At 73.2% G+C, this 86,332-nt stretch carries 79 protein-coding genes (1 of these 79 running past the window's edge); 35 read left to right on the top strand and 44 right to left on the bottom strand.

Features of this window, described 5'->3' with window-relative positions; genetic code table 11:
* Window positions 1–123: 123 nt before the first annotated feature.
* Window positions 124–1,698 carry a carbohydrate-binding protein gene (locus ACFVZH_RS00575; RefSeq protein ID WP_384890880.1) on the bottom strand — a complete coding sequence of 525 codons (1,575 nt, stop codon included), beginning with the start codon at window positions 1,696–1,698 and terminating at the stop codon, window positions 124–126.
* 311 nt (window positions 1,699–2,009) lie between these two features.
* On the opposite strand from ACFVZH_RS00575, the gene ACFVZH_RS00570 reads away from it, so the two are divergent.
* From ACFVZH_RS00570 to ACFVZH_RS00535, 8 genes are all read left to right on the top strand, one after another.
* The gene (locus ACFVZH_RS00570; RefSeq protein ID WP_384890877.1) at window positions 2,010–2,672 is read left to right on the top strand and encodes a choice-of-anchor M domain-containing protein; all 663 of its coding nucleotides are present in this window, start codon (window positions 2,010–2,012) and stop codon (window positions 2,670–2,672) included.
* 193 nt (window positions 2,673–2,865) lie between these two features.
* A complete protein-coding gene (locus ACFVZH_RS00565; RefSeq protein WP_384890874.1) occupies window positions 2,866–4,038 on the top strand; it encodes a choice-of-anchor M domain-containing protein in 1,173 nt (390 codons plus the stop codon).
* Window positions 4,035–5,597: an anchored repeat ABC transporter, substrate-binding protein gene (locus ACFVZH_RS00560; protein ID WP_384890872.1), complete on the top strand. Its 1,563-nt coding sequence runs from the start codon at window positions 4,035–4,037 to the stop codon at window positions 5,595–5,597. The genes ACFVZH_RS00565 and ACFVZH_RS00560 overlap by 4 nt, the downstream gene beginning before the upstream one ends.
* 143 nt (window positions 5,598–5,740) lie before the next feature.
* Window positions 5,741–7,363: a choice-of-anchor M domain-containing protein gene (locus ACFVZH_RS00555; protein WP_384890869.1), complete on the top strand. Its 1,623-nt coding sequence runs from the start codon at window positions 5,741–5,743 to the stop codon at window positions 7,361–7,363.
* Window positions 7,360–8,196 (top strand): anchored repeat-type ABC transporter ATP-binding subunit, encoded by an 837-nt coding sequence (locus tag ACFVZH_RS00550; RefSeq protein ID WP_384890866.1) that lies wholly within the window; start codon window positions 7,360–7,362, stop codon window positions 8,194–8,196. Before ACFVZH_RS00555 ends, ACFVZH_RS00550 begins: the two co-directional genes overlap by 4 nt.
* Entirely contained in the window at window positions 8,193–9,041 is an 849-nt protein-coding gene (locus ACFVZH_RS00545; RefSeq protein ID WP_384890864.1) for an anchored repeat-type ABC transporter permease subunit, read from the top strand. Before ACFVZH_RS00550 ends, ACFVZH_RS00545 begins: the two co-directional genes overlap by 4 nt.
* Window positions 9,042–9,113: 72 nt before the next feature.
* A complete protein-coding gene (locus ACFVZH_RS00540) occupies window positions 9,114–9,731 on the top strand; it encodes a TOPRIM nucleotidyl transferase/hydrolase domain-containing protein (RefSeq protein WP_384890861.1) in 618 nt (205 codons plus the stop codon).
* Window positions 9,732–9,934: 203 nt separating this feature from the next.
* Complete coding sequence (locus tag ACFVZH_RS00535; RefSeq protein WP_384890858.1) at window positions 9,935–10,582, top strand: alpha-ketoglutarate-dependent dioxygenase AlkB; 648 nt, start codon at window positions 9,935–9,937, stop codon at window positions 10,580–10,582.
* 17 nt (window positions 10,583–10,599) lie between these two features.
* Here the strand turns inward: ACFVZH_RS00535 and ACFVZH_RS00530 are convergent, their stop codons facing one another.
* Together ACFVZH_RS00530 and ACFVZH_RS00525 are read right to left on the bottom strand one after the other, a co-directional pair.
* Window positions 10,600–11,238 carry a LysE family translocator gene (locus tag ACFVZH_RS00530; protein ID WP_384890855.1) on the bottom strand — a complete coding sequence of 213 codons (639 nt, stop codon included), beginning with the start codon at window positions 11,236–11,238 and terminating at the stop codon, window positions 10,600–10,602.
* 49 nt (window positions 11,239–11,287) lie between these two features.
* Window positions 11,288–12,301, bottom strand: a complete 1,014-nt coding sequence (locus ACFVZH_RS00525) for a LacI family DNA-binding transcriptional regulator (protein WP_384890853.1) — start codon at window positions 12,299–12,301, stop codon at window positions 11,288–11,290.
* Window positions 12,302–12,536: 235 nt separating this feature from the next.
* On the opposite strand from ACFVZH_RS00525, the gene ACFVZH_RS00520 reads away from it, so the two are divergent.
* Window positions 12,537–14,774, top strand: a complete 2,238-nt coding sequence (locus ACFVZH_RS00520; protein ID WP_384890850.1) for an RICIN domain-containing protein — start codon at window positions 12,537–12,539, stop codon at window positions 14,772–14,774.
* 135 nt (window positions 14,775–14,909) lie between these two features.
* Here the strand turns inward: ACFVZH_RS00520 and ACFVZH_RS00515 are convergent, their stop codons facing one another.
* Window positions 14,910–17,294: a SpoIIE family protein phosphatase gene (locus ACFVZH_RS00515; RefSeq protein WP_384890847.1), complete on the bottom strand. Its 2,385-nt coding sequence runs from the start codon at window positions 17,292–17,294 to the stop codon at window positions 14,910–14,912.
* A 341-nt stretch (window positions 17,295–17,635) separates the two neighbouring features.
* Between ACFVZH_RS00515 and ACFVZH_RS00510 the strand changes: the two genes are divergently transcribed.
* Window positions 17,636–18,007, top strand: a complete 372-nt coding sequence (locus ACFVZH_RS00510) for a hypothetical protein (protein ID WP_384890845.1) — start codon at window positions 17,636–17,638, stop codon at window positions 18,005–18,007.
* A 68-nt stretch (window positions 18,008–18,075) separates the two neighbouring features.
* Here ACFVZH_RS00510 and ACFVZH_RS00505 read toward each other — a convergent pair whose 3' ends face one another.
* The 5 genes from ACFVZH_RS00505 to ACFVZH_RS00485 all read right to left on the bottom strand — a co-directional run bounded on the left by ACFVZH_RS00505 (window position 18,076) and on the right by ACFVZH_RS00485 (window position 21,470).
* Window positions 18,076–18,516 (bottom strand): SRPBCC domain-containing protein, encoded by a 441-nt coding sequence (locus ACFVZH_RS00505; RefSeq protein WP_384890842.1) that lies wholly within the window; start codon window positions 18,514–18,516, stop codon window positions 18,076–18,078.
* 86 nt (window positions 18,517–18,602) lie between these two features.
* Entirely contained in the window at window positions 18,603–18,938 is a 336-nt protein-coding gene (locus tag ACFVZH_RS00500; RefSeq protein WP_384890839.1) for an ArsR/SmtB family transcription factor, read from the bottom strand.
* Window positions 18,935–19,399, bottom strand: a complete 465-nt coding sequence (locus ACFVZH_RS00495; protein ID WP_384890836.1) for an SRPBCC family protein — start codon at window positions 19,397–19,399, stop codon at window positions 18,935–18,937. The genes ACFVZH_RS00500 and ACFVZH_RS00495 overlap by 4 nt, the downstream gene beginning before the upstream one ends.
* Window positions 19,400–19,521: 122 nt before the next feature.
* Entirely contained in the window at window positions 19,522–20,511 is a 990-nt protein-coding gene (locus tag ACFVZH_RS00490) for a sigma-70 family RNA polymerase sigma factor (protein WP_384890834.1), read from the bottom strand.
* A 32-nt stretch (window positions 20,512–20,543) separates the two neighbouring features.
* The gene (locus tag ACFVZH_RS00485; RefSeq protein WP_384891710.1) at window positions 20,544–21,470 is read right to left on the bottom strand and encodes an ankyrin repeat domain-containing protein; all 927 of its coding nucleotides are present in this window, start codon (window positions 21,468–21,470) and stop codon (window positions 20,544–20,546) included.
* Between the two features lie 347 nt (window positions 21,471–21,817).
* Here ACFVZH_RS00485 and ACFVZH_RS00480 point away from each other — a divergent pair, with 347 nt between their 5' ends.
* The 3 genes from ACFVZH_RS00480 to ACFVZH_RS00470 all read left to right on the top strand — a co-directional run bounded on the left by ACFVZH_RS00480 (window position 21,818) and on the right by ACFVZH_RS00470 (window position 25,135).
* A complete protein-coding gene (locus tag ACFVZH_RS00480; RefSeq protein WP_384890832.1) occupies window positions 21,818–23,026 on the top strand; it encodes an aromatic acid exporter family protein in 1,209 nt (402 codons plus the stop codon).
* 172 nt (window positions 23,027–23,198) lie between these two features.
* A complete protein-coding gene (locus tag ACFVZH_RS00475) occupies window positions 23,199–24,374 on the top strand; it encodes a PP2C family protein-serine/threonine phosphatase (protein ID WP_384890829.1) in 1,176 nt (391 codons plus the stop codon).
* Between the two features lie 242 nt (window positions 24,375–24,616).
* Window positions 24,617–25,135, top strand: a complete 519-nt coding sequence (locus ACFVZH_RS00470; RefSeq protein ID WP_384890827.1) for a hypothetical protein — start codon at window positions 24,617–24,619, stop codon at window positions 25,133–25,135.
* Between the two features lie 31 nt (window positions 25,136–25,166).
* On the opposite strand, the gene ACFVZH_RS00465 is transcribed toward ACFVZH_RS00470, so the two are convergent.
* The 3 genes from ACFVZH_RS00465 to ACFVZH_RS00455 are packed head-to-tail and all read right to left on the bottom strand — an operon-like array spanning window position 25,167 to window position 27,877.
* A complete protein-coding gene (locus tag ACFVZH_RS00465; protein ID WP_384890824.1) occupies window positions 25,167–26,195 on the bottom strand; it encodes an NAD(P)/FAD-dependent oxidoreductase in 1,029 nt (342 codons plus the stop codon).
* Window positions 26,192–26,767, bottom strand: coding sequence for an isoprenylcysteine carboxyl methyltransferase family protein (locus ACFVZH_RS00460; RefSeq protein WP_384890821.1), 576 nt, complete (start codon window positions 26,765–26,767; stop codon window positions 26,192–26,194). The genes ACFVZH_RS00465 and ACFVZH_RS00460 overlap by 4 nt, the downstream gene beginning before the upstream one ends.
* Window positions 26,768–26,806: 39 nt before the next feature.
* The gene (locus tag ACFVZH_RS00455) at window positions 26,807–27,877 is read right to left on the bottom strand and encodes a type III polyketide synthase (RefSeq protein WP_384890819.1); all 1,071 of its coding nucleotides are present in this window, start codon (window positions 27,875–27,877) and stop codon (window positions 26,807–26,809) included.
* Window positions 27,878–27,955: 78 nt separating this feature from the next.
* Here ACFVZH_RS00455 and ACFVZH_RS00450 point away from each other — a divergent pair, with 78 nt between their 5' ends.
* Complete coding sequence (locus tag ACFVZH_RS00450) at window positions 27,956–28,861, top strand: UbiA family prenyltransferase (protein ID WP_384890817.1); 906 nt, start codon at window positions 27,956–27,958, stop codon at window positions 28,859–28,861.
* 107 nt (window positions 28,862–28,968) lie between these two features.
* On the opposite strand, the gene ACFVZH_RS00445 is transcribed toward ACFVZH_RS00450, so the two are convergent.
* From ACFVZH_RS00445 to ACFVZH_RS00435, 3 genes are all read right to left on the bottom strand, one after another.
* Window positions 28,969–29,118, bottom strand: coding sequence for a hypothetical protein (locus ACFVZH_RS00445; RefSeq protein WP_384890814.1), 150 nt, complete (start codon window positions 29,116–29,118; stop codon window positions 28,969–28,971).
* Between the two features lie 145 nt (window positions 29,119–29,263).
* Window positions 29,264–29,608, bottom strand: a complete 345-nt coding sequence (locus ACFVZH_RS00440) for a GNAT family N-acetyltransferase (protein ID WP_384890812.1) — start codon at window positions 29,606–29,608, stop codon at window positions 29,264–29,266.
* Between the two features lie 47 nt (window positions 29,609–29,655).
* Window positions 29,656–30,579 (bottom strand): pirin family protein, encoded by a 924-nt coding sequence (locus tag ACFVZH_RS00435; RefSeq protein WP_384890809.1) that lies wholly within the window; start codon window positions 30,577–30,579, stop codon window positions 29,656–29,658.
* Window positions 30,580–30,665: 86 nt separating this feature from the next.
* Between ACFVZH_RS00435 and ACFVZH_RS00430 the strand changes: the two genes are divergently transcribed.
* Entirely contained in the window at window positions 30,666–31,166 is a 501-nt protein-coding gene (locus ACFVZH_RS00430) for a carboxymuconolactone decarboxylase family protein (protein ID WP_384890806.1), read from the top strand.
* Here ACFVZH_RS00430 and ACFVZH_RS00425 read toward each other — a convergent pair.
* A complete protein-coding gene (locus tag ACFVZH_RS00425; RefSeq protein WP_384890803.1) occupies window positions 31,129–31,650 on the bottom strand; it encodes an Lrp/AsnC family transcriptional regulator in 522 nt (173 codons plus the stop codon). The genes ACFVZH_RS00430 and ACFVZH_RS00425 overlap by 38 nt on opposite strands.
* A gap of 158 nt (window positions 31,651–31,808) precedes the next feature.
* Here ACFVZH_RS00425 and ACFVZH_RS00420 point away from each other — a divergent pair, with 158 nt between their 5' ends.
* Together ACFVZH_RS00420 and ACFVZH_RS00415 are read left to right on the top strand one after the other, a co-directional pair.
* Window positions 31,809–32,816: a DMT family transporter gene (locus ACFVZH_RS00420; RefSeq protein ID WP_384890800.1), complete on the top strand. Its 1,008-nt coding sequence runs from the start codon at window positions 31,809–31,811 to the stop codon at window positions 32,814–32,816.
* Entirely contained in the window at window positions 32,809–34,014 is a 1,206-nt protein-coding gene (locus tag ACFVZH_RS00415) for an aromatic amino acid transaminase (RefSeq protein WP_384890797.1), read from the top strand. The genes ACFVZH_RS00420 and ACFVZH_RS00415 overlap by 8 nt, the downstream gene beginning before the upstream one ends.
* Before the next feature lie 16 nt (window positions 34,015–34,030).
* On the opposite strand, the gene ACFVZH_RS00410 is transcribed toward ACFVZH_RS00415, so the two are convergent.
* From ACFVZH_RS00410 to ACFVZH_RS00395, 4 genes are all read right to left on the bottom strand, one after another.
* Window positions 34,031–34,897: a hypothetical protein gene (locus ACFVZH_RS00410; protein ID WP_384890795.1), complete on the bottom strand. Its 867-nt coding sequence runs from the start codon at window positions 34,895–34,897 to the stop codon at window positions 34,031–34,033.
* On the bottom strand, window positions 34,894–36,735 hold the full coding sequence (locus ACFVZH_RS00405; protein WP_384890792.1) for a GMC family oxidoreductase: 1,842 nt from the start codon (window positions 36,733–36,735) through the stop codon (window positions 34,894–34,896). Before ACFVZH_RS00405 ends, ACFVZH_RS00410 begins: the two co-directional genes overlap by 4 nt.
* Window positions 36,732–37,106 carry a hypothetical protein gene (locus ACFVZH_RS00400; protein ID WP_384890789.1) on the bottom strand — a complete coding sequence of 125 codons (375 nt, stop codon included), beginning with the start codon at window positions 37,104–37,106 and terminating at the stop codon, window positions 36,732–36,734. The genes ACFVZH_RS00405 and ACFVZH_RS00400 overlap by 4 nt, the downstream gene beginning before the upstream one ends.
* 121 nt (window positions 37,107–37,227) lie before the next feature.
* The gene (locus ACFVZH_RS00395; RefSeq protein WP_384890788.1) at window positions 37,228–37,674 is read right to left on the bottom strand and encodes a MerR family transcriptional regulator; all 447 of its coding nucleotides are present in this window, start codon (window positions 37,672–37,674) and stop codon (window positions 37,228–37,230) included.
* A gap of 28 nt (window positions 37,675–37,702) precedes the next feature.
* Here ACFVZH_RS00395 and ACFVZH_RS00390 point away from each other — a divergent pair, with 28 nt between their 5' ends.
* The gene (locus tag ACFVZH_RS00390) at window positions 37,703–38,488 is read left to right on the top strand and encodes a methyltransferase domain-containing protein (RefSeq protein WP_384890784.1); all 786 of its coding nucleotides are present in this window, start codon (window positions 37,703–37,705) and stop codon (window positions 38,486–38,488) included.
* Between the two features lie 85 nt (window positions 38,489–38,573).
* Here the strand turns inward: ACFVZH_RS00390 and ACFVZH_RS00385 are convergent, their stop codons facing one another.
* Together ACFVZH_RS00385 and puuE are read right to left on the bottom strand one after the other, a co-directional pair.
* Window positions 38,574–38,957, bottom strand: a complete 384-nt coding sequence (locus ACFVZH_RS00385) for a VOC family protein (protein ID WP_384890781.1) — start codon at window positions 38,955–38,957, stop codon at window positions 38,574–38,576.
* A 73-nt stretch (window positions 38,958–39,030) separates the two neighbouring features.
* A complete protein-coding gene (gene puuE / locus ACFVZH_RS00380) occupies window positions 39,031–39,966 on the bottom strand; it encodes an allantoinase PuuE (RefSeq protein WP_384890778.1) in 936 nt (311 codons plus the stop codon).
* 416 nt (window positions 39,967–40,382) lie between these two features.
* Between puuE and ACFVZH_RS00375 the strand changes: the two genes are divergently transcribed.
* Window positions 40,383–41,786 carry a sulfatase gene (locus ACFVZH_RS00375; RefSeq protein ID WP_384890775.1) on the top strand — a complete coding sequence of 468 codons (1,404 nt, stop codon included), beginning with the start codon at window positions 40,383–40,385 and terminating at the stop codon, window positions 41,784–41,786.
* Window positions 41,787–41,886: 100 nt separating this feature from the next.
* On the opposite strand, the gene ACFVZH_RS00370 is transcribed toward ACFVZH_RS00375, so the two are convergent.
* The 3 genes from ACFVZH_RS00370 to ACFVZH_RS00360 all read right to left on the bottom strand — a co-directional run bounded on the left by ACFVZH_RS00370 (window position 41,887) and on the right by ACFVZH_RS00360 (window position 47,176).
* Window positions 41,887–42,435, bottom strand: coding sequence for a rhodanese-like domain-containing protein (locus ACFVZH_RS00370; RefSeq protein WP_384890772.1), 549 nt, complete (start codon window positions 42,433–42,435; stop codon window positions 41,887–41,889).
* A 300-nt stretch (window positions 42,436–42,735) separates the two neighbouring features.
* Complete coding sequence (locus tag ACFVZH_RS00365) at window positions 42,736–46,110, bottom strand: pyruvate carboxylase (RefSeq protein ID WP_384890769.1); 3,375 nt, start codon at window positions 46,108–46,110, stop codon at window positions 42,736–42,738.
* Between the two features lie 277 nt (window positions 46,111–46,387).
* A complete protein-coding gene (locus ACFVZH_RS00360) occupies window positions 46,388–47,176 on the bottom strand; it encodes a class E sortase (protein ID WP_384890766.1) in 789 nt (262 codons plus the stop codon).
* 318 nt (window positions 47,177–47,494) lie between these two features.
* On the opposite strand from ACFVZH_RS00360, the gene ACFVZH_RS00355 reads away from it, so the two are divergent.
* From ACFVZH_RS00355 to ACFVZH_RS00335, 5 genes are all read left to right on the top strand, one after another.
* Complete coding sequence (locus ACFVZH_RS00355; protein ID WP_384890764.1) at window positions 47,495–48,682, top strand: serine hydrolase domain-containing protein; 1,188 nt, start codon at window positions 47,495–47,497, stop codon at window positions 48,680–48,682.
* Between the two features lie 209 nt (window positions 48,683–48,891).
* On the top strand, window positions 48,892–49,872 hold the full coding sequence (locus tag ACFVZH_RS00350) for a LysR family transcriptional regulator (protein WP_384890761.1): 981 nt from the start codon (window positions 48,892–48,894) through the stop codon (window positions 49,870–49,872).
* A gap of 177 nt (window positions 49,873–50,049) precedes the next feature.
* A complete protein-coding gene (locus ACFVZH_RS00345) occupies window positions 50,050–51,651 on the top strand; it encodes a M4 family metallopeptidase (protein WP_384890759.1) in 1,602 nt (533 codons plus the stop codon).
* A gap of 164 nt (window positions 51,652–51,815) precedes the next feature.
* Window positions 51,816–53,006, top strand: a complete 1,191-nt coding sequence (locus ACFVZH_RS00340; RefSeq protein ID WP_384890756.1) for a 4-hydroxybenzoate 3-monooxygenase — start codon at window positions 51,816–51,818, stop codon at window positions 53,004–53,006.
* Window positions 53,007–53,099: 93 nt separating this feature from the next.
* Window positions 53,100–54,947: a methyltransferase gene (locus ACFVZH_RS00335; RefSeq protein ID WP_384890753.1), complete on the top strand. Its 1,848-nt coding sequence runs from the start codon at window positions 53,100–53,102 to the stop codon at window positions 54,945–54,947.
* Between the two features lie 84 nt (window positions 54,948–55,031).
* Here ACFVZH_RS00335 and ACFVZH_RS00330 read toward each other — a convergent pair whose 3' ends face one another.
* The 5 genes from ACFVZH_RS00330 to ACFVZH_RS00310 all read right to left on the bottom strand — a co-directional run bounded on the left by ACFVZH_RS00330 (window position 55,032) and on the right by ACFVZH_RS00310 (window position 57,697).
* Window positions 55,032–55,319, bottom strand: coding sequence for an SHOCT domain-containing protein (locus tag ACFVZH_RS00330; protein WP_384890750.1), 288 nt, complete (start codon window positions 55,317–55,319; stop codon window positions 55,032–55,034).
* A gap of 91 nt (window positions 55,320–55,410) precedes the next feature.
* Window positions 55,411–55,833, bottom strand: a complete 423-nt coding sequence (locus ACFVZH_RS00325; RefSeq protein WP_384891707.1) for a DUF6325 family protein — start codon at window positions 55,831–55,833, stop codon at window positions 55,411–55,413.
* A 133-nt stretch (window positions 55,834–55,966) separates the two neighbouring features.
* Window positions 55,967–56,383, bottom strand: a complete 417-nt coding sequence (locus ACFVZH_RS00320) for a hypothetical protein (RefSeq protein ID WP_384890746.1) — start codon at window positions 56,381–56,383, stop codon at window positions 55,967–55,969.
* A gap of 116 nt (window positions 56,384–56,499) precedes the next feature.
* Window positions 56,500–56,958 carry an SHOCT domain-containing protein gene (locus tag ACFVZH_RS00315; RefSeq protein ID WP_384890743.1) on the bottom strand — a complete coding sequence of 153 codons (459 nt, stop codon included), beginning with the start codon at window positions 56,956–56,958 and terminating at the stop codon, window positions 56,500–56,502.
* 76 nt (window positions 56,959–57,034) lie between these two features.
* Entirely contained in the window at window positions 57,035–57,697 is a 663-nt protein-coding gene (locus ACFVZH_RS00310) for an HdeD family acid-resistance protein (protein ID WP_384890740.1), read from the bottom strand.
* 134 nt (window positions 57,698–57,831) lie between these two features.
* On the opposite strand from ACFVZH_RS00310, the gene ACFVZH_RS00305 reads away from it, so the two are divergent.
* Window positions 57,832–58,023, top strand: coding sequence for a CsbD family protein (locus tag ACFVZH_RS00305; RefSeq protein ID WP_384890737.1), 192 nt, complete (start codon window positions 57,832–57,834; stop codon window positions 58,021–58,023).
* Between the two features lie 7 nt (window positions 58,024–58,030).
* Complete coding sequence (locus ACFVZH_RS00300) at window positions 58,031–58,969, top strand: CPBP family intramembrane glutamic endopeptidase (protein ID WP_384890734.1); 939 nt, start codon at window positions 58,031–58,033, stop codon at window positions 58,967–58,969.
* Between the two features lie 64 nt (window positions 58,970–59,033).
* Here ACFVZH_RS00300 and ACFVZH_RS00295 read toward each other — a convergent pair whose 3' ends face one another.
* The 3 genes from ACFVZH_RS00295 to ACFVZH_RS00285 are packed head-to-tail and all read right to left on the bottom strand — an operon-like array spanning window position 59,034 to window position 62,964.
* Window positions 59,034–60,758: an alpha/beta hydrolase gene (locus tag ACFVZH_RS00295; RefSeq protein WP_384890731.1), complete on the bottom strand. Its 1,725-nt coding sequence runs from the start codon at window positions 60,756–60,758 to the stop codon at window positions 59,034–59,036.
* Between the two features lie 53 nt (window positions 60,759–60,811).
* Window positions 60,812–62,368, bottom strand: a complete 1,557-nt coding sequence (locus ACFVZH_RS00290; protein WP_384890729.1) for a glycerol-3-phosphate dehydrogenase/oxidase — start codon at window positions 62,366–62,368, stop codon at window positions 60,812–60,814.
* Window positions 62,365–62,964 carry a TetR/AcrR family transcriptional regulator gene (locus ACFVZH_RS00285; protein ID WP_384890726.1) on the bottom strand — a complete coding sequence of 200 codons (600 nt, stop codon included), beginning with the start codon at window positions 62,962–62,964 and terminating at the stop codon, window positions 62,365–62,367. Before ACFVZH_RS00285 ends, ACFVZH_RS00290 begins: the two co-directional genes overlap by 4 nt.
* 74 nt (window positions 62,965–63,038) lie before the next feature.
* Here ACFVZH_RS00285 and ACFVZH_RS00280 point away from each other — a divergent pair, with 74 nt between their 5' ends.
* From ACFVZH_RS00280 to ACFVZH_RS00265, 4 genes are all read left to right on the top strand, one after another.
* Window positions 63,039–64,634 (top strand): FAD-binding oxidoreductase, encoded by a 1,596-nt coding sequence (locus ACFVZH_RS00280; protein ID WP_384890723.1) that lies wholly within the window; start codon window positions 63,039–63,041, stop codon window positions 64,632–64,634.
* 32 nt (window positions 64,635–64,666) lie between these two features.
* Complete coding sequence (locus ACFVZH_RS00275; RefSeq protein WP_384890721.1) at window positions 64,667–65,548, top strand: diacylglycerol/lipid kinase family protein; 882 nt, start codon at window positions 64,667–64,669, stop codon at window positions 65,546–65,548.
* Between the two features lie 183 nt (window positions 65,549–65,731).
* Window positions 65,732–68,614, top strand: a complete 2,883-nt coding sequence (locus ACFVZH_RS00270) for an ATP-binding protein (protein WP_384890719.1) — start codon at window positions 65,732–65,734, stop codon at window positions 68,612–68,614.
* Between the two features lie 149 nt (window positions 68,615–68,763).
* A complete protein-coding gene (locus tag ACFVZH_RS00265) occupies window positions 68,764–69,246 on the top strand; it encodes an ATP-binding protein (RefSeq protein ID WP_384890717.1) in 483 nt (160 codons plus the stop codon).
* A gap of 33 nt (window positions 69,247–69,279) precedes the next feature.
* Here ACFVZH_RS00265 and ACFVZH_RS00260 read toward each other — a convergent pair whose 3' ends face one another.
* The 3 genes from ACFVZH_RS00260 to ACFVZH_RS00250 form a co-directional block, all read right to left on the bottom strand.
* The gene (locus ACFVZH_RS00260; protein WP_384890714.1) at window positions 69,280–70,557 is read right to left on the bottom strand and encodes an extracellular solute-binding protein; all 1,278 of its coding nucleotides are present in this window, start codon (window positions 70,555–70,557) and stop codon (window positions 69,280–69,282) included.
* Between the two features lie 215 nt (window positions 70,558–70,772).
* On the bottom strand, window positions 70,773–71,081 hold the full coding sequence (locus ACFVZH_RS00255) for a YkvA family protein (protein WP_384890711.1): 309 nt from the start codon (window positions 71,079–71,081) through the stop codon (window positions 70,773–70,775).
* 140 nt (window positions 71,082–71,221) lie between these two features.
* Window positions 71,222–71,827, bottom strand: coding sequence for a hypothetical protein (locus tag ACFVZH_RS00250; RefSeq protein ID WP_384890708.1), 606 nt, complete (start codon window positions 71,825–71,827; stop codon window positions 71,222–71,224).
* Window positions 71,828–72,050: 223 nt separating this feature from the next.
* On the opposite strand from ACFVZH_RS00250, the gene ACFVZH_RS00245 reads away from it, so the two are divergent.
* Together ACFVZH_RS00245 and ACFVZH_RS00240 are read left to right on the top strand one after the other, a co-directional pair.
* Window positions 72,051–72,728, top strand: a complete 678-nt coding sequence (locus ACFVZH_RS00245; RefSeq protein ID WP_384890705.1) for a class I SAM-dependent methyltransferase — start codon at window positions 72,051–72,053, stop codon at window positions 72,726–72,728.
* Between the two features lie 177 nt (window positions 72,729–72,905).
* Entirely contained in the window at window positions 72,906–73,658 is a 753-nt protein-coding gene (locus ACFVZH_RS00240) for a DUF4232 domain-containing protein (RefSeq protein WP_384890702.1), read from the top strand.
* A gap of 176 nt (window positions 73,659–73,834) precedes the next feature.
* Here ACFVZH_RS00240 and ACFVZH_RS00235 read toward each other — a convergent pair whose 3' ends face one another.
* Together ACFVZH_RS00235 and ACFVZH_RS00230 are read right to left on the bottom strand one after the other, a co-directional pair.
* Window positions 73,835–75,508, bottom strand: a complete 1,674-nt coding sequence (locus ACFVZH_RS00235) for an acyl-CoA dehydrogenase family protein (RefSeq protein WP_384890699.1) — start codon at window positions 75,506–75,508, stop codon at window positions 73,835–73,837.
* A 73-nt stretch (window positions 75,509–75,581) separates the two neighbouring features.
* Window positions 75,582–76,199 carry a TetR family transcriptional regulator gene (locus ACFVZH_RS00230; RefSeq protein WP_384890697.1) on the bottom strand — a complete coding sequence of 206 codons (618 nt, stop codon included), beginning with the start codon at window positions 76,197–76,199 and terminating at the stop codon, window positions 75,582–75,584.
* A gap of 75 nt (window positions 76,200–76,274) precedes the next feature.
* Here ACFVZH_RS00230 and ACFVZH_RS00225 point away from each other — a divergent pair, with 75 nt between their 5' ends.
* On the top strand, window positions 76,275–77,798 hold the full coding sequence (locus ACFVZH_RS00225; protein WP_384890694.1) for a class I adenylate-forming enzyme family protein: 1,524 nt from the start codon (window positions 76,275–76,277) through the stop codon (window positions 77,796–77,798).
* Window positions 77,799–77,855: 57 nt separating this feature from the next.
* On the opposite strand, the gene ACFVZH_RS00220 is transcribed toward ACFVZH_RS00225, so the two are convergent.
* The 3 genes from ACFVZH_RS00220 to ACFVZH_RS00210 form a co-directional block, all read right to left on the bottom strand.
* Complete coding sequence (locus ACFVZH_RS00220; protein WP_384890691.1) at window positions 77,856–78,050, bottom strand: lipopolysaccharide assembly protein LapA domain-containing protein; 195 nt, start codon at window positions 78,048–78,050, stop codon at window positions 77,856–77,858.
* Window positions 78,051–78,121: 71 nt separating this feature from the next.
* The gene (locus ACFVZH_RS00215; protein ID WP_384890688.1) at window positions 78,122–79,279 is read right to left on the bottom strand and encodes a PP2C family protein-serine/threonine phosphatase; all 1,158 of its coding nucleotides are present in this window, start codon (window positions 79,277–79,279) and stop codon (window positions 78,122–78,124) included.
* A gap of 229 nt (window positions 79,280–79,508) precedes the next feature.
* On the bottom strand, window positions 79,509–80,936 hold the full coding sequence (locus tag ACFVZH_RS00210) for an MBL fold metallo-hydrolase RNA specificity domain-containing protein (RefSeq protein ID WP_384890685.1): 1,428 nt from the start codon (window positions 80,934–80,936) through the stop codon (window positions 79,509–79,511).
* Between the two features lie 175 nt (window positions 80,937–81,111).
* Between ACFVZH_RS00210 and ACFVZH_RS00205 the strand changes: the two genes are divergently transcribed.
* Entirely contained in the window at window positions 81,112–82,194 is a 1,083-nt protein-coding gene (locus tag ACFVZH_RS00205; protein ID WP_384890682.1) for a zinc-dependent alcohol dehydrogenase family protein, read from the top strand.
* Between the two features lie 99 nt (window positions 82,195–82,293).
* Here the strand turns inward: ACFVZH_RS00205 and ACFVZH_RS00200 are convergent, their stop codons facing one another.
* Window positions 82,294–83,310, bottom strand: coding sequence for an Acg family FMN-binding oxidoreductase (locus tag ACFVZH_RS00200; RefSeq protein ID WP_384890679.1), 1,017 nt, complete (start codon window positions 83,308–83,310; stop codon window positions 82,294–82,296).
* A 22-nt stretch (window positions 83,311–83,332) separates the two neighbouring features.
* Window positions 83,333–83,956: a CBS domain-containing protein gene (locus ACFVZH_RS00195; RefSeq protein ID WP_384890676.1), complete on the bottom strand. Its 624-nt coding sequence runs from the start codon at window positions 83,954–83,956 to the stop codon at window positions 83,333–83,335.
* A gap of 310 nt (window positions 83,957–84,266) precedes the next feature.
* Here ACFVZH_RS00195 and ACFVZH_RS00190 point away from each other — a divergent pair, with 310 nt between their 5' ends.
* Window positions 84,267–86,000 carry a GAF domain-containing sensor histidine kinase gene (locus ACFVZH_RS00190; protein ID WP_384890673.1) on the top strand — a complete coding sequence of 578 codons (1,734 nt, stop codon included), beginning with the start codon at window positions 84,267–84,269 and terminating at the stop codon, window positions 85,998–86,000.
* A 3-nt stretch (window positions 86,001–86,003) separates the two neighbouring features.
* Here ACFVZH_RS00190 and ACFVZH_RS00185 read toward each other — a convergent pair whose 3' ends face one another.
* Window positions 86,004–86,332, bottom strand: the final stretch of a protein-coding gene (locus ACFVZH_RS00185) for a response regulator (protein WP_384890670.1). Its footprint extends 358 nt past the window's final position; the window shows 329 of its 687 coding nt (coding positions 359–687); its start codon lies beyond the right edge, outside the window — the gene reads right to left on this strand; its stop codon occupies window positions 86,004–86,006.

The raw sequence follows: 86,332 nt of genomic DNA, 5'->3' as shown, positions 1-86,332 counted from the left end.
ACCCCCCCCGCCCGCCCCCCCCGCCCCGGCCCGGGGGGCCCGGGCGGTCACCCCCCCCCCCCCCCCCGCGCGCCCCCGCCCCCGCCACACCCCCCCGGGCCCGACGAGTTCACCGGAGGCGGTTCACCAGCTGACCGTACGGCCGCCGAAGGCGACGAGCAGACGGCCGTCCGCAGCGTACGACCAGGTCAGGGCGCCGGAGTACGCGGAGCAGCGGGAGCCGTTCGCGCCGGACCAGAACTGGTTCGAGGCGTCGACGTCACCTATGGTCCGGTCGTTCGTCCCGCTGCCGGTGCCGCGGCAGGAGGTGTTGTTCCGGAAGACCGACGTGCCCGCGTCGAAGGAGAAGTTCCGCTGGGCGTTGTCGACGCTGATGTTGTCCGAGACGGTCATCCTTCCCGGGTTGCTGTTGTACGTGAACCCGTGCTTGCCGTTGTGGAAGGCGATCGTGCGCCGGACCACGTGGTCGACCGCGATGTCCTCGCCGCCGAGCTTGAACCCGTTGCGGTCACCGGCGCCGGCCTGGGACCCGTCGCTGAGGGTGCCGTTGTCGTACGCGAGGGAGTCCTCGATGGTCACGGTCCCGATGGGCCCGGTGTCGGGCTTGGTGTAGAGGTCCCAGCCGTCGTCGATGTTGTGGTGGGACACGGCGTACCGGAAGACGTTCCCGCCGCCGACGGTGAGCTTCGCGGCGAATCCGTCGGCGTCCTCGCCGTCCGAGTCGGCGTTGTCGTGCGACTCCGCGCTCAGGACCAGGTTGTCGTGCGGCCACTGGTCACGGGGCGTGGTGGAGGCGATGCGGCCGAGCTGGAGGCCGGTGTCGCGGTTGAAACGGGTGACCGTGCGCTCGATGACGTTGTTGCTGCCGCCGACGTAGATGCCGTTGTCGCCCGCGCGCTCGACGACGATTCCGTTGACGTGCCAGTACGAACCGTTCAGCGCGAGGCCGCGGTTCGCCGGGTCCTCGGTCATGGCGGAGAAGTTCAGCACCGGGGTCTCGCCCGGGTAGGCGGCGAGCTTCTTCAGGGCGCCCGCGGTCCCGTTGTTGCCGGCCGGGACGGTGACGGTCGTGGAGTACGGGTAGGTGCCGCCCCGGAGGTAGATCGTCCCGCCGGCGGCGACCCGGCCGATCGCCGAGGTGAGGGTCGTGGGGGCGGACTGCGTCCCGGCCGCGCCGTCCGTGCCGTTCGGGGCGACGTACAGCGCGCCGCCCGCGGGCGGCGGGGCGTCGGCCGTCGTGACGTTCAGGGAGTCGAGGTTGGGCAGGCCGGCGGAGGTGGTGGGGGTCAGCCGGATGGTGTTGGCGCCCGCGTTCAGGGTCACGGTCAGGGTCTTGGCGGCCCAGGTGGACCAGGCGCCCGTCGTCTCGAACGACGGCGTCTGCACGGTCGTCCCGTTGACGACGAGCCCGGCGGGCCGCGCGGCCGTGGTCCCGTTGGCGAAGCGCACCGTCAGCGTCGCCGTTCCCGCCGCGGCGGCGTTCACCGTGAACTGCGCGTGGGCGCCTATGGCGTTGGTGCCGTTGCAGAAGCCGCTGCCGGTGTAGCCGGACCAGTCGGAGTCGATGGTGCCGGTGCAGACCGCCGGCGACGACTCGGCCTCGTACAGGGCCGACGCGGCGTTGACCGTGTGCGCGGACAGGGCGACGAGCGTGCCTGCCAGCAGGCCCACGCAGGCGGTGACGGATCGCAGATGCATCTGGGGTCTCCAGGAGGGGGATGGACGGCGTTCCGGGACTGGACGAGAAAGCGCTTTCCCCGGAAGCTAGAGGTCTCTTCGCGGACACGTCAATGGTTATGTACGTGACTGCTGTTCATGTAGATGAACTTTTACGAGATGTGTCGCCCCTCGTTCCGGTCGCCACCCCGTCCGGCCCCACGTGCCCCTCGTGCACCCCTCAGGCATCCCTCGCCCCGGATCTTCCAGGGGCCCCTTGCCATCTCTTGTTGAAAATGATTATCGTCTTGCTTGTTCGCGCACACTCAATCTCTGCCCAAGGGGGGCTTCTTTTGCGTGCCTTCACGCACACCATCACCCGCGCTCTCACCGTCTCCGGCGCCATGGCCGCGGCCGTCGCCGTCGGCGGCATGACCGCCGCGCACGCCGCCGGGACCACGCTTTCCACGGGGCATGTCGACGTCCTCGACGTCGAGTACGACGGCGCCGGCCTCGAACTCCACGTCCACGACGAGTCGGTGAACCCCGGCGTCGAGTACGGCCCCGCCGACGTCGTCCTGCGGGCGCTCCCGGCCTCCGCCTACACCGTGCCGACCGGCACCTGCTACAGCCACCTGGGTACGGCGGGCGCCACCGTGTACCGGCTGCCGCAGGTCGAGAACACCGGCCTCCTCTGGCCGGGCATCTCCGGGGAGCACCTCGCCACCGGCGTCTTCCAGAACGACAAGGTGCAGGTCAAGCTCACCTCCGTCACCGGCCCCGGCAAGCTCACCGTCTACAAGAACGGCCTCTGCCCGAAGAGCAACCGCTCCTTCGACAGCGGGGACGCCGCACTCGCCAACACGCGGGCGGTCGCCGCCGGTGAGCACGACCACGCCAACTGGGTCTTCACCAAGGCCGGTTCGTACACCGCCACCTTCCAGGTGAGCGGCACGCTGGCCGGCGGCACGGCGGTCGGCCCGTCCTCGGCGACGTACACCTTCCAGGTCGGCTGACCCGACCCGCTCCACCAGCCCCGCGTCGGGGGCGGGCACAACCCGCCGTTCGAACCGCCCCCGACGCGGCCGTCGCCCCCGGTGCGCCTGTCGCCCCGACGTGGCGGCCGACCTCGACGCTGCCGTCGCCGCTCGTCGTGCCGGTCCTACTGATCCCCCGCTCCCACGTCCTGCCCGAAGGAGGCGCCCCGTCATGCGGGCCCCCGTCGCACCACGTCCCGTACGAACCGCCACCCTCGCGGTCGCGCTGTCGCTGCTCACCGCCGTCCCGCTCGCGCAGGCGGCCGACACTCCGCCGAGAGAGGCCCCCACCGGAGAACGGATCGTTTTGAACGGGGGCCACCTCGACCTGGCGGCCGGACTCGCGGACGGACGGCTCGAGTTCCGCGTCAAGGACGGCACCGTGCCCGGGGCACCCGTCTACCGCGAGCCCTCGGACGTCCTCCTGCACTTCGACCCGCGCCACGAGATCGTCGTCCCGCCGCGTGAGGAGGTCCCGCAGTTCGAGGGGTTCGGCGAGCCCGGCAGCAGCCTCTGGGTCGACAAGGACTTCGAGGTGAAGCAGGGGCTTCTCTGGCCCGGCTGGAACACCCTGGAGATCCTGCCCGCGGACGCGCCGAACGGCGTACGGGTCGCCTTCCCGGAGATCGAGGGCCCCGGCCGGTTCGTGCTGGGACAGTGGGAGGACGACCCCGACCTCGGCGTGCGGATCGGCGTCACCGTGGACAGCGCGAAGGCCGCTCCGGGCACGGTCGACCTTCCCTCCTTCACCCACGCGCACCCGCTGTGGATCTTCGACGCCGAAGGCGTCTACCGCATCACGATGGAGATGACGGCCACCCTTTCGTCGGGCGCGCGGGTCTCCGACCGCGAGACGCTGGCCGTCGTCGTCGGCGACGACGTGGACCCGGCGACGGTCGAGCCGGGCGACGGCGTCCCCGGCCCCGACCCGACGGTGACCGCCGGCCCGACATCCACCCCTTCGGGGCCCCCGGCACCGACCACCACGGCCACGTCTACCTCCCGTCCCACGTCCCCCACACCCCCCACGGCTGCCCCGCAGACGCCGACGCCGGCACCGACGCGGACGCAGAATCCGACGCGGACGACGCCACCCGCCCCGGCTGTCACCACCGCTCCGACCACCCCGTCCGCCGAGCCGCCGACGACGAGCCATCCGTCCGCGACGGCCGACACCTCGACCGGGTCCTCCGGCTTGTCCGCGACCACGACGTCCTCGGGCGGCGGGCGGCTCGCGTCGACGGGTGCGGGAGGCGCCGCACTGCCGGCCGGCCTCGCGGCCGGCGCGCTCGCGGCGGGCTGCGCCGTCGTCGTGACCGTCCGCAGGAAGCGGGCCGTCCGATGAGCCGCCTCAGGGGCGCCGGCCCCGTCGCCGCGGCGGCGCTCACGACCGTGCTCCTCGTGTCCGGGTGCGGCGCCGGCTCCGGTTCCCGTACGGGTTCCGGCGGGGGTGCCGCGGACGCCGAGCTGACGGTCTCCACCACCACCGCGATCATCGCGGACCTCGTGCGCAACGTCGGCGGGGACCGGGTCGACGTGACCTCCGTCGTACCGCACCACGGCGATCCCCACTCGTACGAGCCGAGTCCCGGCGACGCCCGCAGGATCGCCGCGTCGGACCTGGTCTTCGGCAACGGGCTGCTGCTCGAAGAGCCGGGGATCATGAAGATGATCCACACCAACGCGCCCGAGGGCACTCCCAAGGTGGCGCTCGGCGAGAAGCTGGAGCAGTACGGCGGCTCGGTCATCGAGCTCAAGGAGGACCTGGGCCTGGACGTGCTGTGGCTCGGGTGGGCCGTCGAGGGGGCGGTCGCCGGTGACGGCTCGCAGGTCCGGACGACGGCGACGGCGCTGGAAGGGCCCGGCGACCTCCACGTCTATCTGACGGACACCCTCGGCACCCCGCTGAGTCACGTCGACTCGGCGGACGGGTTCGACGCGAAGGACTCCTTCACCCTGCCGCCGGAGGCCCACACCCATGTCAGTTGGGCTTTCAGCGCACCCGGCACGTACCGGCTCACGGTCCAGGGGCGTACCGAGACACTCGACGGGAAGACCGCCGCCGTCGGCGGCGGAACCCTCACCTTCGTCGTCGGCGACACGCCCGCTCCGGCCGGAAGGACCGTCCTGGACGGCGGACACGCCGACATCGCCCTGAACGCCGAGACCCGCACGGTGTACGTCCGTTCCGACGACCCCGCGACCGGGCGGCGCACCCGTCACGAGGCCGGGTCCGTCGCGCTGTCCGTGCCGGACCGGGCGAAGGCGACCGTGCCCGGGGAACCGGCGTACGGCTTCCTCGGCCGCCCCGGCACCGACGTGTGGGTGCTGCCCCAGGCCGTCGTCGGCAAGCACGTGCACGGCGAACTCGACCCGCACACCTGGGAGGACGTGGCGAACGCCGCCGGGTACGTACGCCGCATCGAGGCCGAGCTGATCAAGGTGGACCCGCGGGGCCGGCCCACGTACGAGCGCAACGCCGCACGCTATCTGCGGCAACTGGCCGCGCTGGACGACGAGGTGGCGGGCACGCTCGCCGCCGTCCCGGCACGCGACCGCAAGCTGATCACGACGCACGACGCGTTCGGCTACCTGGCCCACGCCTACGGGTTGGAGGTGGCGGGATTCGTCGTGCCCGTCCCGAGCCGCGAGCCCAGCGCCGCCGAGATCGCCGACCTCCGCGCCACGATCCGGGCGAAGAACGTGCCGGCCGTCTTCCTGGAGCCGAACCTCGCGGCACGCGCCGACGTCCTCCGCCGCGTCGCCGAGGACGAGGGCGTCGACATCTGCACCCTCTACGGCGACTCCTTCGACGACCGGGTCCGCGACTACGTCTCGATGATGCGCCACAACGCGAACGAACTGGCCCGCTGCCTGGGCCGGAAGGGAAGTGGAGCCCGATGAGGCTCGTACGCACCAGCAGGATCGCCCTCGCGGCGGCGGGCGCACTGGCCGTGGGGGGCACGGCCTTGACCGTTCCCCCCACGGACGACGCACCGGGACACACAGTGCCGGGACACACAGCGCCGGGGCACATCGCGCCGGTCGTGGCCCCGTTGACCTGGACCGACGGAACGCTGAACCTCGGGACCGGCGGTGTCCTCGACATCGACGACACGCACCGCACCGCCGGGCCCGAGGGGACGGACATCTGGGAGTTCACGCCCTCGTGGGACACCACACCGGTACCCCCGGGGCGGGCGGGTGCCGTGCGCTGGTCCCTGGCCGGGGTCACGGGACCGGGTTCGCTGAAGGTGTACGAAGCAGCCGGCGGCGGCGCCGGGACCGCCGAGCCCCCTGCCGGGCCCAGCGACCGCGCTGCCGGGACCGCCGACCGGGCTGCCGGGACCGCCGACCGCGCCGCCGGGCAGGAGGCCCCCCTCCCACGGCTCGACAGTTCCGACGGCCTGCCGGACGTGTGGGACCTGCCGGTGGGCGCGCACGGGGAGACCCGCTGGGCGTTCGACGCTCCCGGTGTCCACGTCCTCACGTTCACCGCGGAGACCGACAGCGGCGGACACCTCCGACGGGTGGAGACACGGCTCACCGTCCGGGTCGGGGACGAGGCTCTCACCTCCCCGGCACCCGCGCCCGAGGGCCGTCCGGTCGCCACCCCAGGACCGATGGCGCCCTCCGCGCCCGTGGCACCCACCCGCGCCACCGCGCAGGGGCGCCGCGCCGTCGAGGCCCCGGCGGCCGTGGCGGCGGCGGCCGGCCGTGCGGTCACGGCCGAGGAGCCGGTGGAGACCTCGCGAAAGGTACTCGACCAGGGCCACATCGACATCGCCGCCCGCGTCGTCGGCGGCGGACTGCACATCCACGTCAAGGACGGCACCGTCCCGGGGAGGAGCGTGTGGCGCGAGCCCTCGTCCCTCGTCCTGCGCGTCGGACCGCGGGCGAGGAGGACCGTTCCCGCGAACAAGGACTTCGCGTTCCTCGGCAGGGCGGGCGACCCGGTCTGGCTCCTCGACCAGGTGCAGCAGCCGGGCCTGCTGTGGCCGGGCTGGTCCACCGACGCGATGACGGCCGGTGCCGTGCGCGGCGATGTCGAGTTCAGGCTCGCGAAGGCCGAGGGGCCCGGCCGTTTCGCGCTGTACAACTACGACGGACTGTCGGGCGCCACCGTCCGCTTCGACAGCGGCGACGGGGTCCCGGACGCGTTCGGCATACCGCAGAACACCCACGCGCACGGTGGATGGGCCTTCGGCAAGGAGGGCGTGTACCGGCTGACCCTCACCATGTCCGCCACCCTCGCCGACGGCACGCGCGGCAGCGACACGGAGACGCTGGTCTTCGCCGTGGGCGCGGCCGACCCGAACCAGGTGCCGGGGGAGGGGAGCACGGGCGGATCCACCGAGGGTTCGACGGGCGACTCCTCCCGTGGTGCGACCGGAAGCGCGACGACCGGGGCTTCGACGGCCGGATCGACCGGGGGAGGTACCGACGGGGGCCCGGCCGACGGGAGTTCGTCCGGCAGCGCCTCGAACGCCGACGCAGGCCGAACCACGAGCGGTTCAACGGGCGGTTCCAGTAGCGGCAACGGCAACGGCAACGGCGGCACGATGGCCCACACCGGCGCGGACAGCACCCCGCTGCTCGCGGGCGCGGCCGGCGCCCTCGCGGCGGTCGGCGCGGCCGTCGTCCTCCTCGCCCGCAGGCGTGCCTCGTGAGCGCCGGTCCCGAGCGGCTGCTCGATGTCCAGGGCGTCTCCGTTCTGCTGGGCGGGCGTACCGCCGTACAGGACACCTCCCTCTCGGTCTTCGCGGGGGAGATGGTCGGGCTCCTCGGCCCGAACGGCGCCGGCAAGACCACGCTGCTGCGTGCCGTCCTCGGCCTCGCGGCGCCCGCGTCGGGCAGTGTCGTGCGGGGTGGGCCGATCGGTTACGTACCCCAACGGCACGAGTTCGCCTGGGATTTCCCGATCGACGTGGCGGGCGCGGTGCTGACCGGCCGCACCCGTACGATCGGCTGGCTGCGGCGGCCCGGGGCGCGCGACCGCGCCGCCGCCGACGCCGCACTGGAACGCACCGGCCTCACCGGCCTGCGCCGCCGTCCCATCGGCGAGCTGTCGGGCGGTCAGCGACAGCGGGTCCTGGTCGCGAGAGCGCTGGCCGCGGAGCCCCGACTGCTGCTCCTGGACGAGCCGTTCACCGGTGTGGACGTCCCCACCCAGGATCTGCTCAACGAGCTGTTCGGCCGCCTGGCGGCCGAGGGCAGAGGGTTGCTGATGACCACGCACGACCTCGCGGCCGCCGCCCGTACCTGTACCCGGGTGGTCCTGCTCAACCGGACGGTCGTCGCCGAGGGCGGGCCGGAACTGCTCTCCGACGCCGAGCAGATGCTGCGGGCCTTCGGCCTCGACCGTGCCCGCGCCGACGGCCTCGCACCCGCCGACGACCACGTGCGCACCGACGACCCCGCACGCACCGGCGGCCTCGTACCCGCCGCCGACCCCGCACGCACCGGCACGGACACCGACGAGGGCACGGAGGCGGCGGCGTGACCGACCTTCTGGCCTTCCTCGCCGATCCGTGGACACTGCCGTTCATGCGGCGTGCCTTCACGGTCGCCGCCACCGTCGGCCTGGTCTGCGGAGTCGTCGGTGTGTACGTCGTCCTGCGCGGGATGGCGTTCATCGGCGACGCCGTCGCCCACTCGGCCTTCCCCGGCGTGGCGCTCGCGTACGCCTTCGAGGGCAACCTGCTGATCGGGGGCGCCGCGGCCGGTGTGACGACGGCGGTCCTGATCGCGTTCGTCTCGCAGAACCGGCGGCTCAAGGAGGACACCGTGATCGGCGTGTTCTTCGCCTTCGCGTTCGGCCTCGGGATCGTCCTCGTCTCGACGAGGGACAGCTGGACGACGGACCTGTCGTCCTTCCTCTTCGGCCAGGTCCTCGCCGTCGACGACGCGGACCTCCTGCGGGTGGCGGTGACGGGGGCCGTGCTCGTCGCGGTCGTCCTCGCGTTGCGCAAGGAGTTCGTCGCCGTCAGCCTCGACCGGGAGACCGCCCGAGCGTCCGGCCTTCCGGTGCTGTCGCTCGACCTCACCCTCTACGTCGTCGTGACGGCGACCATCGTGATGTCCCTGGAGGCCGTCGGCAACATCCTCGTCCTCGCCCTCCTGATCACCCCCGCCGCCACGGCCCGCCTCCTCACGGAACGGCTGTGGGCGATGACGGCGCTCGCCGCCCTCTTCGGCTGCGCGGGCAGCCTGGCCGGGCTGTACGTCAGCTATGCCTACGACCTCGCGGCGGGCGGCTCGGTCGTCGTCGTCCTGACCGCCCTCTTCGCCCTGGTCTGGCTCCTCGCCCCCCGCCACGGCCTCGTGGCGAAGCTCCGCACTCCCTGAACCGCCGTGGGACGGCCGCCAGGACCGAATATGCGGTGCGGCGCCCGCCGGTGTCCGTGCAGACTCGCCCCCATGGCAGACATGAGGGCGTTCCAGGACGAGATCAGCGGCTGGGCGGCCGGCGGCTCCGGTGACACGGCGAGGGATCTGGCCGTGTCACTGGGGCTGCGGGCGGCGGTACTCCTGGAAGGGCCCAGCGACCTCGCGGCCGTGGAGGTGCTGGCCGCCCGGCGTGGCCGTGACCTCGCCGCGGAGGGCGTGTGCGTGGTGTCGATGGGCGGCGCGATGAACGTCGCCCGCTACGCCGGTCTGCTCGGTCCGCCCGGACTCGGCCTGCGCCTGACCGGGCTCTGCGACGAGCGCGAGCAGGCGTACTACGAGCGCGGTCTGAAGCGTGCGGGGGCGCCGCACCGGGACTTCTTCGTCTGCGCGGCGGACCTGGAGGACGAACTCATCCGCGCCCTGGGAACCCCGGCGGTCGAAGCGATCGTCGAGGAGGAAGGCGACCTGCGCGCCTGGCAGACCTTCCTTCACCAGCCCGCCCAGCACGGCCGTGCCCGGCACCAGCAGATGCGGCGCTTCCTCGGCACCAAGAAGGGCCGCAAGATCCGCTACGGCACCCTCCTGGTGGAGGCCCTCGGCGCCGGACAGGTACCGCCGCCGCTGGACGACCTGCTGGCGACCCTCTGAACTTCCCCACCGCCACGCGGAGTCGACGCCTACGAGGGGTGTGACCGGACCACTCGACCACCGGACCACAGGTCCACCGGTCCCGGTCCACGCCGTTCGGGGCGCGCACCGGAACGTCCGGCGCTGCCTCCCTCTCGTGGGGCGGGACTCTGCCGCCCTCACCGATTCGCTCATATGTTCGATTCTTGATCTACGCTGGGCCCATGACCGCAGCGCGACCCGACCTGCCCGGACTCCAGGGCTCCCTGTTCGACCAGGGTGACGACACCCGGTGCGGCCCACTGGACGGGCTGCGCCGGACGGAGCTGGACGGCGGCGCCTGGATCGAGCACCTGCCCGGCTGGCTGCACGGCGCCGACGCGCTGTTCGAGGAGCTGGCCGGCCGGGTGTCGTGGAGGGCCGAAGAGCGCCCGATGTACGACACCGTGGTCGCCGTACCCCGGCTCCTCGCCCACTACGGCGAGCGCGTCCCCCTCCCGCACCCCGCCCTCGCCGAGGCCCGGGAGGTCCTCAGCGCCCACTACGCCCCCGAGCCCGGCGCCCCCTTCGTCACCGCCGGCCTCTGCCTCTACCGCGACGGCCGGGACAGCGTCGCCTGGCACGGCGACCGCACCGGCCGCTCCGCCACCCACGACACCCTGGTCGCCATCCTCTCCCTCGGCGACCCCCGCGACCTCGCGTTCCGCCCCCGCTCCGGCGGCCCCACCGCGCTCCGCCTCCCGCTCGGCCACGGCGACCTCGTGGTCATGGGCGGCTCCTGCCAGCGCACCTGGGACCACGCCATCCCCAAGACCACCCGCGCCGTCGGCCCCCGCATCAGCGTCCAGTTCCGCCCCCACGGCGTCCGCTGACCTCGTGCACCCCCCGCTCAGTCCCCGAAGGCCAACCGGAACCCGAAGGCGGCGATGACGGTTCCGGTGAGGCGGTCGAGCAGACGGCGGGCCCGCGGTGTGCGGAGCCGGGCGTGGAGTACGCGGGCGAAGGCGACGAGGACGGCGGACCACATGAGGCCGATGAGGATGTGCACGGCGGCGAGCAGGAGCCCCATCGTGAAGTGGCTTGTGCCGGCGGGGATGAACTGGGGCAGGACGGCGACGTAGAAGGCGCCCATCTTCGGGTTGAGGAGGTTGGTGAGCGCTCCCTGCCGCCAGCCGTCGGCGAACGAGTCCGCGCCGGGAAGGAGGGCGGAGTCGTCGGTGGCGGTGGAGGGCAGCCCCCGGAAGGTGTCGCGGAGCATGCGGGCGCCCATCCAGAGCAGGTAGGCGGCGCCGACCCAGCGCAACGTCGTGTAGGCGAGGTGGGAGGCCGTGAAGAGCGCGGTCACTCCGAGGGAGGTGAGTGCGCCCCACAGCAGAGTGCCGGTCTGGATTCCGAGGACGACGCCCCACGCTCTTCTGCGTCGGCCGAGAGCCGAGGTACGCAGAATCAGAGCGGTGTCGAGTCCGGGAGTCAGTGTGAGGAGCCCTACGACGAGGGCGAAGGACCACAGCGCGGTGCTTATTGCCATGGAAGGCCAGCTTACGTCAGGCTGATCGGCGGTTCGGCGCAGGCCCCGGTCAAAGAGCCAGGTCAGAGGCGGCGGGGCCGGTGCTGGCTCGGACGACGAGTTCGGGGCGGAGGAGCCGGCGGGGGGTCGGCGGGGCTCCGGCGGCGGTGCTGCCGCCCAGGAGCAGTTCGATGGCCTGGCGCGCCATCTCCCGCTTGGGCAGTGCCACGCTGGTGAGGGCGGGGTGGGACAGGAGCCCTTCGGGGCTGTCGTCGAGTCCGACCACGGAGAGGCTGTGCGGGACGGAGCGCCCGGCCTCGCGGGCCGCCACGAGGGCGCCGGCGGCGAGGACGTCATGGGTGGCGAACAGCGCGGTCGTCCCGGGCGCCGCCGCGAGTGCCGCGTGCGCGGCGGCGATGCCGCCTCGGAACGAGGGGTCCGGTGCCAGGTGGACGGCGCGGTCCGAGACGGTCACGCCGTCGTCGGCGAAGGCGCGCCGGAACCCCTCGACGCGTACGGAGTGGGCGGGGCTGGCCAGGACGGCCACCCGCTCGTGCCCGAGGGCGCGCAGGTGACGGCCGGCGAGGTAGCCGCTGTGGTCGTAGTCGATGGTGACGACGGGGAAGCGCTCGGGCGCGTCCGTCTCCCACGCGCACAGCACGACCGGGAAGCGCGCGTGGGCCAGCAGCGGGAGATGGTCGATGAGGTCCTGGTCGCCCGCGATCAGCAGCGCGTCCACCGAACGGCTCGTCAGCCCGGCCAGATGGCGTCGGGCGCGCTCCCCGTCGCGACGCGTGGTGCAGAGCAGCAGGCGGTAGCCGTGCTCGTCCAGGACGTCCTCGACCGCCTCGACCACGTCCGCGTAGAAGGCGGTGGTGAGGGTGGGGACGAAGAGGCCCACCGTCCTGGTGTTCCCGGTCGCGAGGGAGCGGGCCACCAGGTTCGGCACGTAACCGAGTTCGTCGATCGCCGCACGGACCCGCGCCTCGGTCGACGGCCGCACGGTCACCCGGCCGCTGATGACGTTGGAGACGGTCTGCTTCGTGACGCCGGCGCGTTCCGCCACATCCTGCATCGTCACCATGGCGAGCCCTTGTTTTACCGATCAAAGACGAGGGCACCGTAGCCGCGCACCGTGCCCTGGTCAAGGGTGGTGTCCGGCGGTCCGGGCGCCCTCCGGTGCCCGCCCCGGCGCCGTGCGGCGGGAAAGATTCCGTGCCGCACGTCTTGTTTTACCGGTCAAATGAGCCGTACGTTCTGCGCCGAGCGGACCGCCGACCCGCCCGGGCCCCGGCCGCGCCCCCACCGCGAGGAGACCTGTGTCAGCCATCCGGAGAAGACTGGTCGGCGCTCTCGCCGTCACCGCCCTGGCCGCTACGGCGGGCGGCGCGCTGACGGCGACACCAGCGGCCGCCGGCGCGGCCGCCCCACCCACGTACACCGTCAACGTCGGCGCGAAGGGCTCGTGGACCCACCCCGACGACACGCCCGCCGGCACGTACATCGACAAGGACGGCACGTTCTACTTCCAGCAGGCGCACGCGCTGTACGGCGCGAACGACCCGCGCAAGTGGACCTTCTTCACCGGCACGAACTTCGACACCGCCACCCGGTCCGGCGCCATCAGCGACGCGGTCGACCCGGCCAACTCCAACGACCGCAACAACGACACCACCTGGCGCTGCAACAACAGCCCGACGGGTGTGGAGGCCACCCAGGCGCCCTCCACCGCCTCCTACGCGCACCGCAACTACTGCGACCTCGCCGGTGTCTGGGTCGACCCGGACACCGGGGACTGGTACGGCCTGGTGCACAACGAGTTCACCCCGCAGCCCTTCGGCGACGGCATCCACTACGACGGGATCGACACCGCCGTCTCCAAGGACCAGGGCCGCACCTGGACCGTCCAGGGCCACGCCATCACCTCGCCGTACAGCACCAGGCGCGGCGACACCGCCGCCTTCCCCCAGCAGACGTACCACTACGGCGACGGCGACCAGCGCCTGTTCGCCGACACCGCCTCGGGCTACTTCTACGCCTTCTACGGCTCGCGCATCGTGGAGAAGGGCGGCGGCTGGAAGGCGTTCCACGCCCATGTCGCCCGCGCACCGATGTCCCAGAAGCTCGCGCCCGGCTCCTGGCAGAAGTGGTACGACGGCGCCTGGTCCGAGCCCGGGGCCGGCGGCCGCGAAAGCAACATGGTGCCGGTCGGCGCGACCGGTACGACGGGCTACACCCCCGTCTCCGGCGAGTACGCCCCCGCGACCGCCGGCACCGTGAGCCAGCAGGTCGCGGCCGGCAAGATGCCGCCCACGTCACCGCTCTTCGTCATGGACATCACCTACAACGCCCATCTCGGCCTGTACATCGGCCAGCCCCAGGCGGTCGACCAGAGCGGCAACGCCTCCCAGGAGATCTACGCCACCGACAACCTGGCCACGCAGAAGTGGTTCCGCCTCGGTGACACCGGCAGCTACAAGAACGCCTCCTGGTACCGCTGGTTCCTCGACAGTGTGAACAAGACCGGCTCGGGCATCGTCGGCAGGAACTTCCGCTCCTACTGCTCCTTCGGCTGCTCGGGCGGATCGTCGAGCGAGTACGTCAACCTCGCGATCGACTCCTCCGCCCCCGCCGCGCCCGTCGACACCACCAGGACCTACCGGATCGCCAGCGGCAGCGGGCGCGTCCTCGCGCAGATCTCCGGCGGCTCCGCCACCACATCCGTCGCCACCGGCAGCGGATCCGCGCTGGAATCATGGGTGTTCACCGCCAACGGCGACGGCTCGCACCGCATCGCCAACGCCGCCACCGGCCGGCTGCTCGGCGTCGACTCCGCCTCCACCGCCCAGCGCGCCTGGGGCACCGGGCCCACCGTCACCGCCATGCCCGCCGGCGGGCCGAGCGTCGGACAGCAGTGGTTCGTCATCCCCGGCGCCTCCTCCGCCGACGGCACCGCGACCGGCACGTACCGCCTCGTCAACCGTTACAGCGGTCTGGTGATCGGCATGTCCGCCGCATCGGGACGACTCGCCGAGACCGTCCCCACCCGCAGCTGGACCAACACCACGGGCAACGCCGTGGGCGGCACACGCGGCGCCGCCGAACAGACCCTCACGCTCACCCCGACCGGCGCGGTGCCGGGCGGTGTCCCCGACGGCACCCACACCCTCGTCACCGGCGGCAAGGCACTCGACAACCCCGACCACAGCACCACCGCAGGCACCCAGCTGATCACCTGGACCCCGACCGGCAGCGCCAACCAGAACTGGAACCTCACCCGGGGCACCGACGGCTCCTACACGCTCGTCAACGCGGAGTCGGGGCTCTGCGCCGACATCGAGGGCGGCTCCACCGCGGCCGGCGCCAAGGTGATCCAGTGGGCCTGCACCGGCGGCCAGAACCAGCGCTGGAACCTCACCCGGCAGGCGAACGGCACCTACACGGTCGCGTCCCTCAAGAGCGGCCTGCTGCTCACGACGGCCTCGTCCGGCAACGGCTCCCTCGTGACCCAGCAGCCGGACACCGGCACGCCGCGGCAGCAGTGGACGATCGCCTGACGCCCGCTCCCTGACCCGGCATCGACCGCCGGGCTCCCGGGTCCCCACCCCGAGAGCCCGGCGCTGCCGTCCCCGGTCGCTCCCGGTACTCGGTGAACGGCACGGCGGGGGATGTCAGCCGCACGGCGGGGGGTGTCAGCCGCGCGGCGGCAGTGCCTGCTCCGTCCAGATCGTCTTTCCCGTGCGCGTGTAGCGGCTTCCCCACCGGTCGGTGAGCTGCGCGATCAGGAAGAGACCGCGGCCACCCTCCTCGGTGGCGTGCGCCCGGCGCATCCTGGGCTGGGTGCCGCTGCCGTCGGAGACCTCGCAGATCAGCGACGCCGCGCGGATCAGCCGGAGTTCGAGCGGCCCGCCCGCGTAGCGGATGGCGTTGGTGACCAGCTCGCTGGCCACCAGCTCGGTGGTGAAGGCCAGTTCGTCCAGGCCCCAGCGGGACAGCTGGTCCAGCACGCGGGCGCGTGCCGCGGACACCACCGACGGATCCGCGGGGAAGCTCCATGTGGCGCTGTCCGACTCGGGCACGCCACGGACCGTCGCGAGCAGCAGCGTCACGTCGTCCGACAGCGGGCCCGGCACCAGCCCCCTGACCACCTCGGGACCGACCTCCTCCAGGAGCCGACCGGGGACGAGCGCCGCCGAGAGCGCCTCCCGGAAGGCGGCCATTCCCTCGTCCAGATCGGCGTGGCCGCGCTCGATCAGACCGTCCGTGTAGAGCGCGAGGACGCTGTCGTCCGGCACCTCCACCTCGACGGGCTCGAACGGCAGGCCGCCGACCCCGAGCGGCGGACCGGGGCTGACGTCGACGTACGCGGTGCTGCCGTCCGGAGCCACCAGAACGGGCGGCGGGTGTCCCGCGCTGGCGACGAGGCACCGCCGGGTCACCGGGTCGTACGTCATGTACAGGCAGGTGGCTCCGAACGACCCGAAGGCGATCTCGGTGCCGGGCGGCCGCATCGCCTGGGCGCCGTCGGCATCGATCACGAACTGCGACACGAGGTCGTCGAGGTGCGTCAGCAGTTCGTCGGGTTCGAGGTCGAGGTCCGCCAGCGTCTGCACGGCGGTGCGCAGGCGCGCCATCGTCGCGGTCGCCTGGAGGCCGTGCCCGACGACGTCCCCGACGACGAGCGCGACCCGCGCGGAGGACAGGGGGATCACGTCGAACCAGTCGCCGCTGACGCCCGTGGCCGTGTCGGTCGGGAGATAGACGCTCGCCGTGCGCACCGTGGGCGTGGCGGTCGTCGACGAGGGCAGCAGGCTGCGTTGCAGGCCGACCGCGGCGTTCCGCTCGCGGGCGTACCGGCGGGCGTTGTCCACGACCAGGGCGGCACGGGAGGCGATCTCCTCCAGCAGGGCGAGGTCCTCGCGGGTGAAGGGCGGACGGTCGTCGCCGCGGCCGACCCGGATGCGGCCGAGGAGCGAGCCCCGTGCGCGCAGCCACGCGCTCATGCCGTGGGCGGGGCCCAGCGCGTCGGCCGGCTCGACACTCTTCTCCACGCGGTGCGACCACACCCGGCCCGACAGCACCCCGCCGGTGTCCACCTCGACCACCTCGCCGGTCGCGAGGCCGCCGGGGACCGGGCCGGCCGCCGCCGTCCGGCGCAGGGTGTGGTCGTGGTGGTGCTCGGGGGCGGGCTCCTCGTACGTGAAGACCGCCTCGGCCACGTCGACGGCCGCCACGTCAGCCAGCGCCGGGACGAGGACCTCCGTCAGGTCCCGGGTGATCTCCTCGGCGGACAGGTTCGTGCTGAGGACCGTCGTCGCCCGGTGCAGCAGGTCGAGACGGCGGCGCGAGAGCCGCTGGTCCGTCACGTCGACGAACAGGGCCGTCACGCCCATCACCAGCCCCTCCGCCCCCTGGAGGCGGAACGCGGAGAGCGCCATGATCGTCCCCGGGCCGGGATCGACCTGCGTGTGGACCTCCACGTCGAGCCCGACCAGCGGGACTCCGGTCGTCAGGACGTCCCGCAGCCGCGATTCGATCACGCGGACGTCGGCCTCCCGGAGGAAATCGCCCAGCCGGGCCCCGTTCAGAACGCTCGGCACACCCGAGTAGGGGAGTAGATGGGTGTTCGTCCGCACCAGCCGCAGCTCGTTGTCCAGCACGGCGAGACCGATGCGGTCCTGCAGGAACAGCTCCCGCATGAAGGCGTGGCCCTGGCGCCACTGCGCGACCATGACGCGCGGGGCACCGAGCACCAGGAACTCGCGCGTCTCCCCGGCCCGCTCTCCGTCTCCGTCTCCGTCGACCAGCGGCAGCACGCGGAACTCCACCTCGCCCCCGCCGTCCGGGGCCAGCTCCGCCCGCCCTTCCCAGACCGGCCCGTCACGCTGTTCCAGGACCTCCCGCCAGCGCGCGGGCACCGCGAGGAGATCCCGGAGGCGCCGGCCGTGCAGTTCCGCCGCCGAACACCGCAGGAGGCTCTCCGCCGCCGGCGTGCACCGCAGAATGGTCCCTCGGGCGTCGACCACGAGCCCGGCCGAGTGCTCCGCGTCGAGGGGGTCGTCGCTGCCCGGTGTCATCGGACCCCCACACTCAGTTCGGCGCCTCGGCGGCCGGAACCGCCACTCACCTCCACTCTGCCCGGACGCCCGCTCCTCGGCACGCCGTACTCCTCCGAATGGCACGCGGACACGGCCGCCCGGACCTTGCCGGAGGCGCGGTCGACCACGCGGAAGGTCCCGGCGAGCGTGTCGACGCACGGCTGCCCCGGGTGGATTTCCCGCCCGGGATCCGGGGGCGCGATCCCGGGCGGGGAGTCCGTCGCTCGAACGGGATCCGTACGGCATACTTACCGCCCGGTAACACCGCCGCCGTCCCCCCGGGGCCCGCGCCCGTCAGCCCCGCCCGAAGGAGCGCCGCCATGGCCCGATCCGATCGTTCCGCCCTGCTGCTCGCCGGCCTGCTCGCGTCGGCGGGCGTCGCCCATTTCGTCGCCCCGAAGCAGTTCGACGCGGTCATCCCCGCATCGCTGCCGGGCAGCCCCCGCACCTGGACCGCGGTCAGCGGCGCGGTGGAACTCGCGCTCGCCGCGGGGCTCGCCGTCCCGGCGACCCGGCGCGGCAGCGCCCGGGCCGCCGCCCTCTTCTTCGCGGCCGTGTTCCCCGCCAACGTGAAGATGGCCCACGACTGGCGGAACCGCCCGACGCCGGCCAAGGCCGTCGCCTACGCCCGCCTTCCCCTCCAGGTCCCGCTGATCCTCTGGGCCCGCTCCGCCGGCCGTGCCGCGCGATAGCACCGGACCATGCGCGCGGAGCGGGCCGGCCGACCGGCCGACCCGCTCCGGGGATCCGCGGAGCCCCGCTAGTGCCAGTTGCTGATCCTGACGTCGTGCGGCGCGGGCTCGCCCTTGCCGGTTTCGAGCACGTGCTTGAGGCTCATGAGGAACGTGGCCCACTTGGTGCTGCAGTGGTACATGAACTCCACGGGCTCCTTCCAGCCCGTGTGCCGGAAGAGGACGATCGTGAAGTCGTCCTCCTGCTTGAGCTCGAAGTGGACCTGGGTGCCGATCCATTCCTCGGGGCCGTCGATGACCTCCCAGAGCACGCTCTCGCCGGGCTGGGCGTCGAGGACCTTCATGTCGAAACCGCCGGGCAGGAAGCGGAACCGGACCACTCCACCGACCCTGGCGTCACCGGAGGTGTCCTCCGTCCACCAGCTCGCCAGTCCGTCGACCGTGGTCAGGGCCGCGTAGACGGCGGCCGGGGAGGACGTGACTCCGATCCTGTGCAGGATGTCCAGCATCTTGCTACCTCTTTCTCGGGTTGGCCCCCGGAGAGGGGCGTGGTTCCTCGCCACCCGCTCGGGGGCGGCGATGTGCGTGCGTACGGTCAGCTCTCCTGGCCGCGCTGGATCGCTTCCGCGAGGCGCTTGATGCGCTGCAGCCGGGCGTCCCAGGCGGCGCCGACGGAGGCCAGCTGGGCGACGGCGCGCGCGAGCTGGGCTTCGTCCACCTCGTAGCGGCGTTCGCGCCCGGACGGGGTCACCTGGACCAGTCCGACCCGGTGGAGGACGCCGAGGTGCTTGGCGACCGCCTGCCGGGTTATGGGAAGGTGCTCGCTCAGCGTGGTGGCCGTCCCGCCGCCGGTCAGCAGCAGGTCGAGCATCCGCCGCCGGGTCGGGTCGCCCACCGCGGTCCAGAGCTCGTCGTCGATGGCGGTGCTCATGGCGTCGACACCAGTCGCGCGACGTAGGTGACGAGGCGGGGCAGGAAGTGGTCCCAGCCGGTGACGTGCTCGCGGTACTGCTCCTCGAGGACGGCCGCCTCCCAGCCCTTCTCCCGGAAGCCCGTCTCGGTGAAGCGCAGCAGCGTGCCGGCGCCGGACGGGATCAGCTCGAAGACCACCAGGAGGGAGTTGGCCGGGGTCGCGGCCTCGGCCTGGTCGTACACCCACCGGAAGGAGAACCGGCGAGGTGGGTCCGCGTCGATCACGGTGACCGGTACGACGTTCGCGTCCGGCGAGTTCCGGTCGCCGAAGGTGATGACGCCGGTCGCGCCGGGTACGGGCTCGAGTTCCGCCTCGTCGGGCCACCACTCCCGCAGATGCTCGGGCTTGCTGACGACCTCGTAGACCACGTCGGGCCGCGCGTCGATGTGGATCTCGCGCTCGATGCTGCCGTTCTCCATGCCGCTCTCCCAGTCTCTCGCAACCTTTGGTTGCATGACAACTGTAGAGCCGTTCCGCCACATGCGCAACGTTTGGTTGCTCTAGGGGGTGTCCTTTCGATCGGGCCCGGCTCGCGGCGCGCTCATCGCGGCAGGTGGGACCCGCCCGAGGAAGGCGTGAGCGGCAGGCCGAACGCGTCGAGCACGCGAGGATCGGAGAACACGACATTGCGCGCGACCCGGCCACCGGCCACCGTGAAGACCTGCACGGTGTGCAGCCGATGCCCGCCGCCGGGCTCCGGCGCGTACGCGGCGAGCGCCGGCTGCCCGTTGGCGGTGAGCGGCGTCATGACCCAGCCCCGCCCGCGCATCGCGAACACCCGCTCGATGAACAGGCCGTAGGCGTCCCGGCCCAGGTACCACAGCGGCACCGGCGGCATCTCCAGAACCGCGGAGTCCGTGAGCAGCCGCACGAGCGCGGGGACGTCCCCTGCCTCGAACGCCCGCACATACCGCTGGATCACCGCCCGCGCCTCGGGATCGTCGGGCTCCGCGACCTGCTCCGCCCCGCCCACGTCCGCGAGGGCGGAACGGGCCCGCTGCAGAGCGCTGTTGACGGCCGCGACGGTGGACCCCAACTGCTCGGCGACCTCAGCGGCGCTGAACTCCAGTACCTCGCGCAGCACCAGCACGGCCCGCTGCCGCGGCGGCAGCAGCTGCATCGCCGCCACCAGCGCGAGCCGCATGTCGGACCGCACCTCCGCCTCGAACCGCGCGTCGGGGAACGGCTGCAGCCACGGGATGTCCAGCGCCGGAGCCAGGGGCGCCCCGGGATCGTCGCTCGGCGTCCCAAGCCCGGACGGCAACGGCCGCCGCGCCCGCCCCTCCAGCGCGGTCAGACACGCGTTGGTCGCGATCCGGTACAGCCACGTCCGGACCGAAGCGCGCGTGCCGTCGTACCGGTCACGGGCCTTCCAGGCGCGCAGCATCGTCTCCTGCACCAGATCCTCGGCCTCATGGAACGAGCCCAGCATCCGATAGCAGTACGCCAGCAACTCGCCACGGTACGGCTCGATTTCCACCCGCCCATCATGACGGACACGAGCTGCCCCGAGGGCGGCGGGCGCCGACATCGACCGCACGCGCGCGGGCGGCCCGACCGGCGTCAGTGGGTCCAGTGGTCACGCTCCGGCAGGCGGACCCAGAGATCGGGCGGACCGACGACCGAGCGGTCGCCCGGCAGGCGCAGGCGCGCGAAGGAGCAGGCGTACCCCACCGGGTTGTACTGGAAGAGGTAGGAGGCCAGGACCTCGTCGGCGGAGTCTCCCTCGTACGGCCCGGCACCCGGGTGGAGGTCCCAGGCGTCGAGGGAGCCGTCGCGGGCGACGCTGCCCTGGTTGCCGCTCTTGGGGTTGGCGTACAGGCCGTAGGAGACGGTCCCGACGGACAGGCGGGTGAGCACCCCCGGCATCTGCGGGGCGTATCCCCAGGGCTGCGTCACGACGCAGCCGCCGGGCACGGAGGTCACGCCGACGAGCGGCAGGATCTCGTCCATCTCGTATGCGTACGGATCCTCCACCACGTCATCGGCGTCCTCGTCCGGCACCGGTTCGGCCTCCAGACGCCGTACCGCCTCCGTCGCGTCGATGCCGGCCACGCAGGCGAGCCCCATGCCCTCGTACGGGAAGTCGCCCAGCGCCGTGATGAGCCGCGCCGCCTCGGCGGCCGCCGCCCGCTCCGCCTCGCTCAGGCGCTCGCCGCCCGGCGCGGCGAACAGGTCCGGTGTCGGCCCCGCCAGGCTCAGCCGCCCCGGCGACCAGCCGCCGAGCGACCGCCGCCACGGATCGGCCCCGGCGGCCGCGAGGGCCCGCGCGTTCTCGGGCTTTCTCGACATCACTGCCGCCCACAGCGCCGTCACCCCGTCCTCCGGCGCGTCCACGTCCGCGACGCGCCGGGCCAGCTCCGCGACGACCCCCGGAGAGCCGAACGCCGCCGCCCGGTGCAACGGGCGCCCTCCGCTCCACCTCTCCGGGTCCGCGCCCTGGACGAGCCGCCGTCGGACGTCCTCCTCGTCCGTCCAGTCCCAGCCCATACCGCCCCAGCCATCCCCGTGCGACGTCACCGCGCCCCCTCCATAGCGACCGGCGGGCTCTCCACGAGCCCCGTCCCCACACGTTCCCACGCGGGCCGACAGTGCGGAGGCCGCCGGAAGTCGCGGCCCGGTGTGGGCTCTTCCGCACGCCCGGGCAGACGTCCGGGGTGGGCCTCGTCCACCGGGGCAGGCGGCCCGGGAGGGCCCCGTGGGCCCGGGCCGGCGCGGGGCGACGGCGCCGTACGGAGGGCAGTGGGCGCAGTCCGGTGTGGCCGGGGGCCGGCGGCGGGGGAGGGATGGCAGGGTCGGACGGGGCGGGACGCCCGGGGAGCGAAGCGAGGGAGAACGTGACGCAGGACAGTAGGCGGAGCGCCCGGTACGCCGACGTCGTGAGCCGGCTGCGGCGGGATCCGTTCGTCGTGCAGACGGTCCGGTCGACGGCGGCGGCGACGCTGTCGTACGTCGTCGCGCTGTGGCTCAGCAGCGAGCCGGCGCCCCTGACCGCACCGCTCACCGCGCTGCTCGTCGTGCAGGTCACGCTGTACTCGACGCTCACCACGAGTCTGCGCCGGGTCAACTCCGTCGTCGTCGGCGTCCTCATCGCCATCGCGTTCAGCGCGATCGTCGGCCTGTCCTGGTGGAGCCTCGCCCTGATCATCCTCGCCTCCCTGCTCGTGGGGCGGCTGGTGAAGGTCGAGGAGTTCGTCCCGGAGGTCGCCATCAGCGCGATGCTCGTGCTCGGCGTCACCCAGGTCGCCCACACGGCCTGGGACCGGGTCCTGGAGACCCTGATCGGCGCCGTCGTCGGACTGCTCTTCAACCTGGTGCTGGCCCCGCCCGTCTGGGTGGACACGGCGGGGGAGTCGATCGAGGACCTCGCGCGGAGGATGCGCAGGCTGCTGCTCGACGTCGCCGACGAGTTCGCCGGAGCGCCTCCCGTCGAGCGGGCGGCGGCACACCTGCACGAGGCGCGCCGGCTCGACAACGACGTGGCCGACGTCGACGGCGCGCTGCGCACGGCCGAGGACAGCCTGCGTCTCAACCCGCGTGTCAAGGAAGGTCTGCTGCACCGCATCGTGCTGCGCACGGGGCTCGACACCCTGGAGATCTGCGCCGTCGTCCTGCGCGTCCTCACCCGGACGCTCACCGACCTGGCGAAGGCGCGGGCGGGCGACGAACTCCTGCCCCGCCCGACCGCCCTCGTGCTGCAGGAGACGGCGCACCACACCGCCGACGCCTTCGTCAGCTTCGCGGTGCTCGTCACCGTCTCCGGCAGCGAGGAGGCCGAGGCCGCCGAGGCGCGGCTCGCGGGCGAGCTGCGCGCCGCCCGGGCCCGCCGGGGTGCCGCCGCCGACCTGCTCCTCGCGCTGGCCCTGCGAGAACCCGACCGCTGGCAGCTCTACGGAGCCCTGCTGGCCGAGATCGACCGCATCCTCGACGAACTCGACCCCGAGCACCGGGGCCGTCGCCTCATGGAGGAACTCGACCGCCAGGCCCGCGAGCGGCGGCGGCCGCTGACACCCCGCCGCGACCGGAGTGCCCCCGCGAAGGGCTGAGCGGCAGCGGGTCTCTCCCGGCCCGGTCCCGCGGCCGGGGCACGTAGGGCCGGGACCCGTGAGGAGTGCGATCACCGAAGAGCCTGCGTAACGTGAGAGCCACCTTCTGCGGGTGACGGGCGTTCCACGCCACCGCACCGCACGTCGCCTCAAGGAGGGACGCGGAGGTCGGGTGTCGACGTACGAGGGTGTCCTCGCCGAGATGCTGGCGCGCTCCCACCTGTTGTCCGGGCGGCAGCTCGCGGGCCTCGTGAGCGACGCCGGCCGGCGCCTGGGGCTCCAGGAGGCGGTCACGTACGTGACGGACCTCCAGCAGATCCGGCTGGTCCCCCTGCCCCGGTCGGATGCCGCCGGGCAGCGGACGCTCGACGTCGACACGTCGCTGGCGGGGCTGGCCTACCGTACGCAGACGGTGCAGCGGTCCAGGGACGGCGGTACGGCCTGGCTGCCGATGATCGACGGGGTCGAGCGTGTCGGGGTGCTGATGGTGACGGCGTCCCCGCTGGACGACGTGCTCCTCGGACGCTGCGAGACGCTCGCGGGAGTGGTCGCCCTGCTCGTGGGGTCGATGTCCTCCCACAGCGAGGTACTCGTCGAGTCTGAGCGGTCGCGGGCCATGACGGTGCAGGCCGAGCTGCTGTGGGCCTTCCTGCCGCCGCGGACCATCGGGACCGCGGACGTGACGTCGTCGGCGGTGCTGGAACCCGCGTACGACATCGGCGGTGACACCTTCGACCACACGCTGGACGACAGCGGCCTGCACCTGACCGTCATCGACTCCATGGGCCACGACCTGGCGTCGGGCGGGGCCAGCGCCGCCGGGCTCGCCGCGTGCCGCGCGACCCGCCGTGCCGGCGGTTCGCTGACCGACATCGTCACCGCGATCGACCGGATCCTGGACGAGTGGTTCACCGACCGGCTCATGACCGCCGTGGTCGCCCATCTGGACACCTCCGACGGACGGCTGACCTGGATCAACTGCGGGCATCCGCCGCCCCTGCTGATCCGCCACGGCCGGGTTCTCCCGCGGGTGCTGGCCCGCGAACCCGACCTGCCCCTCGGGTGGGGCTTCCTCGCCGAGACACCGCCCACCGAGCACACCGAGCGCCTCCAGCCCGGCGACCGCATCCTCCTGTACAGCGACGGCGTCACGGAGGCGCGCTCACCCCAGGGCGACCTCTACGGCGAGGACCGGCTGGCCGACACCGTCATCCGTGCCACGGCGGCGGGCGATCGCGCCCCCGAAGCCCTTCGCCGCCTGGTTCAGGGCCTCCGTTCGCACCAGGACCACAAGCTGCGCGACGACGCCACGATCCTCCTCGCGGAGTGGCACCCGAGCAGCCGCTGAACGCCCGGCCGGGTCTTCGGTGCCGGAGTCGTGCCACCTGACCTGTGAGCTTCATGCCGCCTGACCTGTGATTTCGCGGGATCGAGAGCGGCCGGCATGACAGTGCTGCCACAGCCGACGCCATAAATGGCTCGCGATGGCGCCATAGATGTGCCACGATGGCACCATCGACGGCGCGCCCCTCGGTCCCCCGGGCCGAGGAACGCGCGCGTCGCGGGGTGAGCCATCACAGGGGGCAGGTCATGGGAACAGCACAGAACCGACAGGAGGCGGCGGCGCCCGGCGCCTTCGTCGCCTTCGCTCGCTTCGTCCTCTGCGGCGGCGGTGTCGGACTCGCCTCCAGCTTCGCCGTGGGAGCCCTCGCCTCGTGGATGCCCTGGATCCTGGCGAACGCCCTGATCACCGTGGTCTCCACGCTCCTCGCCACCGAGCTGCACGCCCGCTTCACCTTCGGCGCGGGCACGCGTGCGACCTTGCGCCAGCACACGCAGTCCGCCGGATCCGCGGCAGCCGGGTACGCGGTGACCTGCGCGGCGATGCTCGCCCTGCACGGCCTCGTAGCGGAGCCGGACGCGATGCTCCAGCAGGCCGTCTACCTCTCCGCCTCCGCACTCTCCGGCATCGCCCGCTTCGCCGTCCTCCGCCTCGTCGTCTTCGCCCGCCGCAACCGCCCCCGCGCCACCACCCCCACCCTCCGCCCCCTGCGCACGACCACCGCCCCCGCCTCGACGGCTCCCGAAGCTCTCTGCCGCGCCGCCTGACACCGTGCGCCGGCCACCCGGAGACGGGAGGTCAGGCGAGCAGGTTGACCGCGCGGTGGAAGAGGCCGGGGAAGCGGGCGGCGGTCGGGGTGATCAGGGGGGCGAGGCGGGGGCGGGTGCGGGCCCAGAGGAGGGTGGTGGTCAGGAGGCGGTAGGTGCGGGAGAGACGGGACCAGGCGTGCTCGTACGCGGCGGGGCGGCCTTCGTGGAGGCAGCGGACGAGCGCGTCGGCGGAGGTCAGGGCCAGGGTGATGCCCTCGCCCGTCAGGGCGTCGACGTAGCCGGCGGCGTCGCCGACGAAGAGGACGCGGCCGGCCACGCGGGTGCGGCTCTGCTGGCGGAGGGGGCCGGCGCCCCTGACCGGTGTGCGGTCGGCCGCGTGCAGCCGGGAGAGGAGGGCGGGGAAGTGGGCCAGCTGGTCGTCGTAGGAGAGGCGGCGGGAGGTGAGGACGGCGACGCCGACCTGGCGTGGTCCCAGCGGCGTGACGTACGCCTCGCAGTCGGCGGACCAGTGCACCTCCACCAGGTCGCTCCACGGCGCGACGGTGTAGTGGCGGCGCAGTCCGTACCGGAGGGGGTGGCGGCGGGTGTCCGGGCGCACGGTCAGGCCGAGTGCCCGCCGGGTGGGCGAGTGGAGTCCGTCGGCCGCGACGAGATAGCGGGCGGTGATGCCGTCGGCCGTGACGTGGGCGTCGGACTGGCTGACCCGCCGGACGCGGTGCGGGACGACCTGCACGCCGAGCTGGGCCGCCCGCGCCGCGAGCGCCGCGTGGAGCGCCGTACGGCGTGCCCCGAGGCCGTGTCCCGCGCCGAACAGGGCCTCGGCGCGGTGGTCGCCGACGGCGTCGACGTACCGGATGCCCCGGAGTGCGTGGCCGGGGACGTGGACGTCGAGGGCGTCCAGGGCGCGTACCGCCGCCGGCATCATTCCCTCCCCGCACGCCTTGTCCACCGGGCCGGGGCGCGGTTCGGCGACCACGACGTCGAGACCGCGCCGCGCCGCGTGGATCGCGGTGGCCAGTCCCGCCGGGCCGCCTCCGACGACGAGCAGGTCGATCACGACGCGGGACCGGGACGCGACGCCGGAGCGGAGTACGCGGCCACGGCGGCGGAGGAGGAGAGGGTGAGCGACGGCGCCAGCGCGGCGTTCTCGCACCGGATGCGTACGGTCAGCAGGGCCGCGTTCAGGAGCGTGAAGCCCAGTGCGGTCACCCAGGCGCTGTGCACCAGGGGCAGGGCCGCGCCTTCGACGACGACGGCCAGGTAGTTGGGGTGCCGCAGGTACCGGTAGGGGCCGGCGGCGACGAGCGGGAGGTCGGGGACGATCAGGACGCGGGTGTGCCAGCGGCGGCCGAGCGTGCCGATGCACCACCAGCGCAGCCCCTGGGCGGCCAGCGTCAGGGCCAGGGCGGGCCAGCCGAGCAGCGGGAGGAAGGGGCGGTCGGCCGCCCACGGTTCGACGAGGCAGCCGAGGAGGAACGCCGTGTGCAGGGCGACCATGACGGGGTAGTGCCCGGCGCCGTGTTCGCGGGCCCCGCGGGCCCGGCTCCAGGCACCGTTGCGCCGCGCCACGGCGAGCTCCGCGAAGCGCTCGGCGACGACCAGCAGGACCAGGACCGTGTACGGCGTCATGCCACCCTCACCGGGACCGTGTACGGGGTCATGCCGCCCTCACCAGGCCAGCAGGACGAGTTCGGACGAGAAGCCCGGGCCCAGGGCGATCATCAGACCCGTCGTTCCGGGCGCCGGCCGCGCGCTCTGCGTGTCGGCCAGGATCTGCAGCACCGAGGCGGAGGAAAGGTTTCCGGTGGCTGCCAGAGCGCGGCGGCTCGTGGCGAGGGCCGTGTCGGGCAGCCCGAGCTCCTCGGCGATCGCGTCGAGGATCCTGGGGCCGCCCGGATGGCAGATCCAGGCGGTGACGTCCGCGGTCTTGAGGTCGTGTTCGGCGAGGAACGACTCGATCTCCTCGGTCACGTGCAGCCGGACGAGCTCGGGGAGTTCGGGGCCGAGCACCATACGGAACCCCCATTCGCCGATGTCCCAGCCCAGCAGGTGTCCCGTGCCCGGATAGAGGCGCCCGCGGGTGGCCACGACCCTGGGCCCGCCGTGCCCGGCACCGCGGTCCGCCGGGGGCGTGCGGTCCCCGTGCGCGGCCACGAGCGCGGCGGCTCCGTCGCCGAACAGGCCGCCCGCGACCAGGTTCGCCATCGACGTGTCCGCGCGCTGCAGGGTGAGCGAGCACAGTTCGGTGGAGAGGAGAAGGGCGGTGCCGCCGGGGCGGAGAGCGAGGTGGTCGTGGACGCGGGCCAGCCCGGCGGCCCCTCCGGCGCAGCCGAGACCGAACAGCGGCATCCGCCTGACGTCGGACCGCAGGCCGAGCCGTGCGGCGACGCCGGCGTCGAGGGACGGGGTCGCGATGCCGGTCACGGTCGTGGAGACGACGAGGTCGATCTCCTCCGGGCGCACGCCCGCCTCGTCGAGTGCCCGTTCGGCCGCCTCCACGCCCAGGTCGGTGGCCAGTTCGGCGAAGAGGCGGTTCGTCTCTCCGAAGGTGCCGAGAGCGCGGTAGCGGTCGAGCGGCAGGGCGAGATGACGGGTGTCCACGCGGGCTCCCGCGTGGAGCCGGCGCAGGAGGCCGCGGTCGGCCCCCGGCGGCAGACCGGCGACGAGGTCGTCGGTGATCTCCTGCTGCGGATAGCGGTGTGGCGGGAAGGCAGTGCTCACCGCGAGGACGCGCGTCATTGCTCCAACATAGGGACAGTCGGGCGCCGTCCCCCTCAACCCGGCCGTCATGGGCGCGCCGTCGCCTAGCGTGGTGCGGTGCCCGCCACCACCGGTGAAGGAACCGACCGGCTGCCGGAGCCGCGTCTCGCAGGGGCGGCCGGACAGCGCGCTTTCGTCGCCCTCCTGCGGTCCAGCCATCCCGTTCCGGCGGCGGCGGTGACCGTCCTCGCGGCGCTCCTGAGTGCCGCCGTCGGGCTCGGACCCGCCGCCGGAGCCAGAGCCGTGGCCGCCGTCGCCGCGGGCCAGCTGTCCATCGGCTGGTGCAACGACCGTGTGGACCTGCGGCGCGACCGGGCCGCCGGACGCCGGGACAAGCCCCTGGCCAGAGGAGCGGTGCGACCGGGCGTGGTCGGGGCGGCCGCGTGCGTGGCCCTGCTCGCCTGCGTCCCCCTGTCGCTCTCGTGCGGCCTTCTTGCCGGTTCCGTCCACCTCGGCTGTGTCGCCGCCGGGTGGTCGTACAACCTCCGGCTGAAACGTACGGTCGTCTCCTGGCTGCCGTACGCCCTCGCCTTCGGCTTCCTCCCCGCGTTCCTGACGCTGTCCCTCCCGGGCCGGCCCTGGCCGCCTCTGTGGTGGAGTCTCGCGGCGGCGCTCCTCGGTACCGGCGCCCACTTCGCGAACGTCCTGCCGGACATCGAGGACGACATCGCGAGCGGCGTCATCGGGCTCCCGCACCGTGTGGGCCGACGGGTCTCCGTCGCCTTGGCCGCGACCCTGGCCCTCGCCTCCTGCGTGGTCCTCACGGTCGGCCCCCCGGGACCGGTGGGTCCGGTCGGACTGGGTCTGATCGGGGCGTCCCTGATCCTGTGCCTGCCGGCGGTGGCCGGCCCGCCGGCGCTGGCGCGAGGGCGCCTGCCCTTCGTCGCCGTCATGGCCATGGCCGGTGTCGACGCCGTGCTGCTGGTGCTGGTCGGCGCCGCGCGGACGTCCGGGCACGGCTGACCTCGCCGACGCGAGCGCTCGCCGCCGTCGTATGCGGTGGCGACAGGCGCGTCACGAACGGGGGCAATGGACGCCTTCCGGGCGTCCGTTCAGGCGTCGTCGCGGCGCTACGAAGTGAGCCAGCCGCGCAGGAGCCTGCTCACGGCGGGCATGGCGACGTACGTCATGAGGGCGTTGAAGACGCAGGCCACGATCGCGCTGTTGAGGAGCAGCGGGAGCGTGGCGAGGCGCGGCAGGAGGAAGAGGCTGCCGAGCACGGAGATCGGGCGTGTTCCAGGCTGACGGCGGTCATACGGACTCCTCGTGATCTCACCGCGCCCGCCCGCACTGTACGCGTCGGACGCGGCGGGAGACCACCGTCAGCCCGTCACGCCTCCGCGGAGGCGTGGAAGGGCAGGGGCGTCAGCGCCCCAGCCGGGCGTCGAGCCATGTGAGGACCTCGGGGGTCACGGGGTCCGTGATGTCGGCGAACTCCTCGTGCTTCTTCAGGAACTTGGCCACGTACGGGCAGACCGGGACGATCCGCATACCGGAGGCGCGGACGTCGGTGAGGGCCTGCTCGACGAGGATCGAGGCGAGTCCCTGGCCGGCGTAGGCGTCGTCGATCTCGGTGTGGAAGAAGACCCGCCGGTCGTCGCGGTCGCGGTACGCGGTGAGGCCGGCGCGCTGGTCGTCGACGAGGATCTCGTAGCGGTGGCGGGCGTCGACGCGACGGACGACGGGGGTGGTGTGGGTCTGCTCGGTCATGGCGGTCCCTTCGGTACGGGGGATGGGGGCTTCGGTGGCGGACGGGCTCAGCGGCGGGCGGGGTTCCCGCGGGGGGTGATGACGGCGTTCGGCAGGGCGGGGGCGGGCAGCCGGTCGCCCGGGTAGCCGTCGACGTGGCCGAAACGGTCGGAGGACCGCTCCCACTCCTCCCGTGCCTCGACGATGTCCTGGTGGTCGCGGCCGATGAAGTTCCACCACATGACGATCTCCTCCTCGAACGGCGGGCCGCCGAGCAGGATCGTCCGGGCCGGGCGGTCGGACGTGTTGGCGAGGGTGAGCGTGGTGCGGCCGGGGGCGGCGTAGCCGAGCTCGGCGGGGAGGAGGGGGGTGCCTTCGAGCCGGACGTCGCCCTCGTCGACGAGGAGGCCGTGTTCGAAGTCCGGGTCGACGTCGAGGGTGACGGTGGCGCCGGCGTCGATCAGGAGCTGGGCGCCCAGGAGCGGGGTGAAGGTGCGGACCGGGGAGGTCCGGCCGGCGAGCGTGCCCAGGAAGACCCGGAGTTCCGCCCCGTCGACACGGAGTGCTTCCGGTGCGTGGTGCTGGAAGTCGCGCGGGGCGTGGCGGTGTGCGTCGGGGAGGGCGACCCAGAGCTGCACGCCGTGCAGCAGGGTGGTGCCGGGGGTGGAGACCTCCGTGTGGCTGATGCCGTGCCCGCCGGTCATGAGGTTGATCTCGCCCGGGCGCACGAAGGCGTGGGTGCCCAGGCTGTCGCGGTGCTCGATCTCCCCGGCGAACAGCCAGCTGACGGTCTGCAGGCCGGTGTGCGGGTGCGGGGCGACGTCCATGCCGCCGGACTCGGCGACCCGGTCGGGGCCGTAGTGGTCGGCGAAGCACCAGGCGCCGATGAGCGTACGGGCCCGCTGCGGCAGTGTGCGCCGTACGGTCATCGCGCGCGGTCCGCCCAGTGGTACGTCCCGGGCGGTCAGGATCTCGATCTCCGTGTCACCCATGTCCCAGCCCTCTCCCTCGTGTAGTTTCGTTTTCAACAAGTATGGTTGATCATGGTCCCGATGGCAAACAGGCGAAGGAGTACAGGGTGAGCGAGACGGTACGGACCGCGGTGGAGCGCCGGGCCCCCGATCGGATCTACCTCGACAAGGAGAGCCCCGCCGCCTACCAGGCGCTGGTGAAGACCGCCGACACCGTTCGGGCGACGGCCGCCGAGGCCGGCCTCGACCGGATCCTGGTCGAGCTGGTCAACCTCCGCGTGTCCCAGATCAACGGCTGCGCCTTCTGCCTCGACGTGCACACCCGCGCCGCGGTCCGGGCCGGGGAGACCGCCCGGCGCCTGGGCGTGCTGGCGGCCTGGCGCGACACCGAGCTCTTCACCGCCCGCGAACGCGCGGCCCTCGCCCTCGCCGAGGCCACGACACACCCCGCCGACGCGCTCGCTCAGGAGAGGGCGTACGACGAGGCCCGCGAGGTGCTGGACGACGCCGAGATCTCCGCCGTGATCTGGGTGGCCATCGCCATCAACGCCTTCAACCGGGTGTCGATCCTCAGCAAGCACCCGGTGCGGGAGACTCCCGCCCGCTGACGCCGCCGGCGCGCGGGCGGGACGGGACGCCCGGCCGCGGGTAGACGCGGGACTGCTTGACGCTGCCGAAGGCGAAGCTGGACTCGATCGACGCGATGCCCGGGATGGCGTGGATACGGGTGCGGACGAGGGCCTCGTACGCCTCCAGGCTCTCGATGACGACCCTGAGCAGGTAGTCGCTGCTGCCGGCCATCAGATAGCAGTCCTGGATGTGGTCGATGAGGCCGACGTGGTGCTCGAACACGTTGACCGCCTCGGCGGTGTGGCGCTCCAGGCGGATCCGTACGAAGACGGTGATCGGCAGGCCGAACGCGACCTGGTCGACGGTGGCCGTGTAGCCGCCGATCAGTCCCGACTCCTCCAGGCGGCGCACCCGGCGAAGGCAGGGGGAGGGGGACAGCCGGATGCGGTCGGCGAGGTCCTGGTTCGACAGACGGCCGTCCGCCTGCAACTCGTGGATGATCCGGAAGTCCACGGAGTCCATCGGCTCTCCTTGGTCGATCTTGGCAGATTCTGCCCCCACGCTATGTCTGGAGGGCATAACTGGCAATCGCCTGCCCCACCTGAAGGTCTAGCGTTGCTTCCCGAGGCAAAGCCGGACATCGGCTCCGCCCGAAGCGATACAAGCGGGAGGGACGGTCGGTGGCCGCAACGCAATCGGTGGGGGCGCGAACAGCGGGGGCGGCGGACTCGCCGACCCCGTCCACAGGCGACGAGGGGGAGCGCGGCACCGGCCCGCTCCGGGGACTCTCGCCGCACGCCGTGGGCATGCTCGCCCTGCTGCTCACCGTGGCCATCTGGGCCGCGTTCGCGCTCAGCGCCCGCGCCCTGAGCGCCTCCACGCTGCTGCCGGCCGACGCCGCGCTGCTCCGCTTCGGCGTGCCCCTCGTCGTCCTGGCCCCCGCGCTGTGGCGGCGCAGGCGGCGACTGGCCGCCGTCCGGTTCGGCCCCGCGGCCAAGATCGTCTGCGGCGCGGGAGTGCCCTTCTTCCTCGCCGCCATGTACGGCGGCTCCCTGACCTCGGCCGCGTTCGTCGGGGCGATCGTCCCCGGCATGGTCCCGTTGTTCGTCTCCGCCCTCATGGTCGCGGGCGGCAAGAGCGCTCCGCGCGGCACGCAGGCGGCCGGCCTCGCCCTCATCGTGGCCGGCGTGGTGGCCCTGGTGTGGCGCTACACCGCCGCCCTCGACGCGGACGTCCTGCTCGGCGCGGGAACACTGCTCGTCGCCAGCGGACTGTGGGCCCTCTACACCGTGGGCCTGCGGGAAGTGGACCTCGACCCCATCGGGTCCATCGGGCTGCTCTGCCTGCCCTCCTTCACCGTCATCGCACTGCTGAGCCTGACCGGAGTCCTGCCCACCGGCCTCGCGCGGGCGGAGGGCGCCGACATCGCGCTCTTCCTCGTCGTCCAGGGCCTGGGAGTCGGCCTGTGCGCGGGGCTGCTGTACGCCTTCGCCATCCGGCGGCTCGGACCGGAGCGCAGCTCCGTCGTCGGCAGCCTCAGCCCGGTCGCCGTCGTCCTGCTCGCGGTGCCCCTTCTCGACGAGTCGCCGACCCTGCCCGTCGTGGTCGGCGTCCCCCTGATCACCCTCGGTGTCGCGCTCGCCAACGGACGCCGACGCTTCCGAACCAAGGTGTCCGCCGATGCTTGAGCTCCTCCCCGCCCCGCCCGCCGACCCGTTGTGGGACCTGACCGCCGAGTACGCCGCCGACCCGCGCCCCGAGCGCCTCAACCTCGTCCTCGGCGTGTACCGCGACCACACCGGCGTCACCCCCGTCATGGCGGCGGTCAAGGAAGCCGAGATACGTCTGGCCGAACGCTCCGGTTCCAAGGAGTACCTCGGCCTGTCGGGCAACACCGCCTTCAACCGGGCCATGCTCACCACCGTCCTCGGCACCGAGGCCCTCACCGCGCGGGCGACCGCCGTCCAGACCGTGGCGGGCACCGGGGCCCTGCGGCTCCTCGCCGACCTCGTACGGCAGACCCGCCCGGGCACCACGGTGTGGATCAGCGACCCCGCGTACGTCAACCACCGCCCCATCCTCGAAGGCGCCGGCCTCACCGTCCGCCCCTACCGGTGGCTCGACCCCGCCGGCCGGCCGGACGGCGCGGACCTGCTGGAGGACCTCCGCGAGGCGGGACCCGGCGACGTCGTCCTGCTCCAGGGCTGCTGCCACAACCCCACCGGGGCGGACCCCTCCTTCACGCTGTGGGAGGAGCTGGCCGGACTCGCCGAGGCCAACGGCTGGATCCCCTTCGTCGACCTCGCCTACCACGGCCTCGGCGACGGCCTCGACGCCGACCTGCGCCCCACCCGGATGCTGGCCGAGCGGCTCCCCGAGGTGCTGATCGCCGTCAGCTGCTCCAAGAACTTCGGCCTCTACAGCGACCGCACCGGATGCGCCGTCGTCGTCGGCTCCTCGGCGCGGGCGCTCCGGCACGTCGAGACCGCCCTGCAGAACGCCGCCCGCACCCTGTACTCGATGCCGCCGGACCACGGCGCCGCCGTCGTCGCCACCGTCCTGGAGGACGAGCGTCTGAAGGCCGTCTGGCTCGCCGAACTCGAGGTGATGCGCCGCCGCGTCACGGCCAACCGCACGGACCTCGTCGCCCACCTGGCCGCCCTCGGCCACGAGGAGGAGGCGGCGGCCCTCGCCCGGCAGAAGGGCATGTTCTCGATGCTGCCCCTCACCCCCGAGCGGATGCGCGGGATGCGCCACCGGTCAGGCGTCTACGGCACGACCTCCGGCCGCATCAACATCGCGGGCGTGCCCGCGCACCGGATCCCGTTCCTGGCCCGGGGGATCGCCGACGCCCTGCGGGCACCGAGCGGCGCGGGAACCGTCTGACGGAGCGGCCGGGCCCTCAGCGGCGCGGACCCGTCGGCAGGTAGTACGCGCGGTTGTGGGTGGCCACCGGCGGCGACTGGCAGGTCCAGGCGCCCGCGGCCGGTGCGCCGTCGGGGAGGACGGTGCGCAGGTCGCGGGCCAGGTCGCCGTCCGGGGCGTGGACGTCGAGGCGGGTGCGCCCGGAGTGTCCGGCGGCGGCCAGGTCGTACCAGGCGTACGGCTGGTGGACGTTCATCGGGCCGGCGAGCAGACGCCCCTCGCGGTCGGTGCCGTAACCGGTGACCGGGGCGCTGGAGGCGGCGACCGCGGTCAGGCCGTCCAGCCTCGCGGCCAGGTCGAGCAGCGGATCCGGCCCCCTCTCCAGGGTGTCGTCCGGGCCGGCCTCGGCCGCCTTGCACCGTACGGTCCAGGTCGCGCCCGCCGGTCCGTTCGGGGACGGCAGGCCGACCTCGAACCAGCCCGGGTACTTGGGTTCCGCGTACAGCTCGCGCCCCGCCCTGATCGCGAACGGGTTGTCGCACACGACGTGGAGCCGGGCGATGCCGAGCAGCTTGGTCTGGTCCCAGCCCTGCGCGTACTGGGCGTAGGTCAGCCGGGGCAGCCGGTCCGCCTCGGAAGCCGGGAAGGCGATCACGTTGAACTCGATCTCCTGGGTGACGCCGCCGCCGAACCCGTACTGCGCGAAGTACAGCTGGTAGTTGACCGAGACGAGTGCACGTCCGTCGTCGAACGCGGCCGCGGCCAGGCCCGGGTGGTGTGCGGCGAGCAGCGTGTGGACCGGGTCCGGGTCCACCAGCCAGTCGACGCCGATCTGGTGCAGCGCCCCGTAGTGGAACGGCAGCCGGAAGGGTTCGGGCACGGGCGGCAGGGGCAGCTGGGTCACGCGGGGACTCCCGGGGTGGTCGGGCCGGCGGAGAGGGGGCGGTCGCGGGCCGTCAGGTCCGCCTCGACACGCTCGGCGCTGCGCAGCGCCAGCGCCGCCATCGTCAGGGTCGGGTTGGAGGTGGCCACCGAGGGCATGCTGCCGCAGCCCACCGCGTACAGACCGGGGTGGTCCCAGCAGCGCTGCCAGGCGTCCACCACCGACGTGGTGGGGGAGTCGCCCATGACATGGGTCCCGGCGGCGTGACCGGCGCCGCGGTAGCCGTACGTACGGCCCCGGTGCTCGAAACGCCCCGGCCAGGCCGCCACCGGCGTGTAGTCCGTGTGGTCCTCGGCTCCGAGCAGCGCGAAGAGCTGGTCCGAGACGGCCCGCGCGGCGGCCATCCCCTCCTTGACGTGCTCGTCGAGGTCGTAGGTGACCAGGGGGCGGGGGAGGCCCAGCGCGTCCCGCTCGGACGGGTGCAGGGTGACCCGGTTCGCCGGGTCGGCGCCCTGCTCCATCTCGAACTGGAGGGCGAACTGGCGGCGCAGCCGGCCCCCGACCGCCTCCCTCAGCTCCTTCCCGGACAAGCCGTGTCCGGTGAGGAAGTGGTGCACGTCCGTGTCGACGGGGCCCTTCGCCCAGATCCAGCCCCACGTCCCGAACTCGACCCGGAACGGCGCCCGCAGCCGGCGCGCCGGGCCCGCGCGGAAGCCCTCGAAACCCGAGACGGAGCCGGGGCCCCGGTACGGTCCTGCGTGCTCGCCCTCGGGCAGCAGCCCCCAGGTCAGCAGGACCGGATGGTCCATCAGATTGCGTCCCACCTGGCCGCTGCGGCCGGCGAGCCCGGACAGGAGCAGCAGCCGGGCGTTCTCCACTGCGTGCGCGGCGAGCACCACGGCATCGGCGTGCGCGACGGACACCTCCCCGTCGTACGAGCGGTACTCCACCCCCGTGGCCCGCCCGCTCCCGTCGGCGAGGACACGGCTCACCACGGACCGGTCCCGGAGCGTGACGGACGCGCTCCACCGCCCCTGGGTCTTGAGCGGGGTGTACTTCGCGTACGAGGGGCAGTGCGGGATGCAGCTCGCGTTGCCGACGCACCGGCTGTCCGGATCCGGTCGGCCGCCCCGCCCCCGCGGCACATAGCCGCGGCCGCCCCCGTACCCGGGGTCCGGGACGCCGTTGCGCGCGTGCGGGGTGCCGACCACCCTCAGCTCGACCTCGCCCAGGGCGACGGGGTCCTGGACACGCCGCCCGTCCAGACGGGCCGCGAACAGGCGGTCCAGCCGCGCGGCGGGCAGCGCCCGCATCGGGAACGTGTAGCCGTCGGGGAAACGCAGCCCCAGGTGCGCGCGCTGCTCCTCGGCGTCGGCAGCCACTCCCAGGTGCTCCTCGGCGGCCCGGTAGTGAGGTTCCAGGTCGTCGTAGGTGAGCGGCCAGCGCCGTCCGTACCCGAAGGACTCGGTGTCGAAGTCCTCCGGCAGCATGCGGGGCGCCAGGCCCGTCCAGACGTTGCCGGTGCCGCCGTTCACCCGGACGTATCCACTGGCGTACGGGAGCGGGCCGTCCTGCCGCAGATGGCCCTCCGCCCGGAAGCCCCGCGGCCCGTCCGTACCGGCGAGGTCCGGCATCTCGGGCCAGGACGCCGCCGGATGGGGCGTGTAGGGGGAGCCGGGCAGCCGTGCCGCAGCCCTCAGATAGTCGGTCAGCGGATCGGGTGACGGCCCCTGGACACCGGGGTCCGCCGCCCCCGCCTCCAGGACGAGGACCCGTCGCCGACCGTCCCGGCCGAGCCGGTGCGCGACGAGCGAGCCCGCGACACCGGCGCCGACGACGATCACGTCGTACCGCGTCACCGGCCGCCCTCCCCGGCCCAGCTCCCGTACCCCCCGGGCCCGGCGGCCGGCGCGGTCAGTCCCGCCGCCTTCCACACCAGTCCCTCGGCGTAGGCGCGCGGGGACACCAGTCTCGGCGGAGGGCCGGGCCAACTGCCCGTGTACCAGAGGTACGTCACCGCCCGGGCCGCCGAGAGCCGCTCGCCGTCCGGGGCGCCGGCCGGTTCCCCCGCCTCCCGCAGCAGCCGCTCGTACCGCTGCGCGCCGAGCTCCTCCGCCGCCACCGCCCGGTACACCTCGACGAGCCCGGTGGCCGTCAGGTCCTCCCCGTCGAATCCGGTCAGCCGCGCCGACAAGGCGGTGAATCGCTGTGTCTCGTCCGTGATGGGCACGCGGGGATCGGTGCCCCGCCCCCGTCGGCCCATGCCGCGCGCCCCCGGAGCGGCCTCATCACGACCTCGCGCGCTCCCTCACACGGCGGGCGTCGGCCGGCCTGTCGTCCGACAGGCGTTCCTACGGCGCACCGGTGTCCCGGCCCCCGGTCGGTCCCGCCGTGCGCAGCGCGACGAGCCGCCGGAAGTGCGGGCAGGCGGCGATGTCGTCGTGGTCGCAGTCCAGGGCGCACCGGATCAGTGCGAGCTGGGCCTGAGCCTGTTCGATGGTGGCCCGCAGCGACTCCTGCCGGGCCGACAGGACCTCGTCGCGGCGACCGGCGTCCCCGGCCGTCAGCAGGGCGCGGATCTCGTCGAGGCCCAGACCGGCTTCCTTGGCCCCCAGGATCACCGCCGTCCGCACCAGGTCGTCGCGGCCGTACCGCCGGTGCCCGTTGGCGTCACGCGCCGGACTGAGGAGCCCCATCGACTCCCAGTGCCGTAGCACGTGTGTCGCGAGCCCGTAGTTCTCGGCCAGGGCACCGATGGTCATCGACGGGGCGGCCCCCGCGCTCTCGCTTGACTTCACGTCGACATTAAGCGCCAGCCTGACGGTCATGGCCAACACACAGGAACAGAACGACGCGGCCCGGCGGGCGGCGCGGCTGATCGCCCTGCTGGACACGCTGGACGCCCTTCCCGTCGCCCGGCGACTTCGCGAGCGGTCCTACGAGCTGCTCGCGCCGGGGCCGGGGCGAGGTCTGCGGGGAGCTGCCGTCGACGTCGGCTGCGGCACGGGTCGGGCGGTGGCCGAACTCGCCGACCGCGGCGCGCGGGCCACGGGGGTGGACATCAGCGAGGCGATGCTCGCCGAGGCCAGGCGGCGGCGGCCGGACGGCGACTTCCGGCGCGCGGGCGCGGACGGACTCCCCTTCGGGGACGGGGAGCTGGACGCCTACCGGGCCGACAAGGTCTTCCACGAACTCGACGACCCGGCCGGTGCCCTCGCGGAGGCGCACCGGGTCCTGGCGCCCGGCGGCCGAGCCCTCCTCGTCGGCCAGGACTGGGACACCTTCCTCATCGACTCCCGCGCCGCCGCCCTGACCCGTGCCGTCGTCCACGCACGGGCCGATCTCGTGCCGGGCCCCCGCACGGTACGCGGCTACCGTGGCCTCCTGCTCGACGCCTGCTTCCGGGACGTCGAAGTCGAGGTCCACACGGCCGTGTTCACGACGGCGGCGGCGCTGCCCATGATCCGCGGCCTCGCCGACGGGGCGTGCGCCGCCGGCGCGATCACCCGCGCGGAAGCCGACGCGTGGCTGGCCGAGCAGTGCGCGCGGGCCGAGGCCGATCGGCTGTTCCTGGCCGTCCCGTTCTTCGTCGCCTCCGCCACCCGGACGTGACGGGACAGCGCGACGGTGGCCGACGTGCCGCGTCCGGCGGTGCGAAGGGCGGGGAGGCGAGGGGAGGCCGCGCGGGCTTCCGGTGTCAGCCGGCCGAGGAGGCCCGGTCGGAGTCGCTGCGCAGGACGCAGAATTCGTTGCCCTCGGGATCGGCGAGGACCGCCCAGCCCGAACCGTCGGGATTCCGGTGATCGGAGACGAAGGCGGCGCCCAGACCCAGCAGCCGCGCCACCTCCTGGTCGCGCGAGGTCTCCGGGCGCAGGCACAGGTGGATCCGGTTCTTGACCGTCTTGGCCTCGGGCACCTGGTTGAAATAGAGCACCGGGCCCTCCGCCAGCGGCACCTGCACCTCCCGATCGCCCGGCCGGTTGTCCGGGTGCGGCGGACGGCCGGTCACCCCGCTCCAGAACCGGGCCAGTTCATAGGCATCCGCGCAGTCGATCGCCACGTTCTGTACTACTGAGACCATGCGCCCGAGCTTTCCCGATCTTGAGGCCGGGCGCCACCCCGGATCGCCCTCGTCTCCCGGGACGTCCTGCCGGTCAGGCCGGGCTCGGCGCGTCGCGGACTCGGAGCGGCGGAGGGTGTGCGGCCCACCAGTGCCGGGCGATCTGCTCCCGGGTCGCGACCCAGGCTCCACCGCGCCGGGCGACGTGGTCCAGGAAGCCGTCGAGCGCGCGGATGCGGCCGGGGCGGCCGATGATCCGGCCGTGCAGGCCGACGCTCATCATCCGAGGGCGTTCGCCCCCCTCCGCATGCAGGGCGTCGAAGGTGTCGACGAGGTACGCGAGCATGTCGTCCGCGGTCGTGAACCCGTGCACGAGCAGGAACTTGAAGTCGTTCGCGTCGAGGCTGTACGGCACCACGAGATGCGGGCGGCCCGCCGACCCGACGTAGAAGGGCAGGTCGTCCGAGTAGTCGTCGGAGTCGTAGAGGAAGCCGCCTTCCCCGGCGACCAGGCGCCGTGTGGCGGCGCTCGTCCGGCCGGTGTACCAGCCGACGGGGCGGCGCCCGACGAGCCGCTCGATCGTCGCGGTCGTCCGCGCGATGTCGGCGCGCTCGACGTCCTCGGGCACCTCGCGGTAGTCGATCCAGCGCCAGCCGTGGCCGGCCACCTCCCAGCCGGCGGCGCCCATCGCGCGCGCCGCGTCCGGATTGCGCTCGAGTGCCTGTCCGACGGCGTGGACGGTGAGCGGCGCACCCCGCGCCACGAGCGTCCGGTGAACGCGCCAGAACCCGGCCCGCGCGCCGTACGCGAACATCGACTCGGCGTTCAGATCGCGTCCCCCGGCCACCGGCGGCGCGCCGACGACCTCGTGGAGGAAGCCCTCCGAGGCAGCGTCGCCGTCGAGGACGTTGTGCTCGCCGCCCTCCTCGTAGTTGAGGACGAGGCTGACGGCCACACGGGCGCCGCCGGGCCAGGCCGCGTGCGGGGGCTCGGCGCCGTAGCCGACGAGATCGCGCTGGTGCTCGGACACGGGCGGCAGGCTACCCCCGGCGGTCCGCCCCGTGGACGGTCCTCCGCGGCGCCACTCCGAACCCCACACGGCCGGTCGTGCCGTCCGAGGGCCGCGGCAGGCTTCATCCGCCGTACATGGAACCGAGGCCCCGCTCCCCATATTGTCGTGGTCATGGCAGCAGACATCCTCACTGCGCGCCGTCACGTCGACCACGGGCGCGCGGCGAGCGCCCTCTGTACGGTCGCCCAGGCGCGCTGAACGCGTCCCTCCCCCCCCCGCGGGATTCCCCCACCCGGCGCCCCCGCCCGGTGCCTCGCCCCGGCGCCCCGGCCCGGTTCCCGCCGCACCCCCTTCGTCCCGCATCGCGGCCCGGCGGCTCCGAACCGCCCGTCCGGCATGCCCGTACACCGACGTATCCAGGAGGAACGGACACCATGGCAGAGAACCACCGACCCCCGGTGAGCCGCCGCGGCTTCCTCGGCGGAGCCGCCGCCGTGGCCGCCGCCACCGCCGTACCCGGTCTCGCCCAGATCGCCGCGGCCGGCCCCGCCGCTGCCGCCACCCGCCCCAACATCCTGCTGATCGTCACCGACGACCAGCCCAAGCACACCGAATGGGCCCTGCCCAAGACCGTCGCCTGGCTCGCCGACCAGGGCGTGAAGTTCACCAACGGCCACGTCACCACCCCGCTGTGCGCGCCCTCGCGCTCCAGCGTGTTCTCCGGCCGGCACGCCCACAACCACGGGGTGCGCAACAACAAGGCGTCGCACTCGCTCGACCAGAGCACCACCGTGCAGAAGTACCTCAAGCAGGCGGGCTACCGCACCGGCCTGTTCGGCAAGTACCTCAACTCCTGGACCCTGGCGGACAACCCGCCGCACTTCGAGGAGTTCGCCCTCCTCCAGCCCGGCTACGTCGACGCCCAGTGGAACGTCGACGGCACGGTCCGGACGATCAACGGCTACACCACCACCATCGTCAGGAACCGCACGCTGGACTTCCTCGACAAGGCCGCCGACGACCCCCGCCCGTGGTTCGCCTACGTCACCCCGTACGCCTCCCACGGCCCCCGCACCCCCGAGGCGAAGTACGCCGGCACCCCCGTCCCCGAGTGGAACGGCCGTCCCTCCGTCCCCGAGGGCGACCGCAGCGACAAGCCGGCCTACATCAAGAACGCCACCGGCACCCTCGCCGACGGGCGGCGGATCCGCGCCGAACAGCTGCGGACGCTGCTCTCCGTCGACGACGCGGTGCAGGCGTTCAAGGACAAGCTCCAGGCCCTCGGCCAGCTGGACAACACGCTGGTCATCTACATCGGCGACAACGGATTCAGCTGGGGCGACCACGGCTGGACCGCCAAGTCGGTGCCCTATCGGCAGGCCCACGAGGTGCCGTTCTACCTCTCCTGGCCGGCCGGCGGACTCGGCGCGGGCACCGTGGACCAGCGCATCGTCGCGAACATCGACATCGCGCCGACCATCCTCGACGCGGCCGGCATCACCCCGAACGCCCCGGTCGACGGCACCTCCCTGCTCTCCGCCCAGAGCCGCGACCACCTCCTCGTGGAATGGTGGAAGCAGGGCACCGGCGCGGGCGGCGCGCCGACCTGGTCCTCGTACGTCGCCAAGGACAAGCAGTACACGGAGTACTACGACCTGACGACCGACGGGGCCGGCACCGTCTCCGGCACCGGCCAGGTGAAGTTCCGGGAGTACTACGACCTGACGAACGACCCGAACCAGCTGACCAACAAGCTGTACGAGGCCACTCCCGCCCAGGAACAGGCTCTCGGCATCCCCGCCCTGGCGGCCGGCCTCGCCGCGGACCGCACGGCCTGACAGCGCCCGGGACCGCGGTCCGCCCCGTGTACGCCGGCCCTCCCCACACGGGGCGGACCGGCGCCCACGGGGACGGCCGCGGTCCCGGCGGCGGTGGAGATCAGCCCTGGCGCGCGGCGCCGCGGCGGTTGAAGGGAAGGCGGCCGAGGACCGCCGCCATCCCGCAGGTGTCGGTGAGCGCCGAGAACACCAGTCCTCCGGCGATCCCCGCCGACAGCAGCTGGAACGCCGGGTGGACGAGCAGCCCCAGGACCAGACCGAGCAGGACCACGCTCCCCGCGGTGAACCGCACCTGACGCTCCATCCCCCAGACCGCCCGCACGGCGCCCGGCGGATACTCCAGCCCGTGGCCGGCGGCGGCCCAGCCCCGGGTGCCGCCGGCGAGGCTCGACGCCGCGACCCCGTGGCCGGCGAGAGCCGCCGCGGCCTTCTCCGAGCGGGCACCGGAGGCGCACACCAGCAACAGGGGCCGGCTCGCGGCGGTGTCCCGCAGGTCGGCGAGGCTCTCCTCGATGCGGTCCAGAGGGACGTTCACGGCGCCCGGCAGACGGCCGGAGGCGAACTCGCCCGGCGTACGGACGTCGACCACCTCCAGCTCGGGCAGCCGGGGCTCTGCCTCGCCGATAGAGAGGGTACGGGGAATGCTCATGACGAACCTGCCCTTGGCGGCGACGGGAAGCGGCCCCGCACCGTCGCGGCAGGGACGTTCCCGGCATGCTAGACGCGCGACCCGGCCCCACCGGGCCTTCCGGGCACGCCGCCACGGGGTCGCCACACCGCTGCCATACCGCTGCAACAAGCCGAGCCGTCACGTGTCCGCCGCGCCGCCGAGCCCCGTTCCGGACGGACGGCGGCCGGGACACCTGGGTCGGTGTCCCGGCCGCCTACCGCACTACGGCACTGCCGCTCATCGCCTGTCGCTACTGCCTGCCGACAGCCGAATGCCGCCTCACGCGATCTCGACGAGGAGGTCGCCGCCCTCCACCTGCTGGATCCTGGTGATGGCCAGGCGGGAGACCCGGCCGCCGCGCGTGGCGGTGATCGACGCCTCCATCTTCATCGCCTCGATGGTGGCCACCGTCGCACCCGCCGCGACCTCGTCGCCCTCGGCGACGGCCAGCGTGACCACGCCGGCGAACGGCGCGGCGACATGGCCGGGGTCGGACCTGTCGGCCTTCTCCGTCACCGGGAGGTCGGCGGCCGCCGCGTTGTCGCGTACCTGGATCGGCCGCAACTGGCCGTTCAGGGTGGACAGGACGGTGCGCATGCCGCGTTCGTCGGCCTCGCCGATGGCCTCCAGCTCGATGAGCAGCCGTACACCGGGCCCGAAGTCGACGGTGTACTCCTTCCCGGGGCGCAGCCCGTAGAAGAAGTCCTTGCTGTCGAGCACGCTGGTGTCGCCGAACGCCTGACGGTGCGTCTCGAACGCCTTCGTCGGGCCGGGGAAGAGCAGGCGGTTCAGCGTGGCGCGCCGGTCCTTGGCCAGACCGGCGCGGTCCTCCGCCGTCAGCTCCCGCATCGGCTTGGGGCCGGGGCGGCCCTCGAGCGCCTTGCTGCGGAACGGCTCCGGCCAGCCGCCGGGCGGCGTGCCCAGCTCGCCGTGCAGGAAGCCGACGACCGAGTCGGGGATGTCGTAGCGGTGGGGCGCCGCCTCGAACGCCTCGGGTGCCACCCCGGCGCCCACGAGGTGCAGCGCGAGGTCGCCCACCACCTTCGACGACGGCGTCACCTTCACCAGCCGGCCCAGCATCCGGTCGGCGGCCGCGTACGTCGACTCGACGTCCTCGAACCGGTCGCCGAGGCCGAGCGCGACGGCCTGCGTGCGCAGGTTGGAGAGCTGCCCGCCGGGAATCTCGTGGTGGTACACACGGCCGGTCGGCGAGTCCAGCCCCGCCTCGAAGGGAGCGTAGATCTTGCGCACGCTCTCCCAGTACGGTTCCAGGTCGCCGACCGCCTGGAGGTCGAGACCGGTGGGTCGCTCGGAGTAGTCGGTCGCGGCGACGATCGCCGACAGCGACGGCTGCGAGGTGGTGCCCGCCATCGAGGCCACCGCGCCGTCCACCGCGTCCGCCCCGGCCTGGATCGCCGCGAGGTACGTGGCGAGCTGGCCGCCCGCGGTGTCGTGGGTGTGGAGGTGCACCGGCAGGTCGAACTCCCGGCGCAGCGCGGACACCAGCTTGGCCGCGGCGGGGGCGCGCAGCAGACCCGCCATGTCCTTGACCGCCAGCACGTGCGCTCCCGCGGCGACGATCCTCTCGGCCAGCCGCAGGTAGTAGTCCAGCGTGTACAGCTTCTCCGCCGGGTCGGAGAGGTCCGCCGTGTAGCACAGCGCGACCTCGGCCACCGCCGTCCCGGTCTCCCGCACGGCCTCGATGGCGGGCCGCATCTGGTCGACGTCGTTCAGCGCGTCGAAGATCCGGAAGATGTCGATGCCGGTGGCGGCGGCCTCCTGCACGAAGGCGTCGGTCACCTCCGTCGGGTAGGGCGTGTACCCCACGGTGTTACGGCCCCGCAGCAGCATCTGCAGGCAGATGTTCGGCACCGCCTCGCGCAGCGCGGCCAGCCGCTCCCACGGATCCTCGGCGAGGAAGCGCAGCGCGACGTCGTAGGTGGCGCCGCCCCAGCACTCGAGGGACAGCAGCTGCGGCATCGTGTGCGCCACCGTCGGGGCGACGGCCAGCAGGTCCTTCGTCCGCACCCGGGTCGCGAGGAGCGACTGGTGGGCGTCGCGGAAGGTGGTGTCGGTGACCCCCAGGGTCGGCGACTCGCGCAGGCTCCGCGCGAAACCCTCGGGACCGAGCGCCGCCAGCCGCTGCCGGGACCCCTCCCGCGGCTCGCCCGCGGGCAGCGGGGGCAGCTTGCCGGCCGGGGCGACCAGCACGGGCCGGGGGCCGTGCGGCTTGTTCACGGTGACGTCGGCGAGATAGGTGAGCAGCTTCGTGCCGCGGTCGGCCGAGTGGCGCGCCGTGAGCAGGTGCGGCCGCTGCTCGATGAACGCCGTCGTGACGCGGCCCGCCTGGAAGTCCGGGTCGTCGAGCACCGCCTGAAGGAAGGGGATGTTCGTGGACACGCCCCGGATGCGGAACTCGGCCACCGCGCGCCGGGCCCGGTCGACCGCGGTCCCGAAGTCCCGGCCCCGGCAGGTCAGCTTGACCAGCATCGAGTCGAAGTGGGCGCTGACCTCCGTACCCGCGTGCGTGGTGCCGCCGTCGAGGCGGATGCCCGAGCCTCCCGGAGAGCGGTACGCGCTGATCATGCCGGTGTCCGGGCGGAAGCCGTTGGCCGGGTCCTCGGTGGTGATCCGGCACTGCAGGGCGGCACCGTGCAGGACGACGGACTCCTGCGTCAGACCGAGGTCCGCCAGGGACTCCCCGGAGGCGATGCGCAGCTGGGACTGCACGAGGTCGATGTCGGTGACCTCCTCGGTCACCGTGTGCTCGACCTGGATGCGCGGGTTCATCTCGATGAAGACATGACGGCCCTCGGGGTCGAGCAGGAACTCCACGGTGCCCGCGTTGCGGTAGCCGATCCGGCGGGCGAACCTCACGGCGTCGTCGCAGATGCGCTGCCGCACCGCCGGATCGAGGTTCGGGGCGGGCGCGAGCTCGATCACCTTCTGGTGGCGCCGCTGCAGTGAGCAGTCGCGCTCGAACAGGTGGATGACGTTGCCCTCGCCGTCGGCGAGGATCTGCACCTCGATGTGACGCGGGTCGACGACGGCCTTCTCCAGGAAGACGGTCGCGTCGCCGAACGCGGACTCCGCCTCGCGGGCCGCCGCCTCGATCGACTCCCGCAGCGTCGCCGGGTCCTCGACCCGCCGCATGCCCCGGCCGCCGCCACCGGCCACGGCCTTGACGAACACCGGGAAGCCGATGCCCTCGGCGGCCGCCACCAGCTCGTCCACGTCCGTGGAGGGCGCCGAGGAACCGAGCACGGGCACGCCCGCCTCACGCGCGGCGGCGACGGCCCGCGCCTTGTTTCCCGTCAGTTCCAGGGTCTGCGCGGACGGGCCCACGAACGTGATGCCCGCCTCCTCGCACGCGCGCGCCAGCTCCGGGTTCTCGGACAGGAATCCGTAACCCGGGTACACGGCGTCGGCACCGGCCAGACGCGCGGCCCGGATGATCTCCTCCACCGAGAGGTAGGCCCGCACCGGATGCCCGGGCTCACCGATCTCGTACGCCTCGTCGGCCTTCAGCCGGTGCAGAGAATTGCGGTCCTCGTGGGGGAACACGGCCACCGTGCGCGCACCCAGTTCGTAGCCAGCGCGGAACGCGCGAATCGCGATCTCCCCGCGGTTCGCTACCAGCACCTTGCGGAACATCCTGATCCCTTCACCCTGCCGGTGATGAGCACTACGGGCCGCCGACACCTCCCCCGAGGACGTGCCGCCCCGTGAGCGGCACGCGCCCGCGTCGCGCCCGGCTCGTTCCGGCAACGCTAAGGGCTGCGCGGTGGCCTACTGAAGGTCCCACGACAGTGACATGGATCATCGCCACCACGCTGTGCGCGAGCGCCACGGCATGGATGCCGCCGCAGGCGCGGGACGCCGGGGGATCCACCCGCGCGTACGCCCGACCCGGGCCGCCGGGTATCCCTTCCTACGCCGGCCGCGCCGAAATCAGGACACCGACCTTGTCGATGCGGTGCTCGGGGTTGTGCTGGGCGTCCCGCCAGGAGTTGCCCGCCGCGTTGTCCTCCGGCGTCGCGCAGGTGGACAGCGTGATCATGGCCCGCGTCGGCTGCTCACCCGGCTCACCCGGCACCGCGGCCCGCTGCTCCGCCAGTGAGCGGGCCGAACGGAAGGACGTCGTCCGTGTCCCGGTGATCTCGTACGTGTACACGACTCCCCCCGCGGTGACGTGCACCCGATCGCCCACCCCGACCTCGGGCAGTTCCCGCAGAGGCCCTCCGGCCGACAGCCGATGAGCGGTCACCAGATAGTTGCCGACGCCCCCCGGCCCCACACCACCGCGCTCGCCGTACGGACTCGCCGCCACCCCCCGGTCCTGTATGCGGGTACCCGCACGGTCGTCGGTCGTGCCCTCGTACGGCACGACGACCAGGTCCTCGACACCGATCGACGGTATGGACAACCGGGCGGTGGTGGGCGCGTGGGGCGAGGGTGTGGCCGGAGGGGGTGTGGGCGTGGGCGTGGGGACGGTGGCCGGGGGAGCCGACGGCGTGGCCGAGGAGACCACCGCTGTCGGGCCGTGCGCTCCCGTTCCCGTGGACGTACCGCCGTCGGTGCTTCCCGCACAGCCGGCCGACGCGGCGACGCCGACGACGGTCATGACGAAGGCGGCGACGACGGCGCCCCGGGCCCGGCGAGAGCCCCGGCCGCCCGGCGGCCCCTTCGGCAGGGAGGCCGCACCGCGCATGGCATCCATGTCCCCAGGATGGCCCACTCCCCGTGCCTTGGCATCCACGGCCCTGGCACCTGCGGCCCGGCATCCACGGCATGGCGCCCACGGCCCGGCACCCGTGGCCTCGCATCGACGACCCGGCGCTCACGGCCGAGGTCCGACGCCGTCCGCGACGGGGCCGCCCGGGCCCTCCGGCCCATCGGCCCGACTCGTGCCGGGCCATGCGACGTCTGGGCCGGATGGACCACCGGGCAGGCAGGCCCCGACGGTGCGTCCGATGCTGGGGCCGACCGTCCGAACCGGGTGACCTCCGCCGCCCGGCCGCACCGCGAAGGAGTCTCCGTGTCGGCACGCCCTGAAGTCCGGTCCCGCCCGCGCGCACGCCTGCGTCTGTCCGTCGCCGCCCTGGCCGCGTCGGCGGCGCTGGCCGCCCTGGTCCAGCCCGCGCAGGCCACGGGCACGCCGCCGCCGGACAAGACCCTGCAGAAGCAGCTGGACGAGCTCGTCCGCACGGCAGGAGGGCCGCCCGGAGCGATCGCGCTGATGCGGCAGGGCGACCGGACGACGGTCTACCGGGCAGGCGTCGCCGACACGAGGACGGGCCGCCCGCCGCGCGAGACCGACCACATGCGGATCGCGAGCGTGGCCAAGGCGTTCAGCGGAGCGGTCGCCCTGCGTCTGGTGGACCGGCACAGACTGGACCTCGACGACACGATCGGCGAGCGCCTGCCGTCCCTGCCGGCCGCGTGGCACCAGGTGACGCTCCGGCAGCTGCTCAACCACACCAGCGGGCTGCCCGACTACTCCAGGGCCCCGGCGTTCGTCGACATCCTGCGCGCGGACCCCAGACACCACTTCGACTCCCGCCGGCTGCTCGACTTCGTCGCCGACCAGGACCTGCTGTTCCCGCCGGGATCGAAGTACGAGTACTCGAACTCCGACAACATCGCCGTCGCGCTGATGGCCGAGGCGGTGACGGGACGGCCGTACGAGCGTCTCCTCGACCGGCTCGTGTACCGGCCGCTCGACCTGCGGCAGACCAGCCTGCCCCAGGGCTACCGGCTGCCAAGGCCCTACCTGCACGGCTACGACGTGACCCCGCCCGCCCCGCCGGAGGACATCAGCGAGGTCCTCGGCGCGTCGGGTGTCTGGGCCTCCGGCGGCATCGTCTCCACGCCGAAGGACCTCAACGCCTTCGTCCGCGCCTGGGCCGGCGGACACGACTTCCTCTCGCCGGACACCCGCCGTCAGCAGCGCACCTTCATCGCCGGCGCCGCCTCCGAACCCGCCGGCCCCGGCGTCAACGCCGGCGGCCTCGCGATCTTCCGCTACCAGACGCGCTGCGGCACGGTCTACGGCCACACCGGCAACTTCCCCGGCTACACCCAGTTCGCCGCCGCCACAGCCGACGGCAAGCGCTCCCTCACCTTCTCGATCACCACCCAGACCAGCAAGACCGTCAAGCCCGCCCTCCTCGCCAAGGTCCGCGCCATCCAGGAGGACTTCGTCTGCGCCCTCCTCCGGCACTGACCCCACCCCCCCGCCACACCTGAGCGGCCCGGACCCCGGCTCGTGGGCCGATGCCCGTGCAAAGGGGTGGCATGGGCACGTAGATTTTGCCGTCCCGTGGTTGCTGGGGCGGCGGGGGCGGCGGACTCTTGGTGACCATGCCTTCGGGCAGCGGGTACTGCTGGTCACGGGGGGTGCAATGGGCCCTCCGCCCTGAGCGGGGAATGTTCATGCACCTCGATTTCCGGCATTTGCGGGTCCTGCTCACGGTCGCCGAGGCTGGGAGCATCCGCAAAGCGGCGGCGCGTCTTCAGTTGTCGCAGCCTGCCACGAGCGCCCAGTTGAAGCGGATAGAGCACGAGTTGGGCGGGCCGCTGTTCGTTCGCAGTGCGGAGGGCGTGAAGCCGACCGAGAACGGTCAGTATGTCCTTCGGTGTGCGAGGGACCTGGTGGTGGGCTTCGACCGGCTGCGCGAGCACGCGCGCGCCGCGGGGGAGGTCGACAGGGGGGCCGTGGCACCGCTGCGGGCCGGAGGGACGGCCGGCACTCTGGTGTCGCTCCTGATATCGGCCCTGTTCGAGCTGGTGCCGGAGAGCCGGCTCACCATCGACGCGCGCCGTTCCGTGCACACGCTGGTGAAGGCGCTGAGCTTGTCGAAGTGCGACATCGCGGTGTTCGGCGAGTTCCCGGGCTTTCCCCTTTCGGTGGGGGAGTCGGTGGTGACGCGGACGCTGCTGCGCGAGCCGGTCTTCGTTCTGCTGGCCGAGGACCATCCGCTGGCGCGGCAGGAGAGGGTCAGCCTGCGGGACCTGTGGGGCGAGGAATGGGTGATGCCGGAGGCGGATGAGAGCGGTGTGCACGCGTACCTGCATCTCACCTGCCAGGCGGCGGGATTCACGCCGCGCGTCGCGCATGTGACGCCGGACCTGGCCGTGGCGCAGATCCTCGTCGCGGGCCGGCGTGCCGTCTGCGGGGTGTGGCCGAGCGCGGACGTACCCGCCCAGGGCACGGTGCAGCGGCCGCTCGTGGACGTGCCGTTCCACCGGCGGCTGCAGCTGGCGTGGAACACGGAGTCGGTTCCGGCCGAGCTCGCCGACGCGGTGGGGGAGCGGCTGCTGGCGGCGTATCTGTCGCTGGTGCGGGAGCGGCCGCAGTACCTGGCCTGGTGGGAGAACGGCGGCGAGGAGTTCGCGCTCGGCGCGGACCGCTGACCGGCGGGGCCCTCGGCACCACAGGGCCCCCACCCGGGGCGGGGCTCTCGGCACCGTATAACCCCGGGGTTGTATCCCATATGGGATCACGTCAGGAACATGTCACCTGGTGAACACTTCGCGTCAACGTCCCAGGACGTCGTCACCCCCCACGACGAGCGAAGGAAACACCCCGTCATGCCCCGTGCCCTTCTTGCCCTCTCCACGATGGTCGCCGCCGCAGTCGTCACCACGGGGGTGATGGCCGTACCGGCGTACTCGCAGCCCGACGCGGTGCAGCACGGAACGTCCGTCCGTGACACGGCGATATCCCAGGCCGAGGCGAACGTGGCCCGGCACGCCGACACCTACGGTTTCGGGGCGGGTCAGGCGCTCCACGTGAAGGACGTCGTGATCGACGCCGACGGCACCCAGCACGTCCGTTTCGAGCGGACCTACCGCGGCCTCCCCGTCGTCGGTGGCGACTTCGTCGTCCACCAGAAGGCCGACGGGTCGCACAAGGGATCCACGCACGCCAAGGCGCACAAGGTGGCGCTCGCGTCCGTCGCCCCCGCCGTCGACGCCCAGGGCACCGCGGCCGGCGCCCTGAAGCGCTCGACCGGACTGGTGCGCGATGCCAGGTCCACCCCCGAGCTGGTCGTGTGGGCCGCCGACGGCACCCCCCGCCTGGCCTGGCGCACCACCGTGCAGGGCCTCGGCGACAAGGGGCAGCCGCACGGCGAGGTCTTCGTCACCGACGCCACCACGGGCGCGGCGATCGAGAACTACGACACCGAGCGCGAGGCGACCGGCACCGGCCACTCCGAGTACACCGGTGACATCACCCTCGACACCACGCTGCAGGCGAACGGCACCTTCGCGCTGATCGACCCGGTCCGCGGCCACATCACCAAGGACGCCCACAACGTCTCGTCCTCGTCGCTGAACAGCTCCTCCGGCACCCTGTTCACCGACGCCGACAACGTCTGGGGCGACGGCCTGAAGTTCTCCGCCGACCGCTCGACCGCCGCCGTCGACGCGCACGCCAACACGGCGAAGACGTACGACTACTACAAGAGCACCTTCGGCCGCAACGGCATCAAGAACGACGGCCGCGGCGCCACCGTCTTCGTCCACGTCGGCACCAACTGGGACAACGCCCAGTGGTCGGACGCCTGCTTCTGCATGATGACCGGCGACGGCGACGGCTCGGTCGACCCCGAGCAGGTCGACCTCGACACCATGGGCCACGAGATGACCCACGGCGTCACCTCGGCCACCGCGAACCTGCGCTACAGCGGCGAGTCCGGCGGTCTGAACGAGGCCACCAGCGACATCTTCGGCACGATGGTGGAGTGGTACGCCGCCAACTCGAGCGACACCCCGGACTACCTCTTCAGCGACCAGTCCACCCCGCCGTGGCTGCGCCGCATGGACAAGCCGTCCCTCGACGGCCGCTCCGCCGACTACTGGTCGAAGTCCGTCGGCCGGCTCGACGTGCACAACTCCTCGGGCGTCGGCAACCACTGGTTCTACCTCGCGAGCGAGGGCAGCGGCAGCAAGACGATCAACGGCGTCACCTACAACAGCCCCACGTTCAAGGGCTCCACGGTCACCGGCATCGGCAACCAGAAGGCCGCCGCCATCTGGTACCGCGCGCTGACCGTCTACATGACCTCCACCACCGACTACAAGGGTGCCCGCGCCGCGACCCTGAGCGCGGCGAAGGACCTCTACGGCGCCACCAGCACCGAGTACGCCACCACGGCGGCGGCCTGGACCGGCGTCAACGTCCTCTGACGCGCTCCCTGATCCGAACCACCTGATCCGAACCCTCCTCGGGCCCCGCCGTCACGGCGGGGCCCGAGTGCTGGGACGCCGTGGAGAATCCTTTTCTCATGGAATCTGGCATTCGGGTGACGGCGGGTAGGCGACACGCCTTCCTCTGCTTAAGATCAACTTTCGTGACAGACAGTCAACATGCAGTAGATGAAGGGGAGTCGGCCGACGTCGTCATCCTCGGAGCCGGTCCCGCCGGGCTCGTACTGGCCAACCTCCTGCTGCGGAGCGGGATCGACTGCGTCGTCCTCGAACGCACGGGGCGCGAGCACGTCGTGAACCGGGCCCGGGCCGGGTTCCTCGCCGCGCACACCGCACGCGTGCTGCGGCGCCACGGTCTGGACGAGGGCCTGCGGCTGCGGGGTCGGGAACACGGCGTGTGCGAGTTCCGCACCGAGGACGGGCGCTTCCGGCTGGACTACCGACGGCTCGGCAACGGCGAACCCCACACCGTCTATCCCCAGCACGAGTTGGTGGCCGACCTGTTGGCCGCCTACCTCGGCGCCGGTGGCCGGATCCGCTTCGACACCGAGGCGCTGGAGGTCGGCGGCGCGGACGGCGACCGGCCATGGGTGGCGGCGCGGGAGCCGGACGGGCGGGCCGTACGGTGGCAGGCGCGGTACGTCGCCGCCTGCGACGGCCGCCACGGCGCCGGACGGCGCTCGCTGCCGGACCGGGCCGTACGCCACCACCGCGACCACGGCGTGTCCTGGCTGGGACTCCTCGCCGAGGCTCCGCCCAGCCTCGACGCCGTCGGCTACGCGACGCACCCCCGGGGCTTCGCGGGGCACATGGCCCGCTCCGCCGACATCACCCGCTACTACCTCCAGTGCGAGCGCGGTACCGACGCCGACGACTGGACCGAGGAGCGGATCTGGGACGAGCTGGAGCTGCGGATGCGCAGCGCCGACTACGGTCCCCTGCGACGCGGACGGATCCTCCAGCGCACCGTCGTCGACCTGGAGTCCGACGTGCTCGACACGCTCCGGTACGGCTCCCTCTTCCTCGCCGGCGACGCCGCCGGCCTCATCAGCCCCTCCGCCGCGAAGGGCGCCAACCTCGCCGTCCTGGAGGCCGAACTCCTCGCCGAGGCCCTCGCCGACGACCTCCACCGCGGCGACCCGGGACCGCTCTCCCGCTACTCGGACCGGTGCCTGACGCACATCTGGCGTGCGCAGGAGTTCTCGCACTGGATGATCGGCCTCCTCCACGGCGCACCGCCGTTCCAGGAGGGCATGCGCCGGTCCCGCATGGAGTCGCTGCGGACCTCCCGTACCCATCAGGACTGGTTCGCCGAGCAGTACGTCGGCATCTGATCTGCCTCCCCCCCACCACCTTGCGGTGCGAGGTCCCGGCCCGTCGGCCAGGGACCCGCTCCCTTCCGCCCTCTTCCCCGAGGATGCCCGCTGATGAGTACCCCTGCCCTGACGACCGGCCTCGCGCCCGACGACGTCCGGCGCCTGCGCGCGACCGCCGAGTTCGTCCGCGAGCAGGAGACCTCCCTCCTGCTGTCCCGCGTGCTGCCCGGCCTCGACGGTCCCGAGCTGCGGGCGGTGGCGGAACGGTGCCGGTTCGCGCACGCCGCGCTGCTGGTCTTCCCGGCCGACCGGCCGGCGCTGCGGGCCGGACTCGCCGCGTGCGGGCTCCCCGACGACGCCCCGTCCCGGCCGAGCGTCGTGGTGCGCGACCGGCTGGCCGCGCGCCACGGACTCGACGCCGCCGATCTTGACGTAAGGATTCTCCGGCCCCTCGTGGAGGGACCCTGCGGGGAGCGCCGGACGGTCGAGGTGTTCGCCCTCACCGTGCCGCCGGGGTCCGCACTGTCCGCGCTCGCCGTGCACGAGCGCGACCACGACCACGAGGCGCACCTGGCCTTCGACGTGGACCGGCCCGATCCCCTGGTGCTGCGCGGGCTGCGGGCGAGCCTCGCGCGGCACGGGGCGGTCGCCGACGGCGGTGGCTACAACCCGCACGAGGACGGGACGGTGTTCTACTTCGCGACGCCCACCGGGACGAAGACCGACTACCGGCGCATGGAGCTGTACGCGAGCGGCGACCACCGGGACCTGCTCGCCGAGCACCTGACCGAGCAGCCTCCGGCCGAGTTCCGTGACACGGGCACGGACAGGGGCACGGGCACTGTGACGGACGTGGTCCCGAACGCGGACGCGGACGCGGACGCGGGCAGGGCCACGCACGGGGACGCGACCACGAGCAGGGCCACGCACGGAGACGCGACCACGGACGCCCGCGCAGCGGAAACGCTCCTGCGGCAGCTGACCGGTGCCTGGACCACCCAGGCCCTCGCCACCTGCGTCGAGCTGCGCCTGCCCGAGGCCCTGAGCCCCGACACCCCCCTCGGCGCCCGGCGGCTGGCGCGCGAGGTCGGAGCGCGACCGGACGCGCTGGGGACGCTGCTGCGGTACCTCGCCATGCTGGGTGTGGTCTCCGAGGACCGGGACGGATTCCGCCTGACCGCGTCCGGCCTGCTGCTGCGCGAGGACGCCGACGGCTCGATGCGGCCGCTGGCGCTGATGTACGGCGGGCCGTTCTACCAGTCCTTCGCGCACCTGGCCCATGCCGTGCGGACCGGCGAGCCGGGCTTCGAGCACCTCTACGGCGAGAACCACTTCGACCACTTCGTCCACGACCCCGCACTCGCCGTGACGTTCGACCGGTCCATGGCCGCCAGTTCCCGGATGTTCGATCCCCTGCCCTCGCATCCGGTGCTCACCGCGGCCGCGGCCGGGCCCGGCGCCCGTACGGTGGTCGACGTCGCCGGCGGCACCGGCGAGCTCCTCGGACGCGTTCTGGCCGCCCATCCTCCGCTGCGCGGGATCCTCCTGGAGCGGGCGCACGTGGTGGCCGCGGCGCGGGACCGGCTCACCGCCGCCGGGGTCGGCGAGCGGTGCGACTACCAGGCCGGCGACTTCGCCGACGTACCGGCGGGCGGGGACGTGTACCTGCTCTCCCGCGTCCTGCACGACTGGGACGACGCGCGGTGCCGGGAGATCCTGCGGCACCTGGTGGGAGCGATGCCGTCGCACGCCGACCTTCTCGTCGTGGAACGGCTGCTGCCCACCGACGCCGAGCCGTCCCTGGCGACCGCCTGGGACCTGCACATGCTGTGCAACACGGGTGGCCGCGAGCGCCGTGCGGACGAGTACGCGGAGCTGTTCGACGCGGTCGGCCTCGAACTCGTCGGGCACACCCCGCTTCCCCTCGACGCCCACGTCCTCCACGTCCGCAAACGCTGACACAGCCGAAGGGCGCCGGCCGGGGCGACGAGCGTCTCCCCGGCCGGCACCCTTCGGCGTGGCGCCGTCGACCGGTGTGAGCGGTCAGGCGAGCAGCTTGCGCTTCTGCTCCTCGAACTCGGCGTCGGTGAGCACTCCTTGCTGCTTGAGCTCACCGAGCTGCCTGAGCTGGTCGAGTTTGTTGTCCATGGTGTCGGCCGCGGGCGGCGGCGGGGCGGCCGCGGGGGCCGGCGCGTACTGGGGCTCGGGTTCGCGAGCCTCCTGCTGGCTGGCCCAGCGGCCCTGCTGGCGCCGTGACACGCGGTTGGACACGGCGGTCGCCGTGCCGGCGACCACGGCCGTGCGGGCCACTCCGCGAAGAAGACCTGGCATCGGGTGTTCCTTTCTCATGCGTCGCCCGTCGACCGGCGGGGTCGGCGGCCGAGTGCGACAACAGACGGCGTCCGTCGGTACGGGCGACCGGTCACGACGCGGCTTCGGCGGCTTCCAGCGAGGCGAGGACGGCCTGGAGGGGCAGCCGGCCGGAGGCGACCAGCTGGCCGCCGCTTCGCCGCATGGCGGCGGCGAACGGCGCGGCCCACACGTTCTCGTAGACCAGCAGACCGGCGGAGTTGCCCGGCTCCACCGCGGCGGCGGCTTCCTCGAGGTCGTCCTGCCCCAGCAGGCCGGAGTGGGTGCCTTCGAAGACCGCGAGGTCGAGCTGCCCGTCGCCGTCGAAGTCGGCGATCTCCAGGGCGGCGACGGTGCCGTCCTTGTCCTTCCTGATGAACATCAGGTCCAGGATCCGGATGATGCCGCGGTCCACCAGGTCCACCAGCAGCGGAAAGCCCTCGCCCGTCATGCGGTTGCCGGGGAACTCCACCACCACGTAGTCGATGGGTCCCATCTCGTCGAATTCCTCGCTCACAGCGTCACCTCTGGCAGTAGGACCCCCTTGCCATTCCAACACCGGACGCCGAGTGCTGCACCCGGTGCGGGGTGGGCCGGCCGGCCTCCGGCCCTGCCGCGGACGGTCCGCGTCAGATCTCGTCGCGTCGCACCGCGCACAGCGCCCAGATGACGAATCCGGACATGGCGATCATCACGATCGACCAGGCGGGGTAGTACGGCATGGAGAGGAAGTTCGCGATCATGACGAGCGCGGCGATGGCCACGCCGGCCACGCGCGCCCAGGTCGCCGTCCGGTACAGCCCGAAGCTCACGATGAGGGCGACGAGGCCGAGGGCGAGGTGGATCCAGCCCCAGGAGGTCAGGTCGAACTTGAAGACGTAGTTGGGCGTCGAGACGAAGACCTCGTCCTCGGCGATCGCCATGATGCCCCGGAAGATTCCGACGAGACCGGTGAGGGCGAGCATGACGGCGGCGAACACGGTGAGTCCGCCCGCCCATGCCTGTCTCGTCGTGCCTTCAGGGTGTGTGGAGTGCGTGGCAGCCATGGGATCCCTCGCTATCGGTCGGTCGGTCGGTCGGCTGGGTTGGTTGGATCGGTCGGGTCGGTCGGGCCGGCCGGATCGGCCGGATGGGTTGGTCGGGGCGGATCGGCGGGCGCGGGTCAGCGTCCGGCCGAGGGGGCCTCGGTGGGTCCGGATCCTGTGGCGGGCGGCTCGCCGCTGAGGATCAGCGCCTTCGCCCTGCTGAACTCCTCGTCGGTGATCGCCCCTCGGGAGCGGAGTTCGGAGAGCTTCGTCAGTTCCTCCGCGCTGCTGGGCCGGGTGCCACCGGACGCCGTGTCGCGGATGTAGGCGTCGAATTCCTGCTGCTGGGCCCGGGCCTGGGCGATCTCCCGGCGTCCCATGTTCTTCCCCCGGGCGATCACGTAGACGAGGACGCCCAGGAACGGCAGCAGGATGACGAGGACGAGCCATCCGGCTTTCGCCCATCCGTTCATCTCGTGGTCGCGGAAGATGTCGACGATGATCCGGAAGAGAAGGATGAACCACAGCACCCACAGGAAGAACCAGAACATGGTCCAGAAGGCGCCGAGCAGCGGGTAGTCGTAGGCCAGAGTCATGTCTGCTCCGTTCTGCGGGGGGAGAGGGGGGGCCGGGCGCGTCGTGCGTTCCGCACGCGTGCGCGTGGCGGCGGGGTCAGGCGGCCGGTCCGGACGCGTCGTGGCCGGTGATGCCCGCCCGGCGCAGCGCCGACCGCCACGCGAGGGCGACCGCCGTCTCCGCCAGGCCCAGGAGGATGAGCCACAGGCCGAGCAGCCTGGTCAGGGTCCGGGCGGACTCGGTCGGCAGGGCCAGGACGACGATTCCCGCGACGATGCCGAGCGCCGCGACCGCCATGACGATGCCTCGGTGCGGCATGTTCTTGGTGGCGATGGCGGTGTACAGGGTGAAGATGCCGGACACCAGCCAGACGGCACCGACGATGAGCGACAGCGCGGCGATCGTCTGCAGCGGGTTCCGCAGGCACAGCACGCCGCCCAGGACGAACAGGACGGCCACGATCAGCCCGGGCACCCGCTCCCCGGCCTCACCGCGGCCGAAGACGGCCACGAATCGGAAGACACCCGTCGCCAGCAGGTACAGACCGATGAGCACCGCCAGGACGTGCAGGGTCACGTCCGGCCAGACGAGGGCCAGGACGCCCGGCACGAGCGTCGCCAGCGCCGAGCAGAGGAGCCAGACCCAGGAACGGCCGAGACGCGCCAGCTGGTCCGCCGGGTCGGCCGGGTACCCGGGGCGCGCCCCGGGGGCCCCTGACTCCGGGGTCGAATGTGGCGTGGGGCCTTGCGACGTGGCCATATCTCCTCCTCCCGGTCGCCGCGGTGGATCGCGGGAACATACGGGCGGCCGGTGACTTCCCCATCAGTCTGCGCCCATCGTCCGGCCGCCGCCTCCCTTACCGTGGAGCTGGGAACCGACCTCACGGAGGGACCATGGACAAGAACCACGCCGTGGACATGGCCAAGGCCAGGATCAAGGAGATCACCGGAAAGATCACCGGCCACGAGCGTCTCGAGGCCGAGGGAAAGACGGACCAGGCGAAGGTCAAGTTCCGTCAGAAGGTGCAGAGCCTCCGCGACCGTGCCGAAGGCATCAAGGACTCGTTCAAGCACGACCGTTCATGACACACCGATGCCCTCCCGCGACCCCGACGACGCCGAGCGGCCCGTCGCGAAAGACGCCGAGCGGCCTGTCGTAGAGGATGCCGAGCGGCCCACCTCGTACGACTCCGAGGGGCCCACCGTCCACGACTCCGAGCGACCCACCGCGCACGACGCCGGGCAGCCCTCCGCGGACGATGCCGAGGGGCCATCCGGCGTACGAGGCCGCCACCGGCTCCGCGTTCCGGGCGATCCGACGCGGAGCCGGTGGCGGCGGCCGATCGGGACCTGGCCGGCCGTGGTACTGACCGTCGGCGTCCTCGTCGCGGCCAATGTGCTCCTGGCCCACTGGGACGGCCTGCTCCGCCTGGTGGCGGCCGTCGCGGTCAGCGTCCTGCTGCTCGGTGTCCTGCGCTGGGCGGGCGGCACCCTGGCGGACGCGGGCCTGGCACCCGGGACGCTGGGCCGCGGTGCCCGGTGGGCGGCGGTCCTGGCGGGGCTGGTCGGTGTCGTCTACCTCGCCGGAGCGCTGCTGCCGGCCACCCGTTCGCTGTTCGAGGACCGTCGGTACGACGGGATGACCGGGGGCGAGTTGCTGGTGCGCGTCCTCGTGGTGGTGCCCGTCGGCACGGTCCTGGTGGAGGAGATCGCCTTCCGCGGCGTGCTGTACGGACTGGTCTACCGGGCCCGGGGGACGGTCTGGGCGACCACCGTGTCGAGCGTGCTGTTCGGCCTGTGGCACGTCCTGCCGTCCCTGCACCTCGCGGCCTCGAAGCCCGCCTTGACCTCGGTCTTCGGGGACTCCGCCCTCGGCTCCGTCCTCGCGATCGCCGGCGCCGTGCTGTTCACGGCGGCCTCGGGCGTCCTCTTCTGCGAACTGCGACGCCGCAGCGGCAGCCTGCTGGCCCCCATGGGTCTGCACTGGGCGGTCAACGCCCTGGGATACGTGGTCGGCTTCCTGCTGCGCTGACCGCGTCACCGCGTCACGGGGTCACCGCGTCCCCCGGTCGCGGGGCCGATGGCGTACGAGGTGGTCATTGGTCCGGCTGGATGACGTCCCGCAGCCGGTCCAGGTCCTGGGGCGTGAAGTCCGTCGGCCGCATGACGGCGTTCCAGCCGTCGACGTACGCGGCCTTGTACGTGTGACCGTGGCCGTCGGGCACGCCCGTGGAGAACGGCAGGTCGGCGGTGACCTGCCAGAAGGTCACGAAGGGGATCCAGACCATCTCCTCGAGCACGTCGCTGCCGGGTGCCTCGCCGATCCAGTCGGGCTCGGAGAGTGCCAGCTGCGGGCTCCACCAGACGATCGGGTCGGACGGGTGCATGAGGTACAGCACCCGGGTGCCGTTCCACGGCCGGTCGGCCGGAGGGATCCCGTCGGCCGGCTCGTCGGTGAACCGTACGGTCCGCCCCTCCTTGTACACGGGCTCGATCTCCGGGCTTCCCGCGTCGCGGTGATCGCTGAACTCGCGGAACAGGGTGTTGAAGTTCGGCGGTCCGGCGAACAGGGTTCCGGCGGTGCGGTTGCGCAGGTCGTACTCGCCGCTGAACGCCGTCTCGCCGCCGAACGACCCCAGGCTCTCGCCCGCCACGAACAGCCGCGGACGCTGGTCCTGGGGGAGCTTGGACCAGACGTCGTAGACCGCGTCGAAGAGTTCGCGGCCCGCCTCGCGCGCCTTGGACTGGTCCACGAGATAGGAGAGCCACGACGGCAGGTAGGAGTACTGGAGCGCCACGCTGGCGGAGTCGCCGTCGCCGAGGTACTCGAAGGAGTCCACGGCGGCGGGGTCGACCCAGCCGCTTCCCGTGGTGGTGATCACGAGCAGGTTCGCGCGTTCGAAGCCGCCGGCCCGTCGGAGGTCGGCGACGGCCCGCTCGGCGCGCGATTCCGCGTCGCCCGAGGTTTCGAGACCGGCGTAGGCCCGGATCGGCTCCTGCGCCGGGCGGTGGGTGAACGCGCCGATGTCCCGGGCCGTCGGACCGCTGCCGGTGAAGGCCCGGCCCTGCCGGCCCAGGGTGTCCCACGGCACCAGCGAGCCGGGCCCGCCGGAGCGCAAGGTGGTCGTGGGCTGGTGCACGCCCTCGGGGGTCTCCGTGTCGCGCAGCGAGAACGCCTCGTTGGCCGCGTTCACGAAGCCGGCCAGCAGCACCCCGCTGACCAGGGACCACGCGAGGCCCGCCACCACGACCCAGCCGACGACCGCCGCCGCGCGGGGGCCGACCCAGCGGCGGAGGAGACGGGCGAGCCACCGGTACAGGCGCCGGAGTCCCCGGCCCGCGAGCAGCAGCAGCCAGAAGACGAGTGCGGCCACGAACGGGCAGGCGATGGTGGTGACGACGTTGTAGTCGGTGACCGCCATGAGCCGGCGGATCTCGTGCTGCCAGTACTGGCCGAAGCCGAACGACAGGCCGAACAGGACGATCGCGCAGATGACCAGGACGCGCCACGACCCACGCGACGCGCTGCGCGCCTCCCGGTCGGCGAACGCGCGCCACACATAGGCGGCGACCACGCCCAGCCCGTACCCGATGGCCGCGCTGATACCGCAGATCAGACCCTGGAGAACGCCGCCGCGAGGCAGCAGCGACGGAGTGAAGGAGAGGCAGGCGAGGACAAGCGCGCCCCAGCAGCCGGGAAGCGTGAGGTCGGGCTGCCACCGGCGCTTTGCGGAGCCGGCCGCCGGCTCGGCTTCCCCGGTCTTCGCGTCGTCGCGGTCCGGGGAGCCGTCCGGCGGAGGCTCGTGCGTGTCAGGCGTCATGGCTGTCCTCCGGGCCAAATCATCCCAAGGCCCGGCAGGACACGCCATTCGGACTACCGCTCGGCCAGCGCGTCGCGGGCGGCCGCTTCGGCCAGGGTGCGGTCCCCGGGGACCAGGCCGATGCGCGTGCGGCGGTCGAGGAGGTCGGAGGTGTCGAGCGCGCCCTCGTGGCGTACGGCCCACAGGAGTTCGGCGCCGGTGACGGGGTGGCCGGGGACGACGGGCTCGGCGAGCGCCGGGTCCGTGAGACCGAGGGCGTGTACGGCCGAAGCCTCGGAGCCGTAGCGGTGGACGAGACGGGGCGGGACGTCGAGCCCGGCGAGGGTCCGCGGCCGGGCGGCGCCGACGAGGGGGACGGACGGGGTGCGGCACGGGCCGGCGGTGAGGCCGCGGCCGGCCACGGCCGCGTCGACGGCGTCCTGGGCCATGCGGCGGTAGGTGGTCAGCTTGCCGCCGACGACGGTGACGACGCCGTCGGGCGAGGTGAGTACGGCGTGCTTGCGCGAGATGTCGGCGGTGCGGCCCCCCGCCGACTGGGTGTCGAGGAGGGGGCGCAGGCCCGCGAAGGCTCCGACCACGTCGGTCCGGTGGAGGGTGACGTCGAGCGCCGAGCCGAGGACGTCGAGGAGGAATCCGATGTCGGTCTCGGGGACGTCCGGCACGTCGGGGACGTCGCCGTCGACGGGTTCGTCGGTGAGGCCCACGTACACGCGGCCGTCGCCCTGGGGCAGGACGAGGACGAAGCGGTTGGACTCGCCGGGGATCGGGATGTGCAGGCCGGCGGAGAGACGGCCGAGGTCCTCGGAGCGCAGGACGAGATGGGTGCCGCGCGAGGGGCGCAGGCGGATGTCGTCGACGAGGCCGCCCGCCCAGACCCCGGTCGCGTTGATCACGGTACGCGCGCGGATGCGCAGCTCCTGGCCGGTGGTCTCGTCGCGGACGGTCGCGCCGTCGCCGCGGAGTTCGACGGCGCGGGTGCGGGTGAGGACGAGGGCGCCGTGGGCGGCCGCGGTGCGGGCGATCGCGGTGACCAGGCGGGCGTCGTCGGAGAGCTGGCCGTCCCAGGAGAGCAGGCCGCCGCGCAGTCCGGTGGGGCGCAGGGCGGGGGCGAGGTGCCGGGTCTCGACGGCGGACAGGGTCCGGGGCCGGGGGAGCGTGCGGCGCGAGGTGCGGGCGGAGACGCGCAGCAGGTCGCCGGCGAGGAAGCCGGAGCGGGCGAGGGCGGCCTGGCCGCGGCTGACGAGCGGGGTGAGGGGGAGGACGAAGGGCTGGGCGCGGACGAGGTGGGGGGCGGTGCGCTCCATGAGGATGCCGCGTTCGACGGCGCTCTCGTGCGCGACGTCGAGCTGTCCGGACGCGAGATAGCGCAGTCCGCCGTGGATCAGCTTGGAGCTCCAGCGGGACGTGCCGAACGCGAGGTCGTGTGCGTCGATCGCGGCGACGGTGAGTCCGCGGGTGGCCGCGTCGAGCGCGGCTCCGGCCCCGGTGGCGCCGAGCCCGACGACGAGGACGTCGACGGTGTCGCCGTCGGCGAGCCGGCTCAGCTCGCGCCGGCGCCGCTCGGCGTTGAGCGAGGAGCCGGGCAGGGCGGTGCTGCTCGTGGGGTTCATGGGGTGAGGGTCCTCTCCAGCAGGGTGCGCAGCTCGTCGAGGAAGGCGGCTTCGCTCAGTTCGGGATCGGTCTCGTCGGTCATGGTGCGCAGCGAGAGCGTGAAGGACTGGACGACGAGCAGCAGGGACCGGGCCTGCAGGTCCGGCCGGACGCGGCGTACGGAACCGTCCTCGTGGCCTTCCTCCAGGGCCGAGTGGAGGAGTCCGAGCAGGGCGTCCTGGCTGGCGCCGCGGCGGTCGAGGATGTACGGCAGCAGCAGCTCGGGGTCGACGTCGAGGATCTTGTGGAAGAGCGGGTGGGCCCGGAACGCCGCGGCTCCCGCGACGAGCCCCTCGACGATCCGCTCCCGTTCGGGGCGCTCGTCGTCGGAGGGAGGCATGGCGTCGGCGGCGACGCCGATCCACTCACGGGTCATCAGGTCGCCGACGAGGCTGCGCACGTCGGGCCAGCGCCGGTAGAGCGTCATCCGGGACACGCCCGCGCGCCGGGCGACGTCGGTGAGAGTGGTGCGCCGTACGCCGACGGCGAGCACGCAGTCGCGTGCGGCGTCGAGGACGGGATCTGCGTCCGCATGGTTGTGACGAATGGGCGTCATCTGTCACAGTGTAATACCAGCGCGGGCCGAGTGGCAGCGCGTCCGTGAAACAGACCGTGAGGAACCCAGTCGAAGTGGACATGTTGTGGAGTGGCTGGGGCGACCCGGCCAAGGCGGCACCGCTGCCCGAAGCGGTGACCGGCCTCCTGCGGGACCTGCTCGGCGTCACCCCGCGCGAGAGCGGCCCCGCCGCCCTCGCCGACATCGAACCGCCCGCCCCGGCCCTGACCGACGAGGCCCGCGCCGCGCTGAGCGCCGCCGTCGCCGCACCCGACGCCCTGCGGGAGGACGCCGAGAGCCGCATCCGGCACACCCGCGGCAAGTCGACCCCCGACCTCCTGCGCATCCGCGCCGGCGAGGTCGACGACATCCCGGCCGCCGTCGTGCTGCCCGCCAGCCACGACGAGGTCCTCGCCGTCCTGCGCGCCTGCGCCGACCACGGCGTCAGCGCCGTGCCCTTCGGCGGCGGCACCTCCGTCGTCGGCGGCCTCGCGCCCACCACGAAGCGGCCGTTCGTCGCCCTCGACCTGCGCCGGCTCGACGGGCTCCTGGCCGTCGACGAGGTGTCGCGTACCGCGACGCTGGGGCCCGGACTGCGCGGCCCGCAGTGCGAGGCGCTGCTCAACGAGCAGGGCTGGACGCTCGGACACTTCCCGCAGTCCTTCGAGTGGGCGACCGTCGGCGGCTTCGCCGCGGCCCGCTCCAGCGGTCAGGCGTCGGCCGGATACGGCCGCTTCGACGAGATGGTCCTCGGCCTCACCGTCGCCACCCCCGAGGGCACCCTGGAGACCGGCCGGGCCCCGCGCTCGGCGGCAGGACCCGACCTGCGCCAGTTGATCCTCGGCTCCGAGGGCGCCCTCGGAGTGATCACGGCCGTGACCGTGCGCATCCGCCCGCTCCCCGCCAAGCGGATCTACGAGGGCTGGCGCTTCGCCTCCTTCGAGGCGGGGACGGCGGCGCTGCGCCGACTCGCCCAGGACGGCCCGCGGCCCACGGTCCTGCGCCTGTCGGACGAGTCGGAGACCTTCATCGGCCTCGCGCAGCCGGACGCCATCGGCGGCACCGAACTCCCGCAGAACCCGGGCTGCATGGCGATCGTCGGCTACGAGGGCACCGAGGACGAGACGGCCGCCCGGCGCGCCGCCGCCCGCGAGATCCTCCTCGCCTGCGACGGCGAGTTCATCGGCGAGGAGCCCGGCGACCGCTGGGAGCACGGCCGGTACAACGCCCCCTACCTGCGCGACGCGCTCCTCGACGCCGGCGCGTTCGCCGAGACGTTGGAGACGGCCGCCTTCTGGTCCGCGATCCCGGGCCTGTACGCCGCGGTGCGCGACGCCCTCACGAGCACCCTCACCGAGGCCGGCACCCCGCCGCTCGTCATGTGCCACATCTCGCACACGTACGAGAACGGCGCCTCCCTCTATTTCACCGTCGTCTCCGCCCAGGGCGAGGACGCCGTCGCGCACTGGGAACCGGTGAAGCGGGCGGCCAACGACGCCATCCTGGCGGCGGGCGGCACCATCAGCCACCACCACGGCGTCGGCACCGACCACCGCGACTGGTACGCCCGCGAGATCGGCCCCCTCGGCATCCGTATGCTGCAGGCGGTCAAGGCCGAGGTCGACCCGTCGGGCGTGCTCAGCCCCGGAGTCCTCATCCCCGTCCGCTGAACCCCTCTTTCTGCCGTCCGGAGGCCAGACCCATGCGACAGTTCACCGCCGTCGTCAACCCCACCGCAGGGGGTTCCAGCGGCACGGCGGGCCTGCTCCCGCTGGCCCGGCTGCTGCGCGAGGCGGGCGCCCGGCTCGACACCGTCTACAGCCGCAGCCTGGAGCACGCCCGCGAGCTCGCCCAGCAGGCCGGAGCACAGGGGCACGTCGTGCTCGCCGTCGGGGGCGACGGCATGGCCGGCTGCGTCGGCGGCGCCCTCAGCGGTACCGACACGGTGCTCGGCCTGGTGCCCGCGGGCCGCGGCAACGACTTCGCGCGCGCCCTCGACCTGCCCACCGACGCACCGCGCCTCGCCGAGATACTGCTCCACGGCGAGCCGCGAGCCGTCGACACGATCGAGGTGGAGTCCGCCGCACACGGGCGGATCTGCGTCCTGGGAAGCGTGTACGCGGGCGTCGACGCGGTGGCCAACCACCACGCCAACACCACCCGGGTCCTGCGCGGCGCCGCCTCGTACTACGCCGGCGGCCTGCGGGCGGTCCTCGCCTGGAAGCCCGCCGCCTACCGGATCACGATCGACGGGGAGCCGCACGAGCGCACCGGCTACACGGTGGTCGCGGCCAACTCCGGCTTCTACGGATTCGGGAGGAAGGTCGCACCGGACGCGCGCGTCGACGACGGCCTGCTGGACGTCGTCGTCATCAAGGAAGCGCCCAAGCGTCTCTTCTTCGCCATGATGAACGAGCTGAAGACGGGCGCACACCTGGCCCGCCCCCAGGTCGAGGTCCTGCGTGGCAAGGAGATCCGCATCGAAGCGGACCGCCCCCTGCCGTACGGCGCCGACGGCGAGGTCGACGCGACCCTGCCGGTGACCCTCCGTGTGCAGCCCGCCGCTCTCCACGTCCTGGCCTGAGCGGGACGCCTCGGGTCGACGGTCCTGTCACGGGCGCGGTTCCGTGGCGCCCACGGACCGTCGACCCGGGACGGGAGGGCCCGGCCGCGGTCGCCGTACCGGGCCCTCGTCCGGTCGTCCGCCGGGACACCCGCGCTTAGGGTGGAAGTGCCGGGGACGTCCGGGGGCGAAGTGGGTGAGCACGTGGCGGGGTCACTCGGCCGGGCAGCGGCCACGACGGTGGGCACGTTCCGTTACGTCGGGCGCCATCGCGAGCTGGACCTGCTGACCACCGCGGTGCGGCACCCGCCCGCGGTGGTGCTGATCGAGGGCGAAGCCGGGATCGGGAAGTCGCGGCTGGTCGGCGAGGCCGACGCGGCGCTGCGCGCGGAGGGCCGACCGGTACTCACCGGCTTCTGCCAGCCCCTGCGGGAGCCCTTCCCCTACGGGCCGGTGTCCGACGCGCTGACCAAGGCCGGTCCATGGCTGCCGGAAGGCGGACTGCCCGACGCCGTCGGCGCACTCGTCCGGCTCCTTCCGGCCCTCGCCGACCGGCTCCCGCCACCCTCCCGGGAAGGGGGAGGGGATCAGGCCGAACGGCTCCGGTTGCTCCACGGCGTACGCGCTCTCCTCGCCGCCCTCGGACCGACCGTGCTGATCATCGAGGACATGCACTGGGTGGACGAGGCCACCAGGGATCTGCTTCTGCTGCTCGCCCGTGACCTGCCGGACGAGCTGAGCCTCGTTCTCACCTACCGCGCCGAGGACCTGCCCCCCGACACGTCGGTGCTCGGCGCCGCGTACCGCCATCCCACGGGCGCGGCCGGCGCGGTGATCAGGCTCGGCCCGCTCACCGCGGACGAGGTCCGGGAACTGGCCGCCGCCGCGCTGGGCCCGGTCGCCACGCCCGCGCTGGCGTCCGCCCTGTACGAACGGAGCGAGGGCCTGCCCCTGGTCGCCGAGGAGGATCTGCTCACCCTCGTCGAGCAGGGTGGCACGGCCGACCAGCGGGAGGCGGTCCGGCGCCTCCAGGACACCGACGTCCCGAAGGGACTCCGGGAGGCGGTCACCGAACGGCTGGCCGGACTCTCGCCGTCCGCCGCCGCGATCGTCGCCGCCGCGGCCGTGCTCGCCGTCCCCTCGGACGAGGCGCTGCTCGCCGCCGTCGCCGGACTGGACGCCGAGGCCGGCACCGACGGGCTGATCGAGGCCCTGCGCAGCTCCCTGCTCCGCGAGACGGACGACCACCGGTACGCGTTCCGGCACGTCCTGGCCCAGCAGGTCGCGTACCGGCACACCCCGGCGCCACGACGGAGCCGACTGCACCGCTCCGCCGTCGCGGCGCTTCAGGAACGGACGCCGGCCCCGCTCGTGCAGATCGCCCACCACACGCTGGCGCTCGGCGACCGCGCCGCGTGGCTCAGCCGCGCCGAGGAGGCCGCCGAGCAGGCCGCCGCCGTCGGCGACCAGGGCACCGCCGCCGCACTGCTCCACCAGATCCTCGCCGAGCCCGGACTCGACGCCGAGCGCCGCTCCGCGGCCGCCACCGCGCTCGCGCGGATCGCCTACAACGGGGTCGACTTCACGGCCGCCGCGCGGCTGCTGCGGGGCCTCGTGGAGGACCCGCACCTGCCGAGGGCGGTCCGCGGGGAGATCCGCATGGGACTCGGCCTGCTGCTGCTCAACGAGGCCGACTCCCCGTCATGGGTGCGGGAACTCGAACTCGCGGTCGAGGAGCTCGCCGAGCGTCCGGTGACGGCCGGCCGCGGCATGCTCGCCCTCGCGCTCGACGAGCGGGCCGGGCCCGCGTGGTCGGAACGCTGGATGGACCGGGCCCGCCGGACGCTCGACGACAGCGGGGACGACACCCTCCAGGGCGCCTTCGACGCCACGTACATGACCCTGCTCAGCTGGCGCGGGGACGACGCCGTCTGGGACCTCCTCGACGGGCTGCCCCGGGAGGCGGACTCCCCGGCCCAGCTCTGGCAGACCGCCCGGGCGCTCCACAACGTCGCCGAGTCGGCCATCGCGCTCGGGCACGACGTCCGCGCCGCCGCACTGGCCGCGGAGAGCCGGCACCAGGGCCGCCGCACCGGCGCGGTCGTCGTGGAGTGCTACGGGCGCGTGCTCGAACTCTGCCTGGACACCCTCGCCGGCCGCTGGGACGGTCTCGAGGACCGCTTCGACGCCCTGATCGCCGAATACCCGGACACCAGCGTGCCCCGCGCGGAGAGCCTGCTCGCCTCCGGCACGCTGGCGTTCGCGCGAGGCCGGCGGGACCTGGCCCTGGAGCGGTTCGACGAGGCGGCGCGGCACGGGGCACGGCAGATCGCCATCGGCACCCAGCTGCGCGCCACCGCCGGCCTCATGTCCGTCCGGCTCGCCCAGGGAGCCGGGCGGGAGGCGTGGGCCGCGGCCGAACCCGCCCTCGCCGTCCTCCGCCGCGCGCAGGCATGGCCCAAGGCGACGGGACTGGTCCCCGTGGCCGTCGAGGCGGCACTCGCCTGCCACGAACGCGCCTCGGCCCGGCAACTCGTCGAGGAGGCGCACCAGGGCCTCCGGGGCCGGGAGGCACCGGCGGCCGAGGCGGAGATCCACGTGGCCCGCGGACTTCTCGGTCTCGACGACGACCCCGCTCACGCGGCGGAGGAGTTCGCGGCCGCCCGCCGCGGGTGGCTGGACATCGGCCGTCCGTACGAGGCGGCGCGCGCCGCGGAACGCCAGGGCCACGCGCTGGCCCTGGCCGACGACCCCGAGGAGGCCGCGGCGCTCGTGACGGCGGCCGTCGACACGTACACCGCGCTCGGCGCGCAGGCCGACGTGTCCCGCTGCGGACATCTGGCGCGCGATCTCGGCCTCCCCCGGCCCGGCACCCCCGGCCGCCGCGGATACGGGGACCGGCTGTCGCCCCGCGAACGGCAGGTGGCCGAGCTGCTGGCGTCCGGCGCGACCAACCAGGCCATCGCGGACACGCTGGTCCTGTCGCCGCGGACCGTCGAGAACCACGTCGCCAGCGTGCTCCGCAAGCTGGGCACCACCCGCAAGGACGTCGCGGGCGCGCTCGGGGAGCCCGGCCCCGACAGCTGAGGAGCCGCAGGGCCCGCGGGGTGGGCATGCTACCCGCGCGTACGGGCCTGGCTTGCGTACCCCTAAAGCAGCCCACCCGGATTGTTTCCCGGGGGCCCGGGGCCGATCGTGGAGAGCGGGGGACACCATCCGCAGTCTCGGGAGACCCGATGCCCAGCACCACCCCGGACCTCCGTCCGGTCCTTCTGGCCCACGACCGGCCCGCCACCCCCGCGCGGCGACCGGGCCGGCCGGGCGCCGAACGGCGGACCGCAGGATGCCTGACGGCGGCGACCGCCGCCTCGGTCCCGGCGCTGCGGCGGTTCGCCCGTGGCGTGGCGGCGCACTGGGGCCTGCCGACCGGAGTCGACGACGCCCTGCGCCTCGTGGTGAGCGAGCTGGTGGGCAACGCGGTACGGCACAGCGGCGGCCCGGACGTCGCCCTGCTGCTCTCCGCCGACCTCTCGACACTCGCCGTCGAGGTCAAGGACAACGGCCACTGGCGGTCTCGCCCCGGCCGCCCCCGGTACGAGGGGGAGCTCGTCTGCGGCGGGCGCGGCCTGGAGATCGTCCAGGCGTACGCACTGCGCTGCACGGTCCACGTGAGGCCGGGCGGCACCCATGTCATCGCCGAACTGTCCCTGCGGGATTGACCGGGAAGGGAATCGACGGGAAGCGAAAGGGCGCTACTTCTGCTGTGTCGCATCCCAGGCCCGCTGGGCGATGTCCTCCAGCACGACCTTCGGGTCGGCGGACGGCGCGACGGCCTTGCCGATGTTCCGCTTGATGGTGTTGCTGACCTCGAGCCAGGACGGTTCGTTGACCGGGTAGAGCTGGGCGCCGCGCAGCGCGGTCAGGAACTGCTCGGTGCCGGGGTCCGCGCCCGCGCCCTGGGAGGCCAGGCCGGCGGACACGGTCGAGGGCAGAAGGTGGTAGCGCCCGGCGAACTCGTTGAGGTTCTTGTCCTCGTAGACGAAGTCCAGGAACGAGCCCACCAGTTCACGATTGCCGTCGTGCTTGAAGGCCATCATCCAGTCGGCGACGCCCGCCGACGGCGGGGTCTTTCCTTCGCCGAGCGTGTCCGACACCGGCATGCTCAGGGTGCCGACCTTCATGCCCTTCGCCCTCGCCTCGTGGAGGAGCGAGGGATAGCCGTTGACCATGCCGACGTCGCCGCGCAGGAAGGCCGCGAAGGCGTCCTGCCGGTTGAGCTCGGCCGGCGGGACGGGGCCGGTCAGCGCGGGCCCGACCAGGTTGTCCTTGATCCAGCGGAACGTCTGCGTGTTCTGCTCGGACGCGATGCTGTAGGCGCCGCTGATGTCGGTGTAACCGCCGCCGTTGCTCAGTTCCCAGATCAGGGCTTCGGCGTGCGCCTCCTCGGGGCCGAGCGGCAGCGCGTACGGGTAGAGCACGCCCTCCTTCTTCAGGGCCTTGGCCGCGTCCCTCAGGTCCGACCAGGTCTTCGGCGGCTCCGCACCGGCCTTGTCGAACAGCTCCTCGTTGTAGAAGAGCAGCCGGCTGCTGGCCACGAAGGGCAGGCCGTAGAGGGTGTGGTCGACGGAGCCCGCCGCCACGAGCGGCGGCAGGAAGTTCGCCTCCGCTCTGATCGACAGCACCTCGTCGGCGGAGTAGAGCCGGCCCTGTGCGGCGAAGTCGGAGTACGCGCCCATCAGGGCGACGTCCGGGGCGTTGCCCTCCCCGACCATGCGGGTGACCTCGCGGTCGACATCGGCCCACGGGTAGATCGTCACCTCGACCTTCTTGCCGGGGTGAGCGGCGGTGAAGGCGGCGGTCAGCTTGTCCCAGTACGCCTTGGAGCCGGTTCCCGGGCTGTCGCCGTACTCGGGGGCCACCAGGCGCAGCGTCGTCCCGTCGCTCGCCGGTGAGCCGCAGGCGGTGACGAGGGAGCCCAGTAGTCCGCACGCGGCCACGGAGGCGGTGATGCCGAAGAATCTAGGTCGCACGGATTTCCTCTTGCTTTTTTTGGACAGTGCGTCCGGAATTCTCTCCTGGCCGGTTATGTATTTCGCCCTTTCGCGCGCAGTTGTGGGCATAGCTCCAACCACGGCGATTCCGCATGGTGTCTTCCGATAGGGCGGCGCCGAATTCGATGCGCGTAGAACCCTCCATGACGTCCGTGACGACTCCGGTGAGGAGCATGGACGCGCGGACCGGTCGTCTACGCCTCGGGGCCTTCGGGGAGGGTCTTGGACGCCGTCCCTCGCTTGGCGGCCGCCGTGTGGAGCACCCGCAGGGCGACCAGGAGTACGCCGATGTCGTCCAGGTAGACCGGGTCCGGGATCAGATCGACCGGCGAGACCGTGTAGACGACCGCTGCCCAGAACAGGGCCTTGGACTGCAAGGGGATGCCCGCGTCCCTCAGCAGTCTGCGCGCCCGGAGGACACGTACGAGCAGCACGGCCGCGTATCCCGCCACCACCACCAGTACCAGCACCACGGCCACCGTGAGCCAGAGGCCCTTGTCCATGCTGCCCTCCCACTCGTGGCGTCCGGCCGCGCCGAACGTCCGCGGCGGTTACCAGGCTACGACGTCGGCCCCGGTGTCCGGGAGCACGAGACGGGCGGAAGCGCCGGAGACCGTACGAGGTACCGGTCTCCGCGGGCCCCTCAGGGCCGCAGTCCGGCGCGTCTGAGCGCGACCGCGCTGAGGTCGGCGACGGCCTGCGGATCTCCCTGACGCCAGGCGTCGGCCCATCCGCCGGGCGGGGCCGGCAGCTTGTCCAGGGCGCCCGGAGGGCCGGTGAGGGCACGCAGGGCGAGCAGGTCGGCGCCTCCCGGAGCCTCGACGAGACGGCGCAGGGTGGCACTGCGCCGGATCCAGAGCAGACGCGGCGGAAGCCACAGCAGCAGGACGAAGAACACCGGAATGACGATCAGGGCCGTCGTGGTCACGTCGGCCACCTGGCGGACCGTCTCCTGGAGCGAGACGCCCGCGTCGGCGAACCCGGAGCTGGCGTCGGCCGCGGCCTGGAGCGGCCTCTTCAGGACACCGCCGATGAACGGCACGTCGGAAGCGGCGTCTCCCGCGTTCCCGAGTTCCTCGGCGAGGCTGTCGCCGGAGCTCTCCACCCTTCGCCCCGGTTCGGCCAGCAGCATGATCGTGTCGCGGACGACGAGGGCCGCCCACACCACGGCGGCGATGAGGGCCACGGCGATCAGGTCCACGAGGACCTGGAGGTTCCGGCGTGCGGGTGTCTGGGCGTAGAAACGCAACGATGGCTCCCGTTCGAGTCATGGCGCCGAGCAGGCCCGGCCGCCCCGGCCGCGACGCGGCCGGCCGACCGTCGGATTCACTTCTTCCACCTCGCCTCACGGACAAACGTGCGGAATGCGGGACGCGGCGGAGGTCCCGGTGCCAATGTTGCGCCGGAAGCCCCGGGCGGGCAGGCCCGCCCGGGGTGCGAACCGTACGTACCTCACGAGGAAGGGACCCGGAATGGAACACGACGGTACGAAGGGGCGGCCGGTGTCGGCGGCGGAGCTGTTCGACGGCCTGGGGATCGAGTACGAGCGCGCCTTCGTCCGGCTGCCGGCCCAGCTGGAGGCGATCGAGTGGCTCACCGCACGGCTGGGCGAGGGCGCCAGGGTCCTCGACGTCGGCAGCGGTACGGGACGTCCGGTGGCCGACCTCCTCGTGCGCGCCGGCTGCGAGGTGACCGGCATCGACGTGTCCGGCGAGATGGTCGCCCTCGCCGGCGCGCAGGTGCCCGGCGCCCGCTTCGAGCAGTGCGACGTGCGTGCCTTCGACGCGCCGGAGGGCGGCTTCGACGCGGTGTGCGCGTTCTTCCCGCTCATGATGATGAGCCGGGCGGACGCGACCGCCGCCCTCCGGCGCATGGCCGGCTGGCTGGCCCCGGGCGGCTTCCTGGTGACGGCCACCGTGCCCGCCGACGTGGAGGACGTCGAGATCGTCTGGATGGAGCGCACGGTCAGGGTCTCCAGCTTCTCGGCGGAGGAGTACGTGCGACTCCAGCGAGAGGACTGCGGCCTCGACGTCCTCCACCACGCGCTGTCGGTCTTCGCCCCGGACGACGACCGCGCCGCCCCCGAGGACCACCTCTTCACCTACGCCCGGCGCCCGGCCCCGGCGGAAGGCGGGACATCGGCGGTCTGACCCGACGCCGAGCGCGGACAGGGTCGCCATGGTCACGTCATGGCGGCCCGGTTCATACGAGAGCTGTAACAAACGCGGACCGAAGGTGAACTGACTGAGCGGCAGTGACGAGAATGGCTGTGCAGCGTGCACACCGACCGGGCCCGGAGTCCGGTCACGGGGGAATAGGAACACACCATGAACTCGAAGGCGATCAGGGCCGGTTCGATACGCCGGGGCCTGCGCGGCACACTCGTGGGGGCGGCCGTGGCCGCGGCCCTGCTGGCGGCCACGGCGTGCCAGCCCTCGGCGGGCGATGACAACGGCGCCGCTCCGGGCGCCACGTCGGCCGGCCCCTCCTCGGGCTCCGCGTCGGCGAGCCCGTCCACCTCGAAGAGTGCCGAGCCCTCGGGCGACGCCGGCACCGGCAGCGGCAGCGGGAGCGGCGGGGCGACCGGAGACAGCGGCGAGACCGGCGGCGGCAACGGCACCAAGTACGAGGACTGCAAGGTCACGGACCTCGACACCGGCGTCGAGCTTCAGGACGCGGCCGGGGAGACGCCCCGCCACTTCATGCTGACCGTCACCAACGGCACCAGGACGCCGTGCGTCCTCAACGAGGCGCCGATGGTACGGCTCGGGGCCGGCAACAGCGCCCCGATCGTCGAGACGCTCGGCAAGCCGGACACCGAGCCCCTCGTCGTCGAAGGAGGCGGCAAGGCGTACACCGGCCTGTACGTCTTCGGCAACGACGAGGGCGGCGAGGCGCAGTACGACCAGGCCAAGCGGTTCACCGCCACCCTGGTCGCCGGCGAGGGCACCGAGCTCGGCGGCACACTCGTCTTCGAGCTGCCCGACGGTCTCGACTCCGTCTCCTACGACAACGCGGCGCGCGTGAACGGCTGGGCCGGCACCGAGGGGCTGGCGATGCGCCCGATCAACCAGCTCTGAGCGGCGCCGTCGACCGGCCGTGACGCACGGGAGTCGCCCGCCTGTCGCCGCATCCTCCGGATGCCGACCCCAGGCGATTCCCCGTGAGGCGGCCCGAGTCGGGGCCGGTGGAGCGGGCCCGGGGGAGTCGTCCCCCCCGGCCCGCCCCTCCTTCGAGGACGCGGGCCGGCGCCGGCCTACCGCAGGCCGGCGGGCAGGCGGTCGAGGACGGCCGCCAGGTCGGTGGCCGCCGGGAGGGTGCCGAAGGCGAGGCCGCGGTCGCCGGCCAGCCGTGAGGCGCAGAAGGCGTCCGCCACCGGAGCGGGGGCGTGCCGTACGAGGAGGGAGCCCTGCAGGACGAGTGCCAGGCGTTCCACGAGGCGGCGGGCGCGCAGCTCGGCGTCCTCGGGGCGTGCCAGTTCGCCCAGGACCTCCCGCCATGCGGTGTCCAGCCGGGCGTCGGCGCCCGAGGCCGCCTCCACCTCGGCGCGGAAGGCGTCGAGGGACTCCGGTTCGCGGACGAGCGCACGCAGCACGTCGAGGGCGTTGACGTTGCCGGAGCCCTCCCAGATGCCGTTCAGCGGGGCCTCGCGGTACAGCCTCGGCATGCCCGAAGCCTCGTCGTAACCGTTGCCGCCCAGGCACTCCAGGGCCTCGGCCACGGCCGCCGGCTGGCGCTTGCACACCCAGTACTTGCCGACCGCGGTGGCCAGACGGAGGAACGCCCGCTCGCCGGCGTCGCCGCGCTGGGCGCGGTCGGCCGCGCCCGCGACCCGCAGGGCGAGGGTGGTGGCGGCCTCCGACTCCAGGGCCAGGTCGGCGAGGACGTTGCGCATGAGCGGCTGGTCGATGAGCCGGGCGCCGAACACCGAGCGGTGGCGGGCGTGGTGGGCGGCCTGGGCGAGGGCGGCGCGCGTGCCCGACGCGGAGCCGAGGATGCAGTCCAGACGGGTCATGGTGACCATGTCGATGATGGTCCGCACGCCCTTGCCCTCGTCACCGACCAGCCAGGCCACGGTGTCGTCGAACTCGGGCTCGCTGCTGGCGTTGGAGCGGTTGCCGAGCTTGTCCTTGAGCCGCTGGATGCGGAAGGTGTTGCGGCCGCCGTCGGGCAGGACGCGCGGGACCAGGAAGCAGGACAGGCCGCCCGGGGCCTGGGCGAGGACGAGGAACAGGTCGTTCATCGGCGCGCTGGTGAACCACTTGTGGCCGCGGAGCCGCCAGCTGCCGTCGGCGTTCGGTACGGCCGTGGTGGTGTTGGTGCGGACGTCGGTGCCGCCCTGCTTCTCCGTCATGCCCATCCCGGCGAGCAGGCCGCGCTTGGTGCCCGGGGCCCGCAGCCCCGGGTCGTACACCCTGCCGGTCAGCAGCGGCTCGTACTCCTTGGCCAGTTCGGGGGAGCGGCGCAGCGCCGGCACCGCGGCGTACGTCATGGAGACGGGGCAGCCGTGGCCCGCCTCGGCGGAGCTCCACACCATGAAGCCCGCCGCGCGCGCCACATGGGCGCCTGGCCGTTCGTCGGCCCACGCCGCGCCGGCCAGGCCCTCGCCGATCGCGACGTCCATCAGGGAGTGGTACGAGGGGTGGAAGTCGACCTCGTCGACGCGGTTGCCGTAGCGGTCGTGGGTCCGCAGCTCCGGCTCGTGGCGGTTGGCCTCCTCGGCCCAGCGCTGCACCTCCTCGCTGCCGGTGCGGCGGCCGATCCGGTGCAGGTCGTCGAGGTACCACCCGGCGCCCTCGCGGCGTACGCCCTCCAGCAGGACCGGGTCGTCGGCGACGTCGTGGCCGACCAGCGGGGGAGCCTGGTTGGTCACCTCGTGGGTGTGCGCGGTGGGGTTGCTGACCGGCCGGCTGCCGGAGGTGGTGGTCATGGTCGCGTCCTTCGCGGTCGTCGGGAACGAGTGACGGGGTCGTGGGGGAGGGCGGTGCGGCGGGTCCGGCCGGTCAGTCCGACGGGGCCTGCCCCGCGCCCAGGCAGCGCAGGGACATCGCGGTGATCTCGGTGACCAGTTCTTCGGCGGAGCCCTCGGCGGCCGCGCCGAGCGGGTCCACCAGCACCTCGCCGATGGCACCGGTGAGGGCGGCGGCGGTGACGTCCGCGTTCTGCGGCGGCAGCACGCCCGAGGCGACCCCCTCCCGCACGACCTCGGCGAACAGCGTCCGGTACTGCCGCCGGAACTCCAGGCGCTCGGCGCCCACGGCGGGCTCGGCGGGAGCCGCGAGCAGGGCGTAGGCCAGGCCGCGGCGTTCGAAGGAGCGCCGGGCGAAGACCTCGACGCCCCGGGCGAGCCGCTCCACGGGGTCGCCGGCGCTGCGCAGCACCTCACCCAGCACCTCGACCTCACGGCCGGAGGCGCGCCGGAAGACCTCGACGGCCAGCGCCGCCTTGGACGGGAAGTGCTGGTAGACCGAGCCGGCGGCGATCCCGGCCGCGGCGGCGACGGCGTTCACCGATGCCTGTGCCCAGCCCACCTCGGCCACGACGTCGGTGGCCTGCTGGATCAGATGCTCCCGCGCGCTGCTGAGCCGTGCCAGCTCGGCCGGGGTCTTGCGATATGCCATGGAAGCAGTGAATCATCGTTCAGACCTTCACGCCAGAAGCGGGGACGCCCTGGCAAGAACCATCAGGAGCACGGGATGCACCTCAGTGCCATGCTGGACAGCGCCGTCCGGAAGTCCGGCCGCAAGGAAGCCCTCGTCTACGGCGAGCAGCGCTGGACCTACGCGGAACTCGCCGCCGACGTGCGCCGCGCCGCGGCCGTACTGCGCGACGCGGGCCTGCGTCCGGGCGACCGGCTCGCCGTCATGACGTACAACACGCCCGCCTTCGTCATCGCCGCCTTCGGCGCCTGGCACGCGGGCGCCGCCCTGGTGCCCGTCAACCACAAGCTCCGGGCCGTGGAGGTCGAGCGCCTGCTGCGGCACAGCGGCGCCCGGCTCGCCCTCGTCGACGAGGCCCTCGCGTACATCGCCGGCACCGCCGCGGGAACCGACGTCCCGGTACTGGTCAGCCACCCCGGCGAGCGGCCCGGCGAGCGGACCGAGGGCTCTTTCGAGGCCCTGCTGGAAAGCGCCCCGGAATGGACCGGCGCACGAGGGCCGGACACCGGCACCGCCCAGATCCTGTACACCTCCGGCACCTCGGGTACCCCCAAGGGCTGTGTGCACACCCACCGCGGCATCGCCCTGACCGCCGCGTACACCTCGGCCGCCGTCCCGCTGCGCCGGGACGAGCGCTTCCTGATCTGCATGCCGATCTGGCACGCCTCCCCGCTCAACAACTGGGTGCTGGGCACCGTCTTCATGGGCGGCACCGTCGTGCTCCAGCACGAGTACCACCCGCGCGGCATGCTGGAGACGATCCAACGGGAGCGGACCACCGCGGTGTTCGGGGCTCCCATCGCCCTGATCACCCCCCTGCGGACCGTGCCCGACCTCGACGCCTTCGACCTGACCTCGGTGCGCTCCTGGATCTACGGCGCCGGCCCGCTGGACGCCGACACGGCCCGCACCCTGATGAAGGCATACGGCTCCGACGCCTTCCACCAGGTCTACGGGATGAGCGAGATGGGCCCCGTCGGCTCCTCCCTGTCACCCGACGAGCAGGTCGGGAAGGCGGGCTCCATCGGCCGCGGCGGCATGCCGGGCGTCGACCTCAGGGTGGTCCGGCAGGACGGCACGGACGCCGCACCGGGCGAGACCGGGGAGATCCGGCTGCGCTCGGACACCCGCATGGTGGGCTACCTCGACGACGAGGAGGCCACGGCACTGGCCTTCGCCGGCGACTGGTACCGCAGCGGCGACGTCGGCCGGATCGACGAGGACGGCTTCGTCACCATCGTCGACCGCATGCAGGACGTCATCATCACCGGTGGCGAGAACGTCGCCTCCCAGGAGGTCGAGGGCGCCCTGCGCGGCCACCCCGACGTCCTCGACGTCGCCGTCGTCGGCCGCCCGCACCCCCAGTGGGGGGAGACCGTCGTGGCGGTCGTGGTGCCGCGCGACGACACCGAGCCGACCCTGGACGAACTCTGCGCCTGGCTGGAGCCGCGCCTCGCCCGCTACAAGATCCCCCGCGAACTCGCCCTCCGGCCGCAGCTCCCGCGCACCCCCTCGGGCAAGGTCACCAAGCACGTCCTGCGAGCCGAGTTCACGGCCTGAGCGGACGACCGGCCACAAGGGGCCCGGCATTGCCGGTACGGACCTCCGTCCGGCGTCTCACCGCTGCGCGCGGCGCCGGGCGATGAGGAGGCCGAGGACGATGCCCACGAGGAGGGTGACGGTCAGGACGATCCACAGCGGGAGCGTGACCTCCGGAATCCACAGTCTGACGGTGACGGAACCGGTGTTGGCCGCGATGAACCAGACGGCCAGGGCGGCGAGGATCACGAATCCGATCGTACGGATGCGCATGTCCCGCCCCTTGACCGTCAGGGTCGACGGCCCATGCGGCTGCTTCGCAGTTTTCGGGGACATGCAGTCCATTATCGGCCGGTACGGTCACCCGGTCGACTCAGCGGGCGGCGGACGGCCAGCAGGGCCATGTCGTCGGAGCGCGCACCGGCGGTGAAGCGGCGGACGTCGGCGACGAGCGCGTCGAGGAGACGGTCCGGCGTCGCGAAGGTCCGGCCGCTGAGGTGGGTGACGGGATCGTAGAAGACGTCCGCGGTGTTCCGCGCCTCCGACAGTCCGTCCGTGTAGAGCAGCAGGGTGGACTCCGGCGGGAAGGCACACGTCGTCATCTCGCCCGGCCCGGGAGCGAGTTCCCCCAGCCCCAGCGGGAGCGAGAAGGAGCCGGGCGTCAGCTGGGCGACCGTCCCGTCCCGGTGGAGCAGCAGCGGCTCGGGATGGCCCAGGTTCAGGACGCGCAGCTCCTCGTGCCCCGGGGGGATCTCCACGAGAGCGCAGGTGGTGAAGCCCTCCGTGTCGTCGATGCCCGCACGGCGGGCCCCTTCCCGGGCTAGCGCGCGTTCCAGGCTGCCCGCCACCCCGGACAGGCAGCCCTCCCGGTCAGCCGCCTCCCAGAACGCCCCCAGGATCACCGACACCGTCTCGATGGCCCCCAGCCCCTTGCCGCGGACGTCGCCGATGAGGAGCCGTACGCCGTGCGGGGTGGACCGGGCCGCGTACAGGTCGCCGCCGATGAGCGTGTCCTCCTGCGCGGCCTCGTAACGGGCGCCCAGCCTCAGCCCGTCCACACGGTGCTCGGGGGTCGGGAGCACGGCCCGCTGGGCGGTCTCGGCGACGCCCCTGGCCGAGGCGAGGCGGTTGCGGTCCCGGTGCACGACACGGTTGAGGAGGACGGCGATCGCCGTGACGAAGACCAGCGTGGCCAGCTCGGTGACCAGGCCATGCGCCGCGGTGACGCCCCCCATGTGCCCGGTGACCGCGTAGTAGGTGGTGATCGCCAGCAACCCGGCGCCACCGTAGAGGACGGTCGCCAGGCTGCTGAAGAGCGGCGCCGAGATCAGCGGAGCCGCGGCGAAGAACGGCATTCCGGTCAGCTCCCTCGGGGTGCTGAGCTGGAAGACCACCCCCATCACCAGGCACAGCGAGGGCAGCGCACGTGCGAGTCGCCCGACGCCGCCGGCATGGCCCTCGCCGGGCGGATCGCCAGGAGTGCCACGTGTGTGGTTGTCCATGCAGCCCTCCAGGGAGGGAGCCGGGACTTCCCAGTATGCGGGCGGTGACGCGCCGCTGCGAGCGAGGAACGACGCCGCGGACCGGACCCGCGGCCGGCGCGCCGGCACCGACGACTACCTGATGAAGCCGCTCGCCGGCGAGGAGCTCCCGACCCGCGTCGAGCCGGCCACGTCGGCGACGGCGAACGGCTGCGGGGTCATGGCTTTTCGTCACCGGGCGTGGGTCCTGTCAGCGGACCAGGACGGCCTCGCCGGACCGGGGTACGACGGCCGTCCAGCCCAGTTCGCGGTCGATGCGGTCGCGCAGGGCGTCGGAGGCGCCCGGTTCGCCGTGGACGAGGTAGGTGGTGTGCGGGGGAGGGGCGCCGCGGAGCCAGTCGACGATCTGGCCGGCGTCGGCGTGGGCCGAGAAGTGGGGGACGTCGGCGACCTCGGCCCGTACGGGCACGTACTCGCCGAACATCTTCAGTACGCGGGCCCCGTCCACCAGGTCCCGTGCGCGGGTGCCGGCGGCGGCGAAGCCGACCACGACCACGGCGTTGCGCGGGTCGGGCAGGAGCCGGTGCAGGTGGTGGAGGACGCGGCCGCCGGTGGCCATGCCGGCCGAGGAGACGACGACGGCGGGGCCGGGCGCGCTGTTGATGTCGATGGACTCCTGGACCGTCCTGGCCGCCTGGAACGGCTCGGGGCTGAGCGCGGCCTCTCCCTGGGCCAGGATCTCGGGCCGCAGCTCGGCGGAACGCTCGCGTACGGCGTCCCGGTAGACGTCCAGGGCGGCCAGTGCCATGGGGCTGTCCACGTACACGGGGACAGACCGGGGCAGGATCCCGTTCTCGCGCAGACGGGTCAGTTCGTGCAGGACGACCTCGGTGCGGTCGACGGCGAAGGAGGGGATGACGACGGTGCCGCCTCTGGCGACGGTCCGCTCGATCACGGCCGCGAACGCGGTCCGTGCGGACTCCTGCTCGTGCCGCCGGTCGCCGTAGGTGGATTCCACGAGCAGGACGTCGGCGCCGGAGAACGGCTCCGGCGGCCGCAGCAGGGGGTGACCGGGCCGGCCGAGGTCGCCCGAGGCGGCCAGGGTATGGCCGTCCTCCATCGTCAGGTGTGCCCAGGCCGACCCGAGGATGTGCCCGCCGTGGTGCAGCCGCAGCCTCGTGCCGGCCGTGATCTCCACGTCCTCGCCGACGGGGACCGTGTCGAGGAACGCCAGCGTCTTCTCCACGTCGGAGTCGTCGTACAGCGGCTTGGCGGGGCGGTGCCTGGACCAGCCGTGCTCGTCGGCGTGCCGGGCGGCCTCCATCTGGAGCCGTGCGCTGTCGCGCAGGACGATTCCGATGAGCCGGGCGGTGTGCGCACTGGTCAGGATCGGTCCCCGGAAGCCCTGCCGGACCAGGCGGGGCAGATAGCCGCAGTGATCCAGATGGGCGTGGGTGACGACCACGGCGTGGATGTCGGCGGCGTCGCGGGCGAACCGCTCCCAGTTGCGCCGCCGCAGGTCGGCGAAGCCCTGGAAGAGGCCGCAGTCGACGAGGATCCGTGCACGGTCGCTCTCGACGAGGAACTTGCTGCCGGTGACCGTGCCCACGCCGCCCAGGAAGCTCAGCAGGGCGGGGCGCGGGACAGGGCGAGCGGGATCGGGGGCTGCCTCGGACATGGCCGGCCCTCCTTCGGAGTGTGATCCGCTCTCCACCCTCGCACCGGACCGGCCGGGCCCCGGGGTCCGATCGGGTCCCACCTCTGGGCCGTTCGGCACATGCGCCGCCGCGGGGCGTCGGCCGAGCCTGATCGGGGGAGGCCCCGAACGCGCTACAGGGAAGTGGGTGGGTGCCATGAAGGCAGCCGTCTTCCAAGGTCCGGGCCGTGTCGCCTGGCAGGACGTGCCCGACCCCGGCATCAAGGACCCCGGCGACGCGATCGTGCGGGTCGACGCCGTCACCATCTGCGGCACCGACCTGCACATCCTCAAGGGGGACGTGCCGGAGGTGACGCCCGGCAGGGTGCTCGGTCACGAGGCGGTGGGGACGGTGGTCGAGACCGGCCGGGACGTGCGTACCGCGCGGCCCGGGGACCGGGTCCTGATCTCCTGCATCTCCGCCTGCGGGCGCTGCCGCTTCTGCCGTGAGGGCCGCTACGGCCAGTGCCGCGGCGGGGGAGGCTGGGTCCTCGGCCACCTCGTCGACGGCACGCAGGCGGAGTACGTCAGGGTGCCGTTCGCCGACCTGTCCGTGCACCCGCTCCCGAGCGCCGTCGACAGCTTCGACGCCGTCCTGCTGGCCGACATCTTCCCCACCTCCTACGAGGTGGGCGTCCTCAACGGCGGCGTCCGGCCGGCCGACACGGTCGTCGTGGTCGGCGCGGGCCCCATCGGGCTCGCGGCGATCGCCACGGCACGCTTCTACAGCCCGGGACGGATCGTCGCGGTCGACCTCGTGGAGTCCCGGCTGGCCGCCGCGCGCAAGCTCGGCGCCGACGCCACCGCGACGGCCGACGAAGGCCCGGAGCAGCTCGTCGCCGATCTCACCGACGGGCTGGGCGCCGATGTCGTCATGGAAGCCGTCGGAGTGCCCGAAACCTTCGAGACGTGTACGCGCATGGTCCGGCCGGGCGGGCGGGTCGCCAACATCGGCGTCCACGGCAAACCGGCGGTCCTGCACCTCGAAGACCTGTGGATCAAGGACGTCACCATCACCACCGGCCTCGTGGACACCTCGTCCACCCCCATGCTGCTGCGCATGATGGCGGCCGGTCGGCTGCCGGCGGCGGAACTCGTCACCCACCGCTTCGCACTCGGGCAGATGGAGGAGGCGTACGACGTGTTCGGCCGCGCGGCCGACACCGGCGCCCTCAAGGTCGTACTCGGCGGTCCCCAGCACACGGCCGTCGAGGTGCCTGGCGCCCCGGCCGCCGGATGACCGGCCCACCCGTGACCGGCTCACCCGCCGGCCCCCGGCCGACATGCTCTGAAGCCCGTCAGGCGCACGTTCGGAAGCAGGCGCACGTTCGGAAGTCCGTCAGGCGAAGGTGAGCACCTCGGAGACGGGGCGGCGGGGTGTGGCCCGCCCCCTCGGGCCGTAGCCGAGCCGGATCACCATGTGGACGAATCCCGTCGTGGACCCCGGGTCGCGTGCGGTGGAGCGGAGGTCGGGCCACTCCAGAGGCTGGGACATGAGGGAGGTGGACAGTCCGTCGAGGGTGGCCTGAAGGAGGACCCGCTGGAGCGCCTGGCCCGCGGTGAGCCATTGCCGCGGAGTGTCCTCGGTCGTGCCGAGGAGCGCGATCTGGGGATTCTTCTCGAAGCGTGCCGCGGCGCGGTCCGTGACGTGCCGGGACGCGTCGAAGTCACGGACCGGCGAGGTCACGTCGTACTGCCGCGGTCCGAACGCGTAGGCAGGGATGCCCTCGGTCGCGGAGCCCTCGGCGGAGGTACCCGTGCGCGCCCAGGTCGCGATCTCCGCGCGCACCGCCTCGTCCGCGGCTTCGAACCTCTCGGAGTCGTGGACGAGCCCGAGCACGGTGTCGGTGTGCCAGGCCCCCGGTACGACCAGCCGGCATCCCTCCAGGAGGGCCGCGGCGCGCAGCCCGTCGACCACCTCGGAGGGGATCCGCTCCTCGGTGAAGGGGAAACGGCTGCTGTGCCGCTGCGGCAGAGCGGCGTGGAGGGCGGCGAGACCGCTGTCGGTGGGGTCGGTGGGGTCGGTGGGGTCGGTGTCGTCGGGGCCGTGGAGCTCCACGTCGGCGAAGTGCCAGGGGTCCTCGGGCCGCGGAAGCAGGCGGACGACCCCGTGCAGGCCCCTGTGGGCGGCGGCCACACGCAGGGCGAACAGGGCGGCGCCGCAGCCGAGGTGGAGGGCGCGGTGGTCGGGGTCCTCGTGCGGCATGCGGCGCAGCGGGTCGCCGTACAGCTCGACGACGCCGGTGCCCGTCCTGTGGACGAACTTCCAGGGCTGCGCGTTGTGCATCGAGGGGGCCGTGGCGGCGTCCTGGACCAGCGACGTCACGAGAGATCGGGGCAGAGCGGTGGTAGACACGGTTCGTCCTGTCTGCGGTGGGTCACCGAGCGAGGGGGTGTGGGGTGCGGGCAGGGGCGGCGGGAGGCGTGTCGTCCTCGTGGAAGGACAACCGGTCCACGACGGCGACGACGCCGTCCACGCTCTCGGCGAGGCGGACGATCATCAGGGCCTGGCTCCGCCACCGGACGCGACCGGCGAGCGTCACCACACCGTCGAGGACGTGCACGTCCACGGTGTCCCGGGGCAGGTCCATGGCATCCGTGAGGACGTCCGCCCGGATGTGGCGCCGTATCTCCGCGTCCGGGCGGAGGTAGACGCAGAGCAGGTCCCGGCGGGTCACGATGCCCACCAGCCGCTCCTCCTCGTCGACCACCGGAAGACGCTCGACTCCGCGCCGCACCATCAGTCGTGCCGCGTCCGCCACGGTCTCCTCGGCGTGGACCGTGATGGCCGGCCTGGTCATCAGGTCCCGCGCCGTCCGGTCGTCGCGGGCCAGGAGGTCGCTCTCGGAGACGACTCCGACGACGTGATCGTCCTCGTCCACCACCGGGACCCCGCTGATGTCGCGTTCGGCGAGCAGCTTCGCCATCGCCTTGAACGAGGTCGCGGGGACGGCGGAGACCACGTCGTCGGTCATGAGACCGCCGACCTTCATGTGTTTCATGGCCGCGCCTCCTGTGGGAGGGATCGGAGGGTGAGCGGGCGCTTCCCGCCTCCCCACTCTGCGATGCGCGCGGTGCCGCGGCGAGGGCCGAATGGTCCATCGTCGTTGGCCTGAGCGGCCCTCGGCCACCCCGGGACCGGGCCGCACGCGCCGCGGTGCAGTGGGGAGGGCAGCGGAGGCATCCGACCGAGGGGCAGCGGAGGCATCCCCGCCCGAGGGCGTGACGACAGGAGCGCGGGCCGTCTTCGGACTACCGTGAAGGTACGCGCGTCGCGTGTGCCGGGAGGGCCGGACGGAGGCGGAGGCTGCGATGGGCCGGGAGAACCCGCGATCCGCTGACGCCAGGATCCCGCGGCTGAGGCTGGACGAGCTGCTCGACGAGCTCCAGGTGCGCATCGACGGGGTGCGGGGCGCCAGGGACCGGCTCAACGGCCTCCTCGAAGCCGTCATGTCCGTGGGCAGGGAGCTCGATCTGCCCCAGGTGCTGCGAGGCATCGTGGAGGCGGCGGTGACGCTCGTCGACGCCGAGTACGGGGCCCTGGGCGTCGTCGGCGACGACGCGAAGCTGTCCGCGTTCCTTCCCATCGGCATCGACGACGACCTGCGCGCCCGGATCGGGGACCTGCCCTCGGGCCACGGCATCCTCGGCGAACTGATCCGCAACCCCGAGCCACTGCGCCTGTCCGAGCTGTCCGAGCATCCCGCCTCGTACGGCTTCCCGCCGCACCATCCGCCGATGCACACCTTCCTCGGCGTCCCCATCCGGGTCCGCGACGAGGTCTTCGGCAACCTCTATCTGACGGAGAAGCGCGGAGCAGCCGACTTCGACGCCGAGGACGAGGCCGTCGTGACGACACTGGCGGTCGCGGCCGGCATCGCCATCGAGAACGCCCGCCTCTACGAGGAGGGCGGAATCAGGCAGCGCTGGCTGGCGGCGAGCTCGGACCTCACCAGCGCCCTCCTGTCCGGCGCCGACGAGTCCGAGGTCCTGGGCGGGATGCTGGAGCAGGCGGTCGACATCACGGGCGCCGACCTGGGGGTCTTCTACCTGGTCGGTCCCGGCGGTGAACTGCGGGGCTCCCTCGCACGCGGCGACGGGGCCGAAGCGCACCGGGGCGTCGTGCTCCCGAGCACCGAGGGAACCCTGGCGGCGGCAGCCCTGGCGAGGGACGGCCTGGTCACGGCGGCGGACGTCGAGAACGACGGGAGGGTCACCGTGCAGCCCGAGCGCTGGCGGGGCTTCGGCCCGGCGGTCGCCGTCACGGTCGGCACGAAGGAACGACTCAGCGGCGTGCTGATCCTTGCACGGCGCCGCGGCCGGACGCCGTTCGCGGGAGCCGAGATCGGCGGTCTTCCCGGTTTCGCGGGGCAGGCGGCCCTGGCACTCGAACTCGCCGACCGGCGCCGCGACGCCGAGCAGGTGAGCCTCCTGGAGGACCGGGACCGGATCGCCCGCGACCTGCACGACCTCGCGATCCAGCGCCTCTTCGCCACCGGGATGACCCTGCAGAGCGCCCGCCGGTTCGTGGAGCACCCGGAGGCCGTGGACCGGCTGACCAGGGCGATCGACGACCTCGACGCCACCATCAAGATCATCCGGTCGAGCATCTTCGGCCTGCGGGAACACCCCGCCCCCGGAGCCGCCCGGCGGCTCAGGAACCGCATCGTCACCACGGTCGACGCGGCCGCCCCGACCCTCGGACACGCCCCCGCCCTGCGCATGGAGGGCCTCCTCGACACGGACGTGCCGCCCGACGCGGCCGAGGAGGTGATCGCGGTCATCGGCGAAGCGCTCACCAACGTGGCCCGGCACGCACGAGCCCGCCACACGGAGGTGGCCGTCGTCGCCGAGGACGGCGTCCTGGCGGTGACGGTCAGCGACGACGGGGTCGGTATCCCGCCGGGCGGCGCGCGCAGCGGTCTGCGGAACCTCACCGAACGGGCCGAGCACCTGGGCGGCGACCTGTCGGTTCGCGCACGACCCGAACCGACGGGCGGCACCGTTCTCGCATGGCGGGTCCCCCTGGCGGCCGTACAGGAGTGACGGCTAACGCCCCTCGGCGTCGTGCTCGTGGACCTGCGCCGCGATGACGGCGGCCTGCACGCGACGTTCCACGCCCAGCTTGCCGAGCAGCCGTGAGATGTGGTTCTTGACCGTCTTCTCCGACAGGTACAGCCGCTTGGCGATCTGCCGGTTGGTGAGGCCCTCGCCGATCAGGTCGAGCACGGATCGCTCCCGCTCGGACAGCACGGCAAGCCGCTCGTCCTCCGGGGGCTTCGTCACCTCGGACTCGCGCAGCGAGTGCATCAGACGGGCGGTGGTGGCCGGGTCGAGCATCGACTGCCCGGTGGCCACGGTCCGTACCGCCGAGACGA

The organism is Streptomyces sp. NPDC059534 (assembly GCF_042743475.1).
Taxonomy (GTDB): Bacteria; Actinomycetota; Actinomycetes; order Streptomycetales; family Streptomycetaceae; genus Streptomyces.
Note: the sequence above shows the minus strand (reverse complement) of the source record. Positions and strands in the feature narration are given on the sequence as shown.

Bases quoted from the DNA above. Each gene is read 5' to 3' on its own strand.
- ACFVZH_RS00575 (WP_384890880.1), bottom strand. From the start codon at position 1,698: ATGCATCTGCGATCCGTCACCGCCTGCGTGGGCCTGCTGGCAGGCACG.
- ACFVZH_RS00565 (WP_384890874.1), top strand. From the start codon at position 2,866: ATGCGGGCCCCCGTCGCACCACGTCCCGTACGAACCGCCACCCTCGCG.
- ACFVZH_RS00560 (WP_384890872.1), top strand. From the start codon at position 4,035: ATGAGCCGCCTCAGGGGCGCCGGCCCCGTCGCCGCGGCGGCGCTCACG.
- ACFVZH_RS00540 (WP_384890861.1), top strand. From the start codon at position 9,114: ATGGCAGACATGAGGGCGTTCCAGGACGAGATCAGCGGCTGGGCGGCC.
- ACFVZH_RS00535 (WP_384890858.1), top strand. From the start codon at position 9,935: ATGACCGCAGCGCGACCCGACCTGCCCGGACTCCAGGGCTCCCTGTTC.
- ACFVZH_RS00530 (WP_384890855.1), bottom strand. From the start codon at position 11,238: ATGGCAATAAGCACCGCGCTGTGGTCCTTCGCCCTCGTCGTAGGGCTC.
- ACFVZH_RS00525 (WP_384890853.1), bottom strand. From the start codon at position 12,301: ATGGTGACGATGCAGGATGTGGCGGAACGCGCCGGCGTCACGAAGCAG.
- ACFVZH_RS00515 (WP_384890847.1), bottom strand. From the start codon at position 17,294: ATGACACCGGGCAGCGACGACCCCCTCGACGCGGAGCACTCGGCCGGG.
- ACFVZH_RS00510 (WP_384890845.1), top strand. From the start codon at position 17,636: ATGGCCCGATCCGATCGTTCCGCCCTGCTGCTCGCCGGCCTGCTCGCG.
- ACFVZH_RS00505 (WP_384890842.1), bottom strand. From the start codon at position 18,516: ATGCTGGACATCCTGCACAGGATCGGAGTCACGTCCTCCCCGGCCGCC.
- ACFVZH_RS00500 (WP_384890839.1), bottom strand. From the start codon at position 18,938: ATGAGCACCGCCATCGACGACGAGCTCTGGACCGCGGTGGGCGACCCG.
- ACFVZH_RS00495 (WP_384890836.1), bottom strand. From the start codon at position 19,399: ATGGAGAACGGCAGCATCGAGCGCGAGATCCACATCGACGCGCGGCCC.
- ACFVZH_RS00490 (WP_384890834.1), bottom strand. From the start codon at position 20,511: ATGTCGGCGCCCGCCGCCCTCGGGGCAGCTCGTGTCCGTCATGATGGG.
- ACFVZH_RS00485 (WP_384891710.1), bottom strand. From the start codon at position 21,470: ATGGGCTGGGACTGGACGGACGAGGAGGACGTCCGACGGCGGCTCGTC.
- ACFVZH_RS00470 (WP_384890827.1), top strand. From the start codon at position 24,617: ATGGGAACAGCACAGAACCGACAGGAGGCGGCGGCGCCCGGCGCCTTC.
- ACFVZH_RS00460 (WP_384890821.1), bottom strand. From the start codon at position 26,767: ATGACGCCGTACACGGTCCTGGTCCTGCTGGTCGTCGCCGAGCGCTTC.
- ACFVZH_RS00455 (WP_384890819.1), bottom strand. From the start codon at position 27,877: ATGACGCGCGTCCTCGCGGTGAGCACTGCCTTCCCGCCACACCGCTAT.
- ACFVZH_RS00440 (WP_384890812.1), bottom strand. From the start codon at position 29,608: ATGACCGAGCAGACCCACACCACCCCCGTCGTCCGTCGCGTCGACGCC.
- ACFVZH_RS00435 (WP_384890809.1), bottom strand. From the start codon at position 30,579: ATGGGTGACACGGAGATCGAGATCCTGACCGCCCGGGACGTACCACTG.
- ACFVZH_RS00425 (WP_384890803.1), bottom strand. From the start codon at position 31,650: ATGGACTCCGTGGACTTCCGGATCATCCACGAGTTGCAGGCGGACGGC.
- ACFVZH_RS00415 (WP_384890797.1), top strand. From the start codon at position 32,809: ATGCTTGAGCTCCTCCCCGCCCCGCCCGCCGACCCGTTGTGGGACCTG.
- ACFVZH_RS00390 (WP_384890784.1), top strand. From the start codon at position 37,703: ATGGCCAACACACAGGAACAGAACGACGCGGCCCGGCGGGCGGCGCGG.
- ACFVZH_RS00385 (WP_384890781.1), bottom strand. From the start codon at position 38,957: ATGGTCTCAGTAGTACAGAACGTGGCGATCGACTGCGCGGATGCCTAT.
- ACFVZH_RS00375 (WP_384890775.1), top strand. From the start codon at position 40,383: ATGGCAGAGAACCACCGACCCCCGGTGAGCCGCCGCGGCTTCCTCGGC.
- ACFVZH_RS00370 (WP_384890772.1), bottom strand. From the start codon at position 42,435: ATGAGCATTCCCCGTACCCTCTCTATCGGCGAGGCAGAGCCCCGGCTG.
- ACFVZH_RS00365 (WP_384890769.1), bottom strand. From the start codon at position 46,110: ATGTTCCGCAAGGTGCTGGTAGCGAACCGCGGGGAGATCGCGATTCGC.
- ACFVZH_RS00360 (WP_384890766.1), bottom strand. From the start codon at position 47,176: ATGGATGCCATGCGCGGTGCGGCCTCCCTGCCGAAGGGGCCGCCGGGC.
- ACFVZH_RS00350 (WP_384890761.1), top strand. From the start codon at position 48,892: ATGCACCTCGATTTCCGGCATTTGCGGGTCCTGCTCACGGTCGCCGAG.
- ACFVZH_RS00345 (WP_384890759.1), top strand. From the start codon at position 50,050: ATGCCCCGTGCCCTTCTTGCCCTCTCCACGATGGTCGCCGCCGCAGTC.
- ACFVZH_RS00335 (WP_384890753.1), top strand. From the start codon at position 53,100: ATGAGTACCCCTGCCCTGACGACCGGCCTCGCGCCCGACGACGTCCGG.
- ACFVZH_RS00330 (WP_384890750.1), bottom strand. From the start codon at position 55,319: ATGCCAGGTCTTCTTCGCGGAGTGGCCCGCACGGCCGTGGTCGCCGGC.
- ACFVZH_RS00325 (WP_384891707.1), bottom strand. From the start codon at position 55,833: ATGGGACCCATCGACTACGTGGTGGTGGAGTTCCCCGGCAACCGCATG.
- ACFVZH_RS00320 (WP_384890746.1), bottom strand. From the start codon at position 56,383: ATGGCTGCCACGCACTCCACACACCCTGAAGGCACGACGAGACAGGCA.
- ACFVZH_RS00315 (WP_384890743.1), bottom strand. From the start codon at position 56,958: ATGACTCTGGCCTACGACTACCCGCTGCTCGGCGCCTTCTGGACCATG.
- ACFVZH_RS00310 (WP_384890740.1), bottom strand. From the start codon at position 57,697: ATGGCCACGTCGCAAGGCCCCACGCCACATTCGACCCCGGAGTCAGGG.
- ACFVZH_RS00305 (WP_384890737.1), top strand. From the start codon at position 57,832: ATGGACAAGAACCACGCCGTGGACATGGCCAAGGCCAGGATCAAGGAG.
- ACFVZH_RS00300 (WP_384890734.1), top strand. From the start codon at position 58,031: ATGCCCTCCCGCGACCCCGACGACGCCGAGCGGCCCGTCGCGAAAGAC.
- ACFVZH_RS00295 (WP_384890731.1), bottom strand. From the start codon at position 60,758: ATGACGCCTGACACGCACGAGCCTCCGCCGGACGGCTCCCCGGACCGC.
- ACFVZH_RS00290 (WP_384890729.1), bottom strand. From the start codon at position 62,368: ATGAACCCCACGAGCAGCACCGCCCTGCCCGGCTCCTCGCTCAACGCC.
- ACFVZH_RS00285 (WP_384890726.1), bottom strand. From the start codon at position 62,964: ATGACGCCCATTCGTCACAACCATGCGGACGCAGATCCCGTCCTCGAC.
- ACFVZH_RS00275 (WP_384890721.1), top strand. From the start codon at position 64,667: ATGCGACAGTTCACCGCCGTCGTCAACCCCACCGCAGGGGGTTCCAGC.
- ACFVZH_RS00265 (WP_384890717.1), top strand. From the start codon at position 68,764: ATGCCCAGCACCACCCCGGACCTCCGTCCGGTCCTTCTGGCCCACGAC.
- ACFVZH_RS00255 (WP_384890711.1), bottom strand. From the start codon at position 71,081: ATGGACAAGGGCCTCTGGCTCACGGTGGCCGTGGTGCTGGTACTGGTG.
- ACFVZH_RS00245 (WP_384890705.1), top strand. From the start codon at position 72,051: ATGGAACACGACGGTACGAAGGGGCGGCCGGTGTCGGCGGCGGAGCTG.
- ACFVZH_RS00240 (WP_384890702.1), top strand. From the start codon at position 72,906: ATGAACTCGAAGGCGATCAGGGCCGGTTCGATACGCCGGGGCCTGCGC.
- ACFVZH_RS00235 (WP_384890699.1), bottom strand. From the start codon at position 75,508: ATGACCACCACCTCCGGCAGCCGGCCGGTCAGCAACCCCACCGCGCAC.
- ACFVZH_RS00230 (WP_384890697.1), bottom strand. From the start codon at position 76,199: ATGGCATATCGCAAGACCCCGGCCGAGCTGGCACGGCTCAGCAGCGCG.
- ACFVZH_RS00225 (WP_384890694.1), top strand. From the start codon at position 76,275: ATGCACCTCAGTGCCATGCTGGACAGCGCCGTCCGGAAGTCCGGCCGC.
- ACFVZH_RS00220 (WP_384890691.1), bottom strand. From the start codon at position 78,050: ATGCGCATCCGTACGATCGGATTCGTGATCCTCGCCGCCCTGGCCGTC.
- ACFVZH_RS00215 (WP_384890688.1), bottom strand. From the start codon at position 79,279: ATGGACAACCACACACGTGGCACTCCTGGCGATCCGCCCGGCGAGGGC.
- ACFVZH_RS00210 (WP_384890685.1), bottom strand. From the start codon at position 80,936: ATGTCCGAGGCAGCCCCCGATCCCGCTCGCCCTGTCCCGCGCCCCGCC.
- ACFVZH_RS00205 (WP_384890682.1), top strand. From the start codon at position 81,112: ATGAAGGCAGCCGTCTTCCAAGGTCCGGGCCGTGTCGCCTGGCAGGAC.
- ACFVZH_RS00195 (WP_384890676.1), bottom strand. From the start codon at position 83,956: ATGAAACACATGAAGGTCGGCGGTCTCATGACCGACGACGTGGTCTCC.
- ACFVZH_RS00190 (WP_384890673.1), top strand. From the start codon at position 84,267: ATGGGCCGGGAGAACCCGCGATCCGCTGACGCCAGGATCCCGCGGCTG.